Source organism: Candidatus Desulfovibrio trichonymphae (assembly GCF_002355955.1).
GTDB classification, from domain to species: Bacteria; Desulfobacterota; Desulfovibrionia; order Desulfovibrionales; family Desulfovibrionaceae; genus Desulfovibrio; species Desulfovibrio trichonymphae.
The window spans coordinates 402,865-518,207 of record NZ_AP017368.1 but is presented as its reverse complement, the minus strand read 5'-3'; the positions used below and the strand labels follow the sequence as shown (position 1 = coordinate 518,207).

The 115,343-nt window shown below is 53.6% G+C and carries 99 protein-coding genes, 1 tRNA gene and 3 pseudogenes (2 of these 103 only partly in view); 85 read left to right on the top strand and 18 right to left on the bottom strand.

What is annotated here, in order from left to right; translation table 11 throughout:
• The 8 genes from RSDT_RS02480 to RSDT_RS02445 all read left to right on the top strand — a co-directional run.
• Positions 1 to 307 carry the 3' portion of an IscA/HesB family protein gene (locus RSDT_RS02480; protein ID WP_172414401.1) on the top strand. 50 nt of this gene lie to the left of the window's left edge, so only the last 307 of its 357 coding nucleotides appear in the window; the start codon falls outside the window, past its left edge; the stop codon is at positions 305 to 307.
• Between the two features lie 127 nt (positions 308 to 434).
• Positions 435 to 3,884 carry a transcription-repair coupling factor gene (mfd, locus tag RSDT_RS02475; RefSeq protein ID WP_231941921.1) on the top strand — a complete coding sequence of 1,150 codons (3,450 nt, stop codon included), beginning with the start codon at positions 435 to 437 and terminating at the stop codon, positions 3,882 to 3,884.
• A 148-nt stretch (positions 3,885 to 4,032) separates the two neighbouring features.
• Complete coding sequence (locus RSDT_RS02470) at positions 4,033 to 4,968, top strand: SurA N-terminal domain-containing protein (RefSeq protein WP_096399427.1); 936 nt, start codon at positions 4,033 to 4,035, stop codon at positions 4,966 to 4,968.
• A 30-nt stretch (positions 4,969 to 4,998) separates the two neighbouring features.
• Complete coding sequence (locus RSDT_RS02465; protein ID WP_096399426.1) at positions 4,999 to 5,832, top strand: helix-turn-helix domain-containing protein; 834 nt, start codon at positions 4,999 to 5,001, stop codon at positions 5,830 to 5,832.
• 34 nt (positions 5,833 to 5,866) lie between these two features.
• Entirely contained in the window at positions 5,867 to 6,619 is a 753-nt protein-coding gene (recO, locus tag RSDT_RS02460; protein ID WP_096399425.1) for a DNA repair protein RecO, read from the top strand.
• Between the two features lie 71 nt (positions 6,620 to 6,690).
• Positions 6,691 to 7,569 carry a glycine--tRNA ligase subunit alpha gene (locus tag RSDT_RS02455; protein ID WP_096399424.1) on the top strand — a complete coding sequence of 293 codons (879 nt, stop codon included), beginning with the start codon at positions 6,691 to 6,693 and terminating at the stop codon, positions 7,567 to 7,569.
• A 3-nt stretch (positions 7,570 to 7,572) separates the two neighbouring features.
• The gene (gene glyS, locus RSDT_RS02450) at positions 7,573 to 9,657 is read left to right on the top strand and encodes a glycine--tRNA ligase subunit beta (RefSeq protein WP_096399423.1); all 2,085 of its coding nucleotides are present in this window, start codon (positions 7,573 to 7,575) and stop codon (positions 9,655 to 9,657) included.
• Between the two features lie 168 nt (positions 9,658 to 9,825).
• The gene (locus RSDT_RS02445; RefSeq protein WP_096399422.1) at positions 9,826 to 11,538 is read left to right on the top strand and encodes a 30S ribosomal protein S1; all 1,713 of its coding nucleotides are present in this window, start codon (positions 9,826 to 9,828) and stop codon (positions 11,536 to 11,538) included.
• Positions 11,539 to 11,661: 123 nt separating this feature from the next.
• Here the strand turns inward: RSDT_RS02445 and RSDT_RS02440 are convergent, their stop codons facing one another.
• From RSDT_RS02440 to RSDT_RS07345, 3 genes are read right to left on the bottom strand one after another with little or no spacing between them, the layout of a single operon-like run.
• Positions 11,662 to 14,583: a PD-(D/E)XK nuclease family protein gene (locus RSDT_RS02440; RefSeq protein ID WP_096399421.1), complete on the bottom strand. Its 2,922-nt coding sequence runs from the start codon at positions 14,581 to 14,583 to the stop codon at positions 11,662 to 11,664.
• 3 nt (positions 14,584 to 14,586) lie between these two features.
• Positions 14,587 to 17,811: a UvrD-helicase domain-containing protein gene (locus RSDT_RS02435; protein WP_231941896.1), complete on the bottom strand. Its 3,225-nt coding sequence runs from the start codon at positions 17,809 to 17,811 to the stop codon at positions 14,587 to 14,589.
• A gap of 39 nt (positions 17,812 to 17,850) precedes the next feature.
• Positions 17,851 to 18,261, bottom strand: a complete 411-nt coding sequence (locus RSDT_RS07345; RefSeq protein WP_231941895.1) for a hypothetical protein — start codon at positions 18,259 to 18,261, stop codon at positions 17,851 to 17,853.
• A 181-nt stretch (positions 18,262 to 18,442) separates the two neighbouring features.
• On the opposite strand from RSDT_RS07345, the gene RSDT_RS02425 reads away from it, so the two are divergent.
• From RSDT_RS02425 to RSDT_RS02405, 4 genes are all read left to right on the top strand, one after another.
• Positions 18,443 to 19,681, top strand: a complete 1,239-nt coding sequence (locus RSDT_RS02425) for an HD domain-containing protein (RefSeq protein WP_096399420.1) — start codon at positions 18,443 to 18,445, stop codon at positions 19,679 to 19,681.
• Between the two features lie 552 nt (positions 19,682 to 20,233).
• On the top strand, positions 20,234 to 20,767 hold the full coding sequence (gene pyrR, locus RSDT_RS02415; protein WP_096399419.1) for a bifunctional pyr operon transcriptional regulator/uracil phosphoribosyltransferase PyrR: 534 nt from the start codon (positions 20,234 to 20,236) through the stop codon (positions 20,765 to 20,767).
• Positions 20,764 to 21,600 (top strand): histidinol-phosphatase, encoded by an 837-nt coding sequence (locus RSDT_RS02410; RefSeq protein WP_096399418.1) that lies wholly within the window; start codon positions 20,764 to 20,766, stop codon positions 21,598 to 21,600. The genes pyrR and RSDT_RS02410 overlap by 4 nt, the downstream gene beginning before the upstream one ends.
• A 17-nt stretch (positions 21,601 to 21,617) precedes the next feature.
• Positions 21,618 to 23,084, top strand: coding sequence for an ATP-binding cassette domain-containing protein (locus RSDT_RS02405; protein WP_096399417.1), 1,467 nt, complete (start codon positions 21,618 to 21,620; stop codon positions 23,082 to 23,084).
• On the opposite strand, the gene RSDT_RS02400 is transcribed toward RSDT_RS02405, so the two are convergent.
• Positions 23,081 to 23,728 (bottom strand): DedA family protein, encoded by a 648-nt coding sequence (locus tag RSDT_RS02400; protein WP_096399416.1) that lies wholly within the window; start codon positions 23,726 to 23,728, stop codon positions 23,081 to 23,083. The two genes, RSDT_RS02405 and RSDT_RS02400, sit on opposite strands and share 4 nt — an antisense overlap.
• A gap of 118 nt (positions 23,729 to 23,846) precedes the next feature.
• On the opposite strand from RSDT_RS02400, the gene RSDT_RS02395 reads away from it, so the two are divergent.
• The 4 genes and pseudogenes from RSDT_RS02395 to lon all read left to right on the top strand — a co-directional run bounded on the left by RSDT_RS02395 (position 23,847) and on the right by lon (position 29,008).
• The gene (locus RSDT_RS02395; RefSeq protein WP_096400419.1) at positions 23,847 to 24,992 is read left to right on the top strand and encodes an alpha/beta hydrolase family protein; all 1,146 of its coding nucleotides are present in this window, start codon (positions 23,847 to 23,849) and stop codon (positions 24,990 to 24,992) included.
• Between the two features lie 56 nt (positions 24,993 to 25,048).
• Positions 25,049 to 25,621, top strand: coding sequence for a hypothetical protein (locus tag RSDT_RS02390; protein WP_231941920.1), 573 nt, complete (start codon positions 25,049 to 25,051; stop codon positions 25,619 to 25,621).
• Positions 25,622 to 25,816: 195 nt separating this feature from the next.
• Positions 25,817 to 26,510: pseudogene (locus RSDT_RS02385) on the top strand (JAB domain-containing protein).
• Positions 26,511 to 26,524: 14 nt separating this feature from the next.
• Positions 26,525 to 29,008, top strand: a complete 2,484-nt coding sequence (gene lon, locus RSDT_RS02380; protein WP_096399415.1) for an endopeptidase La — start codon at positions 26,525 to 26,527, stop codon at positions 29,006 to 29,008.
• A 33-nt stretch (positions 29,009 to 29,041) separates the two neighbouring features.
• Here the strand turns inward: lon and RSDT_RS02375 are convergent, their stop codons facing one another.
• The 4 genes from RSDT_RS02375 to cas1f (RSDT_RS07645) all read right to left on the bottom strand — a co-directional run bounded on the left by RSDT_RS02375 (position 29,042) and on the right by cas1f (RSDT_RS07645) (position 31,401).
• Positions 29,042 to 29,614 (bottom strand): hypothetical protein, encoded by a 573-nt coding sequence (locus RSDT_RS02375; protein WP_145954797.1) that lies wholly within the window; start codon positions 29,612 to 29,614, stop codon positions 29,042 to 29,044.
• A gap of 188 nt (positions 29,615 to 29,802) precedes the next feature.
• Complete coding sequence (locus RSDT_RS02370) at positions 29,803 to 30,423, bottom strand: hypothetical protein (protein WP_096399413.1); 621 nt, start codon at positions 30,421 to 30,423, stop codon at positions 29,803 to 29,805.
• 2 nt (positions 30,424 to 30,425) lie between these two features.
• Entirely contained in the window at positions 30,426 to 30,905 is a 480-nt protein-coding gene (cas1f, locus tag RSDT_RS07650; protein ID WP_269457535.1) for a type I-F CRISPR-associated endonuclease Cas1f, read from the bottom strand.
• Positions 30,877 to 31,401 (bottom strand): type I-F CRISPR-associated endonuclease Cas1f, encoded by a 525-nt coding sequence (gene cas1f, locus RSDT_RS07645; protein WP_269457534.1) that lies wholly within the window; start codon positions 31,399 to 31,401, stop codon positions 30,877 to 30,879. Before cas1f (RSDT_RS07645) ends, cas1f (RSDT_RS07650) begins: the two co-directional genes overlap by 29 nt.
• Before the next feature lie 476 nt (positions 31,402 to 31,877).
• Here cas1f (RSDT_RS07645) and RSDT_RS02360 point away from each other — a divergent pair, with 476 nt between their 5' ends.
• From RSDT_RS02360 to RSDT_RS02340, 5 genes are all read left to right on the top strand, one after another.
• Positions 31,878 to 34,181 carry an HD family phosphohydrolase gene (locus RSDT_RS02360; RefSeq protein WP_096399412.1) on the top strand — a complete coding sequence of 768 codons (2,304 nt, stop codon included), beginning with the start codon at positions 31,878 to 31,880 and terminating at the stop codon, positions 34,179 to 34,181.
• A 64-nt stretch (positions 34,182 to 34,245) separates the two neighbouring features.
• Positions 34,246 to 34,677 (top strand): rRNA maturation RNase YbeY, encoded by a 432-nt coding sequence (gene ybeY, locus RSDT_RS02355; RefSeq protein ID WP_231941894.1) that lies wholly within the window; start codon positions 34,246 to 34,248, stop codon positions 34,675 to 34,677.
• 13 nt (positions 34,678 to 34,690) lie between these two features.
• The gene (locus RSDT_RS02350) at positions 34,691 to 35,494 is read left to right on the top strand and encodes a biotin--[acetyl-CoA-carboxylase] ligase (protein WP_096399410.1); all 804 of its coding nucleotides are present in this window, start codon (positions 34,691 to 34,693) and stop codon (positions 35,492 to 35,494) included.
• A 28-nt stretch (positions 35,495 to 35,522) separates the two neighbouring features.
• Complete coding sequence (locus RSDT_RS02345) at positions 35,523 to 39,224, top strand: pyruvate carboxylase (protein ID WP_096399409.1); 3,702 nt, start codon at positions 35,523 to 35,525, stop codon at positions 39,222 to 39,224.
• A 98-nt stretch (positions 39,225 to 39,322) separates the two neighbouring features.
• A complete protein-coding gene (locus RSDT_RS02340) occupies positions 39,323 to 42,901 on the top strand; it encodes a PEP/pyruvate-binding domain-containing protein (protein WP_096399408.1) in 3,579 nt (1,192 codons plus the stop codon).
• Between the two features lie 218 nt (positions 42,902 to 43,119).
• Here the strand turns inward: RSDT_RS02340 and RSDT_RS02335 are convergent, their stop codons facing one another.
• Complete coding sequence (locus RSDT_RS02335) at positions 43,120 to 44,805, bottom strand: 3-phosphoshikimate 1-carboxyvinyltransferase (protein WP_096399407.1); 1,686 nt, start codon at positions 44,803 to 44,805, stop codon at positions 43,120 to 43,122.
• A 300-nt stretch (positions 44,806 to 45,105) separates the two neighbouring features.
• Here RSDT_RS02335 and aprB point away from each other — a divergent pair, with 300 nt between their 5' ends.
• The 7 genes from aprB (at position 45,106) to RSDT_RS07340 (ending at position 53,536) form a co-directional block, all read left to right on the top strand.
• Positions 45,106 to 45,594: an adenylyl-sulfate reductase subunit beta gene (gene aprB / locus RSDT_RS02330; RefSeq protein ID WP_096399406.1), complete on the top strand. Its 489-nt coding sequence runs from the start codon at positions 45,106 to 45,108 to the stop codon at positions 45,592 to 45,594.
• Between the two features lie 37 nt (positions 45,595 to 45,631).
• Positions 45,632 to 47,620 carry an adenylyl-sulfate reductase subunit alpha gene (gene aprA, locus RSDT_RS02325; RefSeq protein WP_096399405.1) on the top strand — a complete coding sequence of 663 codons (1,989 nt, stop codon included), beginning with the start codon at positions 45,632 to 45,634 and terminating at the stop codon, positions 47,618 to 47,620.
• A 120-nt stretch (positions 47,621 to 47,740) separates the two neighbouring features.
• Positions 47,741 to 48,976: a CoB--CoM heterodisulfide reductase iron-sulfur subunit A family protein gene (locus RSDT_RS02320; RefSeq protein ID WP_096399404.1), complete on the top strand. Its 1,236-nt coding sequence runs from the start codon at positions 47,741 to 47,743 to the stop codon at positions 48,974 to 48,976.
• 7 nt (positions 48,977 to 48,983) lie between these two features.
• The gene (locus RSDT_RS02315; RefSeq protein ID WP_096399403.1) at positions 48,984 to 51,233 is read left to right on the top strand and encodes a hydrogenase iron-sulfur subunit; all 2,250 of its coding nucleotides are present in this window, start codon (positions 48,984 to 48,986) and stop codon (positions 51,231 to 51,233) included.
• 13 nt (positions 51,234 to 51,246) lie between these two features.
• A complete protein-coding gene (gene qmoC / locus RSDT_RS02310; RefSeq protein ID WP_096399402.1) occupies positions 51,247 to 52,428 on the top strand; it encodes a quinone-interacting membrane-bound oxidoreductase complex subunit QmoC in 1,182 nt (393 codons plus the stop codon).
• Between the two features lie 37 nt (positions 52,429 to 52,465).
• Positions 52,466 to 53,173 carry a hypothetical protein gene (locus RSDT_RS02305; protein WP_096399401.1) on the top strand — a complete coding sequence of 236 codons (708 nt, stop codon included), beginning with the start codon at positions 52,466 to 52,468 and terminating at the stop codon, positions 53,171 to 53,173.
• A 78-nt stretch (positions 53,174 to 53,251) separates the two neighbouring features.
• Positions 53,252 to 53,536 (top strand): hypothetical protein, encoded by a 285-nt coding sequence (locus tag RSDT_RS07340; protein WP_096399400.1) that lies wholly within the window; start codon positions 53,252 to 53,254, stop codon positions 53,534 to 53,536.
• Between the two features lie 227 nt (positions 53,537 to 53,763).
• On the opposite strand, the gene RSDT_RS02295 is transcribed toward RSDT_RS07340, so the two are convergent.
• Positions 53,764 to 53,901 (bottom strand): rubredoxin, encoded by a 138-nt coding sequence (locus RSDT_RS02295; protein ID WP_096399399.1) that lies wholly within the window; start codon positions 53,899 to 53,901, stop codon positions 53,764 to 53,766.
• A gap of 53 nt (positions 53,902 to 53,954) precedes the next feature.
• Positions 53,955 to 54,335, bottom strand: coding sequence for a desulfoferrodoxin (locus RSDT_RS02290; RefSeq protein ID WP_096399398.1), 381 nt, complete (start codon positions 54,333 to 54,335; stop codon positions 53,955 to 53,957).
• Positions 54,336 to 54,362: 27 nt separating this feature from the next.
• On the opposite strand from RSDT_RS02290, the gene RSDT_RS07825 reads away from it, so the two are divergent.
• From RSDT_RS07825 to RSDT_RS02190, 20 genes are all read left to right on the top strand, one after another.
• On the top strand, positions 54,363 to 54,602 hold the full coding sequence (locus RSDT_RS07825) for a hypothetical protein (RefSeq protein ID WP_145954796.1): 240 nt from the start codon (positions 54,363 to 54,365) through the stop codon (positions 54,600 to 54,602).
• Between the two features lie 78 nt (positions 54,603 to 54,680).
• A complete protein-coding gene (locus RSDT_RS02280) occupies positions 54,681 to 55,133 on the top strand; it encodes a division/cell wall cluster transcriptional repressor MraZ (RefSeq protein ID WP_096399396.1) in 453 nt (150 codons plus the stop codon).
• 76 nt (positions 55,134 to 55,209) lie between these two features.
• Entirely contained in the window at positions 55,210 to 56,199 is a 990-nt protein-coding gene (gene rsmH, locus RSDT_RS02275) for a 16S rRNA (cytosine(1402)-N(4))-methyltransferase RsmH (RefSeq protein WP_096400415.1), read from the top strand.
• An 80-nt stretch (positions 56,200 to 56,279) separates the two neighbouring features.
• A complete protein-coding gene (locus RSDT_RS02270; protein ID WP_231941919.1) occupies positions 56,280 to 56,498 on the top strand; it encodes a hypothetical protein in 219 nt (72 codons plus the stop codon).
• Between the two features lie 115 nt (positions 56,499 to 56,613).
• Positions 56,614 to 58,638, top strand: a complete 2,025-nt coding sequence (locus RSDT_RS02265) for a penicillin-binding transpeptidase domain-containing protein (protein ID WP_231941892.1) — start codon at positions 56,614 to 56,616, stop codon at positions 58,636 to 58,638.
• Positions 58,639 to 58,640: 2 nt separating this feature from the next.
• On the top strand, positions 58,641 to 60,092 hold the full coding sequence (locus RSDT_RS02260; RefSeq protein ID WP_096399393.1) for a UDP-N-acetylmuramoyl-L-alanyl-D-glutamate--2,6-diaminopimelate ligase: 1,452 nt from the start codon (positions 58,641 to 58,643) through the stop codon (positions 60,090 to 60,092).
• Positions 60,083 to 61,543, top strand: a complete 1,461-nt coding sequence (locus RSDT_RS02255) for a UDP-N-acetylmuramoyl-tripeptide--D-alanyl-D-alanine ligase (protein WP_231941891.1) — start codon at positions 60,083 to 60,085, stop codon at positions 61,541 to 61,543. Before RSDT_RS02260 ends, RSDT_RS02255 begins: the two co-directional genes overlap by 10 nt.
• Positions 61,533 to 62,609: a phospho-N-acetylmuramoyl-pentapeptide-transferase gene (mraY, locus tag RSDT_RS02250; protein WP_096399392.1), complete on the top strand. Its 1,077-nt coding sequence runs from the start codon at positions 61,533 to 61,535 to the stop codon at positions 62,607 to 62,609. The genes RSDT_RS02255 and mraY overlap by 11 nt, the downstream gene beginning before the upstream one ends.
• A gap of 19 nt (positions 62,610 to 62,628) precedes the next feature.
• Positions 62,629 to 63,939, top strand: coding sequence for a UDP-N-acetylmuramoyl-L-alanine--D-glutamate ligase (murD, locus tag RSDT_RS02245; RefSeq protein WP_096399391.1), 1,311 nt, complete (start codon positions 62,629 to 62,631; stop codon positions 63,937 to 63,939).
• Positions 63,936 to 65,114 carry a putative lipid II flippase FtsW gene (gene ftsW / locus RSDT_RS02240; protein WP_096399390.1) on the top strand — a complete coding sequence of 393 codons (1,179 nt, stop codon included), beginning with the start codon at positions 63,936 to 63,938 and terminating at the stop codon, positions 65,112 to 65,114. Before murD ends, ftsW begins: the two co-directional genes overlap by 4 nt.
• Complete coding sequence (murG, locus tag RSDT_RS02235; protein ID WP_096399389.1) at positions 65,096 to 66,172, top strand: undecaprenyldiphospho-muramoylpentapeptide beta-N-acetylglucosaminyltransferase; 1,077 nt, start codon at positions 65,096 to 65,098, stop codon at positions 66,170 to 66,172. The genes ftsW and murG overlap by 19 nt, the downstream gene beginning before the upstream one ends.
• Before the next feature lie 44 nt (positions 66,173 to 66,216).
• Positions 66,217 to 67,590 (top strand): UDP-N-acetylmuramate--L-alanine ligase, encoded by a 1,374-nt coding sequence (murC, locus tag RSDT_RS02230; protein ID WP_096399388.1) that lies wholly within the window; start codon positions 66,217 to 66,219, stop codon positions 67,588 to 67,590.
• A complete protein-coding gene (gene murB / locus RSDT_RS02225) occupies positions 67,583 to 68,473 on the top strand; it encodes a UDP-N-acetylmuramate dehydrogenase (RefSeq protein WP_096400411.1) in 891 nt (296 codons plus the stop codon). The genes murC and murB overlap by 8 nt, the downstream gene beginning before the upstream one ends.
• A 146-nt stretch (positions 68,474 to 68,619) precedes the next feature.
• Positions 68,620 to 69,381, top strand: a complete 762-nt coding sequence (locus tag RSDT_RS02220) for a cell division protein FtsQ/DivIB (protein ID WP_231941890.1) — start codon at positions 68,620 to 68,622, stop codon at positions 69,379 to 69,381.
• Positions 69,378 to 70,613 carry a cell division protein FtsA gene (gene ftsA, locus RSDT_RS02215; RefSeq protein WP_096399386.1) on the top strand — a complete coding sequence of 412 codons (1,236 nt, stop codon included), beginning with the start codon at positions 69,378 to 69,380 and terminating at the stop codon, positions 70,611 to 70,613. The genes RSDT_RS02220 and ftsA overlap by 4 nt, the downstream gene beginning before the upstream one ends.
• A gap of 42 nt (positions 70,614 to 70,655) precedes the next feature.
• Positions 70,656 to 71,981 carry a cell division protein FtsZ gene (gene ftsZ, locus RSDT_RS02210; protein WP_096399385.1) on the top strand — a complete coding sequence of 442 codons (1,326 nt, stop codon included), beginning with the start codon at positions 70,656 to 70,658 and terminating at the stop codon, positions 71,979 to 71,981.
• A 21-nt stretch (positions 71,982 to 72,002) separates the two neighbouring features.
• Positions 72,003 to 72,078 (top strand) — tRNA-Val (locus RSDT_RS02205).
• A gap of 363 nt (positions 72,079 to 72,441) precedes the next feature.
• Positions 72,442 to 72,804 carry a phospholipase D-like domain-containing protein gene (locus RSDT_RS02200; RefSeq protein ID WP_096399384.1) on the top strand — a complete coding sequence of 121 codons (363 nt, stop codon included), beginning with the start codon at positions 72,442 to 72,444 and terminating at the stop codon, positions 72,802 to 72,804.
• Between the two features lie 120 nt (positions 72,805 to 72,924).
• Positions 72,925 to 73,308, top strand: a complete 384-nt coding sequence (locus RSDT_RS02195; RefSeq protein WP_096399383.1) for a hypothetical protein — start codon at positions 72,925 to 72,927, stop codon at positions 73,306 to 73,308.
• Positions 73,236 to 74,519, top strand: coding sequence for a hypothetical protein (locus RSDT_RS02190; RefSeq protein ID WP_172414400.1), 1,284 nt, complete (start codon positions 73,236 to 73,238; stop codon positions 74,517 to 74,519). The genes RSDT_RS02195 and RSDT_RS02190 overlap by 73 nt, the downstream gene beginning before the upstream one ends.
• 105 nt (positions 74,520 to 74,624) lie before the next feature.
• On the opposite strand, the gene RSDT_RS02185 is transcribed toward RSDT_RS02190, so the two are convergent.
• The gene (locus RSDT_RS02185; RefSeq protein ID WP_096400409.1) at positions 74,625 to 75,599 is read right to left on the bottom strand and encodes a hypothetical protein; all 975 of its coding nucleotides are present in this window, start codon (positions 75,597 to 75,599) and stop codon (positions 74,625 to 74,627) included.
• A gap of 206 nt (positions 75,600 to 75,805) precedes the next feature.
• Between RSDT_RS02185 and RSDT_RS07020 the strand changes: the two genes are divergently transcribed.
• From RSDT_RS07020 to RSDT_RS02165, 6 genes are all read left to right on the top strand, one after another.
• On the top strand, positions 75,806 to 75,952 hold the full coding sequence (locus tag RSDT_RS07020; RefSeq protein WP_172414399.1) for a hypothetical protein: 147 nt from the start codon (positions 75,806 to 75,808) through the stop codon (positions 75,950 to 75,952).
• A gap of 101 nt (positions 75,953 to 76,053) precedes the next feature.
• Positions 76,054 to 76,488, top strand: a complete 435-nt coding sequence (locus RSDT_RS07330) for a hypothetical protein (RefSeq protein ID WP_231941889.1) — start codon at positions 76,054 to 76,056, stop codon at positions 76,486 to 76,488.
• On the top strand, positions 76,386 to 77,180 hold the full coding sequence (gene dprA / locus RSDT_RS02180; RefSeq protein WP_231941888.1) for a DNA-processing protein DprA: 795 nt from the start codon (positions 76,386 to 76,388) through the stop codon (positions 77,178 to 77,180). Before RSDT_RS07330 ends, dprA begins: the two co-directional genes overlap by 103 nt.
• A 51-nt stretch (positions 77,181 to 77,231) precedes the next feature.
• Entirely contained in the window at positions 77,232 to 78,215 is a 984-nt protein-coding gene (locus tag RSDT_RS02175) for a tyrosine recombinase XerC (RefSeq protein ID WP_096399381.1), read from the top strand.
• A gap of 235 nt (positions 78,216 to 78,450) precedes the next feature.
• Positions 78,451 to 79,881, top strand: coding sequence for a DegQ family serine endoprotease (locus RSDT_RS02170; RefSeq protein WP_096399380.1), 1,431 nt, complete (start codon positions 78,451 to 78,453; stop codon positions 79,879 to 79,881).
• A gap of 41 nt (positions 79,882 to 79,922) precedes the next feature.
• A complete protein-coding gene (locus tag RSDT_RS02165; RefSeq protein WP_096399379.1) occupies positions 79,923 to 81,563 on the top strand; it encodes a phosphohexomutase domain-containing protein in 1,641 nt (546 codons plus the stop codon).
• 3 nt (positions 81,564 to 81,566) lie between these two features.
• On the opposite strand, the gene RSDT_RS02160 is transcribed toward RSDT_RS02165, so the two are convergent.
• Complete coding sequence (locus RSDT_RS02160; RefSeq protein WP_096399378.1) at positions 81,567 to 82,316, bottom strand: pseudouridine synthase; 750 nt, start codon at positions 82,314 to 82,316, stop codon at positions 81,567 to 81,569.
• Between the two features lie 171 nt (positions 82,317 to 82,487).
• Here RSDT_RS02160 and RSDT_RS07735 point away from each other — a divergent pair, with 171 nt between their 5' ends.
• The 8 genes and pseudogenes from RSDT_RS07735 to RSDT_RS02125 all read left to right on the top strand — a co-directional run bounded on the left by RSDT_RS07735 (position 82,488) and on the right by RSDT_RS02125 (position 88,000).
• On the top strand, positions 82,488 to 82,610 hold the full coding sequence (locus RSDT_RS07735; protein ID WP_331712863.1) for a hypothetical protein: 123 nt from the start codon (positions 82,488 to 82,490) through the stop codon (positions 82,608 to 82,610).
• A gap of 238 nt (positions 82,611 to 82,848) precedes the next feature.
• Positions 82,849 to 83,007: a hypothetical protein gene (locus RSDT_RS07730; protein ID WP_331712862.1), complete on the top strand. Its 159-nt coding sequence runs from the start codon at positions 82,849 to 82,851 to the stop codon at positions 83,005 to 83,007.
• Positions 83,008 to 83,040: 33 nt separating this feature from the next.
• A pseudogene (locus RSDT_RS02150) lies at positions 83,041 to 83,527 on the top strand (hypothetical protein).
• 11 nt (positions 83,528 to 83,538) lie between these two features.
• Positions 83,539 to 84,567 carry an ABC transporter permease gene (locus tag RSDT_RS02145; RefSeq protein WP_096399377.1) on the top strand — a complete coding sequence of 343 codons (1,029 nt, stop codon included), beginning with the start codon at positions 83,539 to 83,541 and terminating at the stop codon, positions 84,565 to 84,567.
• Positions 84,567 to 85,400 carry an ABC transporter permease gene (locus RSDT_RS02140; protein WP_096399376.1) on the top strand — a complete coding sequence of 278 codons (834 nt, stop codon included), beginning with the start codon at positions 84,567 to 84,569 and terminating at the stop codon, positions 85,398 to 85,400. The genes RSDT_RS02145 and RSDT_RS02140 overlap by 1 nt, the downstream gene beginning before the upstream one ends.
• Before the next feature lie 20 nt (positions 85,401 to 85,420).
• Positions 85,421 to 87,016, top strand: coding sequence for a DNA repair protein RecN (locus tag RSDT_RS02135; protein WP_096399375.1), 1,596 nt, complete (start codon positions 85,421 to 85,423; stop codon positions 87,014 to 87,016).
• A gap of 158 nt (positions 87,017 to 87,174) precedes the next feature.
• Positions 87,175 to 87,693 carry a 2-amino-4-hydroxy-6-hydroxymethyldihydropteridine diphosphokinase gene (gene folK / locus RSDT_RS02130; protein ID WP_096399374.1) on the top strand — a complete coding sequence of 173 codons (519 nt, stop codon included), beginning with the start codon at positions 87,175 to 87,177 and terminating at the stop codon, positions 87,691 to 87,693.
• Positions 87,694 to 87,706: 13 nt separating this feature from the next.
• Complete coding sequence (locus RSDT_RS02125) at positions 87,707 to 88,000, top strand: YHS domain-containing protein (RefSeq protein ID WP_096399373.1); 294 nt, start codon at positions 87,707 to 87,709, stop codon at positions 87,998 to 88,000.
• Between the two features lie 52 nt (positions 88,001 to 88,052).
• On the opposite strand, the gene RSDT_RS02120 is transcribed toward RSDT_RS02125, so the two are convergent.
• A complete protein-coding gene (locus RSDT_RS02120; RefSeq protein ID WP_096399372.1) occupies positions 88,053 to 89,375 on the bottom strand; it encodes a M23 family metallopeptidase in 1,323 nt (440 codons plus the stop codon).
• Between the two features lie 139 nt (positions 89,376 to 89,514).
• Between RSDT_RS02120 and RSDT_RS02115 the strand changes: the two genes are divergently transcribed.
• The 12 genes and pseudogenes from RSDT_RS02115 to RSDT_RS02060 form a co-directional block, all read left to right on the top strand.
• The gene (locus RSDT_RS02115; protein WP_408606710.1) at positions 89,515 to 90,204 is read left to right on the top strand and encodes a protein-L-isoaspartate(D-aspartate) O-methyltransferase; all 690 of its coding nucleotides are present in this window, start codon (positions 89,515 to 89,517) and stop codon (positions 90,202 to 90,204) included.
• Positions 90,205 to 90,265: 61 nt separating this feature from the next.
• On the top strand, positions 90,266 to 90,805 hold the full coding sequence (pgsA, locus tag RSDT_RS02110) for a CDP-diacylglycerol--glycerol-3-phosphate 3-phosphatidyltransferase (protein ID WP_096399370.1): 540 nt from the start codon (positions 90,266 to 90,268) through the stop codon (positions 90,803 to 90,805).
• Between the two features lie 8 nt (positions 90,806 to 90,813).
• Positions 90,814 to 91,068 carry a hypothetical protein gene (locus RSDT_RS02105; RefSeq protein ID WP_096399369.1) on the top strand — a complete coding sequence of 85 codons (255 nt, stop codon included), beginning with the start codon at positions 90,814 to 90,816 and terminating at the stop codon, positions 91,066 to 91,068.
• A gap of 2 nt (positions 91,069 to 91,070) precedes the next feature.
• Entirely contained in the window at positions 91,071 to 91,394 is a 324-nt protein-coding gene (locus RSDT_RS02100; protein ID WP_096399368.1) for an FtsB family cell division protein, read from the top strand.
• Entirely contained in the window at positions 91,378 to 92,349 is a 972-nt protein-coding gene (locus RSDT_RS02095; RefSeq protein WP_096399367.1) for a tetratricopeptide repeat protein, read from the top strand. The genes RSDT_RS02100 and RSDT_RS02095 overlap by 17 nt, the downstream gene beginning before the upstream one ends.
• A gap of 61 nt (positions 92,350 to 92,410) precedes the next feature.
• Positions 92,411 to 93,382: a hypothetical protein gene (locus tag RSDT_RS02090; protein ID WP_231941886.1), complete on the top strand. Its 972-nt coding sequence runs from the start codon at positions 92,411 to 92,413 to the stop codon at positions 93,380 to 93,382.
• A gap of 60 nt (positions 93,383 to 93,442) precedes the next feature.
• Positions 93,443 to 94,480 carry a class 1 fructose-bisphosphatase gene (fbp, locus tag RSDT_RS02085; protein ID WP_096399366.1) on the top strand — a complete coding sequence of 346 codons (1,038 nt, stop codon included), beginning with the start codon at positions 93,443 to 93,445 and terminating at the stop codon, positions 94,478 to 94,480.
• Positions 94,477 to 95,586 (top strand): tRNA (adenosine(37)-N6)-threonylcarbamoyltransferase complex transferase subunit TsaD, encoded by a 1,110-nt coding sequence (tsaD, locus tag RSDT_RS02080; protein WP_096399365.1) that lies wholly within the window; start codon positions 94,477 to 94,479, stop codon positions 95,584 to 95,586. The genes fbp and tsaD overlap by 4 nt, the downstream gene beginning before the upstream one ends.
• 96 nt (positions 95,587 to 95,682) lie before the next feature.
• Positions 95,683 to 96,006 (top strand): thioredoxin, encoded by a 324-nt coding sequence (trxA, locus tag RSDT_RS02075; RefSeq protein ID WP_096399364.1) that lies wholly within the window; start codon positions 95,683 to 95,685, stop codon positions 96,004 to 96,006.
• A complete protein-coding gene (gene trxB, locus RSDT_RS02070; protein ID WP_096399363.1) occupies positions 96,003 to 96,929 on the top strand; it encodes a thioredoxin-disulfide reductase in 927 nt (308 codons plus the stop codon). Before trxA ends, trxB begins: the two co-directional genes overlap by 4 nt.
• Positions 96,922 to 97,653, top strand: a complete 732-nt coding sequence (locus RSDT_RS02065) for an outer membrane protein assembly factor BamD (protein WP_096399362.1) — start codon at positions 96,922 to 96,924, stop codon at positions 97,651 to 97,653. Before trxB ends, RSDT_RS02065 begins: the two co-directional genes overlap by 8 nt.
• An 82-nt stretch (positions 97,654 to 97,735) precedes the next feature.
• A pseudogene (locus RSDT_RS02060) lies at positions 97,736 to 98,629 on the top strand (cation diffusion facilitator family transporter); the annotation flags it as partial.
• 23 nt (positions 98,630 to 98,652) lie between these two features.
• Here the strand turns inward: RSDT_RS02060 and yihA are convergent.
• On the bottom strand, positions 98,653 to 99,306 hold the full coding sequence (yihA, locus tag RSDT_RS02055) for a ribosome biogenesis GTP-binding protein YihA/YsxC (RefSeq protein WP_096400407.1): 654 nt from the start codon (positions 99,304 to 99,306) through the stop codon (positions 98,653 to 98,655).
• Between the two features lie 152 nt (positions 99,307 to 99,458).
• Between yihA and efp the strand changes: the two genes are divergently transcribed.
• The 3 genes from efp (at position 99,459) to lolA (ending at position 103,270) form a co-directional block, all read left to right on the top strand.
• A complete protein-coding gene (gene efp / locus RSDT_RS02050; RefSeq protein ID WP_096399361.1) occupies positions 99,459 to 100,016 on the top strand; it encodes an elongation factor P in 558 nt (185 codons plus the stop codon).
• A 145-nt stretch (positions 100,017 to 100,161) separates the two neighbouring features.
• Positions 100,162 to 102,519 (top strand): DNA translocase FtsK, encoded by a 2,358-nt coding sequence (locus RSDT_RS02045; RefSeq protein ID WP_096399360.1) that lies wholly within the window; start codon positions 100,162 to 100,164, stop codon positions 102,517 to 102,519.
• Positions 102,520 to 102,589: 70 nt separating this feature from the next.
• Complete coding sequence (gene lolA, locus RSDT_RS02040) at positions 102,590 to 103,270, top strand: outer membrane lipoprotein chaperone LolA (RefSeq protein ID WP_096399359.1); 681 nt, start codon at positions 102,590 to 102,592, stop codon at positions 103,268 to 103,270.
• 20 nt (positions 103,271 to 103,290) lie between these two features.
• Here the strand turns inward: lolA and RSDT_RS02035 are convergent, their stop codons facing one another.
• From RSDT_RS02035 to RSDT_RS02020, 3 genes are all read right to left on the bottom strand, one after another.
• A complete protein-coding gene (locus tag RSDT_RS02035; RefSeq protein ID WP_096399358.1) occupies positions 103,291 to 103,998 on the bottom strand; it encodes a DUF3426 domain-containing protein in 708 nt (235 codons plus the stop codon).
• Between the two features lie 378 nt (positions 103,999 to 104,376).
• On the bottom strand, positions 104,377 to 104,889 hold the full coding sequence (locus tag RSDT_RS02025) for an N-acetyltransferase (RefSeq protein ID WP_408606715.1): 513 nt from the start codon (positions 104,887 to 104,889) through the stop codon (positions 104,377 to 104,379).
• A gap of 171 nt (positions 104,890 to 105,060) precedes the next feature.
• A complete protein-coding gene (locus RSDT_RS02020; RefSeq protein ID WP_096399356.1) occupies positions 105,061 to 107,457 on the bottom strand; it encodes a homocysteine S-methyltransferase family protein in 2,397 nt (798 codons plus the stop codon).
• 135 nt (positions 107,458 to 107,592) lie between these two features.
• Between RSDT_RS02020 and RSDT_RS02015 the strand changes: the two genes are divergently transcribed.
• The 8 genes from RSDT_RS02015 to ispE form a co-directional block, all read left to right on the top strand.
• A complete protein-coding gene (locus tag RSDT_RS02015; protein ID WP_096400405.1) occupies positions 107,593 to 108,645 on the top strand; it encodes a sigma-70 family RNA polymerase sigma factor in 1,053 nt (350 codons plus the stop codon).
• A 1-nt stretch (position 108,646) separates the two neighbouring features.
• Positions 108,647 to 110,422 carry a tetratricopeptide repeat protein gene (locus tag RSDT_RS02010; RefSeq protein WP_096399355.1) on the top strand — a complete coding sequence of 592 codons (1,776 nt, stop codon included), beginning with the start codon at positions 108,647 to 108,649 and terminating at the stop codon, positions 110,420 to 110,422.
• Positions 110,419 to 111,207 (top strand): hypothetical protein, encoded by a 789-nt coding sequence (locus RSDT_RS02005; RefSeq protein WP_096399354.1) that lies wholly within the window; start codon positions 110,419 to 110,421, stop codon positions 111,205 to 111,207. The genes RSDT_RS02010 and RSDT_RS02005 overlap by 4 nt, the downstream gene beginning before the upstream one ends.
• A 35-nt stretch (positions 111,208 to 111,242) precedes the next feature.
• Positions 111,243 to 111,683: a ribose 5-phosphate isomerase B gene (rpiB, locus tag RSDT_RS02000; RefSeq protein ID WP_096399353.1), complete on the top strand. Its 441-nt coding sequence runs from the start codon at positions 111,243 to 111,245 to the stop codon at positions 111,681 to 111,683.
• Between the two features lie 23 nt (positions 111,684 to 111,706).
• A complete protein-coding gene (gene cysS / locus RSDT_RS01995; protein WP_096399352.1) occupies positions 111,707 to 113,158 on the top strand; it encodes a cysteine--tRNA ligase in 1,452 nt (483 codons plus the stop codon).
• A 143-nt stretch (positions 113,159 to 113,301) separates the two neighbouring features.
• On the top strand, positions 113,302 to 114,576 hold the full coding sequence (locus RSDT_RS01990) for a M48 family metallopeptidase (RefSeq protein WP_231941884.1): 1,275 nt from the start codon (positions 113,302 to 113,304) through the stop codon (positions 114,574 to 114,576).
• The gene (gene hslV, locus RSDT_RS01985; RefSeq protein WP_096400403.1) at positions 114,576 to 115,112 is read left to right on the top strand and encodes an ATP-dependent protease subunit HslV; all 537 of its coding nucleotides are present in this window, start codon (positions 114,576 to 114,578) and stop codon (positions 115,110 to 115,112) included. Before RSDT_RS01990 ends, hslV begins: the two co-directional genes overlap by 1 nt.
• A protein-coding gene (ispE, locus tag RSDT_RS01980; RefSeq protein ID WP_096399350.1) for a 4-(cytidine 5'-diphospho)-2-C-methyl-D-erythritol kinase crosses the window boundary here: on the top strand, positions 115,112 to 115,343 show its 5' portion. Its footprint extends 668 nt past the window's final position; only the first 232 of its 900 coding nucleotides appear in the window; its start codon is at positions 115,112 to 115,114; its stop codon lies beyond the right edge, outside the window. The genes hslV and ispE overlap by 1 nt, the downstream gene beginning before the upstream one ends.

Below are 115,343 nucleotides of genomic sequence, written 5' to 3'. Positions count from 1 at the left end.
GGATAAGGAAAAAGCAACCATCAGGATTTTCTCTGCAGCCGGCTGTGGCGGGCCGCGTCTCGCACTGGCTCTGGACGAACCTGCTGGCACTGATCATACTGAAGAAAGCAACGGTGTTACCTTCTGCATTGACAAAGAATTGCTCGGTCAGGTACAGGGGGTCAAAATCAACTTGACCTATATGGGTTTTGCCGTTGACCCGCTTGTGCCCTTTGCCTCGACAGGGGAAAGCGTGTGCGCTTCCTGCGGAAGCGGTTGCGCCACGCAAGCGGGGCTGCTCCCCAACACAAGAAGCTGCCCGGTATAATGCGGAGTGCTGTTTCCTGCAGTTCTCCCCTTGTGGGAGAGGCGCGGCAGGAAATAAGGCAGTTATGAAATTATAAAGAGAAATATAACCAAGGGGCGGCCTTGTGGTCGCTCTCACTTAGTTTATGATGCAAAACACAAGCGATTTGCTCTCCGGCCGGGAAATGCTCTATCTTCAACGTTGCGGCATGGCCACGCGCTGCCGTCTTGCCTGCCAGGCACTTGCGGCGGGGCGCGGTGCAGTGCTTGTGACACGGGGCAGGGAAGAGTTCAACAGTGCCCGCGCCCTGCTTGCCCTGTTCACCCCCGTTCTTTCACAGGGCGACGTCCCACCGGCAAGGCCGGGGTTTGACAGCCCTTGCGTCTCCCTGCCCCCGCCGGTTCTGTGGCGCGACAAAACAAATTGGGCATCCCGCCTCACAGCGCTCTATGCCTTGATCAGAGGGCAACCGCGCTGCCTTGTTGCCGATCTGGAAAGCCTGCTGCTGCTCTATATGCCCCTGACGTTTTTTGAGGCAAAAAGCCTTACGCTGCTCAAGGGCGGCGAATACTCGCCGGAGCTTGTGATGAATCAGGCGGCGGAATGGGGCTACGAGCGCGTCAGTCTTGTCAATCGCCCGGGCGACATGGCCATGCGCGGTGATATTCTGGATATTTTTCCCACTGGGCACAGCCGCCCGGTGCGTCTAGAATTTTTCGGCAACGCTGTTGAAGAAATACGCCTTTTTGATGCGGAAAGCCAGCGCTCCCTGTTGCATATTGACGATCTGACCCTTTTGCCCATAAGCCCGCTTGCCCTGAACAAAAGCGAGAGCGGCAAGGCCGCGGCGCGTTGCGAGGCCTTGTTCGATGAAGGCAGAATCAGCGAAACACATTGTTATTCTTTCAAAAAATCTCTGGACAACGGTGGGGTTGACCTGTTGCCTGGCATTGTTTTTGAAAATTCGAGCCATATCGAAGACTGGCTGCCGAAAGACAGCCTTTGGCTTTTGCCGGGCGAGGCAGACAGCACCGAAGCCCTGCGTGACGCGCAGCTTGCGCTCAAGCAGATACTGGAAAGCGAAGACGCCCCCCTGCCGCAACCGGCAAATCTGGCGTTGCGCAAAAACTCACAGCCCGCGCCCTGGCGCAATTTTCAGCGCGTTTTTGCCGAACCTCTTGTGGCAGGTGTGGAGAAACGGGGAGAAAGCCTTCCTGAACGGACGATGCATTCCTTCAGCGACCTTTTCCCCCTGCCGGGCGCACAGGACAGGCCTTGGCAGCATCTGGCGGCCGGTCTGAAAGAATGGAGTCATAGCCGCCGTCAGGTTGTGCTGAGTTTTTCCTCAGAACGGGGCCGGACAAAATTTTTACACCTGGCCGCCCAGGAGGGCATTGCCCCGTCTCTGCGCTACGGGCCGGAAGCGGGCGGTCTTTTTGCCCTGGTCTCACCCTTCCGTTCAGGCGTGGAACTTGTCTGGGACAATGCGCTTGTTCTCGGTGAAGACATTCTTTACCCGCGCGCGGAAAAAACGCCGCGCGTGGCCTCACGCGCGTTCAAGGGACTGGACAGCTTTGAAGAAATCAGCAACGGCGATCTGCTTGTCCACAGAGACTACGGCATAGGCCGTTTTGCAGGACTGCATCACCTTAATCTCAACGAGGCCGCCAACGATTTTCTGCTGATCGAATATTCCGGTCGGGACAAGCTCTATGTTCCGGCAGATAGAATCGGTCTTATACAACGTTTTAAGGGGGCTGAGGGCGTGGAGCCGCCGCTCGACAGCCTGGGCGGCGCCGGCTGGATTGCCGGAAGGAACAAGGTCCGCAAAGCTGTTGAAAAAATCGCCGCGGATCTGGTGGAAATGTATGCCTGGCGCAAACTGGCCAAGGGCTACCGCTATGCCCCGCCCGACGACATGTATAGCGAATTCGAGTCCACCTTCGGTTTTGAGGAGACGCCGGATCAGGCACAGGCCATCGCCGACGTGCTGGCCGACATGGACAAGGCAGAGCCTATGGACCGGCTGATCTGCGGGGATGTCGGCTTCGGCAAAACAGAGGTAGCGTTGCGCGCGGCCTTTCGCGCCGTGGCTGAAGGCCGGCAGGTGGCCCTGCTCTGCCCCACTACCGTGCTTGCGGAACAGCATTTTCAGACTTTTCGGACGCGGCTTGCCGGCTTTCCTGTTCACGTCGCCCTGTTAAGCCGTTTCGTCCCTCGGGTGAAGCAGAAAGAAACCCTCAGCGCCGCTGCGGCAGGACAGATTGACATTTTGATAGGCACGCACCGCATTCTCTCCAACGATGTGAAACTGCCCAATCTGACACTTCTGATACTGGACGAGGAACAGTGCTTCGGCGTGCGCCATAAGGAAAAGCTCAAATCCCTTAAAAAAAATGTGGACGTGCTGACGCTCACGGCTACCCCCATTCCGCGCACATTGCAGCTTTCCATGTCCGGCATACGGGATCTCTCCATCATTGAAACAGCCCCGCAAGACCGCAAGCCTGTCGCCACAGCCGTGCTGCGCCGCGACGACACGATGCTGGCCGGCGTGCTCGCCTGTGAACTCGAGCGCGAAGGACAGGTCTTCTGGGTCCACAACAGGGTGCAGGGCTTGGAGCGCGTGGTGGAACACGCGAAAAAACTCGCGCCGCAGGCCAGGGTGGGCATGGCCCACGGTCAGATGAGCGAAACTGCCTTGGAAGAAACTATGCACAAATTTTGGCACGGAGATCTGGATATCCTGGTCTGTACGTCCATTGTGGAATCGGGCCTGGATTTTCCGCGCGCCAACACCCTTGTCGTCGATCATGCCCAGATGTTCGGCCTGGGGCAGCTCTATCAGCTCCGCGGCCGCGTGGGTCGCAGCGACAGACAGGCCTATGCCTTTTTTGTCGTTCCGGCCGACGGGCGCCTGAGCGTTGTGGCAGAAGAACGTCTGCGCATCATTCAGGACATGGACTATCTGGGCGCGGGCTTTCAGCTGGCTATGGAAGACCTGCGGCTGCGCGGGGCCGGCAATATCCTCGGCGAAGTGCAGTCCGGCCACATGAGCCGGGTCGGCCTCGACCTTTACCTGGAAATGCTGGAGGAATCCGTTGCCCGCCTGAAGGGCGAACAGCCGGCCCTCGTCGCTGAAACGGAGCTGACGTTGGGGCTGCCCGCGCATATTCCCTCGTCGTATATTGAAGACGGCCACGAGCGCCTGCGCTGCTACAAGACCCTGACTGCCGCGACGGACGGCGCGGACAGGGAGAAAGAGGCTCTTTCCATCCGGGACCGTTTCGGCCCTCTGCCCGAAGAATTGCGGCATTTTCTGGCCGTGCTTGACTGCAAGCAGTTTTTTGCGCAACTCCAAGTGCAGAAGGCCGATGTTCGTCGCGACTGCCTGCGCCTGACCTGGGCTGAAGGGCAGTCTGCCGTATTGCCGGAACGTCTGGTGGAACTGGCGACAAAAACGCCGCGCGCGCGGCTGCACCCCCCGGCCGGGCTGACGCTGCCGCTGCCGGAAGGGCTGTCTTTTCCCGACGGTTTGCTGCAAATCCGGCGTACACTGGAAACCGCTCAGGTCAATACAAGAATTGACGGCCCGTAAAACATATCGTTTCAGAAACACGCGGCGTATTCAAACTATCTGTTCCTTTTGCACAATGTCGGCTGCGACATTGCCTAGCAGATGTGTTTGCGGTAGAAAGAGCGGTAGGGTATCCGCTTTGCCAAAGTCTTTGCATGGAGAATCTTTCGTGAAAAAATTGTTTGTTTTCATGCCGGCAATCCTGTTGTGCACCGTGATTGCCGCGCATGCGGCCCAGATCAACAAGGTGGCGGCAGTGGTCAACGGTCAGGTGATCACCATGATGGATCTGCAGAAAATTGCCGTGCCCAACATTGCGCGCGCGCGGCTTGTCCCGAACAAACCCTCGGATGCTGAGGCCATTGATCAGGTGTTGCGCAAAACGCTCGACATGATGATTATGGATATTCTCATCGTTCAGGACGCCAAACGGCTCAAAGTCAGCATTGCATCGTCAGATGTGGACAAGCAGATCGAAAGAATGATGCAGGCGCATAATATGACCAAGGCACAATTTGAGGAACAGCTCGCAAAAGACAAAATGCCTCTTGCCGAACTGCGCAAAAGCATAGAAAAAAACCTGCTGCGCCAAAAAATTATGGGCTTGGAGGTCTCGCGCAGGGTCATTGTGTCGCAGGAAGAAATCAAGGCTTATTATGAAAGTCACAAAGACAGCCTTTTCAATCGGGACAACCTGCACATGGCTCTGCTGGTATACCCACCCAAAGCCAAGGCTGGCGAGCTGGCGGCACAGATCAAAAACGGCAGCCTGAGTTTTGAAGAGGCCGTGCGCAAATATTCTATTGCCTCCAACAAGGATAAAGGCGGAGATATGGGGCCTGTGAAATGGGACAAACTGAACCCAGAGTGGGAAGGCCGTCTGACGAAAATGAAGCCCGGCGACGTGACGGAAATTTTTGTTCTCAACAACTTCAAGGCACAGGTGCGTCTGTTCAGGCCCGGCGGCGGCGTTGTAAACCTTCTTACACTGGAAGAAGCCACACCGCAGATTGACGCCATCCTGCGCCAGCCCAAGGCTATGGAACGGCTTGAGGAATATTCCGCCCAGTTGCGCAATAAGGCCATTATTGACATCCGGCTGTAACTCTAAAAAAAACAGACTCAGAGGTTTTTCATGACGCTGGAGGAACTGGGCGCGACTTTGCGTACCGAGCGCAAAAAACGTGCTTTGAGCATTGAGGACATGGCCGACACTCTGAAAATCGGCGCACGGCTCTTGCGTGCCATGGAAGAAGGTGACATGGTGCCCCTGCCGCATCCGGCCTACGCCAAAGGCTTTATCCGTGCGTATTCCTCCTTTTTTGGACTTGCGGCAGAAGATATGGTATCGGCTCTTCAGTCTTTGGACGTCTTAAAAACAGGAGCGACCATTCAGGCCGTCTACATACCTGACGCAGTGACGGAGCCCCGCAGCAGTCCGAAATGGCTTGGGCCTGCCGTCATGGCTCTACTGTGCATGGGCGGAGCGTATTTTGTTTTGCATACCAACGTGTTCAACTCGCTGGATCGTCCGCCGCAACGTCTTACCCAACCTGCTCAGCCTGTCGCTTTGCCGCAAGCGCCGCCGCAAGAACGGGTCCGCCGGTCGAAACTACCGGCGACCGCCGCTGCCGACAAAACAGCGGCACAGGCAAGACCGGAGCGCGCCGCTACGCCGCTGCCGGTTGAAAGCGCGGACGCCGCCGCGGCAAAACCCGCTGCTCACAATGTCATTGTGACGGCCGTCGAGAAATGCTGGATACATTCCCGCGCGGATCATACCGGCACGCGTAAATTTTTACTGCACAAAGGCGACACCTTCGCCCTGACGTTCAGCAAAAAACTGGAGATCAAATTCGGTAATGCGGGCGGCGTGCGCATACGCTATAACGGAGAAGAAATACCGACGCCGGGACAGTCCGGCCAGGTGCGCACACTGGTCTTTCCGCCCGCGACGCGACAAGAATAACACTGCCGGGCAATTCAGGGGCAACAGGGTCGACATGGCGACGGAATGGGCGGATCACGCGCTGGTGCTGCGTATGGGGCGCTTTCGTGAGGCTGACGTCTGGCTGAAATTGCTTTGCCGCAAGCGCGGCCTGCTGACGTTCTTTGCTTTTGGCGCGAGCCGCAGCCGGAGACGTTTCTGCGGTTGTCTGGATGTGCTCAACACTCTACAATGCCGTGTCAAAGCGGCCAGAGGCGACAACTTCTTCAATCTTGAAGAAGCTGTTTTGCTGACAGGCTCGCGAACATTGCGTCACAACTGGCAACGCATGGGCATCGCCGCAAACTGTCTGCGCTTTGTGGAAGCTCTCGGCGTGAATACGGAAGGGGCTGCGGAAGCCTTTGCCCTTGTGGAGGATTTGCGGCAAACGCTTGAGCAAGCGCCGCGCCTGCCCTCAATGTTGCCGCTTTTTTTTCGTCTGCGTCTGGCCGGCGCCGCGGGTCTGGCCCCGTTGCTCGGGCAATGCGGCGCATGCGGCGCGGCGCTTGCCGACGCCGCGATTTTTCTGACGGATGAAGGGCAACTGCGCTGCACGGCCTGCCGCCCCGCGCGTTCAACAAGCTACGGCGTGGATCTTTCCGGCGCGAGCCTCGCCATCTTGCGCCGCGTTCAGCACACATTGCCATCCGCCTGGCCAACGGAAGAGCCGGCGGCGGCAAACCGCAGAGCCTGCGCCAGAGCTGTTGACGGTTTTGTGCAGTATCACCTCGGACTTGCCTTTGAAGGCGGCCGTTTTCGCCGGATATAATGTAAGCCGTGCACGGGCATGATTCCGTTATGATGTTTACTGTCTGTTTGTAATATATAAGGACCAGAGATATGTATTTTCAAGATATCATTCTGACGCTGCAAAACTACTGGGGCGGACGCGACTGCGTTCTGGAGCAACCCTCCGGCGTGGAATGCGGGGCCGGAACCTTCAACCCCAGCACTTTTTTACGCGTCATAGGGCCGGAGCCATGGAATGTGGCCTATGTGGAGCCATCTCGACGGCCCACAGACGGCCGCTACGGCGAAAATCCCAACCGTCTGCAGCGCTATTTTCAGTTTCAGGTTGTGCTCAAGCCATCGCCGGACAACGTGCAGGAACAATATCTCGAAAGTCTGAAAGCCTTGGATGTGAACCCTGCCTGTCACGATATCCGTTTTGTGGAAGACGACTGGGAATCGCCCACTTTGGGCGCCTGGGGCCTGGGATGGGAGGTCTGGCTCAACGGCATGGAAGTAAGCCAGTTTACCTATTTTCAGCAGGTGGGCGGCATTGATCTTTCGCCGGTCAGCGTGGAGCTGACTTACGGTCTGGAACGCCTCGCAATGTATCTGCAGGGTGTGGAATCTGTGTATGACATCCGATGGAACGCCGACGTAACTTACGGCAATATCTATCATCAGAATGAAGTGGAACAGTCCCGCCATAATTTTGAGGTCAACGACGCCGCGATGCTGCTGCGTCACTTCGCGGATTTTGAAGGGCAGTGCAAGTCCATGCTCGCCCTCAATCTGCCTTGGCCCGCCTATGACTATTGCCTGAAATGCTCACACACGTTCAATCTCCTGGACGCCCGCGGCGCCATCTCCATCACAGAGCGCACAGGCTACATCGGGAGAGTCCGGGCTCTGGCCGCAGGCGTAGCGCGCCTGTATGCGGCACAACGGGAAGAGTTGGGTTACCCCCTGCTTAAAAAGGACGTGAGGTGATATATGGCGACTTTTGTACTTGAAATCGGCAGTGAAGAATTGCCCTCCCGTTTTCTGCCCGCGGAAGAGGCTGAACTTGCGCAGCGCTTTGCTGCGGCTCTGGCCGAGGCTGGCGTACTGCACGGCCCATTGCGCGTTATGAGCACGCCTCGACGGGCTGTTGTGCTGATCAAAAATATGGATCCCATACAACAGGAAAAAGAAGAGCTTGTTTTGGGGCCACCGGCTCGTGTGGCCTACACGTCCGACGGGGCGCCCACAAAAGCTCTGGAAGGCTTCGCGCGTACGCACTGCCTTGCCGTTACCGACGTTTTTCGCGCAGCAACGGAAAAAGGCGACTACGCTGCCGTGCGCAAACACATGGGCGGTGTTTCCGTCAAAGACCTGTTGGCGCATATCTGCCCGGCTGTCATAAACGAGATACCTTTTGCCAAACGCATGCGCTGGGGCGCATACAATATTGCCTACGCGCGCCCGCTGCGCTGGATTGTCGCCTTGCTGGACGCGGAAATCATCCCCTTCAGCGTCGGGCCTGTAGCGTCGGGGCGCGACACGCGTGGTCATCGCGTTCACGGGTTTGGCCCGTTCTCCGTGCCTGAGGCAGAAGCGTGGCAGGGTATTGTCACCGGGTCAGGCGCTGTTGCGCCTGACCCGGTGACACGCCGCAACGTCATTGTGCAGGGCGGCGATACACAGGCACGCGCCATCGGCGGAACAGTGCTGTGGAATGAGCGCCTGCTTGACGAAGTGCAGGGGCTGACAGAACACCCCGTGCCCATGCTTGCGGATTTTGATCCGGCCTATTTGGAAGTGCCCCGCGAGGTTTTGCTGACGAGCATGGAAAGCCATCAGAAAAGCTTCGGCATTGCCGCACGTGACGGCAGCCTGATGCCTCATTTTTTAACCGTGCTCAATCTGACTCCGGAGAATGTCAATCTGGTCAAACACGGATGGGAGCGCGTGCTCCGCGCCCGGCTGGAAGACGCATGCTTTTTCTGGCGCGCCGATTTAAAAGAAAATTTTGACCACTGGCTTGCCAAACTTGATCAGGTAATTTTTCTCGGCAGCATGGGCAGCATGGGCGATAAAACCCGGCGTCTTCAAATCCTGTGCCGAAGTCTGGCGGAGCAATGTGCCCCTGACCTCGCCGACACGGTCGCGCGTGCCGGGCGGCTCTCCAAGGCTGATCTGGTCACAGGGCTTGTGGGTGAATTTGATAATCTGCAGGGCATTATGGGCGGTATCTACGCTGAACGCAAAGGCGAGGACAAAGCTGTGGCCGATGCACTGCAGGAACAGTATCTGCCCGCCGGGCCGGATTCTCCCCTGCCGCAAAGCCGTGCGGGAGCCCTGCTGTCTCTGGCGGACAAAACCGACACACTGGTAGCCTGCTTCGGCCTGAAGATGATCCCCAACGGCACGGCAGACCCCAACGGGCTTCGGCGTTGCGCCATAGGTATCATACGCATTGTGCTGGACTTCGGTTTTTCTCTGGACATGCGCGAAGTTTTTACACAGGTGCTGCATTTGTATGCGGCACAGGGGCAGGCGCTGCCTGTGGCGCAAACGCTGGACAAACTGATGGATTTTCTGGCCGGCAGGCTGCGTAACCACTTTACAGGCCAGGGGCAGGAAACTCCGTTGGTGGACGCGGCACTTGGCGCGGGCGTCGCAAAATTGCACGACTGCGCGGCGCGTCTCGCCGCGCTTGCGGTCTTCAGCCGCCGGCCCGGCTATGCCGAGGCCGTGCAGACCTTCAAACGCGTTGTCAATATCGTGCGCAAACAGGGAGGAGCAGATGCCCTGCCCGACATATGGGACGACGCCTTGCTGCAGGAAACGTCGGAAAGAGCTCTGGCCGCAACGCTCAAAGACCTGCTGCCCCGGCTTGATGTGCTTCGGGCCGACGGTGATCACGGCGCGGCGTTGGCCTGCCTGACGGAAGTGCGCCCGGATGTGGAGGCTTTTTTTGACGGGGTAATGGTGATGTGTGAAAACGCCTCACTGCGCGTCAACCGTCTTGCCATGCTCGCGGCGCTGGGTGCCCGCTTCGCCAGAATTGCGGACTTCGCGGCCTTGCAGATATGAACGAAAAAATTTGACGGCATGCCTTATGACGGGGCAAGATGGAAACATTTCTGAACTCTTATTATTGCTGAGGTGAGATACCGCACCATTTTTGTCTTGTGCATGCGCGGCGTTTTTGGTAATTTTGCCCGCTCCCTTTAAGGGGAAAATCTTTGGAGGCATGGAAATATGACAAATCCAGAAACCGGGCACGACAATGAAATGAATTTTGAGAGCGCCCTCGAGAACTATCTCAACCCTGATTTCGGCAATCTTGAGGAAGGCTCAATTGTGAAAGGCGAAATCGTTCGCGTTAACGACGACAATGTGCTTGTTGACGTGAACTTCAAGTCTGAAGGGCTGATTCCCGCCGCGGAATTTCGCGACGCGGCAGGCAATATGACCGTCAAGCTGGGCGACAGGATGGATGTGTACGTGCAGCGCAAAAACGAAATGGACGGTACCATCACCCTTTCCTTTGAAAAGGCCAAACGCATGCAGATCTTTGATCAGCTTGAAGATGTGCAGGAAAACAACAAGGTTGTCAAAGGACATATTATGCGCCGCATAAAGGGCGGCTACACGGTTGACATTGACGGCGTGGAAGCCTTTTTGCCCGGTTCGCATGTTGATTTGCGCCCTGTTCCTGATATGGACGCTCTGGTCAACCAGGAATTTGAGTTCCGTGTGCTTAAAATCAACCGTCGCCGCAGCAATGTGATTGTTTCCCGGCGTGTTCTGCTGGAAGAAGAGCGGGATTCAAAGCGGCAAGATTTGCTGCGCACCTTGGAAGAGGGCCAGACTGTCAGCGGCAGGGCGAAGAATATCACAGAATATGGCGTGTTTGTAGACCTCGGCGGTCTGGATGGCCTGCTGCATATTACGGATATGAGCTGGAAGCGCATACGCCATCCCAAGGAAATGATCACCATGGGCCAGGATTTGACCCTGAAAGTGCTTTCCTTTAACCGTGATAACAACAAGGTTTCTCTTGGTCTCAAACAACTGGTGCCTGATCCGTGGCAGGATATTTCCGCTCGTTTCCCCGATGGGAATCACTGTACAGGCAAAGTCACCAACCTTGTTGACTATGGAGCCTTTGTGGAGCTGGAGCCCGGCGTGGAAGGCCTTGTTCACATTTCTGAAATGTCATGGACGCGCAAACTGCGGCATCCTTCCCAGATGGTGCACACCGGGGACGAGGTGGACGTGGTGATTCTTAGCGTGGACGGCGACAAGAAGCGCATCAGCCTCGGCATGAAGCAGGCGCGTCCCAACCCATGGGAAGTGGTTGCCGAGAAATATCCCGAAGGCACCGTGCTTGAGGGCGAGATCAAGAACATTACGGAATTCGGCATGTTCATCGGCATTGAAGACGGCATTGACGGCCTTATTCACGTTTCTGACATTTCCTGGACAAAAAAAGTGCGTCATCCGAACGAGATGTACAATGTCGGCGGCATGGTGCAGGCAAAAGTGCTCACCGTGGATCAGGAAAACGAAAAATTTACCTTGGGTGTCAAGCAGCTTGTGGACGATCCCTGGGGTCATGTTCCTAACACATACCCCGTGGGTTGCTCTGTGAAGGGCGTTGTGACCAATGTGACGGATTTCGGTCTGTTTGTGGAAGTGGAGGAAGGCATAGAAGGCCTTGTGCACGTCTCTGAACTGTCCAACAAAAAAGTCAAGACTTCCACGGAAATATACAAGGAAGGCCAGGAAATTCAGGCAAAGGTTATCTATGTCAGCGCTGAGGAGCGCCGGCTGGGTCTGTCTATCAAGCAGATCAAGGATGAAGAAGAGCGCCGTAAGCCCAAAGAATTTTACACAGGTTCGCAGGAAAGCGGGCAGAACCTGGGCGATTTGCTGAAACAGAAACTGGAAGAAAGCGAAACTAACTGATGCAGGTTGAGGACTGCTGCTGCATTCTTGCGACAACGGCTGTCGGTTCTTTGCGTTAAGAAATCTGGCGCGGCGATTTTGTGGTATCGGGTCAGCTGCCGTGGCCGCCGTGCGCGGTTGGGTTCATGACCCGCACAGACTCGCGTAGGGGCACCAGGAGCAGTGTTTGTCCGGGCTGGCCGGGAAGGTCTCGGCGTTTTCCAGACAATGCAGCACCAATGCGAGCGTCTGTGTGCAATATCTGAGGGCTAAGGCGCGTTCTTCGTCCGCAAGGTCGCCGAGCAACGGAATTTCCGCGCCGTCCATCCCGAGATTGACATAGAGTGCATCGCCAACAGGATCGGATTTTTTTGCGTCGAGCATGGCCAGATAGCATGGAAGCTGTACACTGGGCAGGCGCGTGCGCAACTCTTCCATCATTGTGTCGGCCTCCGCCGCATCCATGGCTGTCGCGGAGGCGCACAGCCGTGCCGCCCTGTCAAAAAAAACCGCGTCAGACCACAGGCTGCCGTCGGGCTTCCTGACTTGTCCCGTTTTGTAATCCACAACGACCAGCAGGCCGTCACGCCTGTCCAGACGGTCCAGAATGCCGGTAAAGTCATATTCGCGGCCTGCCAGGAGCAGCCGCGCCGACAATTTGTGTTCCAGCGCAAGAATTGTGACGCTGTCCGGCTGTTTTTCCAGAAAGCGTTTAAGCCGCAGGGGGGCAGCGCTTTCCAGCATCAGACAGCTGTCAGCCGGCAGAAGTCGCTGCAGGTCGGCGTGCTCAAGCGCTTTATAGAAACACTTACGTGCGCGCTGTGCGGAAATATCGCCCGTGTGCACTGTCTTACCCAGCCAGGGCAGGTAGACGGCGTGCAGCGCTTTGTGCAGGCACTCGCCGACTGCAGGCGGATCGTCGCCCTCGCTGATGGTCTGCCGCGGCTTTATTTTGTACAGATATTGCCAGGCGAAGCGCAGGGGGCAGTGCAGGTAAACATCAAGAAGCGACGCGTAAAGCGGCACGCGTGTCAGTTCGCGTAACGCCGCGTCAAGTCTTGCGTTGCGGGCCAGATTTTTGCGGGCGTTTTGTGTTGCGTACGCCGTGCAGGCCGCAGCCGCCAGGGGCGCCTCGCCAGGTTCAAGCAGTTTGCCGCGGCGCTGTTCTTCCTCCCAGAGCAATTGCTCCACAAAACGGCTGCGGCTTTTTTTGCCGAAAAGGAGGGGCGAATCGCGGACACCTTCCTGCCAAAAAAAATGGACTTCCGCGGCGCCGGCGCAGAGCCGGTAGAACGCGTAGGCCGTGGCGCGGCCGTGTTCATGTGCGTCGGGCAGGCCTAGGGCCGCGCGCAGCGAATCAGGCAGCAGTGGGTCGTGAGTCGGGTTGCCGGGCAGTTTGTCTTCTGTGGCGTCAACAATGAAGACATGGTCAAAGTGCAGCAGACGGGTTTCCAGCATGCCGATGACCTGAATGCCGGCGATCGGTTCTGCTTCAAAGGGCACGCGTTCCTGTTCAATAATATGTCGTGTGATGGTGTGCAGCGTGGCAGCCGGAAAGGGGGTTTGTGCCAGACAGGTTTGCCGCAGCATGGGCGCGGTGTGCTGTACAAGGCGGTACATGGCCTCAGCGTCCAGCGGGAAATGCCGCCACACCTCACCGCCGCGCGTGATCAAAAAATTGCAGACGCCGCACAGCCAGTCGGCGATATCGGCTGTTGTCCGGGCCGCTTCAAGCGGCGACGACATGACGCGCATCACCGCATCAAGAAGCTCGCTTGCGGCTGCGGGCAACGTTGCGCAGCATTCCCGCACAACAGACGTGAGGTCAACAAAACGACCGCCCGCCATGACCAGGGCTTCCAGACTCCGCAGGGCTTCGCGCAAAGAGCGCGGTTTCTCGTCGTCTGTCGCTACAGGCAGCATGTTCAGGTAGGGATGGCGCAAAATCCGGCGCAGATGGCGCCAGTAGCAGCGTCCGTCTTTGCTTCGGTTCGTCTGCATTTCAAAAAGTGCCTGAATCAGACGGCAGAGGGCGGAGCGCGCAAGCGGATAGCCCATGGACACGTTGACGTCCTTATCCGGCAGATGGTGAAGCGTCGGCATGAGCAGGGCGCTGTCCGGCAGCACAATGGCTGTGGATAGCGCATATTGCCCGGCGGCGAGTTTTTCTCGCAGCACCTCAAGTTGGGAGTGGCAGTCGTACCCGGCGAAAAAGGAAAAAGACGGTCTGTGCGTAATCTCTTCCAGCGCGGCGTTTACTGCGGGTTTTGCCTGCGCCTTCCATCGGCGCAGCCAGGCCGCATGCTCAGCGCACGACCAGTGCGCCGCGTTGCCTGTGGCAAGCCCGGCATCAGTGTGCAGGCATATATGGGCGCCGGCCTGCCAAAGGCTGTGCAAGAGGGTGTTTTCCGTGCCGGTCAGTATAAAAAATCCTGCGGCCAGTATCGTTTTTCCCTCGCCGGGCGCAAGCAGGTGGGGAATTGTGGCGCTGTGGCGTGCGGCGATACGGCAATCAAGACCGGGCGTTGTCCAGCCGCGCTGTTCAAGGGCGGCAAGATATGCGGCGCTTATACGGCCGAGCGCCTCAAGCAGCGCCGCTGCTGTTTCTCCCGCTTCAGCCTCGGCATGGGTTATATCCGCCGCTTCTACATTTTGGCGAAACAGTTCTTCCAGCAGCGAGGCAAGCCGCAGGCCCCAGGGTAGAAAAAGCGACATGTCCATGCGGGCGAACCGCCCGGCGATTTTTGTGTCTTCCTTGCCCAGATGCTGCACACAGGCATGCAGCAGGGCAATCTGATCCAGCAGACCGGCCGTGTGCAGCGGCACGTCTGCTGCAGCATTGCGCCAGATGCCGGTCATTTCGGCGATGGTCATCACTTTCGGCAAAAGCCGCGGTGTTTTTTCACGCCCGTAGAGATGCTGTAGATAGCGCCAAGGGCGGTTGTGCGGCACAATCAGCAGGGCAGATCCCGGTCGGCCAGCTGTCAGTTTTGCCAGCATCTCCTTGAGATCCGGCAGAAAAGGGCGTTGCAGCGGAAACAGCAAAAAAGGCGGTTTGGCTGTCATGGGTTACTCATACGCCTCACACAAGGGCGACGCACTGTGCGGGGAAACCGGCTGGAAGCGCCGCAGGCTTATATAGACCAGCACTGCGCGTGCGGCGTCAGCGCCGGCTTCGCCGCTTTCAGCAAGGCAGGCGAGGTAGCGACGTATCTGATCAAGGTGCCGCGGTTGCGGCTGCCCGCTTTTGTACTCAACAATAAGAAGCCCACCTGGCTCGCGCACCAGTAGGTCCATGCGCAGCGTCCGTCCGTCCTTGTCTATCATGGATTGTTCGGGCATGCCGTGCGCCATCCAGCGAGCGGCTTCCGGGCAGGAGGCATACCATTCGAGCATGTCTATCAGCTCTTCTCGCAGGGTTTTATTGCGCGGAACAGGCAGGGGAAAATGCGCAAGGCTGAATTTCACCGCCATGCTCGCGTCGTGCCCGGCTTTGCCGGTAATTTTTAAATTTTTCAGGCAGAAGTGGATCAACTCCCCATATTTTTCCGGCGTGAAGGCTGATCTGCCGAGCGGATTGCGGAAAATTTTAAGACGCGGCAGCCACAGCATGGGCCGCCAGTCCGTCGGGACAGGCTGCGGGGCGACAGACTGCGCAGAAGGAGTGGGGGCTGCGGGTTTTGTGTCGCGGACCAGCGTTGACGGCGGTGTTCCTGAAATATAAGGCGGGGCAAAGCCCGCCTGACGCCAGAGGATGTCCATGGCGGCGTCCAGTGAGCACAGCTTTTTTGTATGGGGTGTGACGGTGCGAAATGCGTACAGTTCGTCCTTTGCACGGGTAAAGGCCACATAGAGCAGGTGCAGGGTTTCGCGGGCCTGACGGGTCATATCCGCGTAATAAAGTTCTCCAAGGCTTTTCTGATTGGACGCCGCAAGGAGCATCCCATCCTTTTCAACGGCGATCGTATTGTTCGCGGCATACGGTCTGAAATCCGTCCAGGGAAGTATGACCACAGGCGCTTCCAGACCTTTAGATTTGTGAATGGTCATGATATGCACGGCGTTCATGTTTTCAGACATGGGCACTTTTTCTTCGCCGCCTTTATCCTGCCAGTGCGCGAGAAAGGACGGAAGGTCGGCAAGGCCTTTTTCTTCAGCATGCTGCAGAACTTCCAGAAAACGTCGTAAAAACGTGCGCGCGTCGGCAAAGCGCGATTCAACATCAAGGCGCGCAAACCATTCCTGCACGATGTCGTAAGGCGTCATCAGGCCGGATTGATTGTAAAACGGGGCCAGCAGACGCTTCCAGATGTGGGGTCGGTGTGCGCGAAAATTCAGGTACAATGGCTGTTGCGCGTTTGCGGGGCGCCAGTCGTGCAGAGATTCCCACGCAAGCCCCGCAGCCTCAGGATGATCACGCAAGACAGAGCCTGTCAGCACTGTCCAGAAGGCAATATCGTCCTCGGGAGCGTCAAGAAATCTCAACATGGCCACAGTCTGGACGATCAGCGGATGCCCGGCCAAAAGCAGGCTGTTTTCCGTGATGACCGGCAAACCTTCGCGAACAAGACGTTCCGCCACAAGGCGCGCGGTTGCATTGCCGCGCGTGAGCACAAGCACGTCGGACAAGGGTCTGCGTGGTTGAATTTCTTCACGCAACAGGCGGCAAAGACAATCCGCCGCCGCCTCACTCAAGGCGGCGGCGTCGTGCTCCTGAATCTGCTTCATGCGCACGAACCCTCCGTTTTGCGCTTCAGGCGGGCATTGCTGCACGACTCCGGCAAAGGCTGTGTGTATTTTGTGGGCGCCTGTTTGAAGAATGTGTTCCGGAGTGTCCTGCGGCATAAGCGATCTCATGATTTGCAAGGCTGTTGCAGCGTCCGCCAGAGGAGCAAAAAATCTGTTGTTGTGTTCAAGCACTTCACGGCGGCTGCGTCGGTTGAATGGCAGGATATGCTGTTCCATACGGGGGGAAATCTGTGTCAGTGCGACGTCTTCAAAGACAGAATCAAAAAGTTCCGGTTCGCCGCCGCGCCAGCTGTAGATGGACTGTTTAACGTCGCCGACACAGGTCAGAGAACCGCCGCGAGAGAGAGCTTCCAGCACCAGCGGGTGCAACGCAAGCCATTGTTCGCGGCTTGTGTCCTGAAATTCATCCAACAGAAAATGCCGCAGCCGTGTCCCGAGACGACAGAGCATATCCGGCACGCCGTGGTCGCCGTTGAGCGCCGCGCCGGCCAGTTGCGGCGTCAGCAGCGCCGGCAGCGCGCCCTCCTGTTCCAGACTTTGCAAAAATGCCCCAACCAGCGTTTCGGCAAGTTGCATAAAAGGCTCAAGGCCCAGCGCTTGCCTGATCAGTTCGCCTGTCCGCGTCCAGTTGCGGGCTTGTGCGGCATAAGCCTCAAAGGCCGTCGCGACGATGTCCGGCACCGTAGTGTTTTTGTGAAACAATTCCCCGGCGTTGTTTTTGCCGGCATACACGGACGCGCAGCTTTTCATCCGGCCTTCGGCCAGTTGCGCTACAGCGGCGAGGGCTGTTTTATGCCAAGGCAGGTTGTGCGTCATTGTTGTGGCGAGCAGGGTTTGCGCCGCCTGTACGGCCGTTGTTTTCATGTCGTGCAGCTTTGCTTCAAGCTCCGACCTTGGCGTCCTTCCGGCATATTTGCCGCGCAGCACATCGTCCAGCACTTCACACAACTTGCGGCGCAGCTTGTCTCCGGCCAGAAATCCGGGCGTGTTGTCATGGTTGACGAGCGCGAGACATGCCTGACGCAAGAGTTCGCGCATGGCGTCGTCCCCGCGTGAGACCTGCTCGATAAAGATGTCCAGATACGGGGTCAGAGCTTCCTCTGTGGAGAAGACAGGCTGAAAATCAGGCGGCAGGTTCAGTTCAAGCGCCGCGGCGCGCACAATAAGGAGCAGGAGGCTGTCTATGGTGCGGATATTCAGCGCGCTCAAATCGCGCACGATTGTATCCACCCAGGCGCGCGCTCTGTCGGCGGGCAGAGAAAAGTCCCCGGTCGGATTGCCCAGGGCGGCGTTTTTCAGCTGGCGGATAACCCTGTCGCGCATTTCAACAGCGGCAGCGTTGGTGAAGGTGACGGCCAGAATGTCGCCGAGCCCGAGCGGCCGGTCATTCCTTATCGGGGCGCAGGCTGCAAAAGCGTTTTTTGCGCTGTTGTTGCCGCATTGCGTCAGGCGCAGCAAGAAGCGCCGCGTCAGTTCGTACGTTTTGCCGGATCCGGCGGATGCCTTGATTTGGGTTAATTGCGGCATTATGTCAATATCAATCATCAGGCAGCATGCCTTTGAGTCCTCCCTGCCCGGTAGATATCAAGCACAGCGCGCCGGAGCTCGGAGTAAGCGTGCGGTGCTACGCGCCCCCAGTTCCAGCGGCAGATGCACATATCTGTTCTGCAGTTTGGCGACAACTATGTTCGTGCAGCCGGCCATGGCTGCGTGCACGGCGTATTGCCCGAGAAATCCGCAGTATACCTTGTCGCTAGCGTTGGCCGGCACGGAGCGGATGATGTAGCTCGGATCTATGTATTTGATTGTATCGCTGTTTTCATCCAGTTCATCGTCAACAAAAATCCGGACAGTCTGTCCGTCCGACCAGGTGCGGTAGGACAAATGCGATTCAAGCCTGTATTGACCCAGCCTGTTGATGGCCGTGGTGAACGGGCTTTTCTTCCCATGATAATGCGTCTTGTCGACGGCCTGCCGCCGTGTCAATAAAATCAATGTATGCCTTGATGTTGCCTGCAAGTTCATATAGTACTATTGAATATTTGTCCCTGCAAGGTCGGCGGCCGGGCATAATTCGCCGCGGAAGCGGACGTGGAGCTGCATGTTTACGGTATGTCGCGGGGACGCGGGTCGGCGGCAAGAGACTGTTTTGTGGAAGACTTGACTGGAGTATGCCATGTCGATTGTTCGCAAAAGTTTGCTTCAATTGATTTTTTCCGGCGCCTATTTGCTGCGCTGGAATGACAAGCTGCGTCCTTCGGAACTGCTGGAAATCGACAAACAGGCGCATAAAATGCTTGTCGCATGTGCGCTCTGGCATGAAAACGGGCGCGGCCTGCCTGATTCCGAACGTCTGAGGCTCGCCCGTGACGTTATTGAAGGCGGCCTTTTTGACTATTTCTACCGTCTGATCATAACGGATATCAAACCGCCTGTTTTTTATCGAATAAAGGAAAACCCCGACCATTTCCGTCGTCTGACGGAACATGTGCTCTCACGGCTTGAACCGCTGCTTTCCCCGCTGGGGCCTTTTTGGGAGCGTATGAGCGCATGGCATTTGGAGGGGGATGAAACCACGCTTTCGCGCCGCATTCTTTCGGCGGCGCATCTTTTTGCTTCACGGTGGGAATTCAATCTTATCAAACCGCTGAACACATTTGATGACGAAATGGATGACATCGCCCTGTCTTTTGAGGAACGGCTTGACGCTTTTCGCGATCTTGCCGGCATGGAGTACCTGCTCGCGCCCGGCAACGCTCTGGCAAAGCTGGCAAATCATTGCGGGCAGTTGCGTTTTCAGATACGTTGGACGCAAGCGCCGCGCATTCCGGCCACATCTGTGTTGGGGCATATGTTCATTGTAGCGGCGTTCAGCTATTTTTTCAGTCTTGCCGTGGGGGCGTGCACAGCAAGAGCCAACAATAATTTTTTTTGCGGCTTGTTCCACGATTTGCCGGAACTTTTGACGCGGGATATTATTTCACCGGTAAAACAGTCTGTGGCCTGCCTGCCCGCGCTCCTGAAAGAATATGAGGAAGAGGAACTCACACGGCGTATTTTTCACCCTTTGCGCGAAGAGGGCTTTGCCCTGCTTGTGGAACAGATTTCTTATTACCTGGGACTTGAGGCAGGGTCGGAATTTCAGGAAAGCGCACAGGAGGGAGGCCGTGTTGTCAGGGTGGACGGCTTTGACGCCCTGCAAAAGGGCTATAACGCCGACGCACTGAACCCCAAGGACGGGCAGATGATCAAGGTGTGCGATCTGCTTGCCGCTTTTTTGGAGGCGCACAGTTCCATACGCAACGGTGTATCCTCGCCGAAATTGCAGGACGCGTTGGCGCGGCTCAAGGAAAGGCTTTACGGGTGCCCCCTGGATTGTCTGCATCTTGGCTCGCTGCTGGCTGATTTTGACTGACGGAATGAGACATGAAACTTGTCTGGAAGTTTTCTCTACCGCACTTGCTGTTATTTTTTGCCTGTCGCTTGCCGTAAATGACGGCGAACAGGCTCTTGCTGACGGACAGGGAGACCGTTCTTTTTGACGTGATTTTTGTTAACTGGTAGGCTATAACTTGTTGTCTTCAGAATATGCTATAACCATTTCGCAAGTTATACGGAGTAGCACCCTTGTCTTGACGCCTTGCGAGGCCTGGATAAAATTTATCCAGATGAGCCTTGATAGCGGGGTATTTATTCACGTCAACCGGCGGAATATGTTGTTCCCGTATACCGTTATGTGTGTTTATTAGCCACAGATTTGCGAAATTATAACCATAGCGTTTGATATCCCTGCCGCGCAAAATCGGACATCTTTGCACACCGTGTGTTGTTTCTGTCATTCCTTGCAGGCAAGTCCGCAAAGAAAGTCTTTTCACCATGAGCTGTGAGTTATATGGAGCAGTTCTTGCGTTGCGAAAATATCCGGCATAGGCTAAAAATTCTATTTTTACGCTGGAGGGTGAAGTCCATGACTGTGTCACCGCTGTTGGACAAACACGAGATTGCCCGTATTCTTGACGAGCTGGCCGCCATGATTCTCAAAGGTCATCCCGACTGCGGGGGAGTGATGCTGGTCGGCGTCCAACGACGCGGGGCGGATCTGGCCCGGCGTCTTGCCGTCTTGCTTGAGAGACGCATCGGCCGTCGCCTGCCGCTCGGCACGCTGGATATCAATCTTTATCGAGACGACTGGACAAGCATAGAAGGCAAGCCGCAGATCGTGTCTTCTTCCATACCCGAGAGCGTGGACATGCGCGTGGTCATCCTGGTGGACGATGTGCTGTTTACCGGGCGCACCGTCCGCGCCGCGCTGGAAGCCCTGCTCGACTACGGCCGCCCAGATGCCGTGGAACTGCTCGCGCTTATCGACAGGGGACACAGGGAATTGCCCATTCAGGCCGATTATGCAGGACGCGTTGTCGCCACAGAACGCCACGAGCATGTGGACGTGCTTTTGGAAGAGCGCGACGGCGAAGACGCGGTTCGACTTGTGGTGTTATGATCACAAGCGACCTGCACACCCACACATGCTGTTCGCACGGTCGGGACACCCCTGCCGCCATGTACGAAGCTGCCCTTGCAAAGGGCCTGTTGCTGCTGGGTTTTTCTGAACATTCGCCGCGTCCGTACGGCTTTGACTACCTCCATGAATACCGCGAGCATCTGACGCGCTCTCTGCCGGACTACGAGCGCGATGTGCTGGAACTGAAAGCTGCGTCGAAAGAGGGGGCCAACGGCGTGTGCCGGGTGCTCTACGGGATGGAAATGGACTGGCTTGACGGCCGGACGGCATACACGAGCGCCGCGTGCCGGGCCTGTGATTTTGACTATCTTCTTGGCAGCGTACATTTTATAGGACGCTGGGGTTTTGACGACGGGGCGCTGACGTGGGCCGGTTTTTCCCAAGAAGAATGCGAGGCGCGGTATCATGCCTATTTTACGGCATGGGAAGCGATGATCGTCTCCAGACTTTTCAACATTGCCGCCCACCCTGATCTCATCAAAATTTTTTCTGTGGAACAGTTCCATATCTGGCTTGCCAAAGCCGACAGCCGAGAGACGATCTACAACGCCCTAACGGCCCTGCGGGACGCAGGCATGAGCATGGAAATTTCTTCCGCAGGTCTGCGCAAACCCTGCCGGGAAATCTACCCGGCGCCGCTTTTCATGTCTCTGGCGGCGGAACTGGCTCTGCCGGTGAGCTTTGCCTCTGACGCGCATAACGCTGACGATATTGCCTTCAGCTTTGACCGTCTGGCCTCGTACGCCCGAGGCTTCGGCTTTTCACAGCATGCGGTTTTTGAAAAAGGCCGCATGACTTTGCTGCCGTTTTAAATCGGGGCGCTGGTTCCATGACGTGTCAGACTGCCGACCCGACATTGCTGGTCACGGTTGACCACGTGAGTCTTTCTCTGCCCGGCGACTCCCGTCAGGAGATGGTGCTGCACGATATTGACTGGCGTGTCCGACGCGGCTGTCACTGCGTGCTGACCGGCGGCAACGGCGCTGGAAAATCAACGCTGCTGCGTCTTTTGCGCGGTGAACTCCGGCCCGCGCGCGGGAGCATCTACTGGCATACCGCTGAAGGGGCCGAAACTTCACCACTGGCGGGGCGCGCTATGAGCGCCCTTGTTTCTCCGGCACTTCAAGAAAAACACCAGCGTGAGGCTTGGGACATCACGGGCAGGGATCTGCTGCTTACGGCCTTTGACGACACATCCCTGCTGTACAGCAGCCCGCCCGACGAATGCAGCCGCGCGGCTGAAGCAATAGCCGCGCGGCTGAAGGCAGAGCATCTGCTGGCCTGTTCCATCTCCGCATTTTCCCAAGGGCAGCTATGCCTTTTGCTGTGCGCGCGGGCGCTGCTGCGCGAGCCCCCGCTGCTTCTGCTGGACGAATGCGCCGACGGTCTTGACGCGGCGCACCGCGCGCGTTTGTTCGGCTTGCTGGAAGAATACACGGACAGATGCACGGTTGTTATGACGACGCACAGGCAGGGCTTGATCCCAACCTGGTGCTCCGGACGCCGGCATCTCAGACAGGGGAGGATACTGGCGGTGGATACGCCGCAAGGGACTTTGCTGCAGGAACGCCCACCGCGCTCCAAAAAAGCGCGCGTTCAGTCTGCGGAAAGCGAAACCGTATTGTTCTGTCTGGAGAAGGTTTCTGTTTTTGTTGACCGCCGCAAAGTGCTGCACGACATTGACTGGAGCATGCACGAGGGTGAGCACTGGCATCTGACGGGCGCCAACGGCTCGGGCAAGTCAACCTTGCTGCGCCTGCTTGCCGGGGATGAATTCGTGGCCCTCGGAGGCCGGGCATGTCGTTGTCTGGCGCGTCGCGGCGGATTTGTGCAGACGCTGGAAGACGTGCGCAGGGGCGTGCGCCTTGTTTCCGGCCTTTCTTCGGCTTTATACGGATATGCGCTCACTGGGCTGGAGCTTGTCTGTTCCGGCTTTGACAACAGCGTAGGGCTGTACCGCCGATGTGCCAATGCGGAACTGCGCGAAGCGCGGGAGGCAATGGAGCGGCTTGATGTGGCGCCTCTGGCGGAGCATTCCATCCGCCGGCTTTCCAGCGGCCAGTTGCGTCGGCTTTTTCTGGCAAGAGCTCTTGTGGGCGGGCCGGATATCCTGCTCTTGGATGAACCCTGTTCCGGCCTGGATGAGGCAAGCCGGTTCCGTTATCTGGACACGCTGGACAATCTGGCCGCGCAGGGTCTTTCTCTGGTTTTTGTCTCCCATTACGACGAAGACGCGCCCCTGTGCATTAACCGACAGGCGCGCATGGAAGGCGGACGTCTTATCGTGACGCCTTAACCCTTGTGCCCCGCCTTCATGCGGGCGCTGAGCAGCTCTACCAGCGCGGGCAGCACGGAAACAACAATGATGGCATAGACGATAATGCTGAAGTTGGCCCGCACCCAAACAAAATTTCCCAGAAAATACCCGGCGGACACAAGCGTGCCCACCCAAAACACGCAGCCGGAAATATTGTACAGAAAAAATGTCGATGGGTACATCAGCGCAATGCCGGCCACAAATGGCGCAAAAGTGCGCACAATTGGCACGAAACGCGCCAGCACAATAGCCTTGCCGCCATGGCGCGCGTAAAAATTGTGTGCTTTGACAAGATAGTCTTTTTTTATGAATCTGTTCCCTTCGGCAAAAATGGAGGGGCCGACACGGCGGCCGATACCGTAATTCATGGCGTCGCCCAGAACGCCGGCCAAAAACAGCGTCAGCACGCTTTCTCCGTAGCCCAAAAGACCAACGCCGGCGGCCACGCCGGAGGCGAACAGCAGGGAGTCGCCCGGCAGAAAAGGCGTAACCACGAGACCTGTCTCGCAGAACACAACAACAAAGAGAATGGCATACGCCCAAAGCCCGTACTGTTCGGCCAGCTCAAAGAGGTGAATATCAATATGCAGAATAAAATCAATCAGAAAATTTACCGCTTCCATCATCCCTTCCAGAGCATGCCGCGCGCCAACCCCGCGTATGAACGCACAGACGTCCGTGGCGTGCTGTTCCTGTAAAAATGTTCTTGTATCCCAAGCCGCCCTGTGGCACAACAGCTCTATGCTTCGTCCCGTCGGTATGGCCCTTCTGCTTTTTTTTCTGGCATATTTTGCGGACGCGCAGATGTCGTGGGCTGCCGCCTTCTATCAGGTTGGCTTCTGCACGCTGGGGCAATGGACAGCGGAGAAAAATCTGCGTCTGGACGTCAATCTCTGGTACCCCAGCGTCCAGTCCCCGCGCGTGCTCAACTATGCTCCTTGGGAAATCACGGCGGCGCCGGAAGGCAGGACTGTGGAAGGGCGTTTCCCCTTGCTGCTGCTTTCGCATGCTTCGCCCGCATCGCGTTTTTCGTACTATGACACTGCCGCATGGCTGGCTTCCCGCGGTTTTGTCGTTGCAGCGCCCACACATCCCGGCGACTGCATAGACAATATGGACAAGCTGTTCACTTGGGAACAGCTTGAATCCCGCGCGCGGGAGCTTTCGGCAACCATGGATCTGTTGCTGGAGCATCCGCAGATTTCACAGAGCATAGACAAAAATCGTGCCGGCGCGATCGGTTTCAGCGCCGGCGGCGCGGCCGTTCTGTTGCTGGGCGGCGCACTGCCGGACTGCGGCGGCTGGAATGACTATTGCCCCCGCGCCGGGAAGGACGACATTTATTGCAATCCCTGGGCAAAAAATCGCATCAACACGCTTTGTGAGAGCCTGCCGCTGAACAAAAGTCCGGCGGACCCGAGAATAAAAGCCGTAGCCGCTGTGACGCCTGGCTTCAGTATGCTTTTCAGCCGCGACTCCTTTCGCTGGTTCTACCCGCCGCTCCTGCTGCTTGCCGCGGGAAATGACACCGTTAACCCGCCAGCCCTGCATACGGATGTTTTCAACCGTCTTTTGAATAAAAAAAAGGCGCGGTATCTGACTCTGAAAAACGCCGATCCGGCCGCGCTGATGGCCTCCTGCCCGAATTCTTTGCTGGAGGATCTGCCGGAACTCTGTCTTTCGGCAAGTCCTGAGGAACGTCAGGCCATTCATCAGGCAATGCACAGCGCGCTGACGGATTTTTTTCTCCATTATCTGGGCAGCGACAAAAACCTTCCCATAATACCTGAGCCCCCGGAGCTGACAAGGCCGCAAAGCGCTCCACCTCCAGCTCCTGAACCGGCGCCACGCGGCAAACAACGCCGCAATGGCCGTTCGGGAGGATAACGAATCGTGTTTGGCGGCATCTTGACAAGGCGGCGGCAAATTCGTATTTGCCTCACATGAAAGATGTGCCCATGTGGCTCTGCATGATCTGTATTCTGTGCCTTCATCTGTTTTTCAGCGGCGGGTTCGCGTGCGCCGCGGCGCCCTCTGACGGAGCAATCGGTGACGGCTGGACAGTCATGCCCGCCGGCGCGCGCCCGGCCTATATGGGGATACACGGCGGTACAATGCCGATGAGTCTTCTGGTTTATGGCGGAGGCGCTTCTCTTGTGAGCTTTGTGGGGCGTACGGGCAACGATTTTCTGGAAGTGCTGCGCAGAACGGATACGCCTGTGCCATCTGCCCTCAACGCAACCGCGCGGACCGCACAGATTTTTGACGGCGCCCCGCCGCAGGGAAGCGACACTGTGCTTATGGCCGGCAGCGGCGTGGCCAGCCTGCCGGTGATACAGCTTGGCAGCGGGCTGGAGCGATTGCCGCTTTCATCCGGTCAACTACAGCCTTTCGGTTTTTCAGACAAGCCCCTGTCTATTGAAGGGCAAGTGACCAAACCTGCAACACAGTCCCCGGCCAAGCAATACAGGTTGATTTTTAAGCAGCAGTATTTTCAGCCGCGCCGTGTGAACTGACCCACCGCCCGCGTGTAAAAACAGGAGACCACATGCCTGACGCCTGTTGCCGCACGCGGAGTCTTATGGCATTGCTTGGCCCTCTTATCGGGTATTCTGACAAAGTTTATGGTATCTCCATAGTTTTATGGCCGCTGTAAATTTATGCGGGCGTGCATTTCTGCCTCTTGCCTATATTGGGGGACTGCTTACTTTATGCCGGTGACGCCTGATTCAGCCACGCAACCGCACAAGGGGCACCGCGACAGATTGCGCACGCGTCTTGAGCGCGATCCGTCGGTCATGGCGGACTATGAGGTGCTTGAGCTTTTGCTCGGGTACGGGCTGACGCGCAAAGATACACGGCCGCTGGCGGAGGAACTGCTGCGGCGTTTCGGCAGCATGCGCGGCGTGCTGGATGCACGGCCGGACGAGCTTATGCATGTTGCCGGCTTCGGGCCGAGGCTGATGGCTATTTGGCGTGTGCTGCGTGAGCTTCTGGCCCGCTATGCCAATTCGGCAGTGCGCAGGCGTGAAGAGCTTGCCACGCCGCAGGCCGTGGCAAAAATGGCGCGGGCAAGGCTGGCCCGGCTGCCCGCATGAAGAATGCTGGATGGCTCTTGTCAATAGCCGCAACGGCCTGATTGCTTGGGAGCGTTTGCGCCGCGGCGGCATCAGCGCGGTGCCGGTGCAGCCGCGGGATGTGCTGGAGGCGGCGCTTGCGCACAAGGCAAGTGGCATTATTTTAGTGCACAATCATCCCGGTGGTTCGCCAGAACCTTCCGGAGCGGATCTCACGCTGACAGAAGAACTCCGGCAATTCGCGCCGCGCATGGGTTTGCGTTTTTTGGACCATGTCATTGTCACCGAGGGTGACTGTTACAGTATAATGCGGGGCAGCTTTGTCTGAGGGTAGGAGCATATATGACCGACAAGAATAACACCGGACACACAAAGCCGCATGAGGCTGTTGCGGAGACCGTGGTCGACAGACAGGATCAGTCTTCTCCCGACGCAGAGGAAGGCGAAAACAGCCTCACGTCCCTCGCGCAGAATATTCCGGATGTTTTGCCCGTGTTGCCGGTACGTGATATAATTATTTTCAATTACATGATTTTGCCGCTGTTCATCGGGCGGGAAAAATCCGTGCAGGCTGTTGAACGCGCGCTGAAAACCGGCCGCCACCTTTTTGTTTGCGCACAAAAGGAAGAAAGTGTGGAAGACCCCGCGCCTGCGGATCTTTTTGACGTCGGCACGGTCGTGCAGGTCATGCGTTTGCTTAAGATGCCGGATTCGCGCGTTAAAATTTTGGTGCAGGGCGTAAGCCGTGCCCGTGTAACGGAATACAGCCAGGTGGAGCCCTGGCTGGAGGTGCGTATCGAACCTGTTCCGGAACTGATGCCGGAAACCAACCCTACCGTGGAAGCGCTGCTTCGCGCCGCCCGTGAGCAGAGTGAAAAAGTGTTTTCCCTGCGCGGCGTCGCTTCGCCGGATATGCTGGCTGTGCTGCAGGGTGTGGATGATCCGGGGCGTCTGGCTGATCTGATTGCCGCCAACATGCGTCTGAAGCTTGCTGACGCCCAGAATATTCTGGAAACCGAAGAGCCTGTGGAGCGTCTTGCCCTTGTCAACAAGCAGCTGCAGCGCGAGGTAGAGGTTGTCACCGTGCAGGCCCGCATCCAGAGTTCAGCCCGTGAAGGCATGGACAAGGCCCAGAAGGATTATTTTTTGCGCGAGCAGATCAAGGCCATACGCCATGAGCTTGGCGAAGACGAGGAGGATGGCGAAGCAGATCTGGAGAGTTTGAAAAAGACGCTGGATAAAGTCGGTCTGCCCAAGGACGTGCGCAGGGAGGCGGCCAAGCAGTTGCGCAGGCTCTCGAGCATGCACGCCGACTCTTCAGAGGCGAATGTGGTGCGCACATATCTGGACTGGCTTGTGGATCTGCCATGGAAGAAGCTTTCCCGCGACCGGATGGACATTGTGCACGCCAAACAAGTGCTGGACGAAGACCACTGCGGCCTTGATAAGGTGAAAGACCGCATACTGGAATTTTTGAGCGTGCGCAAGCTGAACCCGCAGTCAAAGGGGCCTATTCTCTGTTTTACTGGCCCTCCGGGCGTGGGCAAGACGTCTCTCGGCCGATCCATTGCGCGGGCGCTCGGGCGCAAATTTCAACGGATTTCCTTGGGCGGCATGCACGACGAGGCGGAAATTCGCGGCCACCGGCGCACCTATATAGGCTCCATGCCGGGCAGGATTATTCAGTCGCTCAAACAGGCGGGCACGCGCAACCCGGTGATTGTGCTGGACGAAGTGGACAAGATCGGCACGGATTTTCGCGGAGACCCCTCCTCGGCTCTTCTGGAAGTGCTGGATCCGGAACAGAACCATACTTTTAGCGATCACTATCTGAATGTGCCTTTTGACCTGTCGAGGGTCATGTTTCTCTGCACGGCCAACCATCTGGACACCATCCCGGCGCCTTTGCGCGACCGCATGGAGGTGATTGCCCTCACCGGCTACACCTTGCAGGAAAAAATGGAGATAGCCCGCAAGCATCTGCTTCCGAAAAAGATTGCGGAAAACGGCCTGACCGGCAGCAAGGTTTCCGTCGGCGACAAGGCTGTTGAAAAAGTTATCAAAGACTACACACGCGAGGCGGGTCTGCGCAATCTGGAGCGCGAGATGGCCGCCGTGTGCCGTAAACTGGCGCGACGAAAGGCGGAAGGGGCAAAAGGTGCTTTTACCGTGACACCTTCGGATGTGGAAAAACTTCTGGGCGTGCCGCGCTATGTGGAAGATGAAAAAGAAAAACGTCTTCTGCCGGGCATGGCCTTGGGGTTGGCCTGGACGCCGGCCGGCGGAGAAGTGCTGACCATTGAGACCAGTATTATGAAGGGCAAGGGCGGGCTTATCCTGACGGGACAGCTTGGCGATGTGATGAAAGAAAGCGCTCATGCGGCCGTGAGTTATATTCGCAGCCGTGCGGAAACCCTTGGTGTGGACCCGGCCTTTGCCGTAAAGCGGGATATCCACATACATGTGCCTGCGGGCGCCACCCCGAAAGACGGTCCTTCCGCCGGCGTCACCCTGACCACAGCCCTGATTTCCGCGTTAAGCGGGCGCAGGGTTCGGGCCGACTGCTGCATGACGGGCGAAATCACCCTGCAGGGCCGTGTTCTGCCCGTGGGTGGCATTAAAGAGAAAATTTTGGCCGGCGTGGCGCACGGCCTGAAGTATGTGATTGTGCCGCAGCAGAACGTCAAAGATCTGGAAGAAGTGCCCAAAGATTTGCTCAAGCGCATCAGTGTGCATCCTGTGCATCATTATGATGAGCTTCTTTCACTCGTTTTTGAAGAGAAAAGTGGGAAGGGCAAAACCGCCACGCAGAAAAAACAGCATTAGAATGTGGTAGCATATTAAGATATCGCCACTCCCCTATTTTAATGTACGCAGACCAAGGGCAAAGGCGCAACGCATACCTTTGGCGGGATCCGCGAGCGCATACATAACCCGAGCATTGGCCAAGGTTTTACCACAGCCGGTAGAGGCCATACTTACAATAAATGCGCCTTGCCTCACACTGCGCTCGCGAATCGCGGCAGCTATTTCCGCAGCTTTATCCTGCCAGCGGAAACCTTCATTCAGACTACGTTTTCCAAGGCCTTTATGCCGTGCAAGCCGGGGTAATATATCATGGAGCCGGGGCAGCAAGTAGGTGACATGTCTGCTCACTTTTTCAACCCCAAGCAGGTGGTCATTCAGCAGTTGATGCAACTTGCCTTTCCTGTCGCTATTGGCAAAAAGGCTGTCTTTCGAGGCACGCTTCAAAGCATCCGCAGGATTATATGGTCGGCTGGAATATGCATGATCTGCCAGCATCAGACTGAGTCGGGCAAGATGCATCATATAGGGATCGCTGATCACTTTCTGCAGACTATGGAATCTCTCGTTTCTACGTAATTCTTCAGCCAACAGAGCGGCTTTTTTCTTCCAATCCACTGTCATCACAGGCAACCCTGCCTGGAATGTCCAGTAAGGCGCCACCGCATTCCGATCACTTTCTGTGCAGCACCCATTCCATTGTGCGGTAATACAGTCGGGGAGTTGATCCAGAATATCAGTTTGGAATGCACCGTCTTTCTGTGGTCGGACTGGCAGACGATAATGTGACAGAATCAGCCAGGCAACAGCTTGGGCTAGGAGGGAAGTTCTTTAAACGGCTTTACGTTTGAGGCGGATATTCCGTCTTTTTGCAGGTTGGCAAACCACGCAGTATTGTTATCCCCTTCGGAGAAATTGGCAAGCCGTGTTAGCCAAGCCGCATCATCCTCGTTGCTTACAAAGACTTGAAACAACCGTAATGCGATCCACTCATGTCGGTACAGGTTGCGTTTTCGTATATTCTCGCGCAGACGTTGCTGAAAAGCTCCACAGGCTTTGCCCAGATCATGCAGCAGCGCCGCCAATCCTGTAAGTAAACGGATATCGCGCAGGGTATGCCATGTATTTTCATCACTCTGCCGCAGCACATCACGTCTTGTCGTATTCGTGGGAACAGCACCGTGCGCATTAAAGCGGTTAGCATCTCCCACTATCCACAAAAGTTCGCTATGATTGATGCCACGTATCCAATGACAGGCCACAGAAGTATTTTTGCGTGCCGTTTTGTGCAGCAAACGCCGCAAAGTTTCTAAACCAGCCAGCGTTATAGGCGTCTGCCAAGTACCTTCTCCGCGCCGCTCTGCAAATTGGTCAAGGATGCGGCGCGTTTCAGTCAACGCTCGCTTGGAGCATTGTGAAACCAGCAACACGTTCATAATTATCCTCGAGCTGTTTCAAGAGCTACTGTTTTCAGCGTATCGACCATAAAATCCAGTGCTTCAATGCGGGTCAGGCTGATCACGCACGCTTGTCGAAATTCCTGCTCCTGATCTCCACGCATGGCTGAAATAAATGCTTGCGGCAAAATTATCGCGTCTTTTACCAAATCGGCCACATCAAAGACCAAACCGCCACGCCGAGTCTTGCCGTGCAATACGGCAAGACCAGCAGGAGGAATTCCCAACACCCAGACAGCTGTAGCCGCCAAGCCATATGCCAGATAGCTACCATGATCAAGGAATCGATTGGCCGGATCTAAGCCACTACCACGTTTGGCTCGAGTGAAGTCACCATAATTAGTACCACGGGCAACCAGCTTATAGAGTTCTTTTGACAAACGAGCTTCTTGCGTGAGCAGGGTAACAGTATCAGGAGCTGCGGCTATAGTCTCAAGCGATATTATAAGCAGGCGTCCCAATTGGCCGGTATCTACGATAAAACCCGCATCTCGCAGCAGCTGACGGGGCTATGCCACTGTCTGTCGATATAATGCAGCCGCTGCGTCTGGAATGTCTTAGCGGCTGACAGGCGCGCCGCATCATCAGGCCAGAAACGTATCCAGGCTTGTAGGTACTCTGGGGACGATACTCACTTTGAGGATAAAACCATACTATTTCAACATCTGTAGCACTATACAGCGGTGTGCCGCCTCCTCCGCAAAAGCCAACTAACACACCAACCTTGGCAAGTTCTCGCATGGCAGCCTGCGTAATAGAAGTTCCGGCTCCAAGCAATAAAGAGATGGTGTTGGCAATGGGAATATTCCAATACAATGAACGCTTGCCTTCATCGGTAACATACTCAACTCGGCCACCGTTTACAAGTATTCGACAATGTTCAAGAAAATAAATATTAGCTCGTTTGGAATGCAGGATTGTCTTTAGATCAGAAGGGGTAAAGGTGCGCCCATGCATGGTTTCCTACTCTATATATGCTCAAGCCGGATCAAGGTACAACCTGAAAGATTTACCTAGGGAAATGTGGAATGCAAGTTTCATACATGTGTATTTTAGATACGGTGAGCAACAATAATTTTTTTGAACTATGGCAAATAGATTATCAGTATATCATAATATTCCTTACAGTGATCAACGAGGAGATGGCGAGGCGGGTATACCATGTGCTTGCAAGCCTTCACTGCGGAGAACGAATTTTTTATAACACATTATCCCATTCTCGGACAAAAGGCAAGCAAAGCCAGCACCAACAACAGGGCAAACGCATCTAAATTTTGGCTCTACGCAAGGGCTTTTCCCATCAGGCTCAATTTCAGACAGCTATAAAACGAACGGTTCAAAAGCATACCCTGTTGCGGTTTTAGGAAATTTAGGGCATTTTAACTTTTTGTAGGCGCCATTTTAACTTTTTGTAGGCGCCATTGCAACCGCTTATGATTATGCAGAAAAAAACGAAATATCCTACTAGCTTTCTTTTGCTTGTCCAGAACCTGGTATCCTATCACCATTGCGGATGGGGATTTTGGGCGTTTGTCGGCACGCTGGTTTTCCTTGCTCTTCTGTCCGGCGCCAATTTTCATGTTGTCCAAAAAATTTATACGGCAGGTCAAGTTGCAGAAAGCGATGTTATCGCAGATCGCGATATTATGGTAGAAGACACGCAGGCCACTGAGGCACGTCGCAAGCAGTTGCTTTTGCTGCAGCCGCCGGTCTATGACCTGAGTCTTGAATCATCCATCCTGTTTCAGAATAGAATCCTTGAACTCTTTCAGAGTGTTAATGAAAATAACAAACACGCCGACGCCGACGGGGGAGCGCTCGCACATCTGATTGACGATCTGACGCCTGCAGTGGTGGATGAAATTCTGCCTGAATTGGCTCTTCCCGATGTACAGACATACATTCTTAAAGAATTGATGCCGTTGATCCATACAAATCTCGCCGAGGGACTTGTTGGGGATATCCGCTCTGCCCGTGTCGGCAGAGCCGGCGCCGTAATACACAATCTGGACACCAAGGTGGAAGTGTTGCGTCCGGATGTCGGCACGCTGCATGATGTGCAATCATTTCTGGCAGAAATTTCTTCCAAGGCGCGACAGGAGCTATCACTGACGCCACAGTCCCGTCGGGCCGTGAATATTTTACTTTCAGCCACAATGCCCGCGTCGTTAACACTGAATCGTGAAGCAACACAAAAACGCGCGGAGGCAGTGATAGAAAGTGTGAAGCCAATCTATTACCAGATTCAGAAGGGGGAAATAATCGCACACAAGGGCGAACGCGTGAGTCGGGAACAGCAAATTAAATTACAGACACTATATCAAACAGCTGCGAGCCCGATGCGTTGGGTGACAGCCGTGGGCGCACTGCTCTGTGCGCTTTTATTTTCCATCGGCTTTTTTGTCGCGCCCAGCGGCAGGCCAGGCACGTCGTTACTCTGCAAAGATATACTGATGATCTCCCTGATGCTCCTGCTGTTCGGCACCGGGGCAAAGGCAGTATATCAGCTGTATCTCAGTATGAATAATGACACAAGTCTGCTGCATGCCTTTTCAGCGGCTTTTCCCGTTGCGGGCGCTGTGGGCTTGGTGGCAATGGTATTCGCGGCCAGATGTTATTGTGTCATGGGCCTCCTGCTTGCCTTTTTTTGCATGCTGATGTTTCAGGCCGACTATGTTTTTTTTATCTACCATTTTCTTGGGGGGATGTTGGCTACATGGCTGGTCATCAGGGCACAAAGCCGGCAAGATGTAGTCTGGAGCATCATCCCCTTGACAATCGGCCAGAGCGTTATCTGGTTAGGCACAGCGCTCTTAGCGCAAACTCCTGTATATGAAGCGCCGGCGCAGCTTATTGCCGTTGCGGTGAACAGTCTGTTCTCACTGATTCTGCTTTTTGCCGTGAGTCCTGTCCTGGAAATGGTTTTTGACTACAGCACGCGTTTTCGCCTGATGGAACTGATGAATCTGGAGCAGCCTTTGATGCAGGAATTGATGGTGACCATCCCCGGTACTTATCATCACTCTCTTGTGGTAGCCAATATGGTGGAGGCTGGAGCCAAAGCCATTGGTGCCAACAGTCTGCTTTGCAAAGTCGCCGCGTTATACCATGACGTCGGCAAACTGTCTTATCCTGAATATTTTATAGAAAATCTCTATGGGAGCTATAACAAACATGACAAGTTGTCGCCGTCCATGAGTGCTCTTGTTTTGCTGTCTCATGTCAAGAAAGGCACTGAATTGGCCGAGCGTTACAAGCTCGGTCAGGAAATTGCCGACATCATTCGCCAGCACCATGGCACACGGCTGATACGTTATTTTTATCAGAAGGCTCTCAATCTAGGTGAAAAACCACGTGATTCGGATTACAGTTATCCCGGCCCGCGTCCGCAGACAAGAGAAGCGGCTATCCTGATGCTGGCCGATTCCGTTGAGGCCTCAAGCCGGACATTAACTGATCCTACGCCTTCACGTCTCAAAAGTCATATTGACGCAACTGTAAAAGGCATTTTTTCTGAGGGGCAACTGGATGAATCTGAATTAACATTCAAAGATTTACATTACTTAAGTAAAAATTTTCAACGCATACTAACAGGAATTTTCCACCAGCGCATTGTTTATCCTGAACAGAGTAAGATACAACCGTTACCGGCGGCATCCAATCTGACGGACAACAGCCTCCCTGTTGCGGCCGACAAGGCTGAAAGATCTGCGCCTCAGATGTATCCGGGAATGTGAGTCAGTGAATTCGGCTGATGGAGAAGCATGCCGCGCAGCTTTGTCTGGCAGTATGGAGTGCAATGTGCACGTTACAGCAGATTGCAGAGCCGACATCTGGCTGTTGCCTTTTGACGTGCGGTGTCTTGCTTTGGCCCTGCGAACCATGCTGCAAGTGATGCGGGATGCGGGGATATCCATTCCAGCGGATGTGAATTTGCGCCTTGTGGATGACAGTTTCATAAAAACGGCCAATCAACGTTTTATGGCCTGTGTCGGCCCTACGAACCTACTTTCCTTCCCAGGCAGCGATGATATGATGCATGGGGTTATCCTGCTGTCGCTGGACACTTTTGCGCGCGAATGCCTGCTTTATGGTCAGAAAGCGGCAGAATACGCTTTGATGCTCCTGTCGCATGGCCTTGCCCATCTGACGGGTTTTGAACATGGGTCGGATATGGACAGGATATGCAAGGCCTGTCGTGCGGTTGCGCAAAAAAACTGCATATCGTCGTAGGTGGCGCTGACGCATGAGTTCATGCCGGTGCTTTGATGAATGCCGCATTATCCCCTGGGTTGATTCGCCTGGCGTGAATAACAATTCGCTGCCCGTCATCTGGTTCACAGGGCAAGCGACCTCAACTCTCGACGCTGGATTTTGGCTGCAGAAACGTAACAGGCTCGCTGTTTGGGGCAGCGTCATCGCTGCCGCGCAGACCGCCGGACGAGGGCAGTTGCGGCGAACATGGATTTCCCCTCCGGGCAATATTTATGCCGCACTGCGCCTTCCGCTGCTGCCTCCTTTTGATGGTTCTGCCGCATCAGTGGCAACAGGCTTGCTTCTGGCTTCAGCATTACGCGAACTGGGCTGGCCTGTGTTGCTCAAGTGGCCCAATGATCTTGTTTTATTGTCGCTGAAGGGCGTCCCGCATAAGCTTGGCGGTATTCTGCTTGAAGAACGTGGCGGCGTCCTGCTCGCAGGTATTGGCATCAATGTCGCCAGCGCACCGTCCATATGCGTATTGCGCAAAAACGCCGCCATGGCTGCAATGAGTTTGGCAGACTCCGTCAAACAGCCTCTACCGGCTGCAAAGCTCTGGCAACAGCTTGTAAAGCATCTCTATTTGACATACGCTCAAGACAGTGCGTTCATATGCCGCTGGCAATCCAGAGCTGAACAGCTGTTGCTCTGGAGGGGCAGCAACGTGGAACTATATGAAGATCGACATACAACGCGCGGCAAATTAGCTGGGTTATCGCCGACAGGTGGTATTTGCTTGTTTACTGATGGTAAAATGACAAAATTTTTAAGCGGAACTCTTCGTCGTGCTTAATCAAGTTTACTCCAAAGGCTGACAGGGCATGGGCAACAAGACATTCGCCGAGGTTCAAAATTTTTTACAGGGTAAAGTAATTCTGGTGGCGAACCGCGGGATACCGGCACGGCGTATCTGCCGTTCCATACGGGAGGGTTTTGACGCTGTTGCGGCCATGACCGCCGCAGACGTTGACAAAACCGCGCCTGCGGCATCCACTGCGCAGGAATTGTTGTTGCTTGGCCCCGAACCGCGCTCCTATCTGGATATCGACAAAATCATCACCAAAGCCAGACAGCGTGGAGTGGTAGGGATACATCCAGGCTGGGGGTTTGCCTCTGAAGACACACGCTTCCCTCAACGTTGCAAAGAGGCAGGCATTACCTTTATCGGCGCCACTGCCGAAGCCATGAATCTTCTCGGCAACAAAGTTCAGGCGCGTGAAGTGGCACGCAGACTCAGAATTCCTGTCGTTCCAGGGTCAGACGGCGCTGTGGATATTGCGGACACCCGTCAACTTATAGATGAAATCGGTCTGCCGATCATGCTGAAAGCCGAGGGCGGCGGCGGCGGCAGGGGCATTTTTACTATCTACAATCAGGCAGAGCTTGAGGACGCTTTCTTCAAAGCTTCTATGATGGCTCAAGCCTCTTTCGGCAATCCGCATCTTTTTCTTGAAAAATTTCTGGATAATGTGCGTCACATTGAAATCCAGATCATCGCCGACATGTACGGCAATGTCTTCGCTTTTGACGAACGCGATTGCACAGTACAACGTAACCATCAAAAACTTATTGAAATTACGCCTTCTCCTTGGCTCGGCATGACGCGGGATCTGCGGGAACGTCTTAAAGATTATGCCCGCCGGCTCATACGTGCTGTAGGGTATTATTCTTTGGCCACGGTTGAGTTTCTGATTACCCCTGACGGTTCGCCTTATCTGATTGAAGTCAACACGCGGCTTCAGGTAGAGCATGGAATAACCGAATGCCGCTATGGCATTGATCTCGTAGAGGAACAGATTGCCGTGGCGTTCGGCGCTGAACTGCGCTATCGGGAAGAAAGTCTACGTGCTTCATATTGTTCCATGCAGGTTCGTATCAATTGTGAAAATCCACAAAATAATTTTGAGCCAAACTCGGGACTGATCACGCGTTACGTTTCTCCCGGTGGCCTTGGTGTGCGGCTGGACTCCAATATCAGCGCCGGCTATGAATTCCCTGCCAATTATGATTCTGCAGGCGCTCTGCTGATTACCTATGCGCATGACTGGGAAAAAACGCTGGGCATTATGGATCGCGCACTCAGCGAATACATAATCGGCGGAATTAAAACAACAATTCCTTTTTTCCGTCAGGTACTTAAAAATCCTTTCTTTCGCAAGGGAGACATTAATACATATTTTATAGCCAATCATCCTGAACTCATGTTGTATACCGATCTTGCCCCGGAAGGCGAACGTCTGGCAAGACTGGTGGCAGAGATTTCGGCGAAAGGCTATAATCCCTATCTACAGTTGGGCGCATATCGTTCCGCAACAACACCTGCCCTTGGTCCGTTTGAACCTGTTCTACCGCCCATTAGTTCGTCCGTCCAGAGCAAGCCGTCACCATATCCACAGGGTGATCGTTTGGCTACACTGGATTTTATTCGTGATTCAGGATGGATACATTTTTCTGATACGACTCCGCGTGATTTTACACAGTCAAATTCAGGCAATCGTTTTCGTCTGGCTGAAGACAAATTGCTGGGACCCTATCTTGACAACGTCGGCTATTTTTCCATTGAAAATGGCGGCGGCGCACATTTTCATGTGTCGATGTTGGCCAATATGACTTATCCGTTCAGCGAAGCAAACGAATGGAACAATTTTGCCCCGAAAACTTTCAAACAATTGCTCGTGCGATCCACCAATGTCCTTGGCTACACGCCACAGCCACGCAACCTGATGCACAAAACTGGTGAAATGATTTGCGATTGTTACCAGGTGGTTCGTTGTTTTGATTTTCTCAATCACATAGAAAATATGCGTCCTATTGCTGAAGTCGTCTTGTCCCGCAAGGATGTGATTTTTCAGCCGGCGCTTTCCATGTCATGGGCGAAAGGTTTTGATGTGTCTCACTATCTGGATGTTACAGAATCTATTTTACGCATGACAAGCGATATTATGGGCGTCTCTTCAAAAACAGTGTCGCGCAGCATAATTCTCGGCCTCAAGGATATGGGCGGCGTGTGCCCGCCGCGCTTCATGACAGAGCTTGTTGAAGCATTGCGCAAACGCTGGCCTGAGCTTGTGCTCCACTATCATCGTCACTATACAGACGGACTTTTTGTCCCGGCATGCGGCGCGGCAGCAAAAGCAGGAGCACATATTCTTGATGTTGGGCTGGGTGCTGCGGTACGCTCCTATGGGCAGGGTGATGTGCTGTCCACCATGGCATATCTGGAAGACGAACTTAGCCTGACATGCCGCTTAAATAAAAACGCCATACGAGACGCGAATTTTGTCTGCAAACAAATTATGCCATATTATGATCGCTATTGTTCCCCCTATTTCCAGGGCATTGATTACGACGTTACCTTGCACGGCATGCCTGGTGGGGCCACATCTTCTTCACAGGAAGGGGTTATGAAGCAGGGGTATATCCATCTTCTGCCCTATATGCTCAAATTTTTGGAAGGAACACGGCGTATTGTCAGGTATCATGACGTGACTCCAGGGTCACAGATTACTTGGAACACGGCCTTTTTAGCAGTAACCGGCGCATGGAAACGCGGCGGTGAAGAAGAGGTCAGATATCTTCTTGAAGTGCTGAATGAAGCGACGCGTACACCGCAAACGGAACTTTCTTCAGAAATGCGCAAGGCGCGTCTTATTGTCTATCAAGACTGCAATGACGCTTTCCGTAATCTGCTGTTGGGCAAGTTCGGCAAACTTCCCTTGGGGTTCCCCGCAGATTGGGTTTATAAAAGCGCCTTCGGCGCAGAATGGAAAACGGCTGTTGCAAAGCGTACCGAAGCGTCGCCTCTGGAAACACTTCAGAATATCAATATGGATCTTGAGGAACAAACTTGTACTGATATACTTAAACGCAAGCCGAACGCCGAAGAATTTATCCTCTATCTGAATCACCCGGCTGACGCTTTAAAAGCCATTCAATTCAAAGCGCAATATGGTGATTCTAATAATCTGCCGCTTCATGTCTGGTTTGAAGGCTTGAAGATCGGGCAGGATTTATATTTTAATGAAACCAAGGGGAAACCGCACCATCTTGTGCTGTTGAGCATTTCAAGACCGTCGGAAATGGGCGTGTCCGTCTGTCGTTATGTGCTTGATTCTGAAATCATGAGTTATGAGGTAAAAGTCAGCCAGCCGACAGGTCCCCGTGTCAAAGGTGTCGCTATGGCCGACCCAACAAACCGTTATCATATTGCAGCGCCAAGCAACGGTGATTTGTGGGTCATGTACGTCCATCCCGGTGACATCGTCAAAGCTGGAGAAGAGGTGTTTAATGTATCCATCATGAAGCAGGAGAAAGCTGTTCTTGCTTCCGTGGATGGCATTGTGAAACGCGTGTTGAAGACTGCTGATTTCAAAGGAAACAAGCAGATGATTTCCGTATGTGAAGGGGAGTTGATCGTCGAGCTCGCTCCCGTGCCTCGTTTATGCAGCCACCCATCCTGCGGCCAGCCTATTCCCCCGGACAATGCGGCTTTTTGTCCGCATTGCGGCTCGCGCGTGGAATAATTTGAAATAAAGTATGGGGTTGGTGGCCAGCTTTTGCACAGCAGCATAATAGTAGCAAAATTTTCAGCATCTCTTTTTCCCGCTAACCGGAGGAAGTCATGTCCAAAAAAGCAGCAGCCAACCCCGCACAGGCAAAGGCTAAAAACAATGTTTCTGAAGATGTTCAGACAAAACTCGTTCTGACCGGCGCGGATATTGTAAATCTTGGACCGGAGGCAGAACTTCTTGTCGGCGGCAAAAATTACAATACCACTCTTATCAGTCAAATTGAGGGTATTCAGGCACCGCATTTTCGTGCTCTCTCCTCACTGGCTTTTCATCGCCTGCTGGACGAAACAAAGGTAAACGGCAGAGTAGTACGTTCCACAGTTGACAAGGAATACAGCCGTATTGACTGGAATGATCCGGAGATTAATCAGGACTCTGACTTTTTACAAAAATTTGTACGTCAGATGGGCAAACAGAGCCGTGACGCGGCAAAAGCCGACGGTGATCAGCCGCACACAAAATTACGAACTTTTATCAATAATATTGTTGATGGATTTGCCACCTCACCAGAAGGAATAGACCAACTGCGCAAACGTTCAGTGATCGTACAGGCGGCGGTATTGTCAGTTGAGTTGCCGAAAGTGGTGGGTGAAGCCGTACGCGAAGCCTACAAGGCCATTTGTAAAGAAAACAATGACGACATGACGCCGGTAGCGGTGCGCTCCTCCGCGGCCGGCGAGGACTCCCGAAAAAAAGCTTTTGCCGGTTTGCAGGATACATATTTAAATATGGTTGGGGCCGACCGGGTTGTTGAGGCGTATCATCGGGACTGTGCTTCAGCGTATAATCTCCGTTCAATGACATACAGGCGTGAAGCCATTCTGGACGCCTTGGCAAAAGCGGAAGAATCCGGCGATGAATCTATAGCCGAAACGGCAAAAAAAGAGTGGTCCATTGAAAATACATCACTTTCCGTTTGCATGATGCAAATGATCAATCCCGTCGTTTCAGGCACGGCCTTCTCAGCTGACACGGCTACAGGCTGTCGCGGCACCAGCCGTAATGATCTTGTCAGCATTGACGCCAGTTATGGTCTTGGTGAAGCTGTGGTGGGCGGCAAGGTGACCCCGGATAAACTCTATGTTTTTCAGCGAGATGACGGCAGCGAAGTGGTGATTCGCCAGATGGGCTGCAAGAGCATGAAAATTGTCTATGATGAAAAGGGCGGCACGAAAGAAGTGCCTGTTCCGCCGCTGGAAGCGTTGCGTTGGTCTCTTTCGTTAAGTCAGGCGGAATCTGTCGCCAGGGGTGTACGCGCTGTCAGCAAGGCTTATGGCGGCATGATTATGGATACGGAATTTTGCCTGGACGCAAATGATACACTCTGGTTTGTGCAGGCCAGACCTGAAACCCGCTGGAATGAAGATTTCGAACTTCATCCGACAACAATTTTTATGCGTCGACGTGAAGTTGATGTAAGAGCTGCTGAAAAAGCTGAACTTATCGTAGAAGGTAACGGTGCTTCTCGTGGTGCGGGGCAGGGCATTGTGCGTTTTTTGCGTTCTGCTTTGGAGTTGAACAAAATCTCCAAGGGAGACGTGCTGACAGCCGAACGGACCGACCCTGATATGGTGCCGGGCATGCGCGTTGCGTCGGCAATTATGGCGGATGTCGGCGGCGATACAAGTCATGCGGCGATAACGTCACGTGAACTTGGCATAGCGGCGGTTATCGGCATTCAGCGTTTGGACGTGCTGCGCGCGCTTGATGGCGCGGAGGTTACCGTTGATGGCACGAGCGGCAGGATATATCGTGGGCTTTTGCCGCTGCATCAGGTCGGCGACGAGATGGAAGTAGCCAAGCTGCCTTTGACAAAGACAAAGGTGGGTCTCGTCCTCGCTGACGTGGGACAGGCTCTTTTCCTGTCGCGTCTGCGCAACTATCCCCAGTTTGAAGTGGGACTATTGCGGGCCGAGTTCATGTTGGGCAATATCAGTATTCACCCACAAGCTCTTGAAGCATTTGACAATGGAGAGCTTGCCGGCGTTGTTCAGACAAAAATCAAGGAACTGGAAGAGCATCTTTCGAAAGTGTTGCGTGAACAAATGGCGGCGGGGCTGATTGTCTTGGATTTTAACCTACGTGAATATGTGGGTGAAATAACAGGCTTGTCTGCTGAAATGACTGCTCTGGCCAATATGGAGCAAAAAAGTGCGCACCATGAAGATGTACTGTTGCAGCACCGCAAAATGCGTGAGATAGAGCATAAGATTGACCAGCACCTTGAGGCGGCTTCACGCAGGATGGAAGTGCTTAAGACCTCACCGGATCTGGAAGATCATGTCCGGATTATTATGGGTTATGATGACGAACTCGCCCTACTGCCCGCTGGCGATACCGAGGCAGCCAAACGGGCTGCTGAAATTAAAGCAAGTGTTGCCGTGCATGTGCAGCGAATAAAAGACCTGCCCATCATAGTCGAATTGTTGAGAAATATTCAACGACTACGTGAAGAAGTGAGCTTGCGGGCCGGCCTGAAAAAAGAGATGGATGATGTCCGCAACTTGCCGGATAAAATTTGCGCTGTTATAAAATCACGCGGTTTCCGTACCGGCAAAGAGCATTATGTGCAAACCCTGTCTCAAAATTTGGCACTTTTTGCCATGGCTTTTTACGGCAAGCCCATCACGTACCGTACAACAGATTTTAAGAGCAATGAATACAGAAATTTGTTGGGCGGCAATCTTTTTGAACATCATGAAGACAATCCCATGCTGGGATACCGTGGCGTAGCACGCAATATACATGATTGGGAAATTGAGGCTTTTAAGCTGGCGCGTGGAATGTATGGGGGAACGAACCTGCGCCTGATGCTGCCGTTTGTGCGCACCTTGGAAGAGGCACGTTCCATGCGTGCATATCTGGAACAGGTGCATAAACTTAAAAGTGGTCAGGATGATCTAAAAATCGTTCTTATGTCTGAGCTGCCTTCAAATGCCATACTGGCAAAGCAGTTTCTAGCTGAGTTTGATGGTTTTTCCATCGGCTCTAACGACATGACACAGATGGTTCTTGCTGCGGACAGAGACAATGCTCGACTTGCACGCATTTATGATGAAGAAGATCCGGCAGTTATCTGGGCCATATTGGTAAATATTTTTGCAGGTCAGAAATATGGCAAAAAAATTGGTTTTTGCGGACAAGGTGTTTCAAACAGTCTTATTTTGCGTGGCCTTGTCGCTATCGCAGGCATTACTTCGGCTTCTGTCGTACCTGATACTTATTATCAAACGGTTTTTGACATTGCGGCGGTGGAAGCAGAAAACATCCCCACGTCACACTTGGGGAACTGGCTTGTCCAGCAGCACCACAAGAATCTCGCCCTTCTTATGGAAAAAGCCGGCTATGGTCATATCCTGAAAAAATATACTGAGCCACAGGATATTCAGGAGTGGTATGAAGGCGAATTGCTGCGGAGACATGAGCAATTGCGTGAACATTTGGATACGCCAAAGGAAGCTTTTTATCGAGCGGAATTGCAAAATTTTCGTTCAACCTTCCATAAGCCTGTCATCTACGCTACCTGGCATTGGGACAACACAGTCCTGGACGCATTGCACCAGGCGGGATTCAGTACTTTTGAAGAGCAGGCAAAGGCATTGGAAACCTCCCGTGAATCAAACACATGATAAAAAATGGCAAACCCCAAGCTCTACCCAGGGACTCACGAAGTTTGACTCTTCCAACAATCTGAAGAGATCTCCGTCGCGAACCGCTCAAAGTTTACCGACAGGGTGCATCAACTGGCAGGTTTTTCATTAAAGCAGATAGGAACTGCAAGGGTGTAGTCTGCGTATCCAGGTCAGCTATATTCAGCTAACTTTTTAGAGCTTCAAGCAAAAACATGTCATTCGATCCTTTCATCATCCGGTTTCGGAATATGCGCCGCAATGTCTGTCGTCACCCGTCGTCGAACCCGCTCGTCGGCCGCCGGCCGTGCGCCCGCCGCTTTTGCCGCCGGTGCCGGCAGGGCGTTATACAGAGCCCAGAAGGCGGGATAAAGGTCGGTAACAATGCCGGGATTGCCCAGCTTGATATGCGGGCGTACGCAGGCCGCGAGGGCAAGCGCCAGCGCCCAGAGCGGCGTGGGGGTATTCCAGGGAGTTAAGGCGAGTTGTGTTTTTTTGCACAAATTGCCTCCGTCGGCGGTCTCCAGGCCAACGGCATTCAGGAAGCTCAGCATTTCGGTCGCAATTGCCGGGTCAGCCTCAGGGGGGAGGGCTGGCAGCGCGGCTTTTCCGTTTTGCAATGCAGCGCAGGCGGCGAGCGCCACCGGCAGCGGCGTCCATTCCGAAGGAAAATCGCGCGGCAGTTCAGCAAGACGGACATTCACCGCGCGCGCGGCGGGCCTAGCGCAGATCGCGTCTTCCATCCGCAGGAGGTCAAGCCCGAACGACTCCAGCAGGCGCAGACCGGCAAGAGCCTGCGGCTGCTGGGACCAACGGCCTTCAAGGCGAACCTCTCCGGCCAGTGCCAGTGGAAGAGCCAGCAAAAAGAGAGCGAGCTCCGGTTCCATCGGCAGCGCCGATTGTCCCGGCGGACGCAGGGGACCGGGCGCCACGCTGACACGGCTGCCTTCCACCGCAATGTCCGCTCCCGCCGCGAGCAGAAGGGGCAGGGTTCTGTCCAGCATCAATTGTCGCTGCGGGTGCCGGACGAGATCAAGAACGAACGGCGCGGCATACAGCGGCGCGGCCAGCAGAATGCCTTCACCGAGTTCCGACGGAACATCCGCAGGCAGGGCGACGATCTCAGGCAAAATGCCCGTGCATTCCAGACGTATCGGCAGACCGCTGCTTTTGGGGATCACATGCACCAAACGCGCGTTCATAACGGACAGAAACCGTCTGACAGCGGAGAGGTCCGCCAGCTTGAGGGAAATTTCTCCCGTGAATTTGGCGCGTGAGGGGCGTCCCAGATAATGCCCCAGCAGCATGTACAGATTCCAGGCGCTGTCGCCCACATGCAGGGTTCTGTCAGGCACGCCGAGAGGCGCGGCTTCGCGGGCGGACACGCCGTCATCCTTTCTGGTCAGGGCGGCACCCGCCTGGTTGAGTACTTTGACGCAGTCAATGACAGGATCGTTCATGAGGCAAGGAGCGAAATGCGCAGGGGCGCCTGAAGCGGCGGCCAGCATAAGACAGGCCCGCGTGGCGCGGCAGGAAAGCGGCGCGCGCATGACGAGCCGCACCGGTTTCTGCGCCGGGGCCAGATTAAAGGCCGGGCGGGATTCTGTTGCTTTTTTCTCGCCATCGTCGTCCGTATGCGCGTCAGGTCTCGGCAAAAACTCCGCGTCCTGCATAAGGGCAAACAAATGACCGGAAAGACGGGGATCATGACTGACTCTGGAGACGGCGGCCTCCCATGACGCGCGGAGAAATTTCTCTTCGGACGCATCCAGAAAACCCTTGCTGTTGTACATGCGCGTGATCAGATTATGACGCCGCACGAGAAGTCTCAGAATGTCCCGGTCGATGTTGCTGACCACATCCCGCAGGATGCGCCGGGGTTTCTGGCTGTGCTGATGGTCCATGTGTTTCCTGTCCGGAAAATATGCGCCGGTGTTTTTCGTGCAAAGCTGTTAACCCGAATCAGCCCCGCCGGCAAGGGGCACAGCCGGCATATCTTTCTAATAATCTGATGACATGCCTGATTGACAAGCTCTTTTCTGGAAAAGAATCCACAAAAATTTGCAAAAGGGACTTGACGTAAAGAGCGTTTGCTTGTTATTTAATGCGCAAGCAATGCGCCTGTATTTTATTGCGCTTGATTGGATTGTCTGAGTGCCGACAACGGGTTCGTAGCACACCTAATTATAGAGTTGGAGGAACGTATGCCGACGTTTGTCGATCCGTCTAAATGCGACGGCTGCAAAGGTGGCGAAAAGACGGCCTGCATGTATATTTGCCCCAATGACCTCATGATCCTTGATCCCGAGGAAATGAAGGCCTACAACCAAGAATCGGATGCCTGCTGGGAATGCTATTCCTGCGTGAAGATATGCCCGCAGGGCGCGATTACGGCGCGCCCCTATGCGGACTTTGCGCCCATGGGCGGTACCTGTATTCCCATGCGGTCGGCTGATTCAATCATGTGGACCGTCAAATTCCGCAACGGCAATGTGAAACGCTTTAAATTCCCCATTCGCACCACGCCGGAAGGTTCCATCAAGCCGTACGACGGCCGTCCAGAAGGCTCCTGCCTGGACGATGAACTGCTGTTCACTGAAAAGGCTCTGATCACTCCCAAGGAAGCTCTCGGCAAAAAATTTGATGTGGCCGAGGCCGACAGGACCGTTACAGAAATGGAACACAGCCGTTAGCCGCAAATCCCCAAAAGTGCGATAAGGAGAAATCATTATGCCTAAAATTCCGATGAAGGAAGCCACCAAGGGTGTGGCTATTGCCGAACCTGCAGTGAAAGAACATGCGGTTGACCTGCTCATCGTGGGCGGCGGCATGGGCGCCTGCGGCACGGCTTATGAGGCAGTGCGCTGGGGCGACAAGCTGGGTCTGAAAATCATACTCTGTGACAAGGCCGCTCTGGAACGTTCCGGCGCTGTCGCGCAGGGTTTGTCGGCCATCAACACCTATCTCGGCAAAAATGCCGCCGATGACTATGTGCGCATGGTGCGTACCGACCTTATGGGCATTGTGCGTGAAGACCTGATCTTTGACGTGGGCCGTCATGTGGACGATTCCGTGCATCTGTTTGAAGACTGGGGTCTGCCATGTTGGATTAAAAATCAGAACGGTCACAACCTTGACGGCGCCAAAGCCAAGGCGGCGGGAAAATCGTTGCGCAAGGGCGATGACCCTGTGCGTTCCGGCCGCTGGCAGATCATGATCAACGGCGAGTCCTACAAGTGCATCGTAGCTGAAGCGGCCAAAAACGCACTGGGCGAAGCCCGCATTATGGAACGAATTTTTATTGTCAAGCTGCTGCTCGACAAAAACACCCCCAACCGCATCGCCGGCGCTGTGGGCTTTAACCTGCGCGCTAACGAAGTGCATATTTTCAAGGCCAACGCCATTATGGTGGCGGCGGGCGGCGCGGTGAACGTGTATCGCCCCCGCTCCACCGGCGAGGGCATGGGCCGCGCGTGGTACCCTGTGTGGAACGCAGGTTCCACCTATACCATGTGCGCGCAGGTCGGTGCGGAAATGACCATGATGGAAAACCGCTTCGTGCCCGCTCGTTTCAAGGACGGTTATGGCCCTGTGGGCGCGTGGTTCCTGCTGTTTAAGGCAAAAGCCACAAACTCCAAGGGTGAAGACTATTGTGCCACCAACAAGGCCATGCTCAAACCCTATGAGGATCGCGGCTATGCAAAAGGCAACGTGATCCCCACCTGTCTGCGCAACCACATGATGCTGCGTGAAATGCGCGAAGGCCGCGGCCCCATTTACATGGACACCAAGTCCGCCCTGCTGACGACATTCGCCACATTGAACGAGGAGCAGCAAAACGAGCTGACGTCCGAAGCGTGGGAAGACTTCCTCGACATGTGCGTCGGTCAGGCAAACCTCTGGGCTTCTACCAACACCATGCCTGAGGAACGGGGTTCCGAAATCATGCCCACCGAGCCCTATCTGCTCGGTTCGCACTCCGGCTGCTGCGGCATCTGGGTGTCCGGCCCCGACGAAGCATGGGTGCCGAATGACTACAAGATAAAAGCCGCCAACGACAAGGTATACAACCGCATGACCACCGTGGAGGGCCTGTTCACCTGTGCCGACGGCGTGGGTGCCTCCGGCCACAAGTTCTCCTCCGGATCGCACGCCGAAGGCCGCATCGCCGGCAAGCAGATGGTGCGTTGGTGCGTTGATCACAAGGACTACAAGCCTGAATTCAAGGAATCGGCCGACGAACTCAAGAAGCTCGTTTACCGTCCGTACTACAATTATGAGGCGGGCAAGGGTGCGTCCACAGACCCCGTGGTCAACCCAAACTACATTTCGCCCAAAAACTTCATGATGCGCCTTGTCAAGTGCACCGATGAATACGGCGGCGGCGTGGGCACCTACTACACCACCTCCAGGGCGTTGCTTGACACGGGCTTCAATCTGCTCGGCATGATGGAAGAAGACTCAGCCAAACTGGCGGCCCGCGATCTGCATGAACTGCTGCGCTGCTGGGAAAACTACCACCGGCTCTGGACTGTGCGTCTGCACATGCAGCACATTGCCTTTCGTGAGGAATCCAGGTACCCTGGCTTCTACTATCGGGCCGACTTCATGGGTCTTGACGACGGCAAGTGGAAATGTTTTGTGAATTCAAAGTATAATCCCGCTACCGGCGAGACAAAAATCTTCAAGAAGCCCTACTATCAGATTATTCCTGATTAATCCGCGCTTCTATACAGACAAAGGGGGTGACCGCAAAGCGGTCGCCCCCCTTTTTTCCTGCGGCGGGAGGCCGTTTGCATCTTCAGCCGCAACGAAAAACACCGCAGGAGGATATCCAGGATGTCCAATGCTATTCTCGTCGTGGGCGGCGGCTTTGCAGGCATTACAGCCGCCATTGAAGCGGCGGAATTGGGTCACGACGTCTTTATAGTCGAAAAGTCGCCCTGGCTCGGCGGCCGTGTGGCTCAGCTCAACAAGTATTTCCCCAAACTTTGTCCCCCCTCCTGCGGCTTGGAAATTCAATTCCAGCGCATCAGGAAAAATCCGCGCATCAAATTTTTTACCCAGGCGGAAATCACGGCCTTGTCCGGCTGTAAGAGCGACTATACTGTAAAAATTCGATTGACCCCCCGCAGGACAGCGCCCCACAATGTGGATTTCAGCCTTTTGGCGTCATCACTGACAGGTGAGACAGACAACGAATTTGATTTCGGCCTGTCCAGACGCAAGGGGCTTTACAAGTCCATGCCTTTTGCCTTTCCCGGCCGCTATGTGCTGGACGCAAAAACGCTTTCAAAGTCAGACGTGGCGCGTGTTGCCGGCGTCCGCTTTCTTGAAGCGGCCGAAGAGCCGCGCGAGATTGAGCTGAATGTGGGAGCTGTTGTTGTTGCAACTGGCTGGAAGCCTTATGACGTGGCGCGGCTGACCAATCTGGGCGCAGGCGCGATAAAAAACTGCATTTCAAACATGCAGATGGAACGTCTTGCATCGGCCGGCGGCCCGACCGGCGGCCGCATTGTTCGGCCGTCCGACAACAGAACGCCGAACAGCGTTGCTTTTGTACAGTGCGCGGGATCACGCGATCAGAACCATCTAAACTATTGTTCCTATATCTGCTGCATGGCAACCCTCAAACAGTGCCTGTACCTTGTAGAGCAGAATCCGAATGTCAAAATCACCGTGTATTACATTGATCTGCGCGCCCCAGGGCGCTATGTGAATATGCTTGCAAAAGTCAGGGCCGAACCCAACGTATCTTTTGTGAAAGGCAAGGTTGCCGATGCCTGGCAGGCTGCCGGAGACAGGGTGACGTTGATGGTGGAAGACGCGGTGCGTGGTGAAAAGCTGACTCTTCATTATGACCTCGCAGTTCTGGCTACTGGCATGCAGCCGTCATTGGCCGGTGAAAATCCGCCCCTGCCTTTGCCCATGGATGAAGACGGCTTTATTGCTGGCGGTGAAGAAGCCGGCATTTTTGCCGCCGGCTGTGCGCACATGCCCCTTGATGTGACGCGCTCTGCGCAGTCCGGCACAGCCGCCGCTCTGAAGGCGGTGCAAACGGTGAAAGGGAGGTAAGGGGGGCATGGCCGGTAAAATTGGCGTCTATTTTGACATGCAGAACATCGGCGGGGGCCTGGATATTGAGGCGCTCGCTTCGCAGACACGCGAGAAGTGGGGCGAACTTGTGCAGGTTGTCAAGGTGTGCCCTGTGCTGGCCTGCACTGTAGATGAGATAAAGGCTGACATAGCCTCGCGGCAGCTCGACGGAGTATTGCTTTGCGGCACTTCGCCGCGGGCTGAGGCGGATGTGTATCGCCTCCCCGTGCAGATTGAATATGTTAATCTGCGCGAACAGTGCGTGCTTTCCTATAAAAATCCTGACGGCAGCCCACCGGATTTTGCCGCCGGCGCCCCTGAAGCGCTGACCATTATGGCGCGGGACTATGTGAATATGGGCGTCGTCAAATTGCAGAAGAGTGAAAATCCTGATTCTGCGGTTGTCAGCGGCGTTGAGCGCGTTCTCGTTATCGGCGGCGGCTGGACGGGCCTGACCGCTGCGGCCGAGACGGCCGCGACAGGCTGTGAAGTAGTGCTGGTGGAAAAAGCGGACACATTGGGAGGCGCGGCCCGCAATATTCCCATGGCGTCCCCGCTCGCTCCTTTTTGGACTGACAAGCAGCCTACAAATTTGTCAGAAAAAATAAGCGCGGTTACGGGCAATCCAAAAATTACAGTCTATTTGAAGGCGCGCATAGAAAAGCTTCAGGGGCAACCGGGCGAATTCAAGGCCGGTATCATCACGTCCGACAACACGGTTAATGTGGATATAGGCGCTGTTGTTCTGGCGACCGGCTGGACGCCGCTTGACGAAAAATACCTCGCGCCGATGGGCTTGGGACGCGGTCCGAACGTACTGGATGCGGCGCAATTCGGCAAAATGCTGGTTGCGGGCAATATTACGGCCGGCCGCATTGCTTTTGTGCTGGACATAACGATGGCTGAAGAGGCCGCGCGCGAGGCCGCCGAGGCAATGGCCGACAAAGTCGATGCCGAAAGCGGAGAAGGCGCGGACAAGTTTGTCAAAGAAGATCTGGAGAATATACGCCATCTTGCCTATTCCAATGCGGTAAACAGCGTGGCCGCGTTGCGTCTTGCCGATACTGTCTGCGACAAGACCAATGACGCCGCTCAGATTTTTATATTGTACAAGAACATGACGGTGCCCGGCATCCTGGAGCGTTTTTACAGGAAGATGCAGGATCGTCCCGGCATCATGATGACAAAGGCTGATGTGACGGAAATTCGTGAAGCCGGCGACAACATGGTTGTTGTTTGCAAAAACACGCTGCTAGGCATGGATTTTGATCTGGAAGTTGATCTGGTTGTGCTGCCCACCGGCATGGTTCCCATCACAGCCAAGGATGTTGTCGTTCAGTTTGACTACCGTCAGGGACCTGATTTTCCGGATTTGCAGCTTTTTGACGGATTTGTCGATTCCAACTATATCTGTTTCCCTTATGAAACCAGACGTACCGGCGTTTATGCGGCAGGCTGCGTACGTCAGCCCATGACAATGGACGGCTGTGAGGAAGACGCAAAAGGTGCTGTGCTCAAGGCTATGCAGTGCATTGCCTCAGCCTCGCGCGGGGTTGCGGTGCATCCCCGTTCAGGCGATGCCTCCTATCCTGTGTTCAACTTTGTTCGGTGCACGCAGTGCAAGCGCTGCACTGAGGAATGTCCTTTCGGGGCGCTTGACGATGATGAAAAGGGCACGCCGAAGCCCAACCCGGCGCGCTGCCGCCGCTGCGGCACCTGCTTCGGCGCGTGCCCCGAGCGTGTTGTCTCTTTTGCCGATTATAATATTGATCAGATAGGCTCAATGATCCGCGAGGTCGTGGTGCCCAAGGACTTTAAAAAGGAAGGCCCGCGTATTCTGATTCTGGCGTGTGAAAACGACGCGTATCCAGCTTTGGATATGGCGGGCATGCGTCACAGGGCATGGAGTCCCTTTGTACGGATCATCCCTGTGCGCTGCCTAGGATCCGTCAATGCCATATGGGTGTCTGACGCCATGAGCAAGGGCTTTGACGGTGTTATGCTCTTGGGCTGCAAATACGGCGACGACTATCAGTGCCACTTTGTCAAGGGGTCAGAGATATGTGCAAAACGCAAGGAAAATATCGCCGAGACACTGAACCGCCTTGGCGTGAAGCCCGAACGGGTGGAGCAGCTTGAGGTGGCCGTTGACGAATACGACAAGGTTCCTGTCCTGATTGACAGCTTTGTCGGCCGCATCATCGCAATGGGCCCCAACCCGTTCAAGGGGATGTAGGAGGTTGACAGTAATGGCACAATGTATTCTGAAACCGGATTTGCAGTTTGCTCAGGAACTCAGGGAAGCGGGTGGCGAAAATCTCAAAAAATGCTTCCAGTGCGCAACCTGTTCCGTGGCCTGCCCGTTCGCTCCGGCCAATGCGCCATATCCGCGCAAGGAGATGGTCTGGGCTTCCTGGGGACTGTGGGATAAGCTGCGCAGCGATACGGATCTTTGGCTTTGCCACAATTGCGGCAACTGCTCTGATCTGTGTCCGCGCGGCGCGCGCCCGGCAGATGTGATGGCTGCGGCCCGCACCGTGATCTACAAGGAGCTGACCTTTCCTTCCATTGTAGGCAAATGGATGAGCCGGGCATCCGGCCTGCCCGTGCTCTTTCTTATTCCGGCCGTTTTGTGGCTTGTCGTCTGGTGGATCCGCGCGGGTTACAACAACGGCAACTGGTTTCCGCGCGCGGCAGACGGACGAATTGTCTTTGGCCAGATATTTTATGGCGATTATACCATTGACCCTATTTTTATGCTGACCTTCTTTGGGGCCTGTTTTATCCTATATTGCGGCGTGCGGAAACTCTGGGACATGTTCAGTCCGCAGGGCAAACTGCTTGTCATCGGCAAAAAAAAATCCTGGTTCTGCCATCTTATTGATGTACTCATGGAAGAAGTTGTCACACACAGGAAATTTGACGATTGCGAAGACGGCCCGATCACGGGCAAGGCAGCGTCGAACCGCAAATGGGGACATGCCGTTCTGGTCTGGAGCTTTGCCATACTGGCTTTTGTGACGGCGGTGGTGGCCCTGGGGCATTGGGGCGGCAAAATTATTCCTGTAATAGAGATTCACACGCCCATGCCCTTGACATTTCCTGTCAAGATTCTGGCCAACATAGGCGCGCTGATGCTGTTCTACGGCCTTGCGGTGCTGACGGTGCGCCGCGTCTCGCTTGATTCTGCCAATCACGGTTCCAGTTTTTATGACTGGTATCTGCTCGGCATCATATGGCTTGTCGCGGCGACCGGCATGCTGTCGCAGTGTTTCAGGCTGGCGGACGCCGTCAAGCCTGCCTTTGTGGTGTATTATTTTCATCTGGTTTTTGTCTGGATGCTTTTTGCCTATCTGCCCTGGTCAAAATTGGGGCATCTTGTCTACCGCACAGCAGCGCTTGTATACGTCCGCATGTATGGAAGAAGCTGATTTGTTAACACACCGTGCTCCCAGGGAGGAGGCCGACATGTCAGATACAGATCGCAAAGTTTTTCCTCTGGAATCCGTGCTTGCTCTGATTGTGGGCAAGGAGGGCGTGAACATCAAGGGTGTCGCCGGTTATGTGGCCGGGCGTTCAGTCGCCTGTGACAGCTGCGCAAAGGCTGTGGGGCAGTTTGCGGCAGCCTGGCTTGCGCGCTGGTATCCCGGATTTTTGAAACTTGAATGGAAGGAAGATATGTCTTGGGACGCCTTTGTCTCACGGGGCAAAAACGCTCTGGGCGACAATGTTTCATTGACGCCGATGGACGGACGTACAAAGGCCATGGCTGATCAGGTGCTGGATTATCTGGAGGAGTCATTTTCAAGCCTGCAAACACAGACGGCCGCTGTGGCCGCCCTGGAAGAGCGGGTGGGCGCTCTGGAGCCTGCGGAGGCGAGAGCAGGGGAGCTGCAAAAAAAATGTGATGAACTGGAAGCTAGGATTAAAGTCATGAATACCGATATGGGCGGCATGCGTAAACAGGTTGCAGAATTTCAGGGCAAGCTGGCTGTAAGCCATGACGAACTGATGCAAAACATCAAGGACGCTATTAAAGATGGCCTGAAAGGCTTTGTCACGGCCGGCGCCCCAAGGGCCGATGCCGGTGCAAGCGCGCCCGAAGCAGAGAACAGCGTTCCGGATGATTTCGGTTTCGGCACTTCCGGGGCGAACAGCGACGGCTTCGGTTTTTAAATGTTCAGGGGCATGTAATGCAGAACCCTCAGGCTTCGGCAATTCCATCAGAGCCTCTTCACACGCAATGCGCGAATTTTGCTCGTCAGAGTTGCGCTGCGCGTTTTGGTATCCCTCGTTTTGAGCAACTCGTTCAGGCAGTGCGACAAGCAAGTCTTTCGCTTCGCCCTCGTTCGTCCAGATACCGCCAAAACGCTTGTGGAACTCGCTGATGATTTCCGTGAGATATTCCATCCCCGGCTCTTTTATAAAAAACGTGCCGCCGATGGGGATTGGCTCAATCTCCGCGTCTGCATCCTCCATACTGAATGGGACACAGCGGTAGCTGTCAAAATCCACAGCTTCAATAATGCCCAACGATAAATCCCCATCTTCCGGCGATGGCAACTTAGGCAAGAGCTTTGACAAGATTAGGAGTTGTAGGTGGAGCTGGCAGGTGACACAAAATAGCCATGAAAGTCGCAACGCAGCCGACCCAGAATATGCCCTTTTTGATTTCAACAGGCTGCATCTGTATTCTCCCTAGCTGTGAACGCCACTGCCCCGCCGGAGACCGGCAGGGCAGTGGAAAACAACACAGATCCGTCGCGTCAGGCCGGGCTGAATCCTGACTTGCCCACGCCGCAGATAGGGCAGGCCCAGTCGTCAGGCAATTTTCCAAAAGGCGCATTATCGTTTTCCGCCGAGTCATATTCATGGCCGCAGATGCCACAGACATATTTCTGCATGGTGCTTCTCCCTGTTTGAAAAGTTCGTCAAAAAAGCTTTTCTGCAGCAGTGGTCAGATGTCCGCTTTCCAGAGCCCGTGAAGGTTGCAGTAAGCGCGGGCTGTCACGGCAGCGGCGTCAATGCAGAAAAAAGCTTCCGGCGCTTCGCCGGGGTTGAGCAGTTTTCTGTAACTTCTGTTGTCGGCAAAAAGCTCAATCCACTTGATAAAATGCTTGTCTTCCATGGGGTGGCTGACGCTGCCCACAGAAATTTTATAGCCGCCGTCGATTTTTTCAATCACCGGCACATGTTTTTCTTTTGCCGCGTCAACGGCACCTGCCTGCACAAGCTGCACGGCAATGCCGCAACAGGCGAGATCCCCGCCGCCGCCGTGCAGAACCTCAACAATATTGCCGCAACGGAGGCATTTATAGATTTCAGGATATGCCAGCATGTTTCCTCCTAGCTGTTTTTAAAAAAATTGTACAGCCTTTATCAAGGCCGTCGTTGTAAGTTTGAAAAAAATCGGATGCTTTGTAAAGCTTTTTTCGGCTTTTTGCCTGATCTGCGTGAAGCCTTCATTGGCGGGACATTTGCTCCAGCAAAAAAAGGGGCCGTGCCGTTGGTTGGTAAAACCGGGCGCGGCAAGGGTCCCAAGATCATGGCAACGGCAGACGCCGCGGTAACGCGGGCGTTTTTGAACTTTTCGGCAAAGTTTTGAACGTATGTCTTGACACTCCCCTATCATTGGAGCATAAGTGGAAAAAAGTGGTACAATAATATATAAAAGTGGTAAACTATGCAAAAGCTGTTTACAAAAAGCCTCTCCCGGAGCCTGGATCCCAAAGGCAGGCTTATGCTGCCTGCAGAATACCGTGATGCGCTCATTCAGGGCGACGGTACGGGAACCTTCTGGCTGACCTGCTCTTTCGATCATCTTGTGGCGTATCTGCCGGCTGACTGGGAGGTCTTCACCGAACAGTTGAATCGGATACGTTTTCCTTCCCGGCAACTTTCACATTTTAAAACAAAGATTATCGGCCTCGCGCAGGATTTGATCCCCGACGCCCAAGGGCGGGTGCGCATTCCGCAATCGCTGATGCGTGAGGCCGGCTTGCAGAAAGACGTTATGCTTGTGGGCATGCATTCCAATTTTCAGCTGTGGGATCAGAACCGTTTTGATGCACTGACGTTTGGGGACATTTCTGAAGAACTGGCAGCCGCCGGCGTTGATATTGCCCCACTGCTTTGATGCGTTCAGACATGAGGACGTTTCCCAAGAGGCGCTTGCGGCCGGTGTTGGTATTTTCCCTGTAAGAGCAAAAATTATGGCGCAACTGACAGCGGAATCTGCGAAAGGCAGAAGAGAGCGCCATACCCCTGTGCTTCTGGCGCAAACATTGACGGCGCTTGCGCCTCGTGCCGGGGGCCGGTATCTGGACGGGACTCTGGGGCTTGGAGGGCATTGCGCCGCACTGCTTGACGCGGCGGCGAACACTGAGGTCTGCGGTCTTGACAGGGACGAAGATGCTTTGTCTCTGGCGGGCGAACGTTTGTCTTCTTTTGGCCGGCGAGCGCACATTTTTCACTGCCGGTACAGTCGTTTCCCGGAGGCCCTTCACGAGCTTCAGTGGGAGAGGGTAGACGGGGCGTTGCTGGACATCGGCCTCTCATCCCTCCAGATAGATAAAAATGATCGCGGTTTCAGCTTGTATGGCGACGGCCCTCTGGACATGCGCATGGATCAGCATTCGGGTGAATTGTCCGCCTGGCACTGGGTTAACCGTGAAAGTCTTGCGCGTCTTAAAGAGTGCATCGCCACTCTGGGGGAAGAGCCGCAGGCCGGGCGCATTGCCAGAACCATAGTGGCGGCGCGCGGCAAATCCCCGATCGAGAGCACGGCAGAACTGGCTGCCTTGGTAGAAATGGCTTACCCGGCGGCCTGGCGACACAGGGCGAGGCGTCACCCGGCCACCCGCACGTTTCAGGCGCTGCGCATGGCCATCAATGATGAACTGGGAGAGCTTAAACGCTTTCTGGATCAAATTCTCGCATATCTGCCTGTTGGCGGCCGGCTGGTCTTTATTACTTTTCATTCATTGGAGGACCGTCTGGTAAAACAGGCAATACGCCGTTGGGCTGAGGGATGCCGCTGCCCGAAATATTGTACTGCCTGCGTCTGTCGGCATCAGCCTGAGGTTCGTATTTTATATAAAAAACCACTGCAGGCCGGGTCTGACGAGCTGGCCGTCAATCCGCGAGCGGGCTGTGCCAAGTTGCGTGCTGTGGAAAAGATAGCGGAAGTCGAGCCTTCATAAAAAAAACCACAGCGTATCACCAGCAGAGCGGCAAAGGCTGGATTTTAGCACTGGCGCTGGAACTTCTGGCCGGTATAGTGATGGGCTTGACCCTTGTCTGGAGCAATATTGAGCGCATGGACACCACATATTTCATTAATATTTTACAAAATGAATTTCGTGAACGCCGTGACCTGCACGCGAAACTGGAAGTTGAACGCGGACGCCTACTCTCGCCCTATGAGCTGCGCCGTAAAGCCGAGAAATTCGGAATGCGCGAACCAAGGTCAGGTCAGGTCAGGCGGATAGAAATTCGTTAAATGGTGCCCATGCCCGAAGCTATCAGGAGATGACATGCTTAAGTTTACTTCGCGCAAACACAGTCGTGTAAATGCCGTTAGAAACAGAAGCAAGCCTGCGCCGGGCAGGTGTAGATTGGTTCGCGCATTGCGTGAAAATCTTGACTGGGGGCGGTTGCGCATCACTGCGATTGCTGTCATGTTTTGCATGCTTTGGGCTGCGATATGGGGCCGGGCATGGTATTTGCAGATGATTAACGGCCCGCGTCTCTCTGAACGCGCGCACCGTCAGCATATGCTTTCTGAACTTGTCTCGGGCAGGCGCGGCGCGATCTATGATCGCAATGGTCTTGTGCTGGCCCGCAGCGTTGAGGCCAGGTCCGTTTACGCGAAACCCAAGGAAATAGAAGATTTCCGTGTGACGGCCAATACGCTGGGACCTGTTCTTGGCATGGATCCGCAGAAACTCTACGATGATCTGTCAAAAACAAAACGGCACTTTGTCTGGCTTAAGCGCAAGGTGGACGATTATACCGCCGAAGCAGTGCGCAAGGCAGGTTTGACGGGAATCGGCTTTTCCAGAGAATACGACAGGTTCTATCCTTTTAAACATCTGGCGGGACAACTTTTGGGATTTGTGGGACTGGATGACAAAGGGCTTGAGGGCATAGAACGTTCCATGGAAGCCCGTCTCGGCTGTATCCCAACGCGTCAGATTGTGCAGCGCGATGCTATGGGCCGTCGTTTTTATCTGCACGAGGCAGGGCAGGCTGAACCGCACGGGCAGGATTTGACGTTAACTCTTGACGTCCAGATGCAATTTTTTGCTGAACAAGCTGTGGCGCGCGCCGCTCAAGAATATGACGCCCGTTGGAGCGGTGCCTTGGTTGTGGATGTGACTACAGGAGATATTCTGGCGTGGGCGCAATTTCCATTTTTTAATCCCAATTCCTACAAAGAGTTCAGGCCACTGATCTATCGCAACCGTCTTGCGGCAGATGCGCTTGAGCCAGGTTCGACCTTCAAGCCTTTTGTCATGGCTGCCGCGCTCCAGGAACATAAAATCACGCCCGGCTCTCTCATTGACTGCGAAAACGGCAAATGGGAAGCCAAAAACTTTACTATACACGACACGTCAAATCATGGAGTGCTGCCCGCCGCAAAAGTATTGCGCTATTCCTCCAATATCGGCATGGCGAAGATCGGAAACACGCTCGGCGTTCCCACTTTTTACAGATATCTTCATTCGCTGGGATTCGGCGAACGCACCAGAGTTCCTGTGTCTGAAAGTCGCGGCATATTGCACATTCCCCGTGACTGGAGTGAAGTTGACGTCATGTCCACTTCTTTTGGACAAAGTATTTCCGTGACGGGTTTGCAAATGGCGCAGGCATATCTGACGCTTTTGAACAGGGGGGTTTACAAGCCCTTGCGTCTGATAACGGATGAAAAAAATCTGGAAGAACCGCACAAGCGTATATTTTCTGACAAGACCTCGCGTGAGGTGATGCAGATGATGCGTGATGTTGTTCAGGAAAATGACGGCACCGGCAAACGCGCGCGCATTGACGGCGTTGCGATGGCCGGCAAGACAGGCACAGCCCAGAAGGCTGACCACAGGGCCGGTGCATATGGGAACAAACGTCTGGCTTCATTTGTAGGTTTTCTCCCCGCCGACAATCCGCGATATCTGATTTTTGTCATGGTGGATGAGCCTGGGCACGGACAGTTCGGGGGTGTTCTCGCCGCGCCGATTTTTCGTGAAATCGCAAGTCGTGTACTGGCTTATACAGGCATTCTTTCCGCGGCAAACACAGTTGTACAAGATAAATCACAAACCGGAGCCGCTCCGGACGAACAGCGCCGCCGTGGATTCAAACCCTCCGGACAGGTTATGCCCGGTCTTGTCGGAAAAGTGAATGAAGTTCACCGGGAGCAGGACATGCAATTGCCGGGGCATTTGGCAAAAGTTGCGGATCGTGTGCCCGATGTTATGGGTAAATCAGTCCGAAATGCTGTCGAACTTTTTGCAAGAGCGGGCATCATGCCTGAACTCAAAGGCGCCGGAGCCAGGGTCGTGCGTCAGAGTCCCCAGCCTGGAACGGCCTGGCCTGCAGATGCCGGTAAAGCGGATTATATCCTATGGCTTTCGGAGAGTTAGGCATGCAAGAGGATTTCAGATCCCTTCTGGAAGCCTGCCGCGCAGACTCGCTTGATGTGCGTTCGGATTCGCGCGCTGTCGGTGCAGGCGATATTTTTGTGGCTGTGCCGGGTGTTGCTGAAGACGGGAAGCGTTATATTGCTGATGCGGTGAAAGCGGGGGCAGGCATCGTTGTTTGTCGCCCCGGTGTGGACGCAGATGCGTTTGCCGCCGGCACGAACTGTCGTGTTGTTCGCCACAAAGACCCGCGTGAGGCTCTTTGGCGGCTCGCTGCGGCCCGTTGGGGCACAGAAGGCTTGAAGATAAAAGTCATGGGCGTGACCGGCACCAACGGCAAAACCACTGTTGCTTGTCTGCTGGAGCATTTGTTCACTGAAGCCGGAGACAAGGTTGGCGTTATGGGCACAATGTCGTACCGCTGGCCGGGGCACAGCGAGCCGGCGCCGTTGACAACGCCTGATCCCGTAACCGTACATTCTCTGCTCGCGCGCATGGCAAAGGCAGGGGTGAATGTGGCTGTCATAGAAGTGTCTTCTCATGCCCTCGCACAACAGCGTGTCGGCGGCGTGCCTTTTTGCGGCGCAATTTTTACGAATCTGACGCAGGAGCATCTTGATTTTCACAAGGATATGGAAAGCTATTTTTCAACCAAGGCAAAACTTTTTCTGGAGATGCCGAAGCACAACAAGGTGATGGCTGTCAACGCCGATGACGTTTTCGGGCGCCGTTTGCTGAAATTGTGCCCGCGTGCTCTCTCTTTTTGTCTGCAAAAAAGGGCGTCCGGTCGTCATCTTTGGGGAGAGATGCTTGCCGCCGAGCCACAGGGCTGCAATTTGCGTATGCATATGGGGGAGACGGATTGGACGCTTACTTCGCCTTTGGTGGGCGCATTTAACGCATCCAACCTTTTGGCTGCGCAGGCGCTCGCACTGGAACTTGGCCTTAATCCGCAACATTTGAAGGCTCTGGAACACTTTCACGGCGTTTGCGGGAGGCTTGAACGTATTGAAAATTCTTTGGGCTTGGATGTCTTTGTAGATTACGCGCATACGCCGGACGCGCTGATCAACGTGCTGAAAGCGTTGAGAGCGGCAGGTTTTTTACGCATCATAACTGTCTTCGGCTGTGGCGGGAACCGTGACAGGAGCAAACGTCCGCGCATGGGGGAGGCCGTAGCCCACTACTCTGACGTTGCCGTGCTGACATCAGATAATCCGCGTTTTGAAGATCCTGAAGCGATTATACAGGATATATTGCCGGGACTTGCAAAAGCGCGTGAACTTCATGTTGAGATTGACCGCAGAGCAGCTACCGCCAAGGCACTGGATATGCTGAAAAAAGGCGAAACCTTACTGATTGCCGGCAAGGGGCATGAGGACTATCAGATCATTCAGGGCGTCCGGCATCATTACAGTGATCAGGCAGTGGTGCGGGAGTTGCTCAATTGCGGTTAAATTATAATGAAATAGCCGGGCGTCTGTCGCTCAAGCTCCTGCCGGACGACAAGATGTTGACGTCTGTCGCCACAGACAGTAGGGAGGTTGTCCCCGGGGCTCTTTTTGTCTGTCTGCCCGGAGGTCGCGTTGACGGACATAATTTTGCGGCCCGTGCGGAAGATATGGGCGCGGGAGCTATTCTGGCCTCGCGCGCGCTTCCGGACGCGCGTGTCCCTGTCTTGTATGTTGCCGACACGGTAAAGGCCCTAGGGCAAATTGCCGCTTGCTGGCGTGAGGCCACAAAAGCCAGGGTAGTGGGTATTACCGGCACGGCAGGCAAGACGACGCTCAAAGAAATTTTGGCTCAAGTGCTGGCAGTGCGGGGAAAGACAGCGTGCAACACCATGAATCACAATAATCAGATAGGCATGCCTTGCTCCATGCTGGCCGCGGACGGGGACGAAGATTTTTGGGTTATGGAGGCGGGAATCAGCAGAGAAGGAGATATGGAGGAGCTTGCTTCTATGCTGCGTCCGGATCTGGGGCTGATTCTCAACACGGGCGCAGGGCATACGGAAGGGCTTGCCAAAAAAGGCGTTGCCTCACACAAGGCGCAATTGCTTCAGTATATTGCACCGGGTGGCTTTGGGCTTGTCAGCGCGGATTATCCCGATCTTGTGCATGAAGCCGGCGCCACAGGAGCCCTGTTGCGATTTTTCAGTGCGGAAGGCAACCCCGCTGAATATCTGGCCTGTTACAATGGGCCGGAGCCCGCATCAGACGGCGATGGCCGTATTCCGCGTGGGCGTTATCGCCTTTGTCTGGACGGCGTATGGTGCGATATCGTTGCCCCGTTTTGCGGAAATTTCGGCGCGGAAAACAGCATTGCCGCAGCCGCAGCCGCGCATTTGCTCGGCCTGTCCACCGAGGAAATAGCGGAGGGTTTTGCGCGGGCGCAATTGCCTGCGCAGCGGTTTTATATAAAACGTCTCGGGCGATGGGATATAATTGATGACACCTATAACGCAAATCCTCTGTCTATGCGGCGTATGCTGGACGCCGCCGCCGAACTGGCCCAACATAAGGATTTTGTGCCAGTTCTTGGTGCAATGCTGGAACTCGGAGATATAGCGGCAAACGAACACGAGAAACTGGGGCGTTATCTGGCGGCGCTTAACCCTGCCGCGGTTCTTTGGAAAGGTGCTTACGCTGAACGCGTGCATGCGGGATTGAGGGAAGGCGGTTACAATGGTCCCTGGTTTGTCGTCAGGGAGCGTGAAGATTTTCTGCCGGTCTTTGCCGAGCTGCGGCGTGTACAGCGTCTTGCCCGTGATCACGACGGACTTGTTCTTTTTAAGGGGTCACGCGGCAACAGACTGGAAGAACTGTGCGCGGACCTGTGCGGGCAACTCGCCGGCGGGAAGGCGTCTATGGGGGCACAGGCCTGGGAACACAAGCATGTTTTATAATTTTCTCGCGCCGCTTGCGTCGGAATGGACTTTTTTTAACGTCTTCAGGTACATCACCTTCCGTTCCATGGCCGCTCTGATTACAGCCCTTGTTGTTTCCGTTCTCATCGGCCCGCGTTTTATCGCGTGGCTGCAACGTGTGAAATGCGGTCAATTCATCCATGAGGATGTAACGGCGCATGCGGCAAAAGCAGGCACTCCCACTATGGGCGGACTTCTTATTGTTGCCGGTCTCTCTTTCAGTATTTTACTATGGACGGATTTAACCAGTCCTTATGTCTGGCAGACTTTTTTTGTTTTTACAGGCTTCGGGCTTGTCGGTCTTTGGGATGATTTTTCCAAGCTACACCATCAGCACAACAGGGGCATTTCCGGCAGAGCCAAGCTTGCCGGCCAGATTCTGGTGGCATTTGCCGGCATGTATATGCTGTATATAAATCCTGACTACAGCAGTCGGCTGACTATACCTTTTTTCAAAGAATGGAGCTCGGATATCGGCTGGTTCTATCTGCCCTTCGGCATTTTTGTGATGCTGGCTTCTTCCAATGCCGTAAATCTTACCGATGGTCTGGATGGTTTGGCAATCGGTCCGTCGATTGTCGCGGTCATCGTTTTTTCCATCTTTATATATGTTACCGGTCACGCGCGCTTTGCAGTCTATCTGCTTGTGCCGTATATGCCCGGCATTGGTGAAGTGACAGTGTTTTGCGCGGCTCTTACAGGCGCAGGCCTGGGCTTTCTGTGGTTTAACGCCTATCCGGCGCAGGTTTTTATGGGCGATGTGGGTTCACTCAGCATCGGCGGCACGCTCGGGTATCTGGCTTTGCTGTGCAAGCAGGAACTGGTGCTGGCTGTTGTCGGCGGTCTTTTTGTGATTGAAACGCTTTCGGTGATCCTGCAGGTTGGTTATTTCCGCTGGACAGGCGGCAAACGTATTTTCCGCATGGCGCCGTTACACCATCATTTTGAACTCAAGGGCATACCGGAATCAAAAATTATCATTCGTTTCTGGATAACGTCCATTCTGTTTGGGCTGATCGCTCTTTCCGTGCTGAAACTGCGTTAAACGCACCGGGGGAAGATTGATGGCGCTTGAAAAAATTCGGGGGCAACGCGTCCATGCCGGAGATCCGGCTGTGGTTGTCGGAGCCGGGCGTTCCGGACTTGCCGCAGTGCGCCTTCTGATTCAGAAAGGCGCGCGCGTGCGCCTTCTTGAGCGAAACGCCGCCGCCGTGTCCGGAGATACGAGAGAATTGCTGCGTGCCATGGATGTGGAAATTATTGTCGGCGAACACCACCCAGAGCATTTTGAACATGCCTCTTTTGTTGTGCCGAGCCCCGGCATGCCGATATCCCGTCTTGCGGAACATCTTGGCAGAAAGGGCCGATCAACGGCGCCCGAAGTGCTGGCGGAAATGGAACTTGCCTGGCGGTGCCTTGCTGACGAACCGGTGCTTGCCGTGACAGGCACAAGCGGGAAAACAACCACGGCGTCTCTGGCTGCCGCTATGCTTCAGGCACAGGGTTATTCCGTGTTTTTGGGGGGGAATATAGGGACGCCACTTTCAGAATATGTGCTTTCCAGGCGCAAAGCGGATGTGCTTGTGTTGGAGGTTTCCAGTTTTCAGTTACAGGCGTGTTCCACCTTTTGCCCGCGTGTAGGCGTGCTTTTGAATATTGCAGAGAATCATCTGGATTATCACAAGGATATGCGTGAATACACTGAGACGAAATTTCGTCTGTTTCGTTGCCAGAATAAAGAGGATCTGGCTGTCTTGGGAGTTGATCTGAAAAAACTCGCCGGAGAATTCAACCTCAAGGCACGTCAGGTATACATACGGGAAAGCGGTCGTTTTTCTGAAAGCAGGCTTCTGGGCGGCCATAGCAGAGTGAATCAGGAAGCGGCCTGGCAGGCCTGCCGTTTTTTTGGAGTCGGCGAGGCTGATGCCGCTGCGGCGGTCGCCCGTTTTAAGCCTTTGCCGCATCGTCTGGAAGTGCTTCGAAAACATAATGGCGTTTTGTACGTGAACGATTCCAAGAGTACCACTGTTGCGGCCTTGCGGGTGGCCATGCAGGCTTTTGATCAACCTGTGCGTCTTTTGTGCGGTGGCAAGTTCAAAGGCGGACATCTGCAGGAACTGCGCGAGATTGTCCGGAGTCACGTCATTGATGTGGCCATTTTTGGGGCGAGCCGTGAGGTGTTTGAACAGGCCTGGCAAGATATTGTTCCGATAAGCTGGCATGAAAATCTTGAATCCGCTGTGCTGCACGCGAGTTCCGGCGCGCGGGAAGGTGATGTGATTTTGCTTTCTCCGGCCACATCCAGCTTTGATCTTTACACCAATTATATGGCTCGTGGAGATGATTTCAAACGTATTGTGGAAGGGTTGTCATGAAGCAATTTCCCACCGACAAGCGGAATGCGGCCAACAGCGCGAGTGCCTTTGCGCGGGCGGTTCAAAAGATGCCTCAGGCCCATTTTGACTGGTGGCTTTTCACCATTACCTTGGTCATTCTTGCCGTCGGCCTTGTGATGGTGCTTTCAGCGAGCGGCATCACAGCGGAGCAGAACAGCGGCGACAAATATTATTTTTTCAAACGGCAGCTTGTTTTTGCGGCCGTCGGCGGGGTTGCCTTGTGGGGAGCGGCGCTGATGCCGCGTGAATGGCTTTACCGGATGCAGTATCCGGCAATTTTTCTATCGCTGTTACTGGTGCTGGTCACGCTTTCCCCCTTTGTTCGGGACATCAACGGCGCAAAGCGCTGGATCCCGTTGGGCTCTGTTTCCATACAGCCCATGGAATTTGTGAAAATATCCCTGGTTCTGTATCTGGCTTATTTTATGAGCGCCAAACAGGATATCATCAAAACATTCAGCCGTGGCGTCATCCCGCCGTTTGCCGTGACAGGGTTATTTTGTTTTTTATTCTTGCTGCAGCCGGACTTCGGCAGCGCTGTGATTTTGGCCGGCATTCTGTTTTTTATGTGCGTCGCCAGCGGCACCCGTTTCATTTATTTGTTCTTTTCTGTTGCGCTGGCGTGCGCAGGCACTCTGGCTTTGTCCATCGCTTCCCCATACCGGCTGCGCCGGCTGCTTGCCTTTATGGATCCCTTTAAGGATTTTCACGACACCGGATATCAATTGGCGCAGTCACTGCTGGCCATCGGCTCCGGCAGTTTTTTTGGGGTCGGTGTCGGCGCGAGCAGACAAAAAATGTTTTTTTTGCCTGAAACGCATACAGATTTCATCATGGCAGTGCTGGCTGAGGAAATGGGTTTTGTGGGCGTGAGCATGGTTATGCTGCTTTTTGGCCTTCTGTTTTGGCGCTGCTATCATATTGTCATGGGGCAGAGCGATCTGCGCGACCGTTTCACGGCCTTCGGACTGACCGCCATCCTGGCAATCGGCACTGTGGTGAATCTGGCTGTTGTGATGGGCATGGCGCCCCCCAAGGGCGTACCCATGCCGCTGATAAGCTACGGCGGCAGCAATCTGACGGCCACGATGATTAGTATCGGCCTGCTTATGAATTATTCAAGGACAAGCGGGCAGTGGAAAAAATCCTCCTGACTACCGGCGGCACCGGCGGGCATATTTTCCCGGCTCTCGCCGTAGCGGACGAATTGAGGATGACACGGCCCGATATTCAGCTGCTGTTTGTCGGCTCACATTACGGACCGGAAAAAAGGATGGCCGGACAGAGCGGCATTCCCTTTGAGGGACTGTCGGTTCGGGGATTGCTGGGACGCGGTCTGCGCTGTTTTGCGGCCGGCGGATTGATGACGTATGCTTTGTTCAGTTCCCTTTCAATCGTGCGTCGCTTCAGGCCGCGGGCTGCAATAGGCTTTGGCGGGTATGCGGCCTTTGCTCCCATGCTGGCAGCTTCTTTGCTGGGCGTCCCGACTGTTCTGCATGAACAGAATGCCGTTGCGGGCACCGGCAATCGTTTTCTTGCCAGATTTGTCCGGCGTGTGTGCCTCTCCTGGCCGGACACGCAAGGCTTTCCGCAACGGAAATGCGTTCTGACCGGCAATCCCGTTCGGTCAGCCGTGAGCCGGGCGGGTTTGCTGCAGCGCGCATGGACAACGCGTCGGCTGCTTGTTTTGGGCGGCTCTCAGGGCGCGAGGGCGCTGAACACGTTTTTGCCGGCAATTTTGCCTGTTCTCGGTGCGGCTGAAGTGGAGATACGACATCAAAGCGGATCTCGCGATGAAGCCGTGACGCGGGCGGCATATGCAGCGGCCGGGTATGCACCTGATTGCGTGACGGCGTTTATTGATGATATGGCAGAAGCATACAGGTGGGCGGATGTGGCGCTGTGCCGCGCCGGTGCGGGCACTGCCGCAGAGATAAGCGCCGTCGGTCTGCCAGCCGTGTTTGTGCCGCTTCCGCACGCGATTCATGATCATCAGACGCACAATGCCCGTATTCTGGCAAAGGCCGGCGCGGCGGCGCTTGTTCCCGAGGCGGAGTTGCGGGCCCCCTATGTGGGAGAACTGCTGGTCGGACTGTTTGACAATCCTGAAGATCGGGCAAAAATGTCCGAAGCGGCGTTGCGTGCAGCCCGGCCTGACGCAGCGGCACAGGTAGCCGCTGTTCTGGAAGAGACTGTTTGCGGACACGCTTAGGCAGTGCGGTTTGCGGACGCGCCGTGAAGCGAGAGCGATGTATCATGAAAAATAAAATTCGACATATCCACATGGTGGGCATCGGCGGCGCCGGCATGAGCGGCATTGCCGAAGTTCTGTTGAGTCTTGGCTATGAAATTTCCGGTTCAGACCTGAGCGATTCAGCGATAGTCAGGCATTTGCGCGAGATGGGAGCGCGTGTGGCGGTAGGCCATGCCGCTGAAAATGTCGGGGACGTGCAGGTGCTTGTCAAATCGACCGCTGTCAATGCCGACAACCCTGAAGTGGAGGAAGCCCGCCGGCGGAATATAGCGATTATTCCCCGCGCCGAAATGCTCGCCGAACTCATGCGACTGCGCCAGGGCGTCGCCATAGCGGGCACGCACGGCAAAACAACGACAACGTCGTTAACAGCCGCCATTTTTGACGCTGCCGGCTTTGATCCGACTGTTATTATCGGCGGGCGCCTTAATGTTTACGGCGCAAACGCCCATTTGGGACGAGGCGATTACCTTATAGCGGAAGCTGATGAATCTGACGGTTCTTTTCTCTGTCTTTTGCCCATTATTAATGTGGTAACCAATGTGGATGAGGATCATCTTGACTATTACAGAACTCGGGAGGCCATTGACGCGGCTTTTGTGCAGTTTATGAATAACGTGCCGTTTTACGGCGTCAATGTGGTCTGCGGGGACGACACAGGCGTTCGTGCGCTTTTGCCTCGCGTCAAACGGCCGGTTTTGACTTACGGTTTTGCGCAGGAGAACCGGCTGCGCGCGGTGCTGCTTTCAAGTGGTCTGCCAAGCCGTTTTGAGGTCTGGCATGGACATGAAAAACTGGGAGACGTCACTCTGCCCCAGCCCGGACGGCACAATATTTTGAACGCGCTCGGCGCCATCTGCGCCGCTATGGAGGCGGGCATCAGTTTTTCCGCATGTGTTGACGGCTTGCAGGCTTTCAGCGGGGTGGGCAGGCGCTTTGAGTTTAAAGGCGAGAAGAACGGCGTGGCAGTGGTGGATGATTATGGCCACCACCCCGCAGAGATAGCTGCCACGCTGACAACGGCCCGTCAGGTTTACCCGGGGCGGCGTATTGTCGTCGCATTTCAACCGCATAGATTCAGTCGCACACAGGCGCAGTTCGGCGAATTTTGCAAGGTCTTTGACGCCGCCGACTGTCTTCTTTTAACGGAAATCTATGCGGCCTCGGAAAAGCCGATTCCCGGAGTTTCAGGGCAAAGCCTCGCCCAGGGCGTACAGCAGGTTTCAAGCACGCCCGTCATTTATTTTCAGACACTTGATGCACTGGCGGCAAACCTGCCGGCCTGTCTTCGTTCGGGGGACGTTTTGCTGACGCTTGGCGCGGGCACCATCACGCGGCTCGGTCCGCTCTTTCTTGATGCTGCAGACAATGCTTGAAACGGCATCACCCTCTTTGGCGGAGCGGACTACCCTGCACCTTGGCGGCACGGCCATTGCCGAATTGACGCTTGCCGGCGGGGGGGATCTGGAACTGCTGCCGGAACGATTGCATTTTTGGGGCGGGGAAGCTGTCGTCCTCGGCGCCGGCAGCAATATCTTGGCTCAGGACGGCGAGTTGCCGATTGTGCTGCTCAGGCCGAATTTTATGCAGGGGCCTGAAATTATTGATGAACAAGGAGAGAAAATTTTTGTTCTGGCCGGCGCCGGGGTTCCCATGCCCCGTCTGCTGCGTTTTTGTTTCAAACACGGCTTGACCGGTCTTGAGGGTCTGGTGGGCGTGCCGGGCAGTGTCGGAGGAGCTGTGGCCATGAACGCCAGTTCCTTCGGAACAGAGATATGCGCATGTATAGAACGCATCAGAATCTTCAGCGACGGCATTGTTAAAACGACGCCTGCCGGCGGACTGAAGTCTGCCTACCGCAGCCTCGTCATCCCGGAGGGGGGAAAAAATTTTATTATATTGGATGCCACATTTGTCTTGACCAGGTCCGAAAGGGGTGGCATTGGTAAACGCATGGGTCATAATTTTCTTGAGAAAAAGTCTAAACAACCTGTAACCGCCTGGAGCGCGGGCTGTATTTTCAAAAATCCCGCTTCCGGAGCGCCGGCCGGGCAACTTCTGGAACAGGCCGGTTACAAGGGCAGGCGGTATGGGGGAGTGGCGTTTTCTTCCCTGCACGCCAATTTTTTGATCAACGAAGGCAAGGGAAGCGCAACCGCAGCTCTGGATTTGTTGCATGCGGCACGCGATGCGGTGCGGCAGCGATTCGGCATCATGCTTGAACCGGAAGTCAGGATAGTGCCATGCGGCTCATGCTGACAAAACACAGCCGTAAGACCCGCAATTTCTATACAAAAGCGGCTTCGTCGCAAAAAAAAAACCGTAAAAAATTTTTTTTGTCCTTTTTTCTCTGGATATGCAAAAAGTTCAAAGGGGTTAACGGGTTAAAAAAGCTTGGCGCAGTCATGGCACTCATGGCACTGCTCGTGATTGCCGTTTTAGTGCCTGTCGGGTTGTACCTTGTTTCGCTCCGGCTGTATAACACGGCTGTTACCAGCCCTTTTTTTCAGACAAGGCATGTGGATGTAACAGGCAATGTACGCCTGACGAAAGAGATGGTTTTGCAGTACTGCGGCATCAGAGAAGGCGACAATTGTCTGGCTGTCAGCATTACCGACGCTGAACGGAACTTGCGCAAAACGCCCTGGGTGGAGGAGGTCTCTGTCAGGCGCTTGTTGCCGGACAAGTTTGTCATCAAGCTGAAAGAGCGCCTGCCTTCTTTTTGGGTGCATAAAGACGGAGTGCTGTTTTACGCCAATGAGCGCGGTGAAATCATTGCGCCTGTTGAAAGCAAGAATTTTCTTTCTTTGCCGACACTCGTTATTGAGCCTGGGGCTGAAGATACAGCCCCCTATCTTGCCCGCGTGCTGAAAGATATGCAGAGCGGCGCCCTGCCGGTGGAATCCGGAGTGATAGCGCAGGTCACCGCAAGCGCCGGACGGGGCGTTGAAATTTATTTGGAAGATCGCGAAATGCGTCTTTCCATCGCGACAGACGACTGGAGCGGGAATCTTGTCAGAATTGGCATTGTCTTGGGGGATCTTGCCCGGAGGCATGAGCTGCAAAATGTGCGTGAAGTGCGATCGGCGAACGGCAATGTCTGGGTTGTGCTCAATCAGTCCGTGCAAGGCAGAAAACAGGGCGCTGTTTATAAGGGGTATGTATGAATAGGTCCGATCTCATCGTGGGGCTTGATATCGGCACAACAAAGATATGTGCTGTTGTGGGAGAGCTTTCGGACTCCGGCCTTGTGGATATTGTGGGCATAGGCACCAGCGACTCCACGGGATTGCGCAAGGGGGTTGTGGTCAATATTGAGCAGACGGTGCAGTCTATCCGCAAGGCTGTTGCTGATGCGGAGCTTATGGCCGGCTGTGAAATCAATGCCGTCTATGTCGGCATTGCCGGCAGCCACATTATGGGCATCAACAGCCATGGCGTTATCGCCGTCAAGGGAGGCGAGGTCGCCCAGCGTGACGTGGAGAGAGCTATCGACGCGGCGCGGGCCGTCGCCATTCCGGCTGACCGTGAAGTCATCCATATTTTGCCGCAGGAGTATATTGTCGACACACAGCGCGGCATAGCCGACCCCTTGGGTATGGCCGGCGTACGGCTGGAGGTAAAGGTACACATTGTCACCGGGGCTGTTTCTTCAGCCCAGAATATTGTGCGGTCATGTCGGCGCAGCGATCTTGAGGTGGCGGATATTGCTCTGGAATCCCTCGCTTCCGCAAAGGCTGTTCTGACGGAAGAAGAGCGTGAAATAGGCGTCGCTCTGGTGGACCTCGGCGGCGGCACGACCGATATCGCCATTTTTGCCAATGATGCCATCAAACACACGGCCGTCCTTGCGCTTGGCGGGCAGAATCTCTCCAACGACATCGCTTTCGGTTTGCGTACGCCCATTGGATCCGCGGAGAGGATCAAAATCAAATACGGCTGCGCTCTGGCTGATATGGTGCGCCCGGATGAATTTATTGAAGTTCCTAGTGTGGGTGGGCGTGAACCGCGGCGTCTTTCACGGCAGGTTCTGGCGGAAATCTGTGAACCCCGCATGGAGGAAATTCTCTATCTGGTGGATCAGACTCTCACGCAGTCCGGCTACAAGGATTTGATCGGCGCCGGCGTTGTTCTGACGGGCGGCACCGCTCTGATTGAAGGCTGTCAGGAACTTGGCGAACAGATTTTCAACCTGCCGACGCGGATTGGTTATCCGCGTGACCTGGGCGGGCTTAAAGATGTGGTGAACAGCCCAAAATTTTCCACAGCGGTGGGCCTTTTGCGCTATGGCGCCGAGAGGGAGGCCTTCGGGCAGAAAAAATTCACCACGCGCAGTGAGACCGGCGTTTTTGACGCTGTGCTGGCGCGAATGAAAAAATGGTTTGCGGATATTTCATAACAACAGGCGGGCAAATGCCGGAAGCACACAACGGGAGGCATCATGGCACAGTCAATCGTAAATGATATTGACATTTCCTTGGCGTCCACAGCAAAAATCAAGGTGATCGGCGTTGGCGGCGGCGGCGGGAACGCCGTGCAGAAAATGATTATGGCCGGTTTGCGGGGGGTTCAGTTTGTCTGCGCCAATACAGATTTGCAGGCGCTCAACAAAAATGACGCCCCCATCAAGGTTCAATTGGGAGAAAAACTGACAAAAGGCCTCGGCGCCGGCGCCGTGCCGGCCGTTGGTTGTGAGGCAGCTGTGGAAAGCAAGAGCGCCATTCGCGATATTCTCGGCGATGCGGATATGGTTTTTGTGACAGCGGGCATGGGCGGCGGCACGGGCACAGGAGCGGCGCCGGTGGTTGCCCAGATTGCAAAGGAGCTTGGCGCGCTGACAGTGGGGGTTGTTACGAAGCCCTTTACCTTTGAAGGCGTAAAACGCATGCGCGCTGCGGAAGAAGGCCTTGCGACACTCAAGCAGCATGTGGATTGTCTGATCACAGTTCCCAATGACAGGCTTGTGGCTTTTGCTCCCAAAAAGGCCCCGTTTGCCGCAACGCTGCAAAAAGCAAACGATGTATTGTATTATGCCGTCAAAGGCATTTCTGATGTGATTTTAGGCGAAGGCCTTATTAACCTTGACTTTGCCGACGTGCGCACAACAATGTCAGAGGCGGGCCTTGCCTTGATGGGCACAGGCATAGCTTCAGGTGAAAATCGGGCGCGTGATGCGACACAGCGCGCAATCATGAGTCCGCTGCTGGAAGACGTCTCGCTTGAGAGCGCCAAGGCCGTGCTTTACAACATCACCGCTTCAGAGGAGATCACCGCTGAAGAAATCGCGGAGATCGGCAATATCATTGATGAAGCGACGCCCCCTGACGCCAACATCATTTTTGGCGTGATCTTTGATGAAAACGTCGACGAGGAAATTCGCATTACTGTTATTGCCACAGGCATTGAGTCACAGATGGCCCGTCCGGAGCCTTCGCCTTCCCCCAAAAAAATGATTTTTCCTCCACAGCCGGCGCGTGGCACGGCGGGGACAGCGCTAACTCGGCACACAGAGCCCGGCCTTTTGCGCGGCCCTTCAGCGCGTAGGCAGGATACCAAAGACGGACCGAAGAGCGGGACGCAGCCCTCACGGCGTGGTCAGATTGAAGGATGGATTGATGATTCAAAAGGCAATATTCCCCCGTATCTCGTCAAAAAAAATGTTCAGGGCGGGACGCCGCGACGTCAGCACAAGCCGGGGTATGAGGACTTTATTTTTGATGAGGACGATTTTGAAATACCGGCTTTTATTCGGATGCAGGCGGATTAGCTTTTTGTTCTGACATCCTGCGGGCAGTTAGCTCAGTTGGTAGAGCACCGCCTTCACACGGCGGGGGCCACAGGTTCAAGTCCTGTACTGCCCACCAAGAATATCAAGGGGTTGCGGAAAATATCCGCAAACCCTTTCTTGTTATGGGGCTGCCCAGCCCCGCTATAGCCCAGCTTTTTTAGATGTAAAAAAACAAAGAAAATCCCTGCGGATTTTTCAAAAGGTTTGCTTATTTGCCTGATATATTACGGCGAGTGTTGTCGTGCGCCATCATCAGGCTTGGTGAGATATTTGTGAGCGACACGCCCAACGATGTCGTGTTGCAAATATTATGACAAGCAGTTAGGATTAATGAAGATAAGATATATCGCTACAGTTTTTAAAAAATTCTAAAAAAAGGCCGCATTGTAGCCTCTAACGTGAATAAGCTGGCAGTCGGCAAGGAAGACCAGGTTATCAAATGAACGACCTAACTTTTTTCACAAATGAACCTGAAAGGGACTTGTATTCCAGATTTAGCAATATTCTGCGAAACAACACGCAGTTTTTTGATGTGCTTGTCGGGTATTTCCGCACAAGTGGGTTTTTCAAATTATATCCAGCTATGGGTGATACCGAAGTTACTAGAATTTTGGTGGGGTTGAATGTAGATAGCAAACTTGTTGAAATTGTTAATCTTTCTCATAAAGAAGCTAAAGAAGCCTTTTCTGAAACAGTGGTTGAACAAGGCGTTAGAACTTTTATAAATTGGCTTCGCTCCGGAAAGATTGAAATACGTATGTACGTAGAAGCGCCTATACACGCCAAAGTGTACATAATGTGAAAAGATCAGAAAATAGATAAAGAGCATTATGGAAGTGTTATTACTGGTTCTAGCAATTTCTCTCTTGCTGGTCTTGTCAATAATCTTGAATTCAATGTCGAACTCAAAGACAGCCGTGATGTGAAATTTGCTTTTGGAAAGTTTGAAGAATTATTGGCAAAGAGCGTTGATATTAAAGATACATATATCGAAACTATAGAAAAAAAGACGTGGATGCGTGATGATATTACGCCCTATGAGCTTTATATTAAAACATTATATGAATATTTCAACGAAGAAATAAACGCCGATAAAGAGGCAGTGCTTGGTGATATATGTCCAGACGATTTCATGCGCTTACAATTTGATGCTGTTGTTGAAGCCGAGAAAAAAATTGAAGCTTACGGGGGCGTATTCGTTTCAGATGTTGTCGGACTTGGCAAGACATATATTTGCGCTATGCTTGCAAAGAAAGTGAAAAAGGGGGGGAAATTATTCATCTGCCCACCAGTGCTTGTCGATTAGTTGATAGATTTTTGCGTTTTTCAAAAGAGTTCTTCGGTAATATCAAAGTTATTAATCCCGATAGGGATATCACACCTATTCAGCTTGAATACAAGTATACAGTTGAATCCTACCGGCACATTGCCGCCTATGAGGTGGATGGAAAAGTGCTGAATATTCTCGCAGTAAAGTTGAAATTCGGTAGAAATGTTGAACGCGCGCGCAGTATGCAGCGTAGTTTTGTATCGAAATTTCTCACGGTGCCAGGCCATGATGGCGCTGTGGTAGCGTTTTATACCGGCAACGACCCTTTCTGGCGCCTGTCTTTTATTCGTCTTGACTATGAATTTGCCACAGGGCGCGCCAAGATGAGCCTGACGCCAGCTAAGCGCTATTCTTATCTTGTTGGCGAAAAAGAACCCTGCCATACGGCAATGGAACAACTATACCCTATTTTTCGAGATGAAAACTACAGGCCAATTTTTGATAAAATTGAAGAAGCCTTTAGCGTTGAACGTGTAACTAAAGAATTCTTTGAAAAGTACAAGAAAAAATATTTCATTCTTAAAGAACACCTCGACAGTAATGCCGCGTTTTGTGATGAGGCAAAACGTCACGGTTTTACGAGTGAACAATTCGCCAAAAAAATGATGGGGCAGCTTGCGTTCCTATATTTTCTGCAAAAGAAAGGCTGGCTCGGTGTTAAGGTTCTTCCTCATGTGTTGACCGACAAGGAATATAAAAAAGCTTTCTATAAATCAAAATCTTCAAGAGAGATCATTCCACTGATATACCAAGCGAGCGCCGCCAATGGATACAAACTCATTTCTTCAGCGCTACTGTCACGTTCTGACAAGGATGCCGATATAGCTGCAAGCTGCTTCATATTCGATGACCAGAGGCAAGTCAAAGGAGAGTACCAATGGGGCCAAGGCGAAAAAACATTTGTCCGGCATTTGTTCACAATCGGGTTTCCAAAGGGCTTGCCCTTTGGCAGGACGGCGAATTGTGACACAATTCCCCTCCTGTCAGTAGAAACAGGGGGTAAAAAAGCGCCTGAAAATGCAAAGGAAAAATGCAAAAAACCAACAGGTAAAATGAAAATTTTGCAGCAGGCAATTATGAAAATTGCAAAGAGGAAATCGGAAAATCCCCTAAGAAAAATTAGGGGATGTACGCAAAAAAACAGATCGGTCGGCCCTGGTGGAATGGAGCGTTTCATAACCCTGTAACCATAAGAACTTCCCAAAAATTTGTCACCGCATTGCCATGCATGCAAATAGGTTGGCTACATGCCATCCGGGATCACCGGCTCCGCCATTGCCCGTGACTGTCTTTTACAACATGCCGGCGTCTGTTACTGCAAGATAATAGGGCAACATAAACGTGCTTGCCGTGCACAGCGCGGCCAGCAACGTGAATTTATGCCGCAACGCGACAGCGCTGCGGCATACAAAAGACCAGAGCAGGCACGGGACGAGCCAGAACAGAAGTCGTGCAGCCTGTATGGTTATATCCTGCATGGCAAGAGCATCGCCTTGCCATGACCGGCGAATTTGAAGCAGACTGAAGATCAGAAAAAGCATCCAGAGCAAAGCCCACGCATTCCGTGCCCAATACGCGCACCAACGTATCATGGTGTTATAATGGTCTCGACCGAAATCATCATACCTGCGCCGCATAAAAAGCCACAAGGCGCCTGCGCCGCCGGAAAAAGCCAAAATCAGCAAGGGAGTACAGCACAATGCGTTCCAGAACGATATATGCTGTTCCGACAAAATCAAATTGAAGATCAGGCTCACGGCATCCCCTAGGCTGTGGATGCCGTTCAGGTTTGACTGCGGCGTTGCGGCAAGCCGTTCTGTAAACAGTGTCGCGACAAGCGCGGCGCAAGCCGTCAGGCTGCTTGCAATGCCCAAAACAATATGCAGCGCGGGAAGATTGCGCAGGAATTTCCAGAGCGTGTAATACAGGCTGATAAACAACACGCTGCATGCCAGCAAAAGCCAGCTGAGTTCCGTCAGACCGCTGAACGGAGCAGGTTTGGCGGAACTGTTTTGCGTCAAATAAAGCCAGATGCGGCAGACACCCAGCAGCAGCCAGCCCCAAACAAGGCCGAATGCGGCAAGCTGTCTGGCGCATTTGTCGAAAGAAGCGCGCTTGCGGGTGAGGGACAAAATTTTTGCTGCCGCCGAGATAAAGCCGATGCCGGTAAAACTCATAAAGGCGGCAGGCGGAAGTATCACGCAGAGTATGTCAATACTGATTTGCAGCCGGGGCAGGGCGGCCGTCAATGCGCTGAAAGCGTTCATTGCGCGTTGCCTCGCGTCCGGCAAAAGCGTGAAACAGATATTTTCATGGCAACCCCTTTTAAAACACACTTTACAATCTTGCGTGAACGACGTGTAATGTTGTATCGTTCCGGCAGGAACACTGTCTGTTTTTGCCTAAAAACTGCGTTTGCCGCAAGACCTGCTGAAAAAATCCGTCGTGGCGCAGCCGAAGAGGGGAGAACAATATGCAAAAATTTTTCATGGGTGCGGGTGCCGCACAAGCGCAGGCCGACGGCAAAAAAGGCGCGGCAGAAAGATATAAGGAACGGCCGACGGCCTTGCCTGATTCCGGCGCGGCGAAGCTTGTCCGTTCACGAGGCACAGCGCATTGAGTATGCAGCCGGGGGCAGCCCGCGGCGAGCGCCGTCATGCCGGTTTTGCCGATTTGCCGACTCCGATTGCAGCGGATCAACCTTTGCCTTCCTAGGCGGCGATGGATCAGACAGGCCGCAGGGAATTCTGGGCAAGCCTTGCCATACGCCATTGCCGGGGGCTCGGCGTCCGCTCCCGCGCCCGTTTGCTCAATACCTTCGGGTCAGCGTACCCGCTCAGGCCAAAGATGACATGGGTTCACGCAGGGCTTTCACGACGTCAGGCACGAGAGTTGGGTGGGGAATCCTGGCGTGTCGACGCGATGGAAGAATGGGAGCGTGTCAGAAAACTGGACGACAAAATTCTGCTTTGGACTGATCCGCGTTACCCGCAACGCCTGCGTGAACTGCCGGACGCTCCGGTGCTTCTGTACTGTCGGGGCGATCCTGCCTGTTGCAATCACCCGCGTTTGCCGTTGTCGGTTCACATCGCGCAACTCCTCACGGATGCACAGTGGCGTCATATATGGCGCGATGTCTTGCGTCCTCCGGCATAGTTATTGTCTCCGGAATGGCTCAGGGGATTGACCGGGCAGTGCATGAGGCAGCCCTACAGCGCACCGGGAAAAGCATCGGCGTCCTGGGCACCGGCATTAATAAAATTTATCCTAAAGAAAATGCATATCTTTTTAAAAATATGACAGAACATGGCCTCCTGCTCTCCGAATTCGCTCCTGAAACGCCGCCGATGGCGGCACATTTTCCGGTGCGCAACAGAATCATCAGCGGACTGGCTCTCGGTGTTCTTGTCGTGGAGGCGACCAGCTACTCAGGCAGCCTGATAACCGCCCGTCTTGCCCTGGAACAAAACCGTGATGTCTATGCGGTGCCCGCTTCCGCGCTGGACACGCATTGCCTCGGCTGTCAGGATCTTGTGCGTCAGGGGGCACGGCCCGTGTTCAGCGCGGAAGATATATTGCGCGATCTGGCGGATCAGCTGCGTCCCTTCGGCATCTCCGGGGTCAATCCGACGGAAGGAGACAATACTGCCGTCGTCAACCTGCAATCTGCATGTATTGCAACACCACCTGTCGCGCAACGCCGCATCGGCAAGGCTGCGGCAAAACCCGGACAGGCGGCTTCCGTGCATACCTGCGATTCGGCCGACGCCCTGACGCCGCCTGAGCGCAAACAACCCCTTCTGAATTTGTTGCGCCAAAGCGGCCCCATGCAGGCTGATTGGGCTTGAAATGACAGGCGAGGTTCAAAGTCTGCCGGGCGCCCGCTATAGGGCATTGGCATGAGTCCGCCTGAAAAGGCTGTCTCTGACAGTGCAAAAACCAAAAACGCGGATATGTTGGTCAAAAAATTTTTGGACCGGCTTGCTGTGCAGAAAGGATATTCCCTGTCCACACAAATGGCATATCGCGCGGATTTGGCGCAACTGACTGCATTTCTCTCCGAACGCAATACAGACATTGCAAAACCGCAAACCGTCAGCCGCAAACATATTCAGGCTTTTTTGGCCCGGCTCTTCCGGCAGGGAGGGGCAAAAAGTTCCATGGCCAGAAAATTGGCCGCTGTTCGTTCCTTTTTTCAGTTTCTGCTGCGCAATGGTCTTGTGGCGGAGAATGTTGCAAAGCAGGTGCGTAATCCGCGGCAGGAAAGACGCCAACCCCGCGTGCTGAATGTGGATGAAGCATTCGCGCTGCTTGATGCCCGCAAAAACACGGCGGAAACCGACAGCAATGACGCGCGGCTGCATCTGAGGGATATCGCCCTGGCTGAACTACTTTATGGTTCCGGATTGCGCATTTCAGAGGCACTTGGTCTGAATCTGGATGACGCCCGACTTAAATCGGGCATACTGCGTGTTCTGGGCAAAGGCTCCCGCGAACGCCTTGCTCCTCTGTCCGACACGTCCGTCGCGGCCATGACGACATGGCTTACCGTGCGCGGTTGTCTGGCGACGCCAAAGGAAAACGCGCTTTTTGTGGGCGCGCGCGGGGGGCGTCTTCATCGCCGGGAGGCTGCACGGGTCATTGCCCGTCTTTGCCGTGAGGCTGGACTGGCTTTTACCGTTTCGCCGCACAGTTTGCGGCATTCCTTTGCGACGCACCTGCTGGCCGCTGGGGCCGATCTGCGCAGCGTGCAGGAACTTCTGGGGCATCAGCGTCTGACGACGACACAGCGTTACACAGAGGTCAGCCTGGAATATCTGATGCGCGCCTATGATATGGCCCATCCCCGTTCAAACATACACCCGACACGGGAAAACGCGTAACCTGAATCTGTAATGATTTTTTGTAAACTTCCTTACGCTGATGAATCAAGACTCCACCCGCTGAAGAAGTCTCGGCACCGGTCCTCAAGGGCTCGCGCGTCTGCGCGTAACGACATCAACGCTTCTTCACAAGTCCGGATTTTGCCAGGGTCTTTGCGGATTGTTTTTTACCGTCAGGCAGGGTAGCATGAAGTCAGGAATACAGACTTGCCAAAATAGATGGAGGATTGTCTCAATGGCAATACAAAAATATCTTATCATTCTTTGCTCCGTACTGATTGTAGCACTTACGCAATTGCCCGCGGCGGCGGCTTTGCCCGATTTCAGCGAACTGGCGACAAAATGCGGCCCGGCCGTCGTGAACATAGGAACGGAACGCAAGACACAGGCTGAGGGACCGGAAGATTTTTTCGGCGAGATGTTCCGCAACGTGCCTCCCGGTTTTGAAAGATTTTTTGATCAATTCGGCGGGAAAGGCCATGGCGGCAAACGGCCCCAAATGAAACAAAAATCATTGGGGTCAGGCTTTCTGATTTCCGCTGACGGCTATATTGTGACCAACAATCATGTCGTTGCGGACGCAGACACCATCCACGTCACCTTTGATTCGAGCAACGGAAAAAGTGAAACACTGTCAGCCGATGTCATCGGTTCGGACGAAGAGACAGACCTGGCCCTGCTCAAGGTGAATGCAAAAAACAGACTGCCGTATCTTACTTTTGGAAATTCAGACACGCTTAAAGTCGGCGAATGGCTGCTCGCCATCGGCAATCCCTTCGGGCTTGACCATACTGTGACGGCCGGCATCCTTTCGGCTAAAGGCCGCAACATCCGTTCAGGTCCTTTTGACAATTTTTTACAGACAGACGCATCCATCAACCCCGGCAACAGCGGCGGTCCTCTTTTGGACATGAACGGACAGGTCATCGGCATCAATACGGCAATCATAGCCAGCGGTCAGGGTATCGGCTTTGCCATTCCCAGCAACATGGCCTCAAAAATCATTGCTCAAATCCAGCAGGGCAAAAAAGTCAGCCGCGGCTGGATCGGCGTGAACATTCAGGATGTGGACGACAATATCGCCAAGGCATTGGGGATGACCGCGCCGAAAGGCGCGCTTGTCAATGATGTCATGCAGAACGAGCCGGCTGCGAAAGGCGGCGTCCACGACGGGGATGTCATTGTTGCCGTGGACGGGAAAAATATTGAAAACACCTCGGCCCTGTTGCTTGCCATCGCCGACAAGAGTCCGGGGAGTGTCGCTGTTGTGACTGTCTGGCGGGACGGCAAAAATCTTGACCTTAAAATAACGCTCGGCGAACGCAAATCCGCGCAAAGCGCAAAGCGCAGCGGCAAGGGGCAATCCCTGCAGGATGAAAGTCTGCTGGGTCTGGCGGTGCGTCCGTTGCAGAACGACGAACGGCGCGAGCTGAAGATCAACAAAAACGAAGGGCTGCTCATCGTGGACGTCAATCCTGACAAGCCCGCCGCACAAGTTGACATTCGCCCTGACGACATCATTCTGAAGGCCAATCTGAAAGCCGTCAATACAGTGGAAGCGCTTTCCAGGATCGTTAGGGAAGAAGGGGAGAAGCGCGGCGCAGTCATGCTCCAGATAGAACGTCGCGGAGAAGTTTTCTTCCGCACCGTGCCCCTGCAGAAATAACTTTTATCCTCAACAACCGCAGCCTGCACTGCGAGGTTCCCATGTCTGTTGTGCACAGCGATGCCGGGCGGCTGCCACCCCCTGAACGGTTGGAAAACATTCCGAAACTGATGAGTGCATACTATACGGAATTTCCTGATCCGGCAGTTTCCTCCCAGCGGGTTGCCTTCGGCACATCCGGCCACAGAGGCTCACCTGGTCTGCAAACTTTTAATGAGGAGCATATTTATGCCATTACGCAGGCTGTCTGTGATTTCAGAAAAATAAAGGGCATTGACGGCCCCCTGTTTCTTGGGCGGGACACACACGCGCTTTCTGAGGCGGCATTCCGCTCCGCCCTTGAAGTGCTTACGGCCAACGGTGTAACGACGCACATTGCCGAAGACGATGGCTTTACAGCCACCCCCGTCATCTCACACGCTGTTTTGAACTGGAATAAAAGCCGCGCCGGAGGACTGGCCGACGGTATTATTATTACACCTTCCCATAATCCGCCCGGCGACGGCGGATTCAAGTATAACCCGCCGCACGGCGGCCCGGCTGAAACCGGAATTACGGAATGGATTCAAAACCAAGCCAATGTATATCTGGAGAACGGCAATCAAAAGATAAACCTTAAACATTTACATGAAGCTTTGCATTCGTCGTTTGTAAAACAGTGTGACTTTATCAATGATTATGTCCAAGACCTTTCAAAAGTTCTTGACATGCAGGCTATCGCCGCCTCCGGTCTTAAGCTGGGAGCAGACCCCCTCGGCGGCGCTAGCCTGCCGCTCTGGGAACAGATCGCCGCCGTCTACCGTCTTGACCTCACCATAGTGAACAAGCAGGTGGATCCGACCTTTCGTTTCGTGCCGTGCGACAAAGACGGAAAAATCCGCATGGATTGTTCTTCGCCGTATGCCATGAACTGTCTTCTTGAAATGCGTGAACGCTTTGATCTCGCCTTTGCATGCGATACCGATGCTGATCGCCACGGCATTGTCACACGCCGGGAGCTCATGAACCCCAACCACTATCTTGCAGTCGCCGCCTGGCACCTGTTCCGGACACGGAGAGACTGGCCTGCCGCCTGCGGCATGGGCAAAACACTGGTCACCAGCGCTATGCTGGACAGAGTAGGGCAGGCTTTGTCCCGCAAGATAGTAGAAGTGCCAGTTGGTTTTAAATGGTTTGCGAGCTATCTGCTGACCGGGCAATGCGGCTTTGCCTGTGAGGAAAGCGCAGGGGCTTCTTTTCTCTGTTTCGACGGCTCCCCCTGGAGCACGGATAAGGACGGGCCGCTTCTGTGCCTTCTGGCGGCAGAAATTATGGCAAAGGAAGAGGTCTCGCCGAGCGAGATTTACGGCAGGCTGACTGAGCAGCTCGGCGCCCCGGTCTACCAGCGGCTCGACGCGCCCGCCGACACGCACACACGGGAGACCCTTGACGCTTTGTCGCCTGACATGGTGCATTTGCAAACCTTGGGGGGCGCCCCCGTGACGCAGATTCTGACAAGTGCGCCCGGCAACAATGCGCCTCTCGGCGGCGTCAAGGTGACAAGCGAGGAGGGCTGGTTTGCGGTGCGCCCTTCGGGAACTGAGGCAATCTGCAAAGTATATACAGAGAGTTTTAAAGGAGAAAAACACCTCTGCGCGCTGCAAAAAGACGCCGTCACCTTTCTGGAGCAACTACACCCGTGAGGGTTACGTCAGACTGACGCTTTCTCTGAGCGCGGCCGCCTCACTCCTGTCCAAAAGCCGCGAATGCCCCGGAGGCAGATCCCCCAGGGACAATATACCCTGAGCCGTGCGTTTCAGGCGCAGTATGGTCAAGCCCAAATCCCGGCACATCCGACGGATCTGACGGTTCACCCCCTGTCCGAGCGACATTGTCAATAATGTATTGCCGCCGCCCGAGACCTCTTGTTCAACGTCCACAGGCAGAATTTTCTCTCCTTCGGCCAGACGCATACCCGAGCGCATTGCCCGCAACGAGGCGGGATTTACTTCGCCGCGAACAAGAACCGCGTATTTTTTTAATTGATGATGTCCGGGATGCATCAGACGATGCGCAAGTTCTCCGTCATTTGTCAACAACAGCAGGCCTTCTGAAAAATAATCCAGACGTCCGACAGGGTAGAGCCGTTGATCAGCAAGATTTTGCGGAAGGCAATCCACAACGGTGGGCCGCCCCTGGGGGTCATGCATGGTGCAAACAACCTGCACCGGCTTGTTCAGCAAAAGATAAAAGCGCGGCTTGCCTGCATCCAGAACACAGTCATCTGCCGTGATCACGTCATCCGGCAGAACATGCCGCCCGAAATTTTTTTCTTCGCAACCGTTCACAAGCACACGCCCTGCAAAAATCAGTTCATCCGCCTTGCGGCGTGAACAGTAACCCGTCCGGGCAACAGCCTTGTTCAGACGCGTTCCGTTTTTTTTCTCTAACGACACGATATGTTCCACAATGAAGTTGATTGAAAAACATGGTGAGTGAAGAACGGACGCCCGTCAAGCGGACTTGAGCCCAGATGGTGTTATTTAATAAAAGTTTACATAATTATCATTATGTGACAAATCAGCTTGTCAGACAGGAGCGGTTAGCTTATACTTCTTGAAGTTATCATGGGCTTTGCAAACAATACGTACAACTTCACCCGCTTCCGTATTCTTGACCGCGCGCCGGAGACGCTCTGGTCTGAGATTCCGGACAGGCTGCGCAAGTTTGCCTTTCGCGATATGGAATGAGACTCCCCCGGGCAAAGCGACCTGTTTTGTCTTTTTATTAAGGCTTGACAGACGGCGGATTCCGCAAAAAACATCTTGCTCTGGCATTGCGGGAAGAAAAAGAACGTTTGCGCATTCAGGACAAGACCTTTATTTCTCGTGAACGGAAAAAAAATCAGGAAGCAGGTTCAACTGCGTCTTCGGCGCCATTTTCTCCCTGTGCCGTGTGGATTGAATGTGCTTGCCTCCACGGAGCAATATGATTGACATGTTTCTCGAAGAATTTTTAAAAACCTTTGAACTGCACCTGGAACAAATGACGCCGTATACTCTGGCGGCTTCCATGCTGAACGAGGAAGGCGCGCGCTGCCTTGATCAGCTTGATGCAATAGATTTTGCGCCACGCTCAACTGTCTGATTTTTCTGATTTTTATGGGGACGCGTTCACGCTATGGATAAACTCTCTCTCACGGAATCCACAGATACCGTTCTTGGCCGGGAATTTCTGACATGGCTCTGGTACCGGAGCGACACAACGCCGGGCGCCTTTACAGACAAAAACGGCGCCCCCTTTTCGGTTTCCATGGAGCAGCGAATAGTCCTCCAGGCCGGTGAAGGAGAATCCCGCGAAACGGCTTCCGTTTCAGGTTCTTTTTCACCATTGCGCGAAGCCCGCTTCGGCCTGGGTACCGGCAAAAAAGTGAGTCGGGCGCTGCTTCGTCTGGAAAAAGACGAACTGGCTTTTCAACTGACCATGAAAGCGGAAGATTTTTCTCTTGCCGGCCTTAAAACGCCGAAAGCTGAAAAAATTTTATCTGTTGGGAATCTGCGTGGACCTGCTTGACAGCCTGTATAAGCGTTTTCTGAAATTGCGTCTCTCTGCAGACTGGCAAAACGAAGTGAGCCATATCGGTCATTGGCTGACAAGATTGGACTAGAGCTGTTCGGCATGACATGTTTATCCGTTCTGTCTCACAGCCGTTTTTCAGATATTCTCCTGAGGCTTGCCCATAAAACTATCTGGCTTTTCCTGGTGCTCCTCGGCATCACCCTGATCAGTTTTTGGGTTATACATCTTGCCCCCGGTTCACCAACAGACATGGAAACCATTTTGAATCCGCTTGCCGGCGAAGCCGCGCGCCGACAACTCGAAACACTGTATGGTCTTGACAGGCCATTATATATACAATACCTGGATTGGCTGTTTCGTTTGCTGCACTTTGATTTCGGCAATTCGATGTCCGCAGACGCGCGGCCGGTGCTGACAAAAATTATGGAGCGTCTGCCGCTCACTGTAAGCATCAATCTCATCTCATTGATTATTGTCCTGATTATCGCTGTTCCTCTGGGCATTGCCACGGCGTGCAGACAAAATTCCCTCCTGGACCGCACAGTGACAATACTTGTTTTTTTGGGCTTTGCCATGCCTTCCTTCTGGCTGGCGTTACTGCTTATGATGTTTTTCGGCATTGAACTGCAATGGCTGCCTGTTTCCGGCCTTACATCCCTAGGTTATGCCGAATTAAGCCTATGGGGCAAATGGTGCGATATGGCCCGTCATCTCGCCTTGCCGCTGCTCGTCTATATTATCGGCGGTCTCGCAAGCATATCACGCTATATGCGAGCTTGCATGCTTGAGGTGCTGCGGCAGGATTATATACTCACAGCAAAATCAAAAGGCCTGTCAAACCATGCAGTCATCTGGCGTCATGCGTTGCGCAACGCCCTTTTGCCGATAATTACCCTGCTCGGTCTTTCCGTTCCGGGACTTATCGGCGGCAGCGTCATTATTGAATCCATCTTTGCCCTGCCGGGCCTTGGACAATTGTTTTACGCTGCGGTTATGGCCCGTGACTATACCATGATTATGGGCAATCTTGTCCTCGGGGCTGTGCTCACCCTGGCCGGCAATCTGCTGGCTGACCTCTGCTACGGACTTGCAGACCCGCGCATTCGCTCAGCAAAAGGCCATGACTGATGTCGCCCGCTTTCGGCAGGTTTTCCGGGTCATACTTTATGCTGCTGCTCGGTCTCGCCATTGTGCTGACAATGTCGCTGGCGGCATTGTGCGCGCCGTTGCTGGCGCCGTATACGCCCGCGGCACAACATCTTGACAATATCCTGCAAGCCCCCTGTTCCAGATTCTGGTTCGGAACAGACCGTTTGGGCCGCGATGTTTTTTCACGTATGCTGTACGGCGGACGCGTCTCACTATGGGTGGGCTTTGTGGCTGTCGGCATTTCCACAAGCATTGGCACGGCCCTCGGCCTTGTCAGCGGATATTTTCGAAACTGGGCTGACGAAGTCATTATGCGCATGGTTGATATTATGCTTTGTTTCCCGTCATTTTTTTTGATTCTTGCCGTCATTGCCTTCCTGGAGCCGAATATGACAAATATTATGGTTGTCATCGGTCTGACATCGTGGACGGGCGTGACCCGTCTTGTACGAGCGGACACGTTGAGCTTGCGCGAACGTGAATTTGTGTCCGCCGCCAGGCTTGCCGGCAACCCGACGCGGCGAATTTTGTTTCGGCATATCCTGACAAATGCTCTTGCGCCGGTATTGATCACCGCCACATTGGGTGTTGCAGGCGCCATTCTGGTAGAATCAAGCTTGAGTTTTCTGGGACTCGGCGTACAACCCCCCACAGCCAGTTGGGGCAATATGCTTATGGAAGGAAAGTCGGTCATTGAAAGCGCGCCCTGGCTTTCCGTCTATCCGGGGCTGGCTATCCTGATAACAGTGCTGGGCTATAATTTGCTCGGCGAAAGCTTGCGTGACATATTGGATCCGCATCTTAAACAATAACATTAATAAATTGCTCCCAAATGTTGGAATATCTGCGTATACGCAATCTGGCCCTTATTGAAAACATGGAACTGGAATTCTCGGCCGGCATGAATGTGCTGACCGGAGAAACCGGTGCCGGGAAAAGTTTCATACTCAAGGCCCTGGGTTTTTTGCTGGGAGACAGATTGTCGTGCGATATGGTGCGCCCCGGCGCTCTGCGCGCTCAGGTGGAGGCACTTTTCACACTTGAAAACAACGATATTGTGATCAGGCGTGAACTTTCAGCTGAAACAGGCCGCAGCCGTCTGTACGTCAACGATGCGCTGAAATCACAGGAAACACTTCGCAAGCTGCGGGATCGCCTTGTCTCGCATACCAGTCAGCATACGCAGCAACAGCTTTTAAAACCCTCTTTTCAGGCAAAATTGATAGACAGTGCCCTGCCGGACCCTCAACTTTTACACAAACGCGATGCACTGTACCGTTCATTGGCGGATATTGCGGCTCAACGCAAAGCCTTGCTTGAAAAACAGGCGGAGATGACTGCGCGGCGCGATCTGCTGGAAATGCAGCAGCAGGAAATAGATAAAGTATCACCTAAAGAAAATGAAGAAGAACGTCTGGAAGCCTTGCGCGCTCAAATGCGCAGTTCAGCGCATCTGTGTGAAAATTATGAGAAGGCGTTTGCATTGCTTCACGGCGAAGACGGAACGGGACTTTTGGATTTGCTCGACAAATTTGAAAAGCTTCTCGCAAAAATAGGCGAATTTGACACAACACTTACGCCCGAAGCTGACGCGGTATCAGCCCTGCGTGTACAGCTTGCGCATTTGGGCTGTCGCTTGCGCCCTCCCCCACCGCAAGTTGCCGAAACAAACATGCACCGCGTTGAGGAACGCCTGTTTGCTCTGGCCCAACTCAGGCGCAAATTGCGCAAAACTCTTCCGGAAATTCTTGTCTTGCGGAAAGACATCACAGATGCCCTTTCATTTCTAGACGTTTGTGCTCTGGACATATCTCGCCTCCTGCGAGAAGAAAAAGCTCTGACAACAAAACTCAAAGATGTCGTTGATGTCGTCATCCCACTGCGACGCAGCACAGCGAAACTGTTTGCCGGCCGGCTTGAAGCCGAGTTGCGCGAACTCGGCTTCTCTCATCACGTCATGGTGATACCGGATTTTCTTCCACAGGAAATATGGAGCGGCGTGAACGATGAGAGTGTGCGCTTTCTCTGGGCGCCAAACCCCGGCCAGCCGCCTCAACCGCTTGACCGCATAGCTTCCGGCGGGGAACTTTCACGTTTTTTGCTGGCCCTTGTCAGGGTACGTCAGGGCACGGAAAGCGCCACCTATATTTTTGACGAAGTGGATGCAGGCGTCGGAGGCCTAATTTTAAACAACATCGCTGAAAAACTGAATGCCATTGCGGAAAAACATCAGATGATACTTATCACCCACTGGCCGCAGCTGGCTTCAAGAGCAAAAAAACATTTTCAGGTAAACAAAGAAGTTCGCGGCACAGCCACGTTTACTCTCTGCACACAGCTCAATGGGGAGGAACGTCTTGCCGAACTCTCAAGAATGGCCGGCGGCGGCCAGCACGGAGCAGTTCTTGCGCAGAGTTTGCAAACATAGAGCAGATTCATTTTGAAAAATTTTCTTAACTTTGTCTGTAGATGTCCGGACTTAATTTTTCTGGCATACTTCGCCTGCAGATCAACCAACAGCGAGGTTCTTATGTCAGTACTAGCGAACAGGCTTCCGTCTGAAGCAAACAGCAGGCAAGCGGCTTCATGAATTCGACAAAGAACATTCAGGCATATGTCTGCCTTGGCTCCAACGCCGACAATGCGGCCTACAAGATCAGTCAGGCTCGCAGCTGTCTGGATCTGTTGCCGGATATTCGTCTGGCGGCGGCATCGCCTGTTTATTTAACAGAGCCGCAGGGATTTACTGAGCAGCCCTGGTTTTTGAATCAGGTTGTCGCGCTTGCGCCGGGGGCGGACTGGAATGCCCGGCGTCTGCTTGACACGCTGTCGTCAATGGAGCTTGCGCTGGGACGAACGCGCAACCCTGAAACAGATGTACTGCGCTACGGCCCGCGCTCCATTGACGCAGACCTGCTCCTCTACGGCATGGAACATTCAGACGACGCAAACTGTCGCTTGCCGCATCCGCGCATGCTGCAGCGCGCCTTTGTGCTCATTCCGCTTCTGGATCTCGCGCCCGAAATATGTATTGAAGGGCAGCCAGCGCGTTGCTGGCTTGAACAGCTCGCCTATCAGCTGGAGGGCAACAAAATTTTTCAATGAAAGGAGCCGCGCAATGTGGAAATGGCTTATGCTGGTCATGGCAATATATTTATTATACAGGCTTTTCGCAAGTGACCTGCTTAAAAAGAAGAAAAACAGCCAAGAAGAAAGCGCTGCCGGTATAAATCGAAAAGTAGCCGCCGGCGAGATGGTGAAAGATCCTGAATGCGGTTCCTATATTGCAGCCGATGCGGATATTGCCGTTCGGGACGGCGAAAAAACATATCGTTTTTGCAGCTATGAGTGCCGTGACAAATTTTTGCAGCATCTGGAAGAAGGCGGCAGAGAGTTGCCGCCGCGCGACTGAGCAAGACTGATTTTGAACTCGTCCGGCTTCAAAAGCAGGCCGCGCCTCTGCGTTAATGCGTTTCCGCGTTGATTCTGCCGGCAATGTTATCGCGCATCCATTTGGGATCAATCCATTCCAAGGGCGTCACTTCCACACCGCCCACAATTATGCCGAAATGCAGATGATCGCCAAAGGCGAGACCGCTGCTGCCGGTTCGGGCGATCGTCTGCCCTTTGGCGACAATATCTCCAACTTTGACAAGCTGTTCGCTCAAATGCGAATAAAGCGACATAAGGCCAAGCCCATGGTCGACGACGACAATATTGCCGTAAATCCCCAAATTACCAACATGCACAACACGTCCGCTGTTGGCTGCAGGCACGTCAGCATTGCGCACTGAAGCCAAATCAAAGCCGAGATGGAAAGACTCGCCGACCAGTTTGCCCTGTCTGGTGAAAAAGCGATGATCCGCAAAACCGGCTCTTGAAGCAGAACGCGGCAAACGCTGAAATGCTCCGCTCCACAGCATGGCTGCCGCTGTATTTTTTCCTATTTCGCGCAACGTCTGCACATTGGCGGCTCGCACCTGATTATTGATGTACAGATAACAATCCAGAGGACTGGTCGCGTCAGGCGCCAGACTGCGCAGCTTGTTCTGCACAGTGTCCAGAAAATCGTCTTTCAGCTCCAGCGTGTCGCTTTTAAAATTCCGCTCATAGGCCATGACCGTCAATCTGCTTTTGGTAACATTGCCTGCGAGATCTGCAGCGCTTATTTCAACAGCACCCTTGAAGTCTTTTGCCGTCATGGCGTACGGGAATGGAAACAGACAGAGATAACTGCCGTCTTTCTGCAAAAAACCGGGCACAAAATACCCGGCTATAAGAACGCCGCTGCTGGTAACTTCTTCGTCAACAGTATAACGAATGACTGCCGAACCGCCACGATGTACATTCGGCGGCAAATTTTTGACAGAGATGCGCGGCTGCTGCATGTCAAGACGCATGGGCAGCAGTACAGTCCGGGTGTTCCCCTGCCCAAAGCCCGCAAGAGAACTGTCCGTAGCGCGGATTTCAAGATCAAACGCCCCTTCGCGGAGATTTGCATTTTTGAGCGGCACCTCAACAGTGCGCTGTGTATGATAGGCGTCAAAATGCTTCTTGAAAATAATATTGATAACATTATTCTTACGGATGCCCACAGACAACGCACGGATGCCCGACTGGTCACTCATGGATACCTGCAATATAGTTGCCGGTGAAACCCTGCCGGTATTCGGCGCAACTTCTACAACCGGCCCGTCCATGTCCTTTAAAAAAGTGTAGCCGCCTGCCGCCAGAGCGGTGATAATCAGTAATCCCAACAGGCTGGAAAACATATTTTTTTTGCGCATTTGTTCCCTTCTTACTCATCTATGAGTCATGGTTGCATATTATGCGTAGATTTTCAAGAAAAACTCCTGATTTTATCCGCCCATAAGCGCTTGCGCACATTGACTTGTCCCCGATAATCTGTTCCTTATCCTAATTAGGATGCAGGCTTACAAATACTCCACAGAATGCGGCCATACTGAACCTCAGACCTTTCGCGTCGATCCCAAACGTTTGCGCCGGCGCATGGTCAGCCAGCTTGAGGCGCAAGGCATCAGCGATCCGAACGTACTGAAAGCCATGGCGGCCGTGCCCCGTCATCTCTTTATACAGGATGCGCTTGAAGCTCAGGCATATCAGGACGCCCCCATCCCAATCGGGTGCGGCCAGAGCATATCGCAGCCATATATTGTAGCGTTGATGAGCGAGCTTCTTGAAGTCCGGCAGGGCTTGCGCGTCCTTGAGGTGGGCACGGGATCAGGGTATCAGGCAGCTGTGCTGGCGGCGCTGGGTTGCACTGTATTTACCATAGAACGTTTGCGTGAACTGTATTTGAATGCCAGCGCGCTCTTGCGCCAAATGCCCTTTCGCGGTATCTACACATACTTGGGTGACGGCACGCTTGGGATGCCCGACGCCGCCCCTTTTGAACGAATTATCGTAACGGCAGGGAGCCCGGAGACACCGCAGCCTCTGTTGGATCAACTTGAAGAAGGCGGTATTTTGCTGATTCCTGTCGGCATGCGACCGCGCCAATATTTAATGCGTCTGCGCAAACGGCAGGGGCGTGTTGAGTCGGAAACGCTGGAACCTGTTATTTTTGTTGATCTGATAGGCGATCACGGCTGGTGACTCTTCCGGCGGCCTCATGCCGTTCGGATAAAATTATTACAGGATCGTCCGAGAAAATAAAATGTTGAATCTTGCAAATAAAATCACTTTGTTACGTATCCTGATGACGCCCCTTGTAGTCACTTTGCTTTACTTTGAATGCCCTATATTTTGCATATTGGCTGCCATTGCCTTCATTTTTGCCTCAATTACGGACTGGGTGGACGGTTATATTGCCCGGCGCGAAAAAATGGTCACCTGCATGGGCAAATTTTTAGATCCACTGGCGGATAAGGTGTTGATATGCTCTGTGCTGATCATGTTTGTCAAACTCGCCTGGGTGCCGACCTGGGTAGTGATTGTGATCGTCTGCCGCGAACTGGTGGTGACAGGCTTGAGAGCCATGGCCAAGGATGCCGATATCTATCTTGCTGCGGACAAATTTGGCAAGGCAAAAACAGTGTTACAAATTATTGCTATCGTGCCGCTTATATTGCATTATCCCATAATGGACGTGAAACTGTGGCCGATGGGCGAAGTTCTGCTCTATGCCGCCCTGGTTATGACCATCATTTCCGGCGCCAACTACTGTTATGATTTTTACAAAAAAATACAGCAATGAGACCTCCATTGAGCACTCTGCAAATCCGCCTCAAAAACTGCATTCAAACCATCTTGGAGCTGGAGACGGACCTGAGTGCGGAATTTTTAGGTTCCCATTTCAACAACGAGCTTACAGCATTGAAAAATTACTTACAACAGGTTGACAACATGATGCTGGCGGAAGACGATGTCAAACGGCTTGAAGACGCTACCGCCAACTTTCTGGCGGAGATCAGGCTCTCCAATAAAGGATTACCGCAACAAAAACGTCTTTTACAGTAGCCATGGTCTGGCGTGTTTTCATACTTGTCGCATTAAGTCTGATTAATGTTGTCCTGTTTTGTCGTATGATCTGGGGCAATACCGGACTGTTGGAATACCGTGAGCTCAAAAGCCAACATACGGAACTGCAAAAACAACTTGGCGAGCTTGATGCGCAAAATCTGGCAGTAAGCCGTGAAATCCGCTTGTTGCAGACCGACAGCCGGTACATAGAAAAAATGATTCGTCAGTATCTGCATTATGTGCATGAAAATGAAGTGTTGTACCTTTTTGAAGATGCAACAAAAAGCGCTTCGGGAGCCACACGCGATGACGGAAAAAATTAAATGGTATCAAGAAGTCTTGGAACTGGAACCGAATTCCAAGGTTTTTTTTTCACTGGCGCGGCTGCTGGCGACAGATAATCGTCCTGACGAAGCTGCAGATGTTCTGAAACACGGTTTGGAAAGACATCCCGAATTTCTTGAAGCGCGCCTTTTTTTTATTGAACTGCTCTACAAGGCCGGTCACCGCCCAGCATGCATGGAGCAGGTCAACAAAATCAGCAGGGTGTTCTCCGGCTATACAGATTTTTGGCAGGCATGGGCAGCATGCCTCTCCTCATTAGGTGGTTCTCGCGATGTCGCCGCCGTATTGCGTCTTGTAGCAGCCCATTTCAAGCACAACGACCTTTCCCTGCATGAAGTGCTCAATTGCGGCATCGCCGCTATACTGAACCAGCTCGAACCCGACACAACGGCTGAAAACGCTGCTTTCAAGACCGTTACGGCGCCATTGCCCCCTGAACCATCCGACAGCGTTGACGGGGGGCCTGAACTCGCCGCGGAGCAGCCTGTCACACCTGCGGAAACCACTCCTGAGATTGCTGTTCATCCGGCTGACGCACAACTGCCAGCCGCAGATGCGGCAGCGCCGCCGACCAAGCAAAAATCACCGTCTGCATCCGCATTGCCGGACAATATACTGCTGACAGAAGAAATGGATATCACAGAGGAACGTTTTTCACTCCGGACACGTTCAATGGCGGAAGTCTTGGCCGAACAGGGCGACATAAAAAGCGCTCTTGACATTTATCAGGAATTGGCGGCATCTGCGGTTACCCGTGAAGAAAACGCCGATCTGAACCAGCGCATTGCCACCCTGAATGCAAAACTCGGCAACGCCCCGACGACGGATCAGACGCAATCCTCTGATCTGTCAGAATCTTCCAGTGGCAAGGATAAACTCATCAGCATGCTTGAAGCGTTGGCGGAACGTGTAGAAACAAGGGCGCAGGGCTAAAGCGCAGGAGAAGACAGTGCTTAAATTACTTTTATATTCTTTTCTTCTGTTGGCGGCGGTTTTGACGTCAATATCCGGTTGCAGTTCCTATCAGCCGACAAAGAACGCTTGGAAAAGCACAAAAAATTTTTGGAATGTCTATCTCAGTCCTCCTGCGGAAGTAGATTACGAAGAAAAAAACGATTTGTCGCCCCGCGCTCTGGAATTGACCAGCAGCATGGTGGGCATTGACCTGGAATTGAGCCGGCTTGAACGTGTCATGCTGAATGCCGACAAACCTCCGACGCGCGTTTGGGTAACAAACTTCATGACCAGCTTCCCCTGGCTTAACGGTTTTGCCGGCGTGAAAAACGACGGCACCATTTTAGGTCAGGAACCGGCTGCGCCCATAAAAGATCTAGATTTCATACCTCTCCTTTATGAGGATAAAAAGCAGAATAGCCGTGCGTTGCGCGCAGACGTGCAGAACACCCCCCTTGGTCCGGAAATTTTGCTGGCTGCCCCACTGTATGACAGTGTCGACTTTCTTGGCGTGGTGACGGCTCATTTTGACATGCGCACGCTTGCGCAATATTCCGGCAGCCCGGAGAACATGGTCATTCTCTCGCCGCGGGCGCTGCTCTGGCCGGGCAAGTACGCATACGCGGCCACGCCGCTTGCGGGCGTCAACTGGACGGACATTATCTCCAATAGTTCATCAGGCATCTGTAAAAACATCAACGGCTCTTTTTACTATATTGTGCGTTATCTCGGCAATCTACCTCTGGTTTTCGCCGTGCCTGAATCCGGAAGCTTTCCTGAAGGCAACGGAGACACTGAACAGGGTCGTCCTTTCTTCCCCAAGGAACCTGAAAAACTCTCGCCGCCGCCAATAACGGAACGCAAGTCCCGCATTGACGCTATTGCCGCGCCGGACGAGGCCAGTGCCGAGGACAGTCATGCGCAACCTGAACAACAGGCTGACGCCGCGTCCGACCGGTTGGATCTCGGAACTGATTTGCGGCCCACTGTCGCCCTACGCCGTCCTGTTTAAAGGCATAGGGCGACAGATCAGTGCGACAACCCGCTTTAGATTGGGCATAAAGAAAAGATCATGGCTGAAATTACAGTTACAGAACACCTCCTGCTGCATCAAAAACAATCTCCGCATGCAACCGAACAGTTCACCGGTCTGCTCTATGACCTTATTCTGTCCGGAAAGACCATCGCCCGTCGCATCAACAAGGCCGGTCTGCTGGATCTGCTTGGAGGCACAGGCGAAATCAACGTGCAGGGCGAAAATGTACAAAAAATGGATGAGATCGCCAACCGCATCCTGACCTATCGCATGGAGCGTTGCGGCGCCCTGTGCGCCATGAGCTCGGAAGAAAATGCTGAACTTGTGCGCATCAAGCCGGAATTTCCACGGGGCGATTACATTCTTATTTTTGATCCTTTGGACGGCTCAAGCAATATTGACGTCAATATTAATGTAGGCACTCTTTTTTCCATTTTACATCGTCCTGAGGGTAAGAGAGGAGAAGTGAGCCTGGAGGAAGTGCTGCAGCCCGGCCACAATCAGGCGGCGGCCGGGTACATCCTGTATGGTCCTTCAACCATGTTTGTTTTCAGCACCGGCCAAGGGGTGCACGGCTTTACGCTGGATCCCGGCGTCGGAGAATTTTTGCTCTCTCATCCGAATATGCGTATTCCGGAACAAGGGAAGATTTATTCCGTCAATGAAGGATACCGAAAAAACTGGAGCGCCGCCACATGTGAAGCCGTTGACTGGTTTCATAATTGCGAAACACAGGACGGAACGCCTTATTCGTCCCGTTATGTGGGAGCGCTTGTCGCGGATTTTCACCGCACGCTTATCTATGGCGGCATCTTTATGTATCCGGCCGACATCAAAAGACCGGAAGGCAAATTACGCCTCATGTGCGAGGCCGCCCCATTGGCATTTCTCGCGGAACAGGCAGGCGGCCGAGCCAGCGACGGACGAGGCCGCATTATGGAACGCAAACCGGAATGTCTGCACAGCCGCACGCCGCTGTTTATTGGCTCGTCGAATGACGTGGCGGCTGTGGAAAAAATTTATGCCCAACACCGCCATGCCCAAACTGATTTAATTTTTACCGGTGCGTTGTGAACTGTCTTGGCATCGAAAGCTCTTGTGACGAAACTGCGCTGGCTGTCGTAAACGACGGCGGTATTATCGGCTCTGTTCTGGCAAGCCAGTCTGATTTGCATGCAATTTTCGGCGGAGTTGTGCCGGAATTGGCCTCACGTGAACACTGCCGCTACATAGGCGCCCTGTTTGACGAGCTGATGCACCGTTGCGGGCTGTCTCCCGAACAGATTAACACTGTTGCCGTGGCCCGCGGTCCAGGACTCCTAGGAAGTCTTCTTGTAGGGGTGGCCTTTGCCAAGGCGTTGGCCCTTGCACTTGGTGCGAAATTTATTGGAATCAATCACTTGCATGCCCATCTTCTCACAGTCGGCATTGATAATCATATACATTTCCCGGCGCTTGCACTGCTGGTTTCCGGAGGCCATACGCATTTCTACCATATGCAATCTCCGTGGCAATGCCGACAACTCGGCAAAACCCTTGATGATGCCGCTGGAGAAGCTTTTGACAAAATCGGCAAAATACTTGGGCTCACGTACCCAGCCGGCCGGATGATGGACGCGCTGGCTTCTGACGGCGCTGCAGACCCGCATCTTTTCCCACGTCCCTACCTTGACAACGATAATCTGGATTTCAGTTTCAGCGGCCTGAAAACAGCTGCAGCCAGCCATATTGAACAAACGCCCGCTCTCAAAAATGCCGTTCGTCCACTACAAAGCGTCACCGACGCGACGACGGTGCTGAAAAACTGCTGCGCCTCTTTTTCCCTAGCTGTCGTGGATACCCTCTGTACCAAGGTGGAACGCGCGCTGGACAGATACCCGACGCTGCACACCCTGATACTGGCGGGCGGCGTGGCGTCTAATTCCCTTTTGCGCGAACGCGTTACGCAACTCATGCAACAGCGTGGAGGAGAAGCATTGATTCCGTCCCCCGCACTGTGCACGGACAACGCTGTTATGATAGCTTATACGGGCCGGCTTCTTGCAAGGGCAGGCTTTTCCCATGATCTTCGCATGGAGACAATCCCGCGTGGAAAAACAATTCCCGACGACATGGTTTGCGGGCGCGTTACAGGACGACAAGGGCACGGCTTCCCGGACAGCTTGACAGTTGAGCATTAGACATCTACTCTCACTGAACGCAAAAAAATATCCTTCAGGCATACAGCTGGACGCATAATTATTTAAAATAACATTCAAAAAGACAAGGAGCCCATTATGGCTGAACAGGTCACTGATGCCACGTTTGAAAATCTTGTGCTTAAATCCGACATACCGGTTCTGCTGGATTTCTGGGCGCCCTGGTGCGGCCCGTGTCGTGCCGTTGGACCTATCATTGATGACCTTGCCGCTGAATATGAAGGCAGAGTGCGCATATACAAGATGAATGTGGATGAAAACCCTGCGACCCCCACAAAATTCGGCATTCGCGCGATTCCGACACTCATACTGTTTAACAAGGGCGACACTGTTGAACAGATTACCGGAGCCGTCACCAAGGCAGCCATGACGGAAATGATTGAAACGAAGGCACTTGCATAAAAATGCATGACGCCATTGTCATCGGCGCCGGCCCTGCCGGCATCACCGCCTCTCTGTATCTTGCGCGTTCGGCCTGCTCAGTGCTCCTGTTTGAGCAGATGACGCCTGGCGGGCAGATACTCATGACGGATATCCTTGAAAATTACCCAGGGCATCCCAAGGGCATTAAAGGCTATGAACTTTCGGATCTCTTTCTCGCCCATCTTGATGGACTGGCGGTAGAACGCGTGTCCGGCACCGTTGAATCAGTCTCTGGAGCTGCGGGAAACTTTGTCGCGCGCTCTGACGGCAATGACTACGCCGGCAAAACTATGCTGGTCTGCACAGGGGCGCGGCATAGAAATCTGGGTCTTGAAAATGAAACAAAACTGGTAGGCCGCGGGGTTTCCTATTGTGCCCTTTGTGACGGCAATTTTTTTCGCGGTCAAACGGTAGCGGTTGTCGGAGGTGGCAACAGCGCCCTTGAAGAAGCCCTGTATCTTTCAAAAATTGCAGACAAGGTCTATCTGATACACCGTCGGGACTCCTTCAGAGGCGCTAAAACTTATCTTGAACGTCTTGAAAAGGCCTCTGACAAAGTTTCGATTTTACACGATACGGTTATCTCCAGCCTGCACGGTGAAACAGCTCTGACCGGGCTGACTCTGAAAAATGTTCACAGCGGCAAGGAACGGCATCTGTCTGTAGACGGATTATTTGTCTATGTGGGTTTTACTCCGATGACGGATTGTCTGCCGGAAAACCTTGTCCGTGACTCGCATGGTTTTATTACCACAGACACGGAAATGCGCACCAATATACCCGGCATTTTTGCCGCCGGGGATATCCGTTCAAAACTCTGCCGTCAGGTGATTACAGCGTCTGGTGACGGCGCAACGGCTGCCCAGGCAGCTTTCGTTTTTTTGGAACAACTCCATGTATAAAAAATTTTTCTGCTGTCTTGTAGTTGCCATGAGTATCTTTACCGTTGCCGGATGTGGAATCATTGACATGATTTACCTTCCGCCTGCTGAAGACACCGCTCAGGAAATCTTTGAAGCAGCCAACGACGCCATGAGTGAAAAAAATTATGTGCGTGCTGTGGAGTTGTATAACAAATTACGCGATACGTATCCCTTTAGTCCTTATACCCTAGACGCGGAGCTTTCCCTCGCGGACGCTTATTTCCTGGATGAAGAATACGAACTGGCTGCCGAAAGCTATAAAGATTTTAAGTCGCTTCACCCGCGTCATCAGGCTATTCCCTATGTTCTCTACCAGACGGGCATGTCCCTTATGAAGCAGTTTCGTTCCATTGACAGGGCCACGACAGAATTACAAGAGGCCTATGACTATTTTAACCGACTTTGTCAGACATATCCGGACGCACAGCATGTTAAAAGTGCTGATGAACATATGCTGGAATGCCGTAAACTTATGGCGGAACATGAACTTTATATCGCCGACGTATTCTGGCATATGAAAAAATACGGACCGGCCTGGCGACGCTATGATTTTATTGTGAATAATTTTACAGACGTGCCGGATGTCGCAAATCACGCAAAAGAAAAAAGCATGGCCGCCTATTACCATTACTGCGAAGAACAAGGGAACACGGTGCGTGAACAACGTCAAGGTTCATTGCGAAAATGGTTTAACTGGTTATAATATATGTAAAAATGTTCATCTGTGTCTTTTTTGCCGGCGCAAAAAGCCGCTGTCTGCTTCAACGCCGGTCGATCCAAGAACTATGAATAATCAAGATAACGCCAATGCTGCAAAACACAGCGCAGCGCTTTTTTCGCTGTTTGCAGCTCTTGGCCTGACCTGCCTTAAGCTGGCGGCAGGGCTGTATACAAACAGCCTCGGCATCCTGTTTGAAGCACTCCACAGCGGGCTTGATTTACTGGCAGCAGGCATGACGCTTGTTGCCGTGCGCATTGCTGCCAGGCCCTCGGACGCCGGCCACCCTTACGGACATGGAAAAATTGAAAACCTTGCTGCGTTGGCAGAGACAGTCCTGTTGCTGGGCGTCTGTACCTGGACAGCGTACGAAGGCGCACAACGGCTTGTCAACAATGCCCGCCCGCCTTTGCCTTCCCTTTTGGGCGTGGGCGCAATGGTCATATCCATAGCAGTTGACGTCAATCGCGTGCATGTGCTGCGACATGTTGTCCGCCGGTATAAAAGCCATGCGTTGAAAGCGGACGCCCTGCATTTTTCCACGGATATCCTCTCCTCGGCTGTTGTCCTGACAGGCGTGCTGGCTGTCTGGCTGGCTTCGGCCCTCAAGCTGCCGGAATCGTTTTGCATAGTTCTTGGTCAGGCGGATACCGTAGCGGCGCTGATTGTCGCGTTGATCATTTCTTGCGCAAGTTTCCGCATGGCTGCCCAGGCAATCAATACGCTTATGGATTCAGGCTCAGAAAAAGAAGAAGCAGCCATTGTTCGCGCAATCCAACAAGTGCGCGGTATTACCTCTTTGCAACGCCTGCGCTTGCGCAGCAGCGGAGCGCAGACCTTTGTTGACATGACAGTTGGCGTTGACCCGGACATCAGCGTCAATGAAGGACACAAACTCGCGCACAAGGCGGAACAGGCTGTGGCCGCCATATCTCCAGATTCAGACGTGACTGTCCACGTTGAACCCTGCGGTGCGGCGGCAGATCAAGACAAACCCGGCCGGCCGCTTTCCAAGGAGGCAGGCGTTTCTGCTGTTGCACTGTCTAAAACCGGTGCGTTGCAAGCGTCACCCACCGTGGCCAACAGTCTTTCCCAAAGCTCATCAATGCCCATTCTCATAACTGACGAAGTGAGCAAGGGCGCTTGCCCCAGCAGTGACTGCCATTCCTTTTGCCGGGCAAGTCGTTCGCGTCTGTTGCATTTGTCGGATTTTGTCAGAACAGGCAAAAATGAAAGGCGTAGGTCTCGTGCAAAGCATGTCAGCGTGAGATCATTTTTTTGTGGCGGCAGACGGCAGTCCAGCAGGAGCAGGACAGACTTGAGATGCTCACAACGCGAGAGGTAATCTTCCAAAAGCTGCTCCCACTTCTCCCGATCCTGATGGCCGGCACGAGCATACCCGTACCCCGGCAAGTCAACAAGATAAAAATTATAAGGCATTACTCTGAAAAAATTAACAGATCGCGTTTTCCCAGGCGTTGAACTGACCTTTGCCAAATTTCTGCGGGCGCCCAGCGTGTTGAGCAAAGAGGATTTGCCCACATTTGAGCGACCGACCAAAGCAATCTGCGGTTCATTGATCAAGGGCTGCTGGGCAGACGTATAAGCTGTGTTTTCCAGAGTCAGGCTTGCTTTCACTCTACTACTCAACCTTGTTGCTTCGCCATCATGGATTGACAGCAAAACTGATTTTATTCATAATAAAAAATTCAATATCTCTTGCAACAATTCATCAAAAACACCTGACGCATATTAACCGCTTTTATGCCTGATGGCAATGCAGAGGAAACATGTACTCAACTACCGACTTTCGCAAGGGTCTCAAAATCGAAGTTGAAGACACCCCTTACGAGATCGTGGATTTTCAGCACTTCAAGCCCGGCAAGGGCGGAGCCATGGTGCGAACAAAACTGCGCAACATCCTGACCGGGCGCATGCAGGACATCACCTTCCGTTCAGGAGAAAAAGTGGAGAAGCCTGATCTGGAAACACGTGACATGCAATTTTTATACCGCAAAAACGATGACCTCTTCTTTATGGATATGACAACATATGAACAAATACAAATGCCTTCCTCATCTACCGACGGCAAGGAGGGTTTTCTCAAAGACGGGCAGGAATGCCGCGTTTTGCTCTACAACACGCGTCCTCTGGACATTGATATTCCCCTGACGCTCGTGCTGCAGGTTACAGACACAGAACCGGGCGCCAAGGGCGACACAGTGAGCAATGTTACAAAACCGGCCACCCTAGAAACAGGGATTACTGTACAAGTGCCCCTTTTTGTTAATCTCGGCGACAAAATCAAGGTGGACAGCCGTTCCAGAGAATACATTGGAAGAGAATGACTGACAATATATTCGATCCGCAAGGATCATTTTGCCATGAGCATCAACCTTTGACAGTGTTTGCTCAAAAATCTTTTTCCGATTGCAACCGCCGCGAGGCAACGGCTGCCTCAACATGAGGGAAGCTCCCCGTACGAACAGTCATATGACCCCTGAATGGCGCCAAAAACTGAGTGAACTTTTTGGTCTTTTTCTCCTGTTCTTGGCATTGCTGTTGCTGCTTGCTCTGTTCAGCTTTGACGCCGATGATCCAAGCCTGAACCATGTCGTCAGCGATCATGCAGTCCGTAACAAGGCCGGCTTGTGCGGCGCCTGGCTGGCCGGCTTTCTCAATGATGTCTTTGGCGTGGCATCCCTGCTCTGTCCGGTAATTTTCGCCGCGCTGGGAGCAGCCTATATTTCGCCATCCTATATCATGCGCTGGTGGCGCTGGTGCGGCTTGTTCCTGTTGACGCTCTGTCTGCTGGTAACGGGGGCGGCATGGGATTTTTCCGCAGGTGGTATTTCTGGGGGCGGTATGGTCGGCAATGCCCTGCACAACAACGCAAGCCGGTATCTGAGCCCTGCCGGTTCAACACTACTTTGGCTTTTTGTGCTCCTGACCGGGTTACAACTGGCCCTGAACATTTCATGGTTCAGTCTAGCCGCCCGCTCTCTCGCGCGTCTACAAAAAATACCTGTTGACGGCTGCCGCAACTCCAACACTACAAAGACACATGACAAACGGCCTTTAACTGAATTTTTCTTTCTTTTCAGTGCGATTATTGCAAAATGGCGTGACAGGCTGGGGAATATCCGTCCGGCAGTCGAAACGCTGCCTGATGTTTACGACAATACCGCTTCAGACACGGATGAACCTTTCCCCGCCCCGGAAGATATTCCCCAAGATTCCGACGCGTCTTGCGCTACTGGTTGCTTCCATGCCGGAGCATCGGCAGACGCGCGCGCCGGGGATGCCGCTGAAACGCCTGACGTGTTGGCTGAGGACGACAATGCGCAATCGACGACACGTCGAAATAACGGTGACGCGCCTATACAGAACAGCCCGCTGCACAGACCTTCCTCAAAAAAAAATCCGCCGCCACTTCCGGGGCTTGACCTGCTCGCGCCTCTTTCCAAAATATCTTCAGCAGTACAGAAAGAGGATCGCGAGGGCAAGGGCAACACCTTGATTGCATGCCTCAAGGATTTTGACATTCAGGGAGAACTTGTACGCATAACGCCGGGCCCCGTGGTAACGATGTATGAAGTCCGCCCGGCTCCTGGTATACGAGTAAGCCGTATTGCCAATTTAAGCGATGATCTGGCCCTTGTCCTCAAGGCCATGGCCATACGCATTCAAGCGCCTATTCCCGGTTCAGACGTTGTTGGGATTGAAATACCCAACGACAACCGTGAAAACGTCAATTTTCGCGAACTGGCCGCCACGGAAAATTTTCGCAAAGGCTGCGGCCCGCTGACCATGATTCTTGGCAAGGATATCGCCGGCAGACCTTATATAGCTGATCTGACGCGTATGCCTCATTTGCTGGTGGCAGGGGCAACAGGCGCGGGTAAAAGTGTTTGTCTGAACAGCATTCTCATCAGTCTGCTTTACAGAACGCAGCCACAGGATATGCAATTCTTGCTGATAGACCCCAAACGCATTGAAATGGCTGTCTATATAAACGAGCCTCATCTTGTGCATCCCGTTGTTACCGACATGAATGAGGCAAAAAACGCGCTGGACTGGGCTATTCATGAAATGGGCCGCCGCTACAAGGCGTTGGAACGATTTTCCGTACGTAATGTAGCTGCTTTCAACCAAAAACTCTCACTCTATAAAAACGAGCTGCCCCCGGATTGCGCTGATCTGGAAAAAATGCCTTATCTCGTTATTGTTATAGATGAACTGGCGGATTTGATGCTGACAGCCGCCCGTGAAGTGGAAACAAGCATAGTGCGGCTTGCCCAGCTTGCCCGAGCCGCCGGCATACACATGATTTTGGCGACACAACGTCCGAGTGTAGATGTTGTCACCGGCCTCATCAAGGCAAATTTCCCCTGCCGAATTTCTTTTCAGGTCACGTCCAAGCATGATTCTCGCACCATTTTGGATCAAGTCGGCGCGGAACACCTGCTCGGCCAAGGAGACATGCTTTTCAAACCGAGCAGCGGACGCCTGCAGCGACTTCACGGCCCCTTTTTGCGCGATGATGAAGTGCAGGCTGTCGTCGACTACTGGAAACGCCATTTGCCGCCCTCTTACAGGGTGGACTTTGCTGAATGGAGCGCTGGAGCAGCGGCGCAGGGCCAAAACGACAGGGGAGACGACGCAAGCGGCGACGCGCTTTACCAGGAAGTGCAGGCCTTCGTCAGTGAACAGGGGCGGGCATCTATTTCACTGGTGCAGCGTCGATTTAAAATCGGCTTCAACCGGGCGGCACGTCTTGTTGAACAACTGGAAAAAGACGGCATTATCGGTCCCGCTGACGGCAGCAAGCCACGCCCTGTCGTCAGGTGACGGCGCGCGTCTTTCTGCTCTCTCTCATGGAAGTTGTCCTGTTTTTAAAAAACTTCACCCGGAGGTCTTTATGCGCGTCTTCCCGATGCTTGCCGCAGGCTTCACTTTTTGCGTTGTGCTCTGTTTGGCGATAGGCGTAACGCGCGCAGCAGACATTATAGCGCTCATGCAACAGCGGTATACAGATCTGAATGCCTTCTCCGCCGACTTTGAACAGACTCTGACACACAAAGAAAGCGGTGTCGTGGAAAAACGCAACGGCTCTCTGCTGTTTCAAAAACCACTCCTGATTCGCTGGCAAACGGCTCAACCGCATGAGGAAATCCTGGTGGTCACGTCCAAAGAAATATGGGATTACCTGCCAGAAGAAGGGCTGGTTTACCGTTATCCGCCCGATATGGTCAAAGACTCGCGCACTATCATCCAGGTGCTCACCGGGCAGGCAGCACTTACAAAAGATTTTGATGTCAAACAAGAAGGTCGTGACGGCGCTTTGACCAGGCTGCGTCTCTATCCCAGGGAACCCGCGCCGCAAATGGTGGAAACCATGCTGTGGTCTGATACGACGTCAGGATATATACGCAGGGCCGTCATCATCGATTTTTACGGAAACACAAATGACGTGCGTTTCACCTCTTTCAACCCTGACGCCCATTTCAAGTCAACGGATTTCAGCTTCACCCCACCCAAAGGAGTGGAGGTGGCAGACCATATCGGCAAAAAAGCGCGGGGACGGGAGCTGTTCAAATAACATACGGCCATTCTGCAATACTATTTCTCCGGCTGTTCCACATCCTGCACATCCACGATGCGTACGTCGACTTCGGCAATGCCGGCTGGAGGCGAGTAAAAGAGCGCCATAAACGGCACTTCACCGCCGCAAGGCACATTGTTGTTGTTGGAAAAAATTTCCACCTTGTTGTTTAAAAAGGATTCCATCTCGTTGTCGCTGAGCACCTGCAGCTGGAAAAGCGAAAGTTGAGTGCCAGCCAGTTGTTTTTTGACGGAAAGAGGCTTCTTGTCCTTGTCGTAGATGGCCGCCTCCACGGCAATCAGCGCCTTTGGCCGCGGGAATTCGTTCACCACCTTGCCTTCAATCACAAAAATTCTGCCGTTCTTCTCGTTATCTACATAATACCAGCGCACATTGCGCAGGGTAAGCATAGGCACCTGCTCCTGCGGCTTTGGAGCATTGCTCAGTTTATGCCAATAATAATAGCCGCCAGCGCAGCCAGCAAGGCAGAGCGCCAAAATAAGGACGAATCTGAGAGTGCGGCCAAACGGCAAGTTGGACGTTTTCGCCGGGACTGCGGCCTTGTCCATCTCTTTTGCATTTTTTGCCGGTTCCGGCATCGCTGGTTTCGGCGCTGCATAGACAAAAACCGTTTTACAGACGGAACAGCGCAACTTCACGCCGGCGCCGGCAACACCGTCAGGCAAGTTGAACCTGCTTTCACACTTTGGACATTGAATTTCCATTTGGCACTCTACTCCGCTATGATCTCACAAACGCCGGGCAACGCGCGCCCGGATCCCGCGTAATCAAGGCCATAACCCACTATAAAGCCGCTGTTCAATTTCCCGCCGCTCCTGCTTGTCCACCAGAGCGGCCAGACGCAGACTGCGCAGCGTCACGCGGCAAATACATCAAGCAAAAAACGCATGCTGCGTCCGCTGTCGACCACATCTTCCACCATCAACACATGCTTGTCACACAGATCCGTCTCTGCATCCTTAAGATCGCTGCAAACAGTTCCCGCACGCGAACTGCTATCTTTTCCGGGCTGAACACTGGCTTGATCTGTTTACACCGCAACGTTTCAGTCATACCCATCCCCTGCGCCGAACAAAGTCTCTTCACTCCCGCAAGCCGGGGAGAAGGGTTCTTGTTTCTCCTCCAGAAGCCGAGACATCCAATAACACAGCTATTTCGTCACAATCCGGATATTTAGGACAATTGACGCAATCAGCCCATATTTTTTGCGGTAAAACACTTTTCTCCACAACAGAGAAACCTAAGCGGGTGAAGAAGGTTTCCTGGTAGGTTAGGGCAAAAATTTTTTTCAAATGCAGTTCGCGGCATTCACTGACGCACGCATCAACGAGTCTCCGTCCGAGTCCCTTGCGGAGATGTTCATCCTTTACTACAAGAGAACAGATTTCACCCAGATCCTCCCACACCGGCGCAAGTGCACAGCAAGCCGCCAATTCGCCATTACCTGATTCCGCCACATAAAAATTGCGTATATGCCCATACAGATAACTCAGGGCGCGCGGCAGCAAAAGACCCTTTTGCGCGCACCGCAACAACAGGCCGTGCATAGCCTTCACGTCGTCCTGATGCGCCTTGCGCGTTATAAAATGTTCCATCATTGCCGATCCAGAAGTTTGTCGAACACTATATTGTTCCTGGTTCTGAAACCATCAGCACGCCGTCTCCGAAATAAAAGATACCCATGCTCTTTACAAACGGCGCCACGACATTTCCCCTCCACTGTTCCTGTATAGACACAGTAAAAAACAAAAAATTTATGACAAACCTTACAACAATTTTTTGGCCTCGCGCACAGCGCCAACAGCATCATCGGAATAGGCGTCGGCTCCAATAACGTCAGCGAAAGCTTGAGTAACAGCGGCTCCGCCCACCATGACCTTGATGGGCAAACCACGTTCCTTAATCAGACGTATAGTGTCTTCCATGCGTATCATGGTTGTTGTCATAAGCGCCGACAGGCCGACAATACGTGCCTTATGCCGTTCAGCGCAAGACACGATGGATTCTGCAGACAGATCCTTGCCGGCATCTATTACGTCAAAGCCGTGATTGCCGAGCATTAGCGTCACAATATTCTTGCCGATGTCGTGAATATCCCCTTTCACTGTGGCCATAACCACTACGGGAGGCGCCTCAACACCGCGCCGGGCCTCAAGGCGCGGCTTCAAATATGCAAAGGCCACCTGCATGGTCTCTGCGGCGCGGATCAGCTGCGGCAGAAAATACTCCCGCCGTTCATAACGGACGCCCACTTCTGTAATGGCGGGAATCAAGGTTTTCTGTACGAGAATAAAAGGATCTGCCCCGGACTCAAGTTCCGCATTGAGAAAATCAAGCACATTTTCCCTGTCGCCGGTCAGCACGGCTTCGCCCAAGCTTTTGGCGGCTTCAACCGTGCCGTTGGCAACAATAGCGCAACCGCCAGCATGTTTCCAGCCCGTATACCGCCCGATGAACGCAACGGCCCTCTTATCGTGATTGCAAAGCACGGCAAGCGCGTCTACCGCCTCACGCAGACGGGGCATTGAAGGGTTGGCGATGCAGGAATTGAGACCGGCCCCAAAAGCCAGCGACAAAAATGTGGTGTTCAGCAGATCACGAGCCGGCAAACCAAAAGAAATATTTGAAAGGCCTATTGTTGTGGACAGCCCCTGACGGCGACACCAACGCGCAACCTCAAGACATTCGCGACCGCCGTCACTTGTAGAGGAAACCGTCAGGGCAAGTATGTCCACCATCACCAGCCGCTTGGGTATGCCGAGGCATTCAGCTTGCAAAAGCATATCCTCCAAAATACGTATGCGCTCCGCTGCCTTGACCGGCAATGCCGCGCCCTTCAGCGGCAGAAGAATAAACGGCGATCCAAAATCACGGCACAGCGGGCCGAGCCGTTCCATACAGTCCGGCTCTCCGCTTACGGAGTTAACCAAAAAAGAACCGGGGCACCACGGCAAGGCGCGGGCAATAGCCTCAATATTGGAGGAATCCAAAGAGAGCGGCAGAGGCAGGTGCACGGACAAAAGTTTCACAAGTTCAGGCAAAAGGCTTGCCTCGTCCGCCAACGACGCCCCCACATTCACATCCAGCACGCGTGCACCGGCGCGCGCCTGTTCATCGGCCAACTGCAACGCTGCGGCAAAACGGCTATCCTGCAGCTCACGCGTCAAATCCTTTTTCCCGGTCGGGTTGATACGTTCGCCGATAACAACAAGCGGCTCATCCGGACCGATGCGCACCAAACAAGAACGGCTTGTCAAACAAATGCCGGAGTATGCAGGCGGTTGCACTTTTTCACAACGCATGTCGCGCAGCGCATCGCACAACGCAGACAAATGCTCAGGTGATGTGCCGCAGCAACCGCCAAGCAGGCGCACCCCAAGCCCGGCAAAAAAAGCTGTTTCGCGAGCAAAGTCTTGTGGCCCCATAGGGAAAATCGTGACATCACCGCGCAATTCCGGAAGGCCGGCGTTGGGTTCGGCCATAACAGGGCAGGAACAGACGGCAAGCAAATCTTCAATGACAGCCCGCATCTGTACCGGGCCTGAACTGCAATTGACACCCACCACATCTACACTCATATTCTGCATGGTTTCTGCAAAAACAGCCGGCGTCGAACCTGTCAGGTTCACCCCCTGATCGAATGTCATGGAAACAATGATCGGCAGGTCACATTCCTGCCTCGTCGCAACAACAGCGGCTCTGGCCTCAGCCAGATCAAACTGTGTTTCAATAAAAATCACATCCGCGCCGCCAGTAGCAAGCCCTCTGACCTGAAGGGCAAAGGCCGCAATAAGCTCTTGCGGATCCAGCGACCCGAGAGGCTTCATAAACTGCCCGCTCGGCCCAACATTGCCGGCCACCCAAAACGGCCTGCCGCAGCCGTGTCCGGCTTCGCGGGCCACTTCGACCATACGTTTGTTGACATCCGCAACATTTGTTTCCGGCGGCAGTTTGAAAGCATTGCCGCCAAAGGTGCAGGATGTCAGCACATCCACCCCCGCGTTCAGATACTCCGTATGAATAGACAGCAACCTATTTGGATTATTGAGACAAAACATCTCTGGAGTCACGCCAGGCGGCATTCCTGAAGTTTGCAACAGCGTGCCCATGGCGCCGTCGAACAAAAGCGACCGCCCGGAAGCAATCGCCTGTCTAAATGTCATCTCTGCCGCCTGTGATAAATCGTTTTACACAGTCTTCGATTTGGTCCATACTGAAAAATATTGAAAAGAACAAACGAAAACTATATGATAGTATGCTGTTCCGATTTTAAATCCTTTTGATCAAGTATGATGAAAATGAAAAAAAATAGCAAGATAGATGTTGAAACAGCGGTTGAAATCATTCCGCCGTCAGAAAACGTTGCGGTTGATGCAGACGACATGCTCGATCCATCGGATGTCCAGTCTGAAGACCTGCTTGAACCTGACGTCATTGTTGACGCATCTCCAGCCCTGCCCGCGCCCTCTGTATCCCGCTTGCCCACACTCGCCGGCGAACGCGACAGCCTGTATCTATATTTGCGCGAAATAGGCCGATTCCCCATGCTCACTCCAGAAGAGGAGCATGCTATAGCGCTGCGCGTGCGTGATCACAATGACCCGGACGCAGCCTTCCGTCTTATTTCCTCCCATCTGCGGCTTGTAGTCCGCATTGCCATGGATTTCCAGCGTCGCTGGATGCAGAACGTGCTCGATCTGGTGCAGGAAGGCAATGTGGGTTTGATGCGCGCCGTCAACAAATTTGATCCGGATAAGGGCATCAAATTTTCTTACTATGCCTCTTTCTGGATCAAGGCATATATTTTGAAATTTATCATGGACAACTGGCGCATGGTCAAAATCGGGACTACTCAGGTGCAGCGCAAACTCTTTTATAACCTCAACCGGGAACGGCAAAAACTGATAGCTCAAGGCTATAACCCTGATAACGCCATGCTTTCCACAAAACTCGGCGTAAGCGAAGATCAGATTGTTGAGATGGACCAGCGCCTCTCGTCCACTGACCTTTCCCTCAATGTGCCGGTAGGAGAAGATGCAGGCGGCGCCACACGCATGGACTTTCTCCCAGCCCTCGGGCCCGGTATTGAACACAGTCTGGCCAGTGATGAAATAACGGATATCGTCCGCTCGCGCCTTAAAGCAATCATACCCGAACTCAATAAAAAAGAACTCTATATTTTGCGCAATCGCCTGCTCACAGACGAACCTGTAACCTTGCGCGAAATAGGCGAACGGTATAGCATCACACGAGAACGCGTCCGACAGCTTGAAGCCCGGCTGCTGGAAAAAATCCGCCGTCATCTCTCTCAAAATATAAATGATTTTTCAGATGAATGGATACAGACATAAAATGAAACATACGACGCTTGCCATTCTCTGCGCGCTCCCGCTTGCCACTTCTGCCGTATTTTTTTCAGGCTGCAGCGGCTGCACTGGCAACAAATCGTGGGAAAACGCATCGCCCCATGATGCCGATACTCCTGCTGTCGCCCGGCAAACCGAAACGGGTGACGGCATTCCACAAGGCATGACGCCCCTTTCAGTAGAGACGGAACTTTCTCCTGAAGCACAAAGCACGTATGCTTATCTGATTTTTGCCCAAGCCATGAATAATGAGGATGAAAACGCGCTTGATCAAGCCAGGGGCATGATGAGGTTGACAAAACTGCCGATCAGGTCATGGCTGGAAGGCGGTGTGTGGCTGATGAGCCGCAACTCATCCATTATTTTGCCTTTTCTTCAAGACGCGCTTGCTGTCTGGCCGGATGACATTGCGCTTAATCTGCTGAATGCCGAGGCACTCATCAACAACGGTGCGCCGCATCAGGGCGTGGACTTGATGCGCGCTTATCTGGGGAAACACCCCGACTCTTTTGATGCGAGCCTGAAGCTTGCCCTGCTGCTCGTCAAAGTTAAAAAATTTGCAGAAGCCGAAAATCTGCTCAAAACCATTCCGCACAAGAAACGTTCCCCACTTGTAAATTATTATCAGGCAAGAACCCTCATAGGCATGCAGCGACAGGGCGAGGCCATTTCCTACCTCCAGGAGGCCGTCAAGGAACAGCCCGACTTTGTGGAAGCTCTCGTGGAACTGGCCTTTGCTTATGAACAGCGCCAAAATCTGCCGGAAGCGCGAAAAATTTATGAACGCCTTCTCAAGCTCAACTTTTCTCCACAGGATGTTCTGCTGCGTCTGGTCAATATTTCCCTGAGGCTGAACCAGCCGGAAAGAGCACTTCGATATATAAATCTCGGCCCGAACGCAAAACAGTTTCGTCTTACTGTTGCCGACATGTTTATGGATTCACGCCACTACCTTCAGGCTGAAAGCCTCCTTAAACAAATTGCCGCCGAGGGCGATCAGACAGGTGATGTCCACATTAGGCTTGCAGATATGGCCTACCGGCAACGGCGCGATCTCAACATGGCGCTCTCCTTGCTTGACAATGTCCCTCCCGCAAGCAGCAGTGCAGGTCAGGCGCAATTATTGCGCACACAACTGCTGGCAGACGCCGGTCAGGAAAAGGCCGCGCTTGAATCAACCCGCAAGGGACAGCGCGATTTTGCCGACATATCCGTTTTTTGGGAGATTGAAATCCGTCTGTTGGCCCGTGCAAAACACATACCGGAAGCTCTTGACATTGCCCGCAACGCCCAAAAACTTTGGCCGGACAATATGGAATTTCATCTTCTGCTGGGTTCGCTGCTGGACGAAACAGGCGACAAAAAAAACGCTTTCGACGTCATTGAAAAAATTCTTGAAACACAGCCGGACAATTTTCATGCGCTCAACTATGTAGGCTACACACTGGCTGAAGAAAATCGCGATCTGGACAGAGCCCTGAAACTGCTGATCAGGGCTGACGAGCTCTCGCCGAACCAGTCATATATTGTGGATTCCATTGCCTGGGCGCTTTTTAAATCCGGTCAGGCACAGGAAGCCCTTGTTGAGATCCGCCGTGCCGTCAAGCTGGGCGAACCCCCTGATCCATCCATCTGGGAACATTACGGCGACATAGCCATTTATTTGAATCTTAAAGATGAGGCCCGCAAGGCATATCAGAACGCCCTAGATCTTAAACCCGCAAATGCCGAGTCATTGCTGCAGCGTCTTTCAAATCTATGAAAAAATATTTTATTGCCGTATTACTGCTTCTCTGCGCATGTGCGAAACAGCACCCCGCGGACATAAGCCCGGAAATACAGACCGCGGCGGCTGCCCGCTGGCAAAAATTTACTGCATCAAACACAACACCTGCGTATCCGCCATACCGTTTACAAATGAGTCTGCGTTTCGGCACTGCCGATGACACCCGCAGGGTCACTGCCCTATTCTGGGGAAACGGCGACGACAAATTGCGTATGGACGTCATGGCTGGAGTCGGCGCTGTTGCGGCCAGAATTCTGGAAGACGGACAACATTTTTTAATTTACAGCCCAAACGAAAATAAAGCCTGGTTTTACCAAGGGGCGACAAAACCACTTTCACAGATGGGCATGCCGGTGCCTTTTGACCTCAAGCATCTGGCAAACCTGCTGAATGGTCGTTATGCCCTTGTTTTTGGAACAACATACAACGACAGCGGCGGCCTGCAAAACGGCCTGATGTGCTACACCCTTACCGACAAACTAGGCGGCAGCCTGACGCTGAACACAGACGGCCTGCCTGTTCTCTGGCGGGATGACCGGCACGCAGCCAGCGGCTGGACAATGGAAATTGCTTACAACGACAGCACGCCCCCTCTGCCGCGCAGACTTTCGCTGACAAACGACAACGGCAAACGCGCCATTGTGCTTATCAAAGAAAGGGAAAATCCGACTATCCGCTTCACTGACGAACAAATGCGGCTTGCGCTGCCCGAAAACACGCCGCTTTGGCCTCTGGCCCAATACAAAAGCCAACGTTTTTAGCCTGACCCTGACGTAAGCACGTTTCCGGAGGTTTCATGCAACGCGTTCATCTTGCGGCGGACCACGCCGGCTTTGCACTAAAAATGACACTGGCGCGGCACTTAACTGAACTTGGTTACGAAATTATTGACCACGGCACTTATTCAGAAGAAAGTTGCGACTATCCACAATTTGCGCACCGACTCTGCAATGCTGTGCAATCTGAAACAGAAACAGGCGTTTTGCTCTGCGGCTCCGGCATAGGTATGTCCATGGCCGCCAACCGGCATGCGGCAATCAGAGCGGCGCTCTGCACTACTGAACTGCATGCGAAGCTTGCCCGCCGCCACAATAACGCCAATGTACTCTGCCTCGGAGCCAAAATCACCGGAGTGGAACTTGCCTTCGCCATTGTCGCCGCTTTTTTGGAAAACAATTTTGCAGGTGGCCGTCATGCGCGGCGCGTCAACCAGCTTGCCCCGGACGCGGGCAGTTAACAATAAAAACCTCAAGGTTCATCATGCTGCTGTATAACACTCTGGGAAAGAAAAAAGAAGCATTCGTTCCGGCAAATCCGGGCAAAGTAAATATGTATGTCTGCGGCATCACAGCCTATGACTTCTGTCACATAGGTCACGCCCGCTCTGCCGTTGTTTTTGACGTACTGGCTCGTCGCCTGCGTTATCTTGGCTTTGACCTGCATTTCGTACGCAATTTTACAGATATAGACGATAAAATTATTGCACGAGCAAAAAAAGAAAGCCGTGACTGGCAGGAAGTAGCCAGCACATATATCAATGCGTTTCATAACGATATGGATCGTCTGAACGTGCTGCACGCAGACGTGGAGCCGCGCGCCACGGAATATATACCGCAAATTCAGCAACTCTGCTCTACACTGATCGCCGAAGGCAAGGCGTATGTAACACCCTCGGGCGACGTCTATTTTCGCGTACGCGCCTGGCCGTCCTACGGCAGGCTCTCCGGCCGCAGCCTTGACGATCTCATCGCTGGTGCGCGCGTTACACCCGGCGAAGAAAAAGACGATCCGCTGGATTTTGTCTTATGGAAGGCAGCCAAACCTGATGAGCCTTTCTGGGAGAGCCCATGGGGGAAGGGACGGCCTGGCTGGCATATTGAATGTTCAGCCATGAGCGCCCCCTGGCTGCCGCTGGACATACACGGCGGTGGACAAGACCTGATATTTCCACATCATGAAAACGAAATTGCCCAGTCCGAAGCTGCCTGGCACTCTGAAATGGCAACATACTGGATTCACAATGGCTTTGTGCAGATCAATGCGGAAAAAATGTCCAAATCCTTGGGCAATTTTACAACCATACGACAGATTTTACAAAACTATTTACCTGAAACACTACGTTTTTTTCTGCTTGACAAACATTATCGCAGTCCCATTGATTTTACTCCACAAAGCATGGACGAGGCGGAGAAAGCCCTGCACCGCGTCTATACCTCTCTCCATGAAGCCCGCAACGCACTTGAGGGAAGCAAATGGAAACATATTGTTCTTCCTGAAAATATCCTGCAGGAATGGGCATCCCTGCCGCAGACATTTATTGCCGCGCTGGATGACGATATAAACACCGCTCAGGCTCTTGGTCAGATTTTTTCCCAAGTGCGACTTGTCAATCGCCTGCTGGAAGACAAAAATCTGTGCACGAGCGAAGGATGCCGCACCCTGCTGACGGAATTTCTAAAACGCGCGCAAAACTGGGATCGCCAGTTGGGACTTTTTGGCGCGCAGCCAACTGTTTTTTTGTCTGACCTGCGCGCCATACGCGCCAAAAGAAAAAATCTTGATCTGGTTAGCGTAACAAACCTGCTGAAGCAGCGCGAACAGGCCCGCGCGCAAAAAAATTTTATGCAATCTGATGAATTGCGCAATCAGTTGCTTTCCATGGGCGTGACGGTGCGGGACACGATCACCGGGCAAATCTGGGACATGGAGTAAGTTTCAACATGCGCCTGCGCTTTCTCCGCCATGCCCGCGCTTTATTTTTGTGTTTTCTGTTGATCCTGCTTGGGCATCAACTTATTGCCACGCCTGCGCATGCATTTTTTTTCGGAAGGGTCAACATTAAAGATGAAAAGGAAATGGGCCACAAATTTGATATTATGGTCCGTTCAAATTTGCCGATAGTGGAAGATCCTGAAGTAACAGAATATGTCGGCCAACTGCTGGATCGTCTTGTTCGTGCGATGCCGCCGCAACCATACAATTTCAAAGGAACTGTAATTCTGCACAACACCCTGAACGCCTTTGCCGTGCCCGGCGGCTATGTTTTTGTATTTACCGGCATGATTATGAATCTGAACAGTGAAGACGAACTCGCCGGAGTCCTGACACATGAACTGGCGCACGTTACACAACGCCATGTGGCCACGCGTTTGGAACGTGCGCAGTTTGTTACTGTCAGCTCGCTCCTGCTGGCCATTGCAGGCGTTGCCGCAGGTGGTCCCGGCGGCGCTGTAGCCGTGAGCGCTATGAACGCCGGACAGGCGGCCATGCTCAACTACAGCCGGATAGATGAAAATGAGGCCGATCAGATCGGCCTGCAATATCTTGTGGCCGCCGGTTATCCGCCAAGCGGCATGATAGGCGGTTTCAAGGTGCTCAGACAAAAAAACTGGATGAGCGGAACATCTGTACCGACTTATCTCTCCACGCATCCAGCCATCAGTGACAGAGTCAACGGATTGCAGGCCCGCATCGCCACCATGCCCCCTACCGTAAAAAACCGCACTTGTGACAATCAACGTTTCCTGCGCGTTAAAACCCTGCTCTGGGCACGCTATGGCGACGAACAGGCAGCGCTGCAACGCTTCGTCAAAAAAGACGGCCTTGCTTTAATGGGACGGGGCATTGTGCTTGCCCGTCAGAACAAAATTCCGGAATCTGCGACTGCCTTTGACGAAGCTCTGACTGTCTCTCCGGCAGATCCGCTGGTGCTGCGCGAGGCCGGCATTTTCCACTTCCGCAAGGGAGATATGAAGCGTGCGGAAGGCCTCCTGCTGAAAGCCTTTCGTCTGGATTCACATGATTATATGGCCGCCTTTTTCTATGCGCGAATGCTGGATGAAACAGGCAGGCAGGCAGAGGCAGGCAAGTATTACGAGAATGTGCTGCGTAATGTGCCGGAAGACGCTGAAGCGCATGAGGCGTATGCCCGCTCTCTAGGCAAGGCCGGCAAATCTCTGGAAGCATATATTCATCTGACGTACAGTGTATTGCACGCTAATAACAAAAAATTGACAGAACGCTATTTTGCCAGAGCAAAAACTCTCGCTGACCGCGCCGTCGACAAACGCCCCTTTCAGCGGCTGGAGGCAGCGTATAAGGAACGCAAGGAAATATGGGACAAACAATGATGGATACGCACGCCACCACCATTTTGCTGGTCAAACGCGACGGTCGCGTTGCCATGGCGGGAGATGGCCAGGTGACCCTTGGGCAGAACATGATTATGAAGCGCTCGGCCCAGAAGGTTCGCCGCCTCAATGATGGCCGGATACTGGCGGGTTTTGCCGGCGCAACTGCAGACGCTTTTACACTGTTTGAACTTTTTGAGGTTAATCTCAAACAATTACACGGCAACCTGCTGCGCGCCGCTGTGGAAATGACAAGAGACTGGCGCAAAGATAAATATCTGCGCAAACTCGAAGCCATGCTCCTTCTGGCAGACAGGAAACATTTGCTTGTTCTTTCAGGCACAGGCGATGTTATTGAACCAGACGACAACGTGACGGCCATCGGCAGCGGCGGTCCATACGCGCTCTCCGCAGCCAGAGCGCTTCTGAGGCACAGCAGCCTTGACGCCGAGTCCATAGCTAAGGAGGCCATGCATATCGCGGCGGAGATATGTATATATACCAATAATCAATTGACCATAGAACTTTTAGAATAATGCGCCGCAAAAATACGCCGAACAGTATACGCATCACATGCGGCTGCAAGGTCAACCTGGGCCTGCGCGTCACCGGCGTGCGTGCCGACGGCTACCATGAGCTGGATTCCATTTTTTATTCCCTGCCGTATCCCTGTGATGACCTGATTATACGGCACACGAGGCACACAGGCGTGATTGTACGCTGCAACACGCCAAGCATTGACCCCAATGACAACACACTGACGAAAG

What these genes read in the sequence shown, in the direction of transcription:
- RSDT_RS02465 (WP_096399426.1), top strand. Translation starts at nt 4,999, where the DNA reads ATGACGCTGGAGGAACTGGGCGCGACTTTGCGTACCGAGCGCAAAAAA.
- RSDT_RS02345 (WP_096399409.1), top strand. Translation starts at nt 35,523, where the DNA reads ATGGGCAACAAGACATTCGCCGAGGTTCAAAATTTTTTACAGGGTAAA.
- RSDT_RS02320 (WP_096399404.1), top strand. Translation starts at nt 47,741, where the DNA reads ATGTCCAATGCTATTCTCGTCGTGGGCGGCGGCTTTGCAGGCATTACA.
- RSDT_RS02200 (WP_096399384.1), top strand. Translation starts at nt 72,442, where the DNA reads ATGAACGACCTAACTTTTTTCACAAATGAACCTGAAAGGGACTTGTAT.
- RSDT_RS02445 (WP_096399422.1), top strand. Translation starts at nt 9,826, where the DNA reads ATGACAAATCCAGAAACCGGGCACGACAATGAAATGAATTTTGAGAGC.
- aprB (WP_096399406.1), top strand. Translation starts at nt 45,106, where the DNA reads ATGCCGACGTTTGTCGATCCGTCTAAATGCGACGGCTGCAAAGGTGGC.
- RSDT_RS02010 (WP_096399355.1), top strand. Translation starts at nt 108,647, where the DNA reads ATGAAACATACGACGCTTGCCATTCTCTGCGCGCTCCCGCTTGCCACT.
- RSDT_RS02020 (WP_096399356.1), bottom strand. Translation starts at nt 107,457, where the DNA reads ATGACATTTAGACAGGCGATTGCTTCCGGGCGGTCGCTTTTGTTCGAC.
- RSDT_RS02400 (WP_096399416.1), bottom strand. Translation starts at nt 23,728, where the DNA reads ATGGAAGCGGTAAATTTTCTGATTGATTTTATTCTGCATATTGATATT.
- cas1f (WP_269457534.1), bottom strand. Translation starts at nt 31,401, where the DNA reads ATGCATGGGCGCACCTTTACCCCTTCTGATCTAAAGACAATCCTGCAT.
- RSDT_RS02045 (WP_096399360.1), top strand. Translation starts at nt 100,162, where the DNA reads ATGACCCCTGAATGGCGCCAAAAACTGAGTGAACTTTTTGGTCTTTTT.
- pyrR (WP_096399419.1), top strand. Translation starts at nt 20,234, where the DNA reads ATGACTGTGTCACCGCTGTTGGACAAACACGAGATTGCCCGTATTCTT.
- RSDT_RS02340 (WP_096399408.1), top strand. Translation starts at nt 39,323, where the DNA reads ATGTCCAAAAAAGCAGCAGCCAACCCCGCACAGGCAAAGGCTAAAAAC.
- RSDT_RS02115 (WP_408606710.1), top strand. Translation starts at nt 89,515, where the DNA reads ATGCAGGCTTACAAATACTCCACAGAATGCGGCCATACTGAACCTCAG.
- folK (WP_096399374.1), top strand. Translation starts at nt 87,175, where the DNA reads ATGAATTCGACAAAGAACATTCAGGCATATGTCTGCCTTGGCTCCAAC.
- RSDT_RS02270 (WP_231941919.1), top strand. Translation starts at nt 56,280, where the DNA reads ATGGGCTTGACCCTTGTCTGGAGCAATATTGAGCGCATGGACACCACA.
- RSDT_RS02125 (WP_096399373.1), top strand. Translation starts at nt 87,707, where the DNA reads ATGTGGAAATGGCTTATGCTGGTCATGGCAATATATTTATTATACAGG.
- RSDT_RS01990 (WP_231941884.1), top strand. Translation starts at nt 113,302, where the DNA reads ATGGGCCACAAATTTGATATTATGGTCCGTTCAAATTTGCCGATAGTG.
- RSDT_RS02170 (WP_096399380.1), top strand. Translation starts at nt 78,451, where the DNA reads ATGGCAATACAAAAATATCTTATCATTCTTTGCTCCGTACTGATTGTA.
- RSDT_RS02395 (WP_096400419.1), top strand. Translation starts at nt 23,847, where the DNA reads ATGCTTCGTCCCGTCGGTATGGCCCTTCTGCTTTTTTTTCTGGCATAT.
- pgsA (WP_096399370.1), top strand. Translation starts at nt 90,266, where the DNA reads ATGTTGAATCTTGCAAATAAAATCACTTTGTTACGTATCCTGATGACG.
- recO (WP_096399425.1), top strand. Translation starts at nt 5,867, where the DNA reads ATGGCGACGGAATGGGCGGATCACGCGCTGGTGCTGCGTATGGGGCGC.
- RSDT_RS02455 (WP_096399424.1), top strand. Translation starts at nt 6,691, where the DNA reads ATGTATTTTCAAGATATCATTCTGACGCTGCAAAACTACTGGGGCGGA.
- RSDT_RS02440 (WP_096399421.1), bottom strand. Translation starts at nt 14,583, where the DNA reads ATGACAGCCAAACCGCCTTTTTTGCTGTTTCCGCTGCAACGCCCTTTT.
- RSDT_RS02405 (WP_096399417.1), top strand. Translation starts at nt 21,618, where the DNA reads ATGACGTGTCAGACTGCCGACCCGACATTGCTGGTCACGGTTGACCAC.
- RSDT_RS02370 (WP_096399413.1), bottom strand. Translation starts at nt 30,423, where the DNA reads ATGAACGTGTTGCTGGTTTCACAATGCTCCAAGCGAGCGTTGACTGAA.
- RSDT_RS02005 (WP_096399354.1), top strand. Translation starts at nt 110,419, where the DNA reads ATGAAAAAATATTTTATTGCCGTATTACTGCTTCTCTGCGCATGTGCG.
- murB (WP_096400411.1), top strand. Translation starts at nt 67,583, where the DNA reads ATGCTTGAAACGGCATCACCCTCTTTGGCGGAGCGGACTACCCTGCAC.
- RSDT_RS07735 (WP_331712863.1), top strand. Translation starts at nt 82,488, where the DNA reads ATGGGCTTTGCAAACAATACGTACAACTTCACCCGCTTCCGTATTCTT.
- qmoC (WP_096399402.1), top strand. Translation starts at nt 51,247, where the DNA reads ATGGCACAATGTATTCTGAAACCGGATTTGCAGTTTGCTCAGGAACTC.
- RSDT_RS07330 (WP_231941889.1), top strand. Translation starts at nt 76,054, where the DNA reads ATGGATCAGACAGGCCGCAGGGAATTCTGGGCAAGCCTTGCCATACGC.
- RSDT_RS02025 (WP_408606715.1), bottom strand. Translation starts at nt 104,889, where the DNA reads ATGGAACATTTTATAACGCGCAAGGCGCATCAGGACGACGTGAAGGCT.
- RSDT_RS02260 (WP_096399393.1), top strand. Translation starts at nt 58,641, where the DNA reads ATGCAAGAGGATTTCAGATCCCTTCTGGAAGCCTGCCGCGCAGACTCG.
- RSDT_RS02120 (WP_096399372.1), bottom strand. Translation starts at nt 89,375, where the DNA reads ATGCGCAAAAAAAATATGTTTTCCAGCCTGTTGGGATTACTGATTATC.
- RSDT_RS02335 (WP_096399407.1), bottom strand. Translation starts at nt 44,805, where the DNA reads ATGGACCATCAGCACAGCCAGAAACCCCGGCGCATCCTGCGGGATGTG.
- lon (WP_096399415.1), top strand. Translation starts at nt 26,525, where the DNA reads ATGACCGACAAGAATAACACCGGACACACAAAGCCGCATGAGGCTGTT.
- ftsA (WP_096399386.1), top strand. Translation starts at nt 69,378, where the DNA reads ATGAATAGGTCCGATCTCATCGTGGGGCTTGATATCGGCACAACAAAG.
- RSDT_RS02135 (WP_096399375.1), top strand. Translation starts at nt 85,421, where the DNA reads ATGTTGGAATATCTGCGTATACGCAATCTGGCCCTTATTGAAAACATG.
- mfd (WP_231941921.1), top strand. Translation starts at nt 435, where the DNA reads ATGCAAAACACAAGCGATTTGCTCTCCGGCCGGGAAATGCTCTATCTT.
- RSDT_RS02350 (WP_096399410.1), top strand. Translation starts at nt 34,691, where the DNA reads ATGAGTTCATGCCGGTGCTTTGATGAATGCCGCATTATCCCCTGGGTT.
- cysS (WP_096399352.1), top strand. Translation starts at nt 111,707, where the DNA reads ATGCTGCTGTATAACACTCTGGGAAAGAAAAAAGAAGCATTCGTTCCG.
- RSDT_RS02295 (WP_096399399.1), bottom strand. Translation starts at nt 53,901, where the DNA reads ATGCAGAAATATGTCTGTGGCATCTGCGGCCATGAATATGACTCGGCG.
- RSDT_RS02185 (WP_096400409.1), bottom strand. Translation starts at nt 75,599, where the DNA reads ATGAACGCTTTCAGCGCATTGACGGCCGCCCTGCCCCGGCTGCAAATC.
- RSDT_RS02425 (WP_096399420.1), top strand. Translation starts at nt 18,443, where the DNA reads ATGTCGATTGTTCGCAAAAGTTTGCTTCAATTGATTTTTTCCGGCGCC.
- RSDT_RS02100 (WP_096399368.1), top strand. Translation starts at nt 91,071, where the DNA reads ATGGTCTGGCGTGTTTTCATACTTGTCGCATTAAGTCTGATTAATGTT.
- RSDT_RS02175 (WP_096399381.1), top strand. Translation starts at nt 77,232, where the DNA reads ATGAGTCCGCCTGAAAAGGCTGTCTCTGACAGTGCAAAAACCAAAAAC.
- RSDT_RS02165 (WP_096399379.1), top strand. Translation starts at nt 79,923, where the DNA reads ATGTCTGTTGTGCACAGCGATGCCGGGCGGCTGCCACCCCCTGAACGG.
- RSDT_RS02435 (WP_231941896.1), bottom strand. Translation starts at nt 17,811, where the DNA reads ATGATTGATATTGACATAATGCCGCAATTAACCCAAATCAAGGCATCC.
- RSDT_RS02035 (WP_096399358.1), bottom strand. Translation starts at nt 103,998, where the DNA reads ATGGAAATTCAATGTCCAAAGTGTGAAAGCAGGTTCAACTTGCCTGAC.
- hslV (WP_096400403.1), top strand. Translation starts at nt 114,576, where the DNA reads ATGGATACGCACGCCACCACCATTTTGCTGGTCAAACGCGACGGTCGC.
- RSDT_RS07730 (WP_331712862.1), top strand. Translation starts at nt 82,849, where the DNA reads ATGATTGACATGTTTCTCGAAGAATTTTTAAAAACCTTTGAACTGCAC.
- RSDT_RS07020 (WP_172414399.1), top strand. Translation starts at nt 75,806, where the DNA reads ATGCAAAAATTTTTCATGGGTGCGGGTGCCGCACAAGCGCAGGCCGAC.
- RSDT_RS02315 (WP_096399403.1), top strand. Translation starts at nt 48,984, where the DNA reads ATGGCCGGTAAAATTGGCGTCTATTTTGACATGCAGAACATCGGCGGG.
- ftsW (WP_096399390.1), top strand. Translation starts at nt 63,936, where the DNA reads ATGAAGCAATTTCCCACCGACAAGCGGAATGCGGCCAACAGCGCGAGT.
- trxA (WP_096399364.1), top strand. Translation starts at nt 95,683, where the DNA reads ATGGCTGAACAGGTCACTGATGCCACGTTTGAAAATCTTGTGCTTAAA.
- efp (WP_096399361.1), top strand. Translation starts at nt 99,459, where the DNA reads ATGTACTCAACTACCGACTTTCGCAAGGGTCTCAAAATCGAAGTTGAA.
- RSDT_RS02095 (WP_096399367.1), top strand. Translation starts at nt 91,378, where the DNA reads ATGACGGAAAAAATTAAATGGTATCAAGAAGTCTTGGAACTGGAACCG.
- RSDT_RS02220 (WP_231941890.1), top strand. Translation starts at nt 68,620, where the DNA reads ATGGCACTCATGGCACTGCTCGTGATTGCCGTTTTAGTGCCTGTCGGG.
- RSDT_RS02145 (WP_096399377.1), top strand. Translation starts at nt 83,539, where the DNA reads ATGACATGTTTATCCGTTCTGTCTCACAGCCGTTTTTCAGATATTCTC.
- RSDT_RS02065 (WP_096399362.1), top strand. Translation starts at nt 96,922, where the DNA reads ATGTATAAAAAATTTTTCTGCTGTCTTGTAGTTGCCATGAGTATCTTT.
- murC (WP_096399388.1), top strand. Translation starts at nt 66,217, where the DNA reads ATGAAAAATAAAATTCGACATATCCACATGGTGGGCATCGGCGGCGCC.
- RSDT_RS02390 (WP_231941920.1), top strand. Translation starts at nt 25,049, where the DNA reads ATGAAAGATGTGCCCATGTGGCTCTGCATGATCTGTATTCTGTGCCTT.
- RSDT_RS02305 (WP_096399401.1), top strand. Translation starts at nt 52,466, where the DNA reads ATGTCAGATACAGATCGCAAAGTTTTTCCTCTGGAATCCGTGCTTGCT.
- lolA (WP_096399359.1), top strand. Translation starts at nt 102,590, where the DNA reads ATGCGCGTCTTCCCGATGCTTGCCGCAGGCTTCACTTTTTGCGTTGTG.
- rpiB (WP_096399353.1), top strand. Translation starts at nt 111,243, where the DNA reads ATGCAACGCGTTCATCTTGCGGCGGACCACGCCGGCTTTGCACTAAAA.
- RSDT_RS02410 (WP_096399418.1), top strand. Translation starts at nt 20,764, where the DNA reads ATGATCACAAGCGACCTGCACACCCACACATGCTGTTCGCACGGTCGG.
- aprA (WP_096399405.1), top strand. Translation starts at nt 45,632, where the DNA reads ATGCCTAAAATTCCGATGAAGGAAGCCACCAAGGGTGTGGCTATTGCC.
- RSDT_RS02280 (WP_096399396.1), top strand. Translation starts at nt 54,681, where the DNA reads ATGCAAAAGCTGTTTACAAAAAGCCTCTCCCGGAGCCTGGATCCCAAA.
- mraY (WP_096399392.1), top strand. Translation starts at nt 61,533, where the DNA reads ATGTTTTATAATTTTCTCGCGCCGCTTGCGTCGGAATGGACTTTTTTT.
- glyS (WP_096399423.1), top strand. Translation starts at nt 7,573, where the DNA reads ATGGCGACTTTTGTACTTGAAATCGGCAGTGAAGAATTGCCCTCCCGT.
- ftsZ (WP_096399385.1), top strand. Translation starts at nt 70,656, where the DNA reads ATGGCACAGTCAATCGTAAATGATATTGACATTTCCTTGGCGTCCACA.
- fbp (WP_096399366.1), top strand. Translation starts at nt 93,443, where the DNA reads ATGGCTGAAATTACAGTTACAGAACACCTCCTGCTGCATCAAAAACAA.
- murD (WP_096399391.1), top strand. Translation starts at nt 62,629, where the DNA reads ATGGCGCTTGAAAAAATTCGGGGGCAACGCGTCCATGCCGGAGATCCG.
- RSDT_RS02360 (WP_096399412.1), top strand. Translation starts at nt 31,878, where the DNA reads ATGATTATGCAGAAAAAAACGAAATATCCTACTAGCTTTCTTTTGCTT.
- RSDT_RS02140 (WP_096399376.1), top strand. Translation starts at nt 84,567, where the DNA reads ATGTCGCCCGCTTTCGGCAGGTTTTCCGGGTCATACTTTATGCTGCTG.
- rsmH (WP_096400415.1), top strand. Translation starts at nt 55,210, where the DNA reads ATGGCGCAACTGACAGCGGAATCTGCGAAAGGCAGAAGAGAGCGCCAT.
- RSDT_RS02290 (WP_096399398.1), bottom strand. Translation starts at nt 54,335, where the DNA reads ATGCTGGCATATCCTGAAATCTATAAATGCCTCCGTTGCGGCAATATT.
- RSDT_RS02015 (WP_096400405.1), top strand. Translation starts at nt 107,593, where the DNA reads ATGAAAAAAAATAGCAAGATAGATGTTGAAACAGCGGTTGAAATCATT.